Raw genomic sequence first — 111,353 nt, forward strand, 5'->3', positions numbered from 1 at the left:
CACCCGTTTCCGGGTGCGGCCTTCACAAGGTTCGTGAGTGTAAAACGCGGTCCGATTAACGGAAGAGCGTCAGGATGCTCTGCGAGTCGGAGTTGGCGATCGACAGGGCCTGGATGGCCAGCTGCTGCTGGGTCTGCAGGGCCTTGAGGCGAGTCGACTCCTCGTTCATGTCCGCATCGACCAGGCGGCCGACCCCCTTGGAGATCGCAGCCGTCAGGTTGGCGACGAACTCTTCCTGCATGTCGATACGCATGGAGATCGAGCCGAGCGAAGCGGCGGCGCTGGTCATGTCGCTCAGAGCCTTGTCGACGCCCGAGATCAGGTTGTCCAGCTGCGCGCCGTTCATGCCGTTGATGTCGATATCCTTGATGGAGCTCGGCGCTGCAACGGCAGTGTTCGGAGCGGCGGCGGTGTCGATACCGTAGTAGGTACCGCCTTCGTCGTGCACGACTTCCTGGCCCGTGCCGGTAACGTCTTCTGCCAGTACCCAGTTGCTTTCGTCGATCTTGACGTAGAACGAGCCGTTGGCCTCAGCCAGCTGCGTCGTCTTGCCATTAACGGTGTTGGTCGTGAAGACAGCGTCGTCGGCGATCAGTTCGTCGATGCCGTAGGCACCCACGGTGAACTCCTTCGCCACGCCGTCGACGTTGACCTTGACGGTGACGCTCTTCTGCGAGACGTCATAGGTCTTGTCGAGGATGCCGTTGTTGCCGGCAGCGCTGGTGTCGTAGAGTACCGTGCTGGAGTCGAGCTGGTAGTCGATCTTCTTCACGGAGACGTTGTTGTCGGAGTCGCGAACGAACGAGGCGACGACAGACTTGGTCACGCCAGCGCCGGTTGCGTCAGCCTTCAGCCAGTTTTCGCCGTTGAAGGAGGCTGCCGAAGCGATCGATTCCAGCTGACCCTTAAGCTGGTCGATTTCTTCCTGGATCTTTGCCTTGTCGACGCCGTCTTCGGTCGCGGCAACCAGCTTGGCCTTGATTTCCTTGACGACTTCAATCGCGGAATTCATACCGGCATAGGCGGTATCGACCTTGGCGGCGCCGAGGCCCAGGGCGTCCGAAACGGATTCAAGCGCCATGTTGTCGGAGCGCATCGTGGTCGCGATCGACCAGTAAGCGGCGTTATCGGACGCGCCACCGACGCGGAAGCCCGACGAAATGCGAGCCGAGGTCTCTTCGAGGTTGCTGGAGATCGAACGCAGCGTCGACAGAGCGGCCATTGCGTTGTTGTTGGTGAGTACACTCGTCATAATTCTTGTCCCTTTGACAAAATACTAATGGGGGACATACCGGCTAGGATTCCCGTCCGGTCACTACGGTCCGGCTTCATGCCACTCGGTGCCGCATCTTGGCTACCAAACCCGTCGTGTGAGGACGAAATTCGCAGCCAAATATTGCCAACTTCTTAAGTTCGGCGGGGCGCCAAAGTCGTTGGTAAACGGACGGTTAACGGGCCGCGAAAATCAGGCAAACGAGCGGACGAGACTGCCCACGAGCAGGTTCCAGCCGTCGATGAGCACGAAGAACAAAATCTTGAAGGGCAGCGAGATCGAGGTGGGGGGGAGCATCATCATGCCCATGGCCATTGTGATGGCCGCGACCACCATGTCGATGACCAGGAAGGGCAGGATGATCAGGAAGCCGATCTCGAAGCCCCTGCGGATTTCCGACAGCATGAAGGCCGGGATCAGGACGCGATAGTCGATCTGGTCGCCCGTCCGGACGTCCTGGCCGCGCTCCTGTGCGAGATCGACGAAGAGAGCGAGATCCTTGTCGCGCGTGTTGGCGCTCATGAAGGTACGGAAGGGCTCGGCGATCCGCTGCACGGCCTCCGCTTCCTGGATCTGGTTCTCCAGAAGAGGCTGCACCCCCTCGTTCCAGGCTCGATCGAAGGTCGGCGCCATGACGTAGAAGGTCATGAACAGCGCCAGCGAGATCAGCACGAGGTTGGAGGGTGCCGTGGCCAGCCCCATGCCGGAGCGGAGGATGGAGAAGGCGATGACGAAGCGCGGAAAGCTCGTCACCATGATGAGGATGCCCGGGGCGATCGACAGGACGGTCAGGAGCCCGAACGTGCGGATGATCCAGGCCGCGGCCGAGCCGTCGACCGGCAGGTTCAGGAGATCCGCGGGAGATTGCTGCGCAAAGGCGAGGCCGGGCACCGCCGTCATGGCCACGAGCAGGAAGATCAGCCGAATCATGCGATCACGAGGGTTCTGGACATCAACCTTCGATAGCCAGCCCATGCAATCGAGGTCAACCGCGCGCACGGCTCATCCCCTGTTATCGACGAGGCTGCGCCGCATCGGTCTACTCGATGACCAGCGTCCGAAGCATGAGCCTCGACACCTTGCCCTGCGAGCGTAGCGCGACGCGTTCCTGGAGGTCATCTCGCAGGTACTGGAACCCGCGCGGCCCCTCGATCTGCTGCAGCGAGACAGTTCGCACATAGGCGAGGATATCCTGGTGGATTTCCTCCGCGAGAGGCAGTTCCGGCGGACCGTTGAAGGCAAGCGCGACCTCGAGCCGGATCCAGTTTTCCGAAGGATATGCGAGGTTGGTGGTGATGGGGTCGAGAAGTACCACGCCGTTCGCTTCGGTGGCGATCTTCGGAATGCCCTCGTCCTTGCCGGCCGCCTCGCCTTGCGGCGCTGCGGCCTCTTCGACGCCCGGGACGGCCGGAGCGATCATCCCGCCCAGCATCCAGCCCCCGCCTGCCCCGAGAAGGGTGAGGCCGGCCACGCCGCCGATCAGTAGGTAGAGCGACTTCTTCCTGTTCGGCCCTTCTGCGGACTGTGATTCATCCATCGTCGCGTTCCATGCTCATATCCACGCTCAGAAGGGCGAGAAGAGATCGACCACCTGCTGGCCAACCGGCGGCTGCTGGACTTCCGTGAGGCGGCCGCGACCACCGTAGGAAATGCGGGCCTCGGCGATCCGCTCGTAGGAGATCGTGTTGTCGGCATTCACGTCCTGCGGGCGGACGATACCGGCGACGTTCAGGATGCGGATCTCGTGGTTGACGCGAACCTCCTGCGAGCCGCTGATCAGCAGGTTGCCGTTCTCCAGGATGCCGGTGACAACGGCCGCGACGAGCAGCTTCAGCCTCTCGGAACGTTCGGTCGAACCCTTACCGTTGGAGTTCGAACTGGAATCGGTCCCCAGTGCGCCGCTCGTGCCGGTGTCGGTGCTGAAGCCCAGGAAGTTCGAGATCTCGGCGCCCCATTCCAGGCTGGTGCCGTTGGTGCGGCTGCGCTCGGTCTCGTTGTCGAAGGACGCCCGATCGTTGATCTGGATGTCGACGGTGAGAATGTCGCCGACGTTCAGCGCGCGCGCATCCTTGAAGAGCGCCGACTGGGAATCGCTCCACAGCGAGTAGCCGTTGGAAAGCTGCCGCGGCTGCTTGGGATATGATGCCATCTGCGGGGCGGACGCGTATTGCAGGCCGCTGCCGATAGGGCTCATGGAAGGCGCGTTGCCGATTTCCTTGACGGTCTGGCTCTGGCATCCCGCAAGCAGGAGGACGGCCACGAGAGCTGAGAGGCGCTTCATCATGAGGGTTCTTTCGAGGTATTGGGATCGGATGCGCTGGCGATGATCGTGGCGATCAATCCCGCCTTCTGGGGGTCCATTTCACTGAGAACGAGACCGGACTGCCGCGCGGGAAGCTTCATGATGATGGCCGCGGCCACTTCGAGTTTCATCTCCTCCAACTGCGGGGCCGCAGCGTCGGCCTTCATCGTCTTGAAGATCTCGACAAGGCCTGCCTCGGCACGCACGAGGAAGTCGTTGCGGCGCTTCAGCCAGTCCTCGTATTCGGCCTTGCGGCTTTCGAGGACCGCGATGCGCGCATCGACGTCGGACTGCAGCTGTTCAAGCTCCTGCTTCTGCAACAGGTAGCGCTGGTCCCTGGCGGCGTCGGCGATGTTGGTGCAGAACTGACGGATCTCGTCCTGGCTCGCGCTGCTGAGGGTGGGCGCCGGCTCCTGCGCGTTGACCTGCGGGACGGCCAGAAGGACGGCGCCGGCCAGGAGCACCTTGCCAAGGGACGGGCGGATGCCGCAAGATTTCTTTGCCTCGGTCATTGCAGGACGAGCTCCGCTTGAAGTGCTCCGGCTGACTTGATGCCCTGCAGGATAGCGATGATACCGTCGGGCTTGACGCCGATGTTGTTGAGGCCGGCGACGAGCGTGCGAAGATCGGGGCCATCGAGGATGGCGACCTGGCCGCCCTCCTTCATGGTCATGATGTCCGTCTCCGGCTGGACCGCGGTCACCCCTCGCGAGAAGGGCTCCGGCTGGATGATCTGGGGGGTTTCCGTCACCTGGACCGTCAGCGTGCCGTAGCTTACTGCGACGCGCGAAATCCGCACATCGGAACCGATCACGATCGTGCCGGTCCGTTCGTTGATGACGACCTTGGCGGGCGTGTCCGTCTTGACGATCAGGTTCTCGATCTCGGCCATCAGGCGCGTCAGGTCGGCAGCCTTCGGCTTTGCGATGATCACTTCCTGGCTATCGCGGGCCTCGGCGATCGGGCCGCCATAGCGCTGTCCCGCGAAGACGTTGACCGCGTCCGCCATGCGGACGGCGGTCGAGAAGTCGGGATTGCGCAGTTGCAGCACGAGGTTGACCGCGTCCTTGAAGCGGGACGGCAGTTCGCGCTCGATGATCGCGCCATTCGGGACGCGGCCGGCGGTTGCTACGCCCTCCGTCAGCGTCGCGGCTTCGCCCTGGGCGGAGAAACCCGAAACGATGACCGCCCCCTGGGCGACGGCATAGATCTGCCCGTCGGCGCCGGAAAGCGACGTCATCACGAGCGTGCCGCCGCGCAACGACGTCGCATCTCCCAGCGAACTGACGTTGACGTCCAGACGGCTGCCGGGGCTTGCGAAGGGCGGCAGGTTCGCCGTCACCATGACGGCGGCGATGTTCTTGGCGTTCGACTGGCCGCCCTGGGTGGAGATGCCGAGGTTCTGCAGCATCGCCCGCATCGACTGGTCGGTGAAGGGTGAACTGCGAAGGCTGTCGCCGCTGCCCTGCAGGCCAACGACCAGCCCATAGCCGATCAGCTGGTTGTCGCGGCCCGACTGCAGCGAGGCGATGTCCTTGATGCGGGCGGCGTCCGCCATGGCCGAGGGGGCCGCCGCGGAGAATGCGGCAATCGCCGTCAGCACCAGAGCCAGTATCCAGCGAGCCTGTCTCATCGCGCCATCACCTGTATTGTCCCGTCGCCCATGATCGTTCCGCTGACGATGACGCCGGAATCCGTGTTTCGCACCCGGATCAGGTCTCCGACCGATCCGTCCTGGAGGGGCATGCCGGCCGCCGAGATCATCATGTTGCCGATGCTGAAGGAGAGCCTGACCGATGAGCCGCGACGCACCGCATAGGGCTCGCGCAGCCCGGAAAGGGCGATGGTGCGGCCGGGCAGCAGGGTCCTCGTGCTGACCATGCCGCTCACCTCCTCGACGCTGCGCGCATAGCCGCCGGAAAGGTTCGGATTGGTCACGTCGACCTCTTCCACCGCGGCGCGCGAAATCTCCTCGCCCGGGTAGATGATCTGCTTCGGCACGACGGCGGTGCCCATGTTCGCGGCGGCGGCAGCTGTCATTGCCAACAGCATTGCGGCAGCCCACGGGAAAACCTTCCCGTCGATGATCCTCATACTGCGGCGAAACATCATGTCTGCCCTTCCCGCTGATTACTTCAGGTTCTTGCTGACGATGGAGGCCATCTCATCCGCCGTGGTGATCACCTTGGAGTTCATCTCGTAGGCGCGCTGCGCCGAGATGAGGTCGGTGATCTCCTTCACAGCATCGACGTTGGACGCTTCCAGATAGCCCTGCTTCACGTAGCCGAAGCCCGGATCTTCCGGCACGGCCACGATCGGCTCGCCGGACGCCGGGGTCTGCGAGAAGAGGTTGTCGCCGAGCGGCTGCAGGCCGGCCTCGTTCACGAAGTTGGCGATGGTGATCTGGCCGATTTCCTGGAACTCGGTCGCGTTGCCGATGCGGACGTTCACCTGGCCGGTCCGGCTGATGACGGTTTCGCTGACATCCGGCGGGAAGATGATGTTCGGAACGACCGAATAGCCATCGATGGTGACGAGCTGTCCCTCGGCATTGGTGTTGAACGCGCCCGCACGGGTGTACATGGTCGTGCCGTCGGGGGATTCGATCTGGAACCAGCCGCGGCCGACCAGCGAGAGGTCGAGGCTGTTTTCGGTATGCGTCAGCTGGCCCTGCGTGTGGATGTTGCGCACGGCGGCGGTCTGGACGCCGAGACCGATATTGGCACCTTCCGGGACGATTGCCTGGTTGGCGCGGTTCGGCACGCCCTGCGCGCGCTCGGTCTGGTAGAGCAGGTCCGAAAACTCGGCGCGGGCGCGCTTGTAGCCGGTAGTGTTGATGTTCGCGATGTTGTTGGCGATGACCTCAAGATTGGTCTGCTGGGCATCCATGCCCGTCGCTGCTACGGCTAGCGCTCTCATGTCCTGGTCTCCGCTCCGTTAGATCGGCATCTTGGTGATTTCGAGATAGGCGTTCACGATCTTGTCGCGCAGCGCGATCGCCGCATTCAGCGACTGCTGAGCCTGCAGGACCGCATCCACCACTTCACGCGTGCTGGCCGTGCCCTGGATGCCCTCGAAGGATTTGGCCTCCGCAACCTTCAGGCTGTTCATGGTGTCCGTCGCCATGCCGCCGAGAACGCTGGCGAAGTTCATGCCGGTATTCTCGCCGGGAGACACCGAACCGTTGAGGGAGCTCGTCTCGACCAGTTCCTTGAGGTCGCGCGTCGGCGACAGCGAGCTTATCTGGGTAATTTTATCGATCATTGTCCGCTCTTCAGAAGGTCGAGGGTCGCGGCAACGAGTTCCCGCGTCTGCTTGATGGTCTGCAGATTTGCGTCATAGGTCCGGTTGGCCTCGCGCATGTCCGCCATCTCGATCAGCATGTTGACGTTCGGCATCTTCACCATGCCGCGAGCGTCCGCCGCCGGGTGGTTGGGGTCGTATTCCTCGACGAAATCGGACGCGTCGGTCCCGAGCTTCTTCACCCGCACCAGTTCGACGTCCGCGGCGCGATCGAGCTCCGCACCGAAGGTGATCGTCTTGCGCCGGTATGGGTCGGCGCCGGGGGTGTCGCCCGAGGAGCGGGCGTTGGCGATATTCTCTGAAACTATTCGCAGGCGGGTCGCCTGGGCCTCAAGGCCCGACCCCGCGATCTTGGAAGCGGCTGAAAGCGGATCCATTGCTTTACCTTCTTACCGTCATGAGCATCATGCTATGGAAAGACTTCACGAGGCTCGTGCTGAGCTCGTACTGTCGCTTGATCTCCCCGGTCTTAGAGAGTTCTTCGGAAAGGGCGACCGTGTTGCCGGACTCCTGCAGGCCGATCTCGTTGTTCAGGTCCTTTTCGCTGACCTCGATATCCTGGGAGTAACGGCTGGCGGCCAGGTGACCCGGATGGGTCCGGGCCATGCTGCCCTGGGTCTCGGCCAGGACGGCATTGAACGGCGTGATGTCCTTGGCTCGGAATTCGGGCGTATTGGCATTGGCGATGTTGGTCGCCACGACCTCCTGACGGACCGAAAGCCATTCAGCCTGCCGGGACGCGAGCGCGAATAGTTGAATCGGTTGCATAGGGCTTCTCCATCGTTCTGCCTGGAGAATATGCAGGTAATCTTGCGTGGGACTTACGGACGCGCCGTGCCCTGATCCTCGTAGATTTCGCCGGACGATGTGACGATCGCCCATCTGCCGTCGCGCTGTTCGATACGGGCGAGCTTGCTGTTGTCGGGCAGGATCGAACCTACCCGCACCATGTACATGCCGGCGCCGTCCTCGATCAGCGCGCGGCCATTGGTGACATGCAACAGCCGGAACGAACTCTTCCCGGGGAAGGGCTGGATCTCGAGCAGCCTTCCGCGTTCCTCCTCGTCCCCCAGGGCCGAGGTCGTTGCGGTGGTAAGGCTATCTACGGGTTCGGGCGCCGGCACCTCGTCGTCGTCCGAGTTGTCCACCATCGCGAGCGGCGAGACGCTCATCACGTTGCGCGGCTGGCCCGGAGGGAGATCGCGCGTGTGCTCGAAGGTCGGGGTGCGGATACCGAACTTCTCCCCGTTGAGGAAGACATACCAGGGAAAAAGCGCCGAAGCCGCGGCAAGCGCGATACCGGTTGCCGTCAGGACACGGTCCCCGAGGCGGCGCCCGTCCTTGCGGGGACGATGCAGGTCCATTTCCGAAGTGTCTATTCCCGCCATCGCTTACCCTCTCTGTCTCGTCGCCGGCTGCCCCTGCCCGGCCGCATTGCGCAGCGCGGTCGCAAGCTCGGCGTATGCGTCGGTCGACGACGGTTCACCCGGCGTCTGCTTCAGCACCTCGTAGATTACCGGCACCTGCTTGATCGCCATGTCGAGGTCCGGATCGCTGCCGGCGCGATATCCGCCGATGAGCCTAAGGTCGCGCGTCTCCTCGTAGCGGTGAATGAGCGTCTTCAGGCGGGAGACCAGCTTCTCCTGGTCCGGCGTCCACGCCTTGCGGGCAAGACGCGAGATCGAGGCGAGCGGATTGATCGGCGGATACCGCCCCTCCTCCGCGAGGCTCCTGTCTAGGACGAGGTGACCGTCGAGAATGCCGCGGGTGGAATCGGCGATCGGATCGTTATGGTTGTCCCCGTCGACGAGAATGGAGATGATGGCCGTCACCGTACCCGCGCCTTCGGCCCCGGGCCCTGCCCGTTCCAGCAGCCGCGGCAGTTCCGTGAAGACGGATGCCGGATAGCCCCGGGCGATCGGCGGCTCGCCGGACGCCACCGCGACCTCGCGGATCGCGTGGGCGAAGCGGGTCACGCTGTCGACAATGAAGAGAACGTTGTCGCCCTGATCGCGGAAATGCTCGGCGATGGTCACGGCGACGAGCGGCGCCATCTTGCGCAGCATCGGGCTTTCGTCGCTGGTCGCGACGACGGCAATCGCCTTCGCCATGTGCTCGCCCATCGTATCCTCGATGAACTCCCGCACTTCGCGACCGCGTTCCCCGACGAGCGCGATGACGACCTTGTCGAAGGCATCCGCCCGCGACAGCATCGACAGAAGCGTGGATTTACCGACGCCCGAACCCGCAAAGACACCCAGCCGCTGGCCGAGGCACAGCGGCGAGAAGATATCCACGGCGCGCACGCCGGTCATGAACCCCTGCTCGACGCGACTGCGGGTCATCGACGGCGGGGCAGTGCTGGAGATGGAACGCTTGACGCGCCCCTTGACCATCGGCCCGCGACCATCGATCGGATCGCCGAGGGCGTTGATCGTGCGCCCGCACCAGCTGTCGTCCGGCGCAACCCGGAAGGCGCCCTTGCGGATCACCGTATCTCCTATGCCGATCGGCTCGCCGGGTTCGATCGGACAGACATAGACCACATCAGGCTCGACCCGGACCACCTCCCCGAGATGGATGCCGGTCGCGCTGCGATGGGCAACGAATTCCCCCAGCCGCACGTGCCGGGAGAGGCCAGCGACGGTGTAGTGCCCCGCGGCGATCGTGCGCACATGTCCGCCATGGGCCACCGAATTGGCCGGATTGGCGTAGCGTTCAGAGATCTCGGCAAGCTGCGCCAGCTTTCCGCCCCTGACCGTCTGCAGGATGGCTGCCTGGTCAAACATCGGTTTTCGGCCCCTTACCGGCTACCGCCGAGCGTCCTTATGGCTTCGTCGAAGGAACTTTCCGTATCCCGCAGCATCGCGGAGATCCCCTCGAATGCACGGTTCACCTGGATCAGCTGCGTCATCTCGCGAATGCCGTTGACGTTCGATCCCTCGACATATCCCTGAACCACGGCGACGTTGAAGTCGTCGACGACGGCCTGCGGATCCTGGACGGGAATGATCCCGCTATTGTCCGCGCGCAGGAACCCCTGCGACAGGTCGGCGGTAAACAATCCGAGCGTCGCGATCGGCTGGTCGTCCTGGGTGATGCTGCCGTCGGCGCCGACGGTCGGCGGTCCGCCGTTGCGGTTGAGCTGGATCGGCGCGCCACCGGCATCGAGAACCGGATGCCCCATGATCGAGACGAGTTCACCGGTTTCGAGCATCGTGAAACGCCCGTCCTTGGTCAGCACCTGGCCCGCGGGCGTGTCGAGGGTGAAATAGGCGTCGCCCTTGATGGCGAAGTCGAGCGTGTTTCCGGTCTGCTGCATCTGCCCTTGGCGGGTCGACAGATAGTCGTTGCCCTGCGTGACGAACGCGACCTTGGCATTCAGTTCGTTGCGGGTGTGGCTCAGCACCTCGTCGAACTTCACCTCGGTCGAGCGGAAGCCGACCGTGTTCATGTTGGCCATGTTGTCGGCGATGGTGTTCAGCCGGCGCTCCAGCGCGACCTGCGAGGAAATTCCGACGTAAAGTCCGGATTGCATATCATTTGCCTCCGAGTTTCAGCGAATTGATCGAGATGAGAAGGTCCGCCGAGATTCCCTGAGTGGAGGGCGTGAAGAGCGAGACCACGGAACCCGGGTCACTGGAGTTCTCCACTTCCCACAGGGCCGCGAACCGTTCGAGAAGCTTCGAGACCTTGGCCGGGTCCTGGAAGTCTGCGATGTCCATCGAATCCTCGATGAACTCCGCCTGGCGGTCGATGTCCATGGCCGCAGCCTCGTCCGGTACTTGAAGGACGGTGCGGATCACCTCGGCGAGCGCATCGTCGGCCAGGATCTCCATGGCGGATTTGACGGAAGGGGCCATCCGCTCGAAGTAGAGCGCGAGGCGGACGCCGGGGTTGTCTGCGCCAGCCTCCTCTTCCAGCGTCTGGCGCTGGTAGCGATCGACGACGCCCTTGCGCGCCTTGTCGGACGCGGTGGCGTCGGCGCCATGTGCATTAAAGTCGAAGGTCTCCGCGAGGGCGGCATAGCGGCCGTCGGCCAGCTTGCGCGCGAATGCCTCGCTGTCGGCGACCCCTTCGGTCAGCACCTTGCGGATGAAGGCCTTTGCATAGGCCATGTCCTCCAGCCCGTGGGCCTTGAGGGCGTAGTTGTAGATGCGGCCATCGGCCATGAAGTCGTCGACCGATTTTATCTTGCCGATATTGGCGAGGTAATATTCGGTCTCGCGCGCCACATCCGGCTTCTCGGCGACACGCGCCAGCGAGCTCGGCAGGTCCCTGCTGATCATCGCATAGCTGGCATAGGTCGTGATCATGGCGGATCCCCCAGGACTGGTGAAACGGCGGTATGCCGGAGTGCACCCGTATTCTGAGGCAAGATCTATGACGGAAGACTTGTGCGAGGCTGTACCTCGGCACCGTCAATCTCCATGGGCTTGCGGGCTTCGAGCCAGCCTCACGCAAGCCAGAGACCGTATCCCCAATGGGACTGTCTCAACTTCTGTGTGGGTACCCGGATGAATATTCTAATCGGAATGGTGATTACGTTCGGCTGCATCATCGGTGGCTATATGGCCATGGGCGGGCATCTGGACGTACTCTTCCAGCCGTTCGAACTGGTGATCATCGGCGGGGCCGGCCTGGGAGGCTTCATCGTCGCGAACCCGATGAAGGTCGTGAAGGACTCCGGCAAGGCGCTCGGCGAGGTGTTCAAGAACGCCATGCCGAAGGAGCGCAACTACCTCGACGTCCTCGGCGTGCTCTACTCCCTGATGCGCGACCTGCGCACGAAGTCGCGCAACGAGATCGAGGCGCACATCGACAATCCGGAAGAATCGCCGATCTTCCAGACCGCGCCCAATCTCCTGAAGAACAAGGAACTGACGGCGTTCATCTGCGACTACGTCCGGCTGATCATCATCGGCAATGCCCGTTCCCACGAGATCGAGGCGCTCATGGACGAAGAGCTCGAAACGCTTCTCCATGACAAGATGAAGCCGTACAACGCGATCGCGCAGATGGGCGACAGCTTCCCCGCGATCGGTATCGTCGCGGCGGTTCTCGGCGTCATCAAGGCACTGGGCAAGATCAACGAAACGCCGGAGGTCCTGGGCGGTCTGATCGGCGCGGCGCTGGTCGGCACCATGCTCGGCATCATCCTCTCCTACTCGGTCTGCACCCCGATCGCTTCGCAGATCAAGATCGTTCGCACCAAGCAGCACCGCCTCTTCATCATCGTGAAGCAGACGCTTCTCGCCTACATGAACGGCTCTGTCCCGCAGGTGGCGCTGGAATACGGACGCAAGACCATCTCCAACTACGAGCGCCCCTCGATCGATGCGGTCGAGCAGGAAATGATGAATCCGGGCGGTGAGAACAAGGCGGCATGATGACCACGACCGAAGCCAGGCAGTTCCCCACCGCGCCCATGGATTTCGCGCTTCTCGCGAAGCTGACGGGCGGACTTGGAGACCGGAGCACGATCGAGAAGATCAGCGCCGACTTCGGTCGGCTCTATTCCGACTTCCTGCCGGATGTCTTCCACAGCGAGACCGGCATCCCCATCGACGTGTCCTATACGGGCTGCTCTTCCGGGCTGATGACCGATCTGGTCGCCGATCTCGGCGACACGTTCTCGCTGGTGGACGGCTCGCTGCGCAACTGGTCTCCCAACTATGTCCTGGCCTGCGGGAACAGCTTCGTCATCGCGTTGATGGAGCGCATGCTGGGCGCTTTGCCGGAAACCATCGACCAGCCGTTTGAACGGCCGCTCTCGGAGATCGAGCTCGATCTCGCGCAGATGGTGCTCGGCAAGATGGGCGAGGTCCTGCGCTCCGGCGTCAACGCCCAAGGCGGCTTCGAGACCACCCTGGAGCGGGTCCACAATTTCGAGGACCGCCCGCAGCCGGACGAGGCGCTGCCCCCCGAGTTCGGCGTTGCCATCCGTCTCGTGGTGGAACTTGGGAAGGTTACGTCCGAACTCGCCCTCGTCATTCCGCAGCGCGCCTTCCTGAAGACCAGGGTCGCGATGCCGAAGGCGAAGGGGCAATCCTCCAAGGCCAAGGACGAATGGCACGAGCGGCTGACCGAGCAGGTACGCCGCTCGCAGGTGACGCTCGAGGCACGGGTCCGCCTCCAGAGCCTCACCCTCGGCATCATATCGAGGCTGGCTGCAGGCGACGTCATCGCCTTCCAGGACAAGGGCGACGTGACCGTGCAGGTCCGTGCCAACGGGATGGAGATGTACGCGTGCGAACTCGGCCGCTCGGGCGAACGGTATACGGTCCGGGTGAAGGACAACATCAGCACCGATGACGAAATTCTTGATCATCTGATGGGATAGCGCCGGGCGGAGCCTCTCCATCCGCACGGCAGGTTGACGCAAGTTTCAACGGGAATAATGAGCAACATGGCTACGAAGAAGACACCAAAGACCGAAGAGGACGTCGCACTGCCTGACGTCGCAGGCGGCGAGCTCGATCAGGCGATCGATGACCTGCGCGGCGTGCTGAAGGCGGACGGCGAAGGCGTCCCGGGATTTGATGCCGACTTTGGTAATGTCGGGGGCGACCTCTCGACGGACGCCGGCGCTTTCGGAGCCGAGTTCGGCTCCGACCTTGCCGGCGAAGGGACCGCTACGTCCGGCCTCGACGATTTCGGCGGCGATTTCGGAAACAGCGATTTCGGCGGTTCGGATCTCGGAGGCACCGGTTTCGACGGCGCAAGCTTCGACGATACGTCGTTTTCGGGCGCCATCCAGGAGCCGGGCAGCGCCCTGGCGGCCAATCTCGACCTCATCATGGACATTCCGATCGATGTCGAGATCGTTCTCGGCTCGAGCCGGATGCAGGTGTCCGGCCTGATGAACCTCGAAGAAGGCGCGACCATCGCGCTGGACAAGAAGATCGGCGAGCCCGTCGAGATAATGGTCAACGGGCGGCGAATTGGCAAAGGTGAGATCACCGTGCTGGACAACGACGATACGCGCTTCGGCGTGAAGGTGACGGAAGTACTCGGTACGAAGAAAACCTGATCCCGGTGTAGGGACAGAGAGGTAAGACCATGATGGACTTTGACGATTTCGGGGGCGCTGTAGCCGAGAAACCGTTGTCCCAGGCCGAGAAGGCTGCGGCCGTGCTCCTTGCCATGGGCAAGGGCGTGGCCGGCAAGCTTTTGAAGTATTTCACTCAGTCCGAACTGCAGACCATCATCGCCTCTGCCCAGCGCCTGCGCGCGATTCCGCCGGACGAGCTGCTGCTGCTCGTCAACGAGTTCGAGGACCTGTTCACCGAAGGTACGGGCCTCATGGACAATGCGGCCGCCATCGAGGCTATCCTCGAGGAGGGGCTGACGCCGGAGGAGGTCGACGGGCTGCTCGGCCGCCGTACCGCGTTCCAGGCCTACGAGTCCTCGATCTGGGACCGCCTGCAGGACGCCGATCCGGCTTTCGTCGCGAAGTTCCTGTCTCGCGAACATCCTCAGACCATGGCCTACATCCTCTCGATGCTGCCCTCCTCATTCGGGGCGAAGGTCCTGCTGCAACTGCCCGAGAGCCGTCGCGCCGACATCATGAACCGGACGGTGAACATGAAGGATGTCAGCGCAAAGGCTGCGCAGATCATCGAGAAGCGGGTCGTAGAACTGATCGAGGCCATCGACGCAGAGCGCAATTCTCAGGGTTCGGCGAAGGTTGCCGAACTGATGAACGAGCTCGACAAGCCCCAGGTCGACACGCTGCTTACCTCTCTGGAGACGATCAGCAAGGAAGCCGTCAACAAGGTGCGTCCGAAGATCTTCCTGTTCGAAGACCTCCTCCACATGCCCCAGCGCAGCCGCGTCATGCTGCTCAACGACATTGCGGCGGACATCCTCACGATGGCGCTGCGGGGCGCGAGCAGCGAAATCAAGGAAGGCGTGCTTGCCGCGATCAGCCCGCGTCAGCGCCGCATGATCGAGTCGGATCTCGCCGTCCCAACGGCTGCCCTCAACCCGCGCGAGGTCGCGATTGCTCGGCGCGCGGTGGCGCAGGAGGCAATCCGGCTGGCGGCAGCCGGGCAGATCCTGCTCAAGGAACCGGAAGAAGGAGGCGACGTGCAGGCCGCGTAAGGCAGCATCCGCCTTCCGGGCACCACCTGCCCACAGTCTTTTTGCTGACTCGATTACCGGCTAGCGCGCGCATGGGCTAGCCTGCCGCAAACAGGCCTGATCGATTCGGCGGGGACAGACGTCTTGTCAGACGATAAAGACAGTAAAACAGAAGACCCTACCGCCAAGAAAATCGCGGATGCGGCCGCCAAGGGCAACGTGCCCTTCGCCCGGGAAGTGCCGATCTTCGCGTCGGCGCTCGCCTTCTATATCTTCCTCGTCTTTTTCATGCCCTCCGGCGTGGCGAACCTTGCCGAAACCCTGAAGGATATCTTCGCCCAGCCCGACCAGTGGCAACTGGAAAACAGGCCGGACGTGATCTCGCTCGGCGTCCATCTCGCCTGGGCCATGGCCGGCTTCCTGATCCCCGTCATGCTGCTCTTCATCCTCTTCGGGGTGGGATCGTCGCTTGCCCAGAACATGCCCTCCATGGTCCTGGAGCGGATACGTCCGCAGGCGTCGCGGATTTCCCCGAAGAAGGGTTTCGAGCGGATTTACAGTGCGGCCGGCATGGTGGAGTTCGGCAAATCCTTCTTCAAGATCCTGATCGTCTCCACCATCATGTACTTTGTCATGCGCGGAGAGTTCTTCGCGGCGATCGACGCCATGTTCTCGGACCCGCAGGTCATCCTGGTGAAGCTCGACGCGATCACGCGGAAGATGGTCGTGATCGTGATCCTCGCGACCGCCCTCCTCGCCGCGATCGACGTTGCCTGGTCGCGTCATCACTGGTTCTCGCAGCTGAAGATGACGAAGCAGGAGGTGAAGGAGGAATACAAGCAGTCGCAGGGCGACCCGCTGGTGAAGTCGAGACAGCGCTCGATCGCCCGCGACCGCGCCCGCCGACGCATGATCGACAGCGTGCCGCGTGCCACGCTGGTGATCGCCAACCCTACCCACTTTGCGGTCGCCCTTCGCTATGTCCGCGAGGAAAACGACGCACCCGTGGTGGTTGCCAAGGGGCAGGACCTCATCGCCCTCAAGATTCGCGAGATCGCCGAGACCAACGGGATTCCCGTCTTCGAAGACCCGCCTCTTGCCCGCTCCATGTTTGCGCAAGTCTCGGTTGATAGCGTCATTCCGCCAGCCTTCTACAAGGCGGTGGCGGAACTGGTGCATCGGGTTTACGCGGCCCGCTCGCCGAATCAACGGACACATTGAGCGTCATGAAAAAATGCGACCACGCTGCAGAAAGAGAAAAAATCCTCGCCAGTGCCATCAGTCCGGTGGCTACAGAACTCCGCCTGCTGGATGCCGGTGACCTGATTTCCCTGATCCGGCTGGAGTCCTACGGTAATCTCGCAGACCTGGTTTCCTCGGCCGCGGAACTCTACTTCCATCCCGGCACGGTGAATTTCGGTGCCGGCGGCGAGTATTCGCTGGAATGGAGCGGGCCGCCCCAGGTGGTGCTCGACCTCGAAATCAAACCAAAGGGTGTGTCCGTCTATGCGCGCCTGACGCTCGCCGACACCCAGGCCGGCATCGAGATCGACCACATCGCCTTCCAGGCGCCGCTGGAGAACCCGGAGGCGAATACCGCCTTTCTCGAGCGCAGTCTCAGGGAAGCCCGGTTCGTCAAGACGAGCCCGCCGATGGCGCTCGCCAGCTAGCCTCGTCTGTCAGTGGATATGGCCGAGGCGGATCGCCTTGGCTATGGCCTGTATGCGGTTGACCGCGTCGAGCTTCATGGTCGCCGAGCCGAGATAGGCGTTGACGGTATGGACGGAGAGGCCGAGATTTTCAGCGATCTCCTCGCTGATGCGTCCGTCGCCCGCCAGTTGAAGGCAGGCGATCTCGCGATCGCTCAGGGTTTCGGCGGGAACCGTCCGGCGCTCGTCCAGCGCGAGAAGGTCCATCATGATCTGACAGCCGAGGACGTGGTGCTCGACGATCGCGTCGCTGGACAGGTTGAGCGAGCCCGCCGAAAACACGATGTAGCCGTTGCCTGTCGCGCCGAGCCGCACGGGAAAGGCCAGTCCCGAAAAGGGCAGCATGTCGGACGGCAGCTGTCTTACGAGCGGCGTGAAATCCGAAGCCTGGATGAAGCCCTTCTGATTGGAACCCGTCCAGGCCAGGGGCAGGAGCGAGGACTCGATGTGGTCCAGCATCGTCTCGCCGCAAACGTCCAGCATCAGGGCAACGCTGCCGGCGTTATCCTCGCCCCAGTTTTCCATTTCGCAGACCAGCTTGCGCTTTCCCGGCAGGCCGCTTCCCGTGATCCGGAACAGCGCGAAGTGGCGCGCCCGCAGATTCTTCTGCATCGCGACCAGTCTCGGAAAGATATCGGCGCGGCTCGCCGGCCGCGGGGAACGCAGGGAATGGGGCGCCGTTGAAGCGTCGTCTGACATGCTATGCGTTCGTCCCATTCATGCCATCTTTCCTAGACCAGATTGTTGCGCACTGCATAGGCTATCGCTTCCGAGCGGGTCTTCGTCCCCGTCTTCCGCATGACGCTTGTAATGTAGTTGTTGATGGTGTTCCGCGAGATCCCGAGGATCATGGCGATTTCATCGCTGGTCTTGCCCTCGGCAATCCAGAACAGGCAATCGAGCTCCCGTTCGGTCAACTCGAAATCCCGCTCGGACCGCGGTTCCTTCTTGCCGGATGAGCTGACGGCATAGGCGGCAAGCAGCCCCACCTCCCGCAGCCTCTCCTGGGACAGGATGAGCCCCTGCGGAAAGAGCAGCAGCAGGGCATAGCGCGTCCGGCCCACGCACAGGCTCAGGGAGCAGTACTGACGGTCGATGTTTGCGGGAAGGAGTACGTCGTCCGGAAGAAACGAGAAGGTCGGGGTGAAAAGCGAAAGGCACTTTTCAAGCTCGGTGGACTTCCCGTAGCTGCTGGCGATCTCCGGCGCCATGCGGCGGACGAGGTCGAACGGCCAGTCCGAGGAGATGATGTACTCCAGGCCCTGTTCCTGGATGATGTCGCAGCGCGCGAGAAGGAAATGTGCGGCACCGACATATTCGGCCAAGAGACGCATGGACGAGGGAACATCGCGGTCACCGGCAGCTATCGAGAGCCTTTGCACCACCCGCTCGCGAAACAGCGGGTCCGGTGCATCGCCCTGCGGTCTCCGGGCGTCCGAATCTCCCCTCACTCTCGATGATTCCATCCGTCTCGCTAGTCCTTAACAAGCACGTCTGGGGAAGCGATCAAACGCATTCCAGATCCATCTGCGGCGATCCAACTCCATTTTTGGTAGCCGATTCGCGGTCATTCTAGAAACACCGTCGAAAATTTCCATCGATTCGGCGTCTTCCGGTTGGATACTGCTTGACGCAACCCCGTGAAAGAACCGGTCAGATTGTGCAAGCCGTAGAGAACGCAACGCAAAAGGCCGCCCCTGCGGGCGGCCCTTGGCGATAACAATTCTGTGAGCTGCGGTCAGGCGGCCTGATCGACAGCCCACTTGCGCAGGATCTTGGCGGCGCGCTCTTCGCTGATCTCGACCATCCGGGAGAGCCGCTTCTCCGGCCCTTCCTTGACGCGGCGGTTGAAGCCGCCCTCGTCGTCGCCAAGCCCCAGCAGGTCGTCCGTGCTGTCGAAGCCGAAGTCGGAGCCAAAGTCGGAGCCGAACCCTTCCATGAGGGAGCTGCCGCCGGCCGCCGGCGAAAAGTCGGGCAGTTCGAGGCCGGCACTGTCGGTGGACAGTTCCGTGGACGCCGTGTTCGCGCCGACGGTCCTGACGAGCGGCCTCAGGCCGAGCCAGACGACGAGGAAGGCGACGACGACGAAGGCGAGCGAGTTGATGATGCCACCGATATTGCGGCTGAGGACTTCGGTGACGGCCGGACCGGAAGCGGCCTCTTCGAGGAGCTGCGTTTCCAGGAAGTCCATGGCGGTCAGGGTCACGACATCGCCCCGTTCGGCATTGAGACCTGCTGCGGACGTGACGATCTTCTGCATTTCCGCCAGGTAGGCATCGATCTTCGCCTGGTCGACCGGCTCGCCGACCATCTGCGCTATGCGACCCCGGTTGACGACCACGGCGATCGAAAGCTTCTCGATCTGATAGCTGTTGCGAACCGTCGCGACCGTCTTGCTGTTGATCTCGTAGTTCGTCTGTTCTTCCTTCTTGTCCGACTGGTCGGAGGACTGCGGACCTGCGGCGCCGCCAGCCTCGGGTGCGGCCTGCGGAATGTTCTGCTCGACGGTCGCCGCCGTATCGTTCTGGTTCTGCTGGGAACGCTGCTCTTCCTTGGTGACGCGAACCGAGCGTTCCACGCGCGATTCAGGATCGTAGATCGTTTCCTGGATCTGCTGGCTGTCCGTGTTGAGGCTCGCGGTCACGCTGGAGCGGAAATTGTCCATTCCGAGGAATGGCGCCAGCGCCTTGTCGATATTGGTTTCCAGCTCCTGCTGCACCGACTGCACGACGTTGAGGGAGCGGGTGAGCTCGCTGTTTCCATACTCGTCGCCGGCCGCAAGAAGCTGCCCGGTGGAATCGAGAATGGTCACGTCGTCCACCTCAAGACCCGGAACGGCGGATGCAACGAGATGACGGATGGAGGCGGCAGCCTTGCGGCCGGTGCTGGTGCTGGCACGAATCATGACGGAAGCCGTCGGCTTCTGGTCACCGCGCCGGAAGTTGCCGACGTCGGGCATGACGATGTGAACGCGTGCGGCGGCAACGCCGCTGATCTGCTGGATCGAGCGACCGATCTCGCCTTCGAGCGCGCGAACGCGCGTGACTTCCTGCATGAAGGAGGTCAGGCCGAGGGAGCCGACATTGTCGAAGAGTTCATATCCGGCATTGGCGCTGTTGGGCAGGCCGCGTTCGGCAAGCAGCAGACGCGCCTTGCCGGTCATGCCGACCGGCACCTGGATGCTTGTCCCGTCTGCACTGACGGCGAAATCTATGCTGGCTTCGGCCAGCGCGATGCTGACCTGGTTGAGGTCGGTGGTCTCCAGACCGACGTAGAGGGTCTCGTAGGCAGGCTTATTGACGTAAAGCGCGGCACCAAGAATGAGGGCGAGCGAAACCACGCCAACCCCTGCGAGAGCGATAAGCTTGGTCTGGCCGAGCTTGGCCAGATTGTCGAAGACTTGGTTGAATTGAGTCAACAGATTCATTCTGTTCCCACATCGCAAATACGGATCAGGCCTATGCCTAGGATCACCCTAGGCACCGAAGCTTGTGCGAGCGTTTCGGGAACGTGATATGGGCGAGCCGCGATAAGGGGGGACGCGACGCCGTTCGCGGGGCGCGATCAGAAGAAGTCGAAGTCTCCGGCGGCCTTGCTCAGCGGCTGGCTATGGCCACGCCGGACGCCGGTCGCGAGGGCGCGGCGCATGTCGGCAAGCTTGACGAGGCTGAGCGCGGTCGAGACATCCACCATCCAGCTTTCCGGGATCGTCGCGGTGATCGTATCCACGAATTCGGCCAGCCCCCGGGTCTTCTGGACGGCCAGGTCGATCCCCTGCAGAACCTTGACGGTGTCGGGATGCTGCAACAGGTTCGCGTCGCCGAGTTCGAGAAGTTGCGGCTCCACACGCTCGATCAGGTAGGCCACGTCATGCAGTTCCGACACAAGTCGCATCAGAACCTCCGGAAGGGACTGCTCCGGGGAAGCGTCTTGCGGCGTCAGGATATCTTTCATGGCTTTCCTCGCCCCCCTGCGGGGCCTCCTAAAAGAATTCGATCGAGCTTTCGACGGGCTTCGGGGCCCGGACGGGACGCTGCTCGAGAGCGACGGTGTTCTGCGTTTCGGCTCCGGTCAACGGATACTGGCGAGCCCTCCCGCTCACGGGCCAGTATTCGAGCTTGCGCCCATGATCACCGCCGGTCGAGGAACTGACGATGGGAATGCCTTCGTCCTTCAGGAACTGGGTGGCGAAGGCAGTGTTCTGCTCGCCCACGTTGGAAAAGCTGGCGATCGTCTTTGCTCCGCCGAAGATCTTCGCCTCCAGCCGATCGCGTCGCGCACCCTTCTTCAGCAGGCCGTTGATCAGCAGTTCCATCAGGTGAACGCCGTAGCGGGTAGCATCACCGCCCGACGACGTCGTGCCACCCGATCCCGGAAGCAGGAAATGGTTCATGCCGCCGACCCCGGCAACGGGATCACGCAAGCAGGCGGCCACACAGGAACCGAGGATCGTCGACAGGACCACGTCCGGGTCGTCGACAACCTTGTACTCGCCCTGAATGATGTGGACCCGCTTGGTGGCGGCATGCACGTTCATTTAAGGGCTCCGAATACCGCTTCGATAGCGGCCTTCATCTTCTCGATCGTGAAGGGCTTGGCCAGCACGTTGTTGGCGCCGAGCTGGGCTGCCTTCTGGACGAGCGCCCTGTCACCCTGAGCCGTCAGGATGATGAAGGCGGCCTTCTTGGTGTTCGGATTGCTCCGGACCGCCTGCAACAGGCCAAGCCCGTCCATCTTCGGCATGTTGAAGTCCGAGATCACCAGGTGATGCGGCTGCTCGAACATGATCTTCATGCCCTGCTCGCCGTCACCGGCGGCAGTGATCTGCTTGAAGCCGAGCTGTGTCAGAGCATCACTCAAGAGCAGGCGGCTGGTTACCTGATCATCGACGATCAGAACTTTAATCTTTTCAGCGAGCGACATTTTATTCCACACCTTCTTTTCGGGCAGCAGTTAGTTTCAGGATTTCCTCGCCGATGGCGCCGAGCGGCAATTGCTGTTCAACGGCCCCAATTTCCTGGGCGACACGGGGCATTCCGTAGACAACACATGTCTTTTCGTTCTGGCCGATGGTCCGGGCGCCGGCCCGACGCATCGTCAGCAGTCCGGAAGCGCCGTCGCGTCCCATTCCGGTCAGGATGACGCCAATCGCGTTGCGGCCCGCCAGGGCTGCAACGGATTCGAAGAGGATATCCACAGACGGGCGGTGGCCATTCACCGGCTCACGCTCGACCAGGCGGCATGACGGAGCCGAGGGATTGACGATCTCGAGATGGCGTTCGCCACCCGGCGCCACATAGATCTTCCCGATCTCCAGGCGCGCACCATCGGTCGCTTCCTCGACGACCGGGGCGCAGAGGCGATTGAGCCGTTCCGCGAAGCTCTTGGTGAAGGTCGAGGGCATGTGCTGGGTGATCACCGTCGGCGGACAGTTCTTCGGAAAGTTCTGCAGGACGGTGATGAGCGCCTCGACGCCGCCCGTGGACGATCCGATGGCCACGACCTTGCGGCCGACACGGTAGTCCGTGGAGGGCCTGACCGCCGGTGGCGGCGGGGAGACCTTCCGGCGCAGGCCGGAGCGCGCTGCCGCCTTCACCTTCTCGGCAAGATCCATGAAGGGCCGGATGTCGCCGGGGGAAGGCTTGCCCACGCAGTCGAAGGCACCGATTTCGAGGGCCGCAAGCGTCGCGTTGGCGCCGTGATGGGTCAGGGTCGACACCATGATCACCGGCATCGGCCGAAGCCGCATGATCTTGTCCAGGAACTCCAGGCCGTTCATGTTCGGCATCTCGATATCGAGGGTGACGACATCGGGATTGAGTTCCTTGATCGCCGCCCGAGCTTCGAGGGCATCGCCCGCCTGGCCGACGACATCGACTTCGGGATCGGAATTCAGGACGGCCGTGATCAATCCCCGCATGGTGGGTGAATCGTCGACGACGAGGACGCGCGCGGGTGCGTTCATGACCGCCTCCCCGCCCCGGCACCGACGTACCGGTAGGTAGTGATGCCGATATTATCGAACTGGTTCTTGGCATCTCCCGACACGCGTTCGGAATGGCCGATATAGAGGTGTCCGCCTACGGGCAGGAGCGCGGCGAAGCGCGACCAGACCTTCATCTGCGTCGGCTCGTCGAAGTAGATGACCACGTTGCGGCAGAAGATCACGTCGAACTGCCCCTTGAACGGCCACTGCGCCATCAGGTTGAGTTCGTTAAAGGTGATCAGCTTCTTGAGGCGGTCGTCGACCTGGAACTTCCGGCGGCCGCCAACATCCACTTCCTTGAAGTACTGCTTGCGGATCTGGGGCGAGACCGTCTCCAGGGCGTTATCGTCGTAGATCCCCGCCCGGGCCTGGGTGAGAATCTTCGGGTCGATATCCGTCGCGAGGATCTTGAAGTCGTAGTCCGCCGCATTCGGCAGGGCCGACAGGACGGTCAGCGCGATCGAGTAGGGCTCCTGCCCGTCGGAACAGGCAGCCGACCAGATGCGGACGCGCCCCCCCGACTTCGCGCGCGCAACCAGTCCCGGGAGGACCTCGTCGCGCAGATGCTCGAAGTGATGGTTCTCACGGAAGAAGCGCGTGAAGTTGGTCGTCAGATGCGACAGCATCTCGCGTCGTGCGACCGCCCCTTCCGGCGACGACACGAGGGCGCAGTAGTCGCGAAAACCCTTCAGTCCCAGCGCACGAATGTGCTTGGACAGTCTAGAATAGACGAGCGACGCCTTGGAATCGTTGAGATAGATCCCGGCATCGGAGTAGATCATCGCCGCAATTTCGGACAGGTCACGGCGCGTCAGCGGGTATTCCCCGCTCGCCATGACTTCGTCCGGCGATTGCCGGCTATCGACTGCGCCCAGGGGCATCATGCAGCTTCGCTTTCCGTGTGCAGGAAGAGAGAGCCCAGCTCGATCATGCAGATCATCCGCTTGTCGATGGACAGGATCCCCCGCGCATACTGTTTCTCGAGGTCGGAGGAGACCTCCGGCACCGGCTGGATACTATCCTCGGTAATCGTAAGGATATCGGAAACGGCCTCGACCAGGAGCCCGACGATACGGGACTTCACCTGCGCCACGATGATGACGTGACGCGCGGTCGGCTCCGCCTCCTTCATTCCCAGCCGCGCCGACAGATCGATGATCGGAAGGACGGCGCCACGAAGGTTGATCACACCCATCACATACGGCGGCGCATGCGGCAGAGGGGTCGCAGGGGTCCACCCCCGGATCTCGCGCACGGACATGATGTTGACGCAGAATTCCTGCTCGCCGATGCGGAAGGCGATCAGTTCGCGACTGGAATGCGGGCTGTTCTTCGCGGTGGATGACATACACTTAACCCGTGGCTGCCAGGGATACTTCAGGCTTGAGGGACTGCCCGCGGGATGCCGCCACGACGGCATCGACGTCGAGGATGAGCGCTACCCGGCCATCGCCGAGGATGGTGGCGGCGGCAATTCCCGGAACGTGCGTGTAATTGGCCTCCAGCGACTTGATGACGACCTGGCGCTGGCCCTGGATGGCGTCGACCATGAGGGCGCGCTGTCCGCCGCCTTCCGATTCCACCAGAAGCGCAACGCCCTCGACGGGATTTGCCTGGGTTGCCCGGAAATTGAGGATCCGGCCGACATCCACCAGCGGGCAGAAGGAATCGCGGATCGAGATGAGCCGCTGGTTCGCCCCGAAGGAATGGATGGAGGCTGCCTCCGGCTGCAGCGTCTCGACGATCGCGGTCAGCGGTACGACCAGGGTCTGGCCTGCGACCGTCACCACCATGCCGTCGAGGACGGCGAGCGTCAGCGGCAGGCTCATCGTGAAGGTCGAGCCATGGCCCGGGCGGGAGGAGATCGAGATGCGTCCGCCGAGTGCCTGGATGGAGCGCTTCACCACGTCCATGCCGACGCCGCGACCGGAAATGTCGGAGATCTTGTCGGCGGTGGAGAAGCCCGGCATGAAGATCAGGTTGTCGATCTCTTCGTCCGAAAGGTTGGCATCCGCGGCGATCAGGTCGTTGTCGATCGCCTTCTGCTTGACCCGTTCGCGGTTGATGCCCGCGCCGTCGTCCTGAAGTTCGATGAGAATGCGACCGGAGCGATGCTTGGCGGTCAGCTTGATCGTGCCTTCCGGATCCTTGCCGGCCGCCTGGCGCTTCTCAGGCGTCTCGACGCCGTGGTCGACGGCATTGCGGATCATGTGGGTCAGGGGCTCGGCAAGCTTGTCGATAACGGTCTTGTCGACCTCGGTGTTCTCGCCTTCGGTGACGAGGCGGATGGACTTGCCGACCATGTCCGCGACTTCGCGGACGATACGCGACATGCGCTGGAAGACCGGCTTGACCGGCTGCGCACGGATCGCCATCACCGAGTCCTGGATCTCGCGCGTCAGCTGCTGGAGTTCTTCCAGCCCCATGTTGATGGACGAGCTGCCGGTCGTGTCGTTCTCGATGACGCTCTGGGAGAGCATGGCCTGGTTGATGACCAGCTCGCCGACAAGGTTGATCAGGCGATCGACGCGGTCGAGATCGACGCGGATCGTCTGTCCGGCCGCGGCTGCGGCGGCGGCATTCTGTGCGGCGGCAGTCGAGGCGGCGGACGCCTCCTTGCTTTCGACGCGGGCCGCAGCGGCGGCCATCTTCGACACCGAGGTCGCAGTTTCCGCAGCGGCGACGACTTCCGCCGCGACATTGACCGACGGCGACGCCGTTCCGGACGCGGTGTCACCCTCGTCCAGGGCCGAGAGGTCGAAGGGTACGGGGATCATCGGGCGCTCGTCGGCGGGTGCCGCGGCGGACACTTCCTTGATCTCCAGGTCGCAATCCCATTCGGCGAACTCGAAGACGGTACGGATATCGTCTTCCCCCTTCGCCGTGCCGAGCTCGATCGTCCAGGTGAAATAGGCTTCCTCGGGATCCATCTTGTCGAAAGCGGGCAGCGTGTCCGCGTCGCAGTTGATGGTCATTTCGCCAATGCGCGAGAGATCGCGCAACAGAAGTGCCGCCTCGTTGCCCTTGGTGTAGAGTTCGCGGCGCGGACGGAAGGAAATCTCGTAGGTCACGGCGTCGACCGCCGGCTCGTCGTCATCGAAGGAATCGAACGAGAAGGGGATCGGCTGGAAGCCGCTGTCGTCGCTGGGCGCGGGTGCTGCGACAGCCGGGGCCGGCTCGGAGGCCCTGACGGCCGGGGCCGGCGTCTCGCCGTTGGCCAGCGCTTCGAGTTCCTTGACGAGCGTCCGGCTTCTCGCTTCGTCCACGTAACCACCGTCACGGGCGGCATTGGTCAGATCGGCAAGCACGTCGGCCGACTTGAGCATGACCTTCAGGACATCCGGGGTGGGCTCCAGGCGGTTGGAGCGAACGCAATCGAGTGTCGTCTCGAACACGTGAGCGAAGGCGACGAGGTCATCAAGACCGAAGGCGCCTGCGCCGCCCTTGATGGAATGAACGGCACGAAAGACGGCGTTCACCGTCTCGGGATCGCGATCTCCATCGTTGAGCTTCAGAAGCCCCGATTCCAGTTCCGCGAGCTGTTCCTCGCACTCCTGGAAGAAGATCTCTTTAATTTCGTTCATATCCATCGGAGGAAATCCTGATCAGGCGTTAGTTTCAGGCTGTGACGCGCTCGATTGCATCGATGAGCTTGGCGGGATCGAACGGCTTGACGATCCAGCCCGTGGCGCCGGCCTGGCGGGCACGGTTCTTCTTTTCCGCATCGCTCTCGGTCGTCAGAACGAGGATCGGCACCGCGCGATACTTCTCGTTGCGGCGAACCCCTTCGATGAAGCCGAAGCCGTCGAGGCGCGGCATGTTGATGTCGGTGACGATGACGTCGGGATTGGCGTCTTCCAGGACTTCCAGTCCCTCCACGCCGTCTTCGGCCTGGACCGTCTCGAACCCGGCATTGTTGAGCGTCACCAGGAGCATGTTCCTGATGGTCCGGGAATCATCCACGGTCAGCACTTTTTTCTTCATGATTTCAGGTCTCCTTGGCCGTCAGCTGGTTAGGATCGATGCCGATGAGTTGCAGGGTTTTGTCGAATGCGTCGGATGCCTTCTCGACGATGAAGGCCTTCTTGTCGTCCTGCCAGGCGCGGGCCGCCGCGACGATGACCTGTACGCACTGGACCCCCAGCCGTTCGACCTGCGAGGCGTCGATCTTGAGATCCCGGCCACGAAGCTCCATCAGCTTGCCGTGCAGGACGGACGCTTCGTTCAGGTCCAGGACCGGTGACAATTTAAGATTCTCCTGGGCAGCCTTCTTGCTCGCCATCAGTTCATTCCTCGTCTTCTGGGAAATTCGATTTCTTCGGCGGCAGGCGGCAGAAGGTCGCCGGCCTCGATGAGCGCTACCGGCAGGCGCGCCGGCGACGGGGGTGCGGCATTGGCGCGGTCGGAGCGGTAGCGGACGGTCCGCTCGATACGAAATTCGCGGACGGTCCGGCCGAGCTCGAGGATGACGGTGTGAAGGTCGTCGGCCTCTTCTCCCACCATTTTCGCATCGCCCGCCGTGACGCCGATCCGGGCGCCAAGCGAGGAAAGATCCGCCGAGATCCCGCTCAGCTCGCCGACCTGTTCTTCCGAACGGGTGGCGATGCCGGCGATGGCATCGTTGATTTCGGAAACCTGGCGGACGATGCCGCCGATCGAATCCTGCGTCCGGTGAACCATCTTTACCCCGGAATCCACCTGGGTCTTGGTGGTGCTGACCAGCGCCTTAATCTCGCGTGCGGCATCGGCGGAACGCTGGGCAAGGGCCCGCACCTCCTGTGCGACCACCGCAAAGCCACGCCCGCTGTCTCCTGCGCGCGCCGCTTCGATCCCGGCGTTGAGCGCCAGAAGATTGGTCTGGAAGGCAATCTCGTCGATGACGCCGATGATCTGGCCGATCTTCTCGGCAGACGCCTCGATGTCGGCCATGGCGGTGATGGCCCGTCCGACCGTCTCCCCGCTCTCTTCGACCGTCTGTCTCGTCACGGCTGCGACTCGAGCCGCGTCACCCGTTTCCGCAGCGCCCTTGCGAAGACGGCCTACCAGGTCTTCCAGCTGTCGCGCCGCATCCAGGACACTGCCGGACTGCGCGCCGGAATCTTCCGCCAGCGAACGGGCGCGCGCCGCAAGAGCGGTCGATGCCGTCCCGGCCTCGTCGCTGCGTTGACGGGCGTCCTCGATCGAACTGCGCATCATCTCGATTGCCTGGCCCAGAACGGATGCGATCTCGCCATAGGCGTCCGGGACGTTTTCGGGTAGCGCGACCGTCAGGTCGCGTTCGGCGAGCGAGTGGACGACCTCGGACAGAAGGGCAAGCACTTCGCCCTGGTCTTCCTGCCGCTGTTCGGCCAGTGCGCGGTGATGCTTCTGCCGCAGTTCGTTGAACCGAAGCGAGACGGCGATGTCCGCATCGACCATGACGAGCCGGACAAGGGCGGCGACGAGGTCTGCGCGCTCGTCGGAGCCGCGGCGGCCGAAGGGAAGACGGGACTTGCGGTCCTCGCCCACGATGGCCTTCAGCAGATGTTCCAGGACGACGGCGTGCCCGGCGATATCCCAGCGGGGATCGAGCCCCATCCTGCTCTGGCTGTCGGAGAGGACCTTCACGCGCTCCGCGTAGAGCGCGTCGAAGCGGGCGTCGGTCAGGACGCTCCAATGCGAGGCCTGCAGATCATGCAGACGCTCGATCTGCTGTTCGCTGGTAAAGACGCGTGATGCTTCCGGGAACGACTGGTAGCGCAGCAAAAGATCCCGAAGCCCGGTCTTGACGGCCGGTTCGAGATGCGGCCGGTGACGGCGCAGCAGGTCGCAGAGGGCTTGGTCCAGGCCGGCGAATGCCAGCCTTTCACCCAGGCTTCCCGCCTGCCCCTTTCGCGCCTGGTCTGATCGCGTCTCGTTCCCCAACTGCATCCCTCGAAATCAATAGAAACCCACACGGGTCGAGTGCGAACTGTCGTCTCACAAGGTCTGCCGCCGGGGTCGAGGGTCATCCCGCCGGCGCAAGCACCAGCGGTACGAACATCACGCTCACCGCAGTCGTTCTGATTGTGATCATGGGTGATACCGGATCGGAACCGGTACGGCAGAGCGGCGTCATGCCTCGGGCAACTGCAGGTCGCCCAATTTGCCGTGGTCCCTAATATGTATGGTTAATTCCTTGCCCGAAGGTTAAGATTTGGTGTGAAGTGTCCCACTTCGCACGCATCCGATGCAGAAGGCGGATGCATCTGCCTTCTCTCTTCGCTCTTCAGGCAAAGGGTCCTGCCTGCATCGTCTCCGGCGGGAACCGGCGGCTGAGGTGCGGCGAACCCTGCAGCCCGAACCGCCAGGGAAGGTCGGCGGCCTTGGTGATCCCGATCCGCTTGCCGGTCACCACCGGGGGGCGAACGAGCGGCAGCGAAAGCCCAAACGGGGGCTTGAGAAGGCTGAGGCCGTCATGCTCCAGGTGGATGCCGAGCGCCTGGCAGACCCGTCCCGGTCCGGCACAGAGATGGCGCGCCGCGGCCTGCCCGCGACGCCTCTCCATTTCATCGATGCCCCATACCGGCTGAAGCGCACGGATGAGCACCGCGCTGCCGGGACGGCACACCACGTTGAGGCACCAGTGGATGCCGTAGGAACGGTAGACATAGGCGTGTCCGGCGGGGCCGAACATCGAGCGGTTCCTTGCCGTCGGTCCTCGGAAACTGTGGGAGGCCTGATCGTCGGGCTCGTAGGCTTCGGTCTCGACGATGATCCCGCCCACGCCGTGAAAGGTCAGTTCGGCGCCGATGAGGTCAAGGGCCACGTCCACTGCGGGGCGATCAAACACACTTTCCGGGGCGTCCATGGCTGCTCTTGACTGGAACCTGCAGTGACATCGCGACCTGCGGCCGGCTCGAACCCGGCACGCCGATCCACCACCCTCTTAGCCTTTCGGCAGCGCCTTTCCAAGCTTGCCTGGTGTCCGGTCGCGGGGCCCACCTGCGATGAAGAAGGCAATGCCCCTGTTGGCCACCACCTCCCGGGACAACCGGCAGAGAGGGGGCGATACCGGCAGCGTCGATCCGACCTAGAGCGTCCAATGCGTGCCGGCCGCCATGTCGCTCACCGGCATTTTCCCCTGGATCTGGGGCAGGCGAATGATCGCCTTCAGGCCGGGTTCGTTGTCCATCAGCTGGATATCCCCACCATGGTGCCTGACGATGGCGCGGGCGATCGACATGCCGAGGCCGACCCCGCCGGTCTCCCTGTTGCGGGACTTTTCCAGCCGGAAGAAGGGCGAGAAGACATCCTCCCGCAGGTTCTGCGGAATGCCCGGCCCACGGTCCTCGATGACGATGTCCACCGAGTTGGGCTCCTCGCTGACCGACACCTTGGCGCTGCCGCCGTATCGCACGGCATTCTCGATCAGGTTGCGGATCGCCCGTCGCAGCGCATCAGGCCGGCAGCGGTAAATCACCGGCTCGGTCTCGACATAGTCAACACTCTGGCCCATGTCGGAGAGATTGTCGCACAGGCTCTCCACCAGCGCCGTCAGGTCGACGTTGCGGGTTTCCTCCACCGAGGCCTCGCCGCGGGCGAAGGCGACCATGGCTTCCGTCATCGCCTGTATCTCGTCGATCGTCTCCGTCATCCGCCTTTGCGTATCGGGATCCTCGACGAATTCGGCTCGCAGCCGAAGCGAGGTCAACGGCGTCCGCAGGTCATGGCCGATCGCCGCCAGCATCCTGATGCGGTCGTCCACGAAGCGGTGCAGCCGGTCCTGCATTCGGTTGAAGGCCTCCGCCATCTGCCTGATGTCGTCGGGGCCCTCTTCGGGCAGGAGACCGACGTTCTCTCCCCGGCCGAAGGCTTCGGCGGACGCCGTGAGCTGCCTCAGGGGACGGGCGATGCGTGTCGCCGAAATGATGCCGATGCTGGACAGGATGACGGCGGTCGTCAGAAGCGTGATCAGCGATCTCTGCCAGTCGTCCGGTATGGACTTGTAGTAGGCGGAATTGAGCCACGTGCCGTCGTTCAGCTTGACGGCGAGCCCCAGCCCGTCCCCGTGCCCGAAGGACACGAAGAGCGCGTCCCGGGGGAGATCCCATATCGGCGCGGAAGGAACAGCCCATCCCTGGCTTGCCTGAGCGGGTCTGAATACGTCGCGGTCCGGGGGGATTTCCACCGCGGAGACCTTGAGGCCCCACTGGGGAGGCAGGTCGACGAGGTTTGCCAGCGGGCGCATCAGCTCCTCCGCCGCCTTCTCGCTCCACGCCAGCGCGGCGGGAGGTTCTTCCGGCGTTATCCAGAAGCGCGAATAGGTGGTTTCCGTCGCCAGCAGGGCTTCCTGCCGCAGGTCGTGCGGGATCGATTCCATCAGCCTCGTGACCGAGGCCGTCCTGCTGAAGAACTCGCTTTTCATGGCGGCTTTCAGAGCCTTGTCCTTTTCGTCCCAGGACAGCAGCATTCCGATCGCCTGCGAGACGATCAGGGCAAGCAAGAGGAGGCCTACGAATTGTGCCGCCAGGCTTCTGCGCCACCAGTACCTCATGAGACGATCACCTCTACCGTAATGCTGTAGCCGCCGCCCCAATGCGTCCTGATGCAACTCGGGTTCTTGGGGTCGCGTTCCACTTTCTTGCGGAGCCGGCTGACCTGGTTGTCGATGCTGCGATCGAAGATCTCGGCGTTGCGTCCGGCCGTCAGGTCCAGCAGCTGGTCGCGGCTCAGGACGATGCCCGGATGTTCGAGAAAGGCCTTCAGGAGGCGGAATTCGGCTGTGCTCAATGCTATGGCGACCCCGTCTTCGCCGCAGAGTTCCTGGCGCCCGACGTCCAGCGTCCACCGGTCGAACTTGATGATCTTGCCCTTCATCATCTGGCGCTGCTGCAGGGGGAGAGCCTGGACGCGCCGCAGGACGGCGCGGATGCGCGCGAGAAGCTCGCGCGGGTTGAACGGCTTGACGAGATAGTCGTCGGCGCCCAGTTCCAGCCCGACGATGCGGTCCGTGTCTTCAGACATGGCGGTGAGAAAGATGACGGGTACCTGGCTCGAGGTTCGCAGTTCGCGACAGAGCGAAATGCCGTCTTCGCCCGGCATCATGATGTCGAGCACGATCAGATCGGGAGAGCCCGTTTCGAGCAGCTTGCGGAGTGCGGGACCGCCATCGGCAAGGCTCACGCGGAAACCCTGCTGGGTCAGGTATTTGCCCACCAGGTCCCGTATGTCCCTGTGATCATCCACGACAGCGATGTGCGGAGCGACATCCATCTCGAGTTGTTCTCCCGCGCGCTGATGCTCGTTCAGGCTTTGTAGCACAGTATGATCTTCCTATGATCAGATTTCGGGTCCTTCGATCCCTCGCCTCTGCTCGGGGTGTTGCGAGGGGCGAGCCGGACGGTCCTTGACCCTCCGGCTCCCTGGTGGTGGCAGCAAACTTTGCGACCTTGCTGCGACCGGTGTCTTGAATGAACTGCGTATCAGTTGGGGCGCGAGGCACCCTGGTAATAGTCACCGCTGTCGACGGTCACGCGATCGCCGATCTGTCGATTGTCGCGGCTCGTCTTGCCGAACAGGCTGCGGCCTTCGCCGTTGGCGTAACCGTAGGTGGTGCTGTTGGTCTGGAAGGTGTCGCGGACAGAGCGGGATACGTCCTTGCTCGCGCCTTCGTAGTATTCGCCCTCTGCCAGCGTAGCGGTGGCAGGTGCCAGGATGATCAGCCCGGTAACGGCTGTGGAAACGAGAAACTTCAGCATGATATCTATCCTCTAGTTGTGGGTTCATGCCCTCTGTTGGGCATGGACAACATAGAAGGCGTTTGTCGCACAGCTTTGTCAGGAAGGGCTAAAGTTGTAACAGTGTGTGTCAGGTCGGGAGGCGGCTCGCGAAACACTTCGGACCGCTGCCGGTGATTGCCGCAGCCAGGCTTTCGACGGCACGCAGCAGACTGCCGCCCCTCGTGCGAGGGACGGCAGCAACAACAGGGATGCGGCTTGATAGCGCTTACTGCGGACAGGCGGCGCCGGTATCTGCCCAGGCCTGGATGATCTCGCCGAACACTTCCTGTGTCCCCGGTGCAGGCTCGCGACCGGCGCCGGGTTCCCAACCCCAGCCGACAAGCTCGTCGTGGGCCATGTGCTCGACCAGTTCGGCCATCGTCTTGTCGCCGTTGCGGGCCGGGTCCTTGATCTGCTCGCAGATCTCGCCGAGGGTCTTGCCCTCCCACGCCATTTCGATCGGCGCGAGATGCCAAGCCGGATTACCGGGGATGCTCTTGATCGTCTCCGCCTGCCCGACGACGGAAACATTCTCCGCGCTATGGCACGTGGTGCACTGCATGCCCGGCAGGCCCATGCCACCGTCGCCGCGGACGACGGGCGGCTGGTGCGGGCGCATGTCGACGCCCTGCAGCGGGCGCTCTGTGGCGGGGTGACAGTTGATACAGCGCGGATGCTGGATCACCTTGCCGGCCTCCTGAAAGAGGGCCAGCGACCGCTCCCTCTCGTCCTGGATCGACTGGAAGGACGACGCGGGCTTCAGCGACTGTGCATCCTGGGCTGCCGACCAGGGGGCGACGGACGTGCCGGCGAGCAGAGCAAGACAGCCGGCTACTCCGGGTAGGAAGATTTTCGGGTTCATCCGTCTGTCCTCAGCTCGAGACGATGTTGACGATCGGAAGCTGGCGAACGGGTGTTCCGGTCAGGCTCCTCCAGGCATTGGCGACGGCGGGGCCGATGGGCGGAACGCCAGGCTCGCCGACGCCGGTCGGTTTTTCGGTAGATTTGATGATCTCCACCGCCACGTCGGGCATCTCGTTGATGCGGATCGACCGGTAGTCGTGGAAGTTCGACTGCATGATCTTGCCGCCCTCGCCCAGGGTCACCGCGTCGAAGAGGACGGCGCCGAGGCCGTAGCCGATACCGCCTTCCATCTGGGCCTTGATGACGTTCGGGTTGATCGCCAGGCCGCAATCGACCGCGCACCAGACCTTGTGGACGCGCGGCTTGCCTTCTTCCTGATCGATGGAAACCTCGGCGACCTGCGCGACAAAGCTGTGGAAGCTCTCCACCACCGCCACGCCGCGCGCTCTTCCCTCCGGCACCGGCCCGTCCCAGTCGGCCATTTCCGCGACCTTGCGCAACACGCCGGCATGCCTCGGCTTGTCGCCGAGAAGTGCCAGCCGCCCTTCGACAGGGTCACGGCCGATCCTGGCGAAAAGTTCGTCCACGAAGGTTTCCACGGCAAAGCCCGTGTGGGTGTGACCGACCGACCGCCACCACAGGGGCGGCACGGCGAGTTGGATATTGTGCGACGTCACCTTCAGGTTCGGGATGGCATAGGGCAGGTTCGAGGCCCCTTCCACCGAGGTATCGTCGAGGTCGACCTTGCCCATGATGGACTGGCCGACGATGACCTGCTCCCAGGCGGTGATCCTTCCCTGCTGGTCGATCGCGCCGCGCATCCAGTGGGCGTACATCGGCCGGTAGAACCCGCCGCGGATATCGTCTTCCCGCGTCCACATATGCTTGAGCGGCCGCGAACCATCGCTTGCCGCATAAACGCTCGCGGCTTCGCGCATGTACGGCGAGCCGAACTGGGCCCTCCGACCGAAGCTGCCGCCGCTTATCTGGGTGTTGAGCCGCACCTTGGACTGGTCCAGTCCGAGGATTTCGGCTGCGACCTGCCGGTCCATTCCGGGAAACTGGGCACCCGTATAGATGTCCAGCGAGCCGTCGTCCGCCTTCAGGAAGACCGTGTCGAGCGGCTCCATCGGGGCATGGGCGAGGAAGGGAAAGACGATCTGCGCCTCGATGGTCTGGAGGCCGGGCGCACCGAATGCCTCCTCGACATTGCCGTTGTCGGTCGCCACCAGCCCGGCTTCGGCGAAACGGCTCCCATAGTGGGTGGCAAGCTCGTCGGAAGACCGGGTCTCCGCCTCGGATAGATCCCATTCGACGCTGAGGAGATCCCGGCCCTTCAGCGCCGCGAACGTGTTGTCGGCATAGACCGCGACGCCGGACGGCACCTGCTTGACGTCGAGCACACCTTGCACCTTGCGGGTCTCGGTGTCATCGAAACTCGCGACCTTCGCACCGAAGTGTTCCGGATGGGCGACGACCGCGACGATCACGTTGTCGGGCGTGACGTCGAGGGTAAAGATGGCCGTTCCGTCGATCTTCGCCTGCGTGTCGAGCTTCGGCAGCTCGGTTCCGATCAGGACATAGTCCTCGCTCGCCTTGAGCTTCGGTTCGGACGGTGGCTGCTGCTGCGCCGCCTTTTCCGCAAAGGCACCGAACCCGCTTTCCTTGCCGCTGCCCGGATGCTTGATGCGGCCCTTCTCGATGATGATCTCCGAAACGGGCACTTGCCATTCCTCGGCAGCCGCGGCGAGCAGCATGGCGCGGGCCGTCGCCCCGGCCACACGGATCTGGTCGAAGGAATTGGCGATGGATGTCGATCCCCCGGTTCCCTGGAGACCGAAGACGAGGTTGGCGTAGATCTGGTCGTCCGCGGGTGCATGGACCGCCCGCATCTGGCTCCAGTCGGCGTCCATCTCTTCAGCCACAAGCGTCGCAAGCCCGGTGAACGGCCCCTGCCCGAATTCGATATGCTTGCAGAGGATGGTCACCGTATCGTCCGCCCCGACCTTCACGAAGGCGTTCATGGGAACGAGTTCGGGCACGCCGCCTGCGGGCACACCCTTCGGGGCCGCGTTCATGACCCTCGGCGCCATGGCGATGGCGATGACCAGCCCTGATCCGGCGATGAAGCCGCGGCGGGTGACGTCGATCTTCTGGATGGACATGGCTCAGCCCTCCATCGAATTGGAGGCCGCGTGGATCGCCGCCCGTATGCGATGGTAGGTGGCGCATCGACAGATATTTCCCGTCATCGCGCCGTCGATGTCGGTGTCGCTCGGTTTGGGGACCATCTGCAGCAAGGCGATCGCCGACATGATCTGGCCGGACTGGCAGTAGCCGCACTGCGGCACGTCGATGGCCGCCCAGGCGGTCTTGACCGCTTCGGCTTCCGGCCCGTCGACGCCTTCGATGGTGACCACTTCGGATCCGTCGACCATGGAAATCGGCGTCACGCAGGATCGCCGGGGCATGCCGTCCAGATGCACGGTACAGGCCCCGCATTGGGCAATGCCACAGCCGTATTTCGTGCCGGTCAGCCTCTCGGCGTCCCGGACCACCCAGAGAAGCGGGGTTTCCGGATCCCCGTCAAACGTGCGTTCTTCGCCATTGAGCGTGAAAGTCACCATGCCATCCTCCCTCGTGAAAGCCGCAGGACGCGGGCCCGTGTCCGTGAAGACTGTCGCCAACAAATCCCGAACTCCCCGGAACCGGCCGGGAAGCCCGAGAAGAATATGCAGTCGCGGCAAGATCAACTCAAAATTACGTGTCCCCGGCAACATAGACGCCTATCATCGGCAAGCGGACAAATCTTGCATAATTCTATCGCCGGAACTTGCGCGATACTCTTTGCTTCTTGCCTATTTCTCCATCTCGTCTTTCGCCGGCGCGCATGACGGTATAGGGTTAGGACATGAGTGAAGAACTTCTTTCCGCCGTTCGCCGATATGCCGAGGCCCATGCGGATTCCATGGGCGCCGCGCGCACCCCCATTCCGGGCCTGACGATCATCAGGTCGATCTCTCCCAGCGAAGTCCAGTACGCTGTCTCCAAGCCGCTGGCCTGCCTTGTCGTCCAGGGCGAGAAGCGGGTGGCGATGGGAGCGAACAGCTACTCCTTCGGCGCGGGTGACTCGCTGCTCATCAGCGCCGACGTCCCGACCGTCAGCCAGGTCACGCGGGCGAGCCTCGTGGCGCCCTACCTCTCGGTCGTGCTCGATCTCGATCCGAGCCTCGTCACCGCCCTGTCGGTCGAGATGAAGGCTGTGCCGATCGGGGACACGGCCCCCGTCCGTGTGGAGCCGACCGACGAGGAAGTGGCCGATGCCGCCCTCAGGCTGGTCCGCTTGCTGGAACGGCCAAAGTCCATGCCGGTCCTCGGCGCCCAGCTGGTCCGGGAAATGCATTACTGGCTGCTGGCGGGGCGCCACGGACCCGCGATCCGGCGTCTCGGCCTCACGGACAGTTCCGCCCAACGCGTCGGCCGGGCGGTCGCCGTCCTGCGCGCCGAGTTTGCGCAACCGCTTCGGGTGGAGCGGCTCGCCTCCGAGGCGGGGATGAGCCCCTCCTCCTTCCACCAGCATTTCAAGGAGGTGACGTCGCTTTCGCCGCTGCAGTTCCAGAAGCAGCTTCGGCTGATCGAGGCCCGGCGACTGATGATGTCGGAGGGCTCCTCTTCCGGCAACGCCGCCTTCGCCGTCGGCTACGAGAGCGTCCCCCAGTTCACCCGCGAATACCGGAGAATGTTCGGTAAGCCGCCCGTGCGGGACATTAGGAGCGCCCGCCAGCAATCGGCGGCCACCGCGTAAGCGGACCACGCATCGGCGCCATCCGTCATCAAGTGACCGACGCCCTCGGCATTCGTGCTCATCCTTGGTCGGAGCACACGCCCGCCATCGATCGATCGGCGGCGCGTCACTTCGACCGGACTGCCCGCTTCCGCACGTCCTGGGCCCGGGGAGCCAGGGGAAGCCATGTAGCAGCCTCTCACAGGATCGACCTTCGGAGAAACAGGCAAGAATACCCGAGGATCGAACAACATGGATACGCTCCGCTGGACGATATTGCGCATCACCAGCCAGCAACGACAAAGGAGCTACCGATGACTACCATTTCAATCGTGACAGGCGGCAACCGTGGTCTTGGCCGCAACACCGCCATCAGCATCGCGCGCCATGGCGGCGACGTGATCCTGACCTATCGCAACGGCGCCGAGGGCGCGAAGGCCGTCGTGGCCGAGATCGAAGCCATGGGCCGCAGGGCGGTCGCGCTGCAGCTCGATGTCGGCGACATCTCCCAGGTCCCCGGCTTCGTCGAGCGTGTCCGCTCGGCCCTGAGCGCGACATGGAACCGCGACGCCTTCGATCATCTGGTCAACAATGCCGGACACGGCGAGATGGCCGCATTCGGCGAGACGACGGAGGCGCAGTTCGACCAGTTGTTCAACGTCCACGTCAAGGGCGTGTTCTTCCTGACCCAGGCCCTGCTGCCGCTCATGGCGGATGGCGGGCGCATCGTGAACTTCTCGTCGGGTCTGACGCGCATCAGCTATCCGGGCTTTTCGGCCTACTCCGCCGCCAAGGGGGCGATCGAGATCCTGACGCTCTACATGGCGAAGGAACTCGGCAGCCGGGGCATCACCGCCAACGCGATCGCGCCCGGCGCAATCGAAACCGATTTCCTCGGCGGGGCCGTTCGCGACACGCCCGAATATAACGAAGCCTTCGCCAACATGATCGCGCTCGGCCGTGTCGGCCTGCCGGATGACATCGGTCCGGCGGTCGCCAGCCTGCTCCGCCCCGACAACCGCTGGGTCACCGCGCAGCGGATCGAAGTCTCCGGCGGCCAGAACATCTGACCGTCACGAGCGATCCCGGGCGGACAAGGATACCCGCTTCGGGCATGACGTCGCCGGTCGTCGCGCGTGCCGCGACACCGACCGGCGAACCCGGTCTTGGCCGATCCATCAAGCAAACAGGAGAAGAGCAATGAAGAAAATTCTGATTGTCCTATCCGCCGCCGACAAATGGACGCGGGCCGACGGATCAATCTACGAGTCCGGGGTCTGGGCCCAGGAGTTCGTCGACATGGACGAGGTGTTCCTCAAGGCCGGCTACCAGGTCGACCTCGCCAGCCCCGGCGGCATCGTGCCGACGATGGACAGGCGCAGCCTCGACCCGAAGACGGTCGGCGACGAGGTTGCGGCGAAGATGCGGGACTACCTTTCGCAGAACGCCGCGCGCATCGAACACCCGCTGGTCCTCGCGGACGTCGACATGAACGGCTACGATGCCGTCGTGGTCCCGGGCGGACACGGTCCGGTCGAGGATCTCTACAAGGATCCCGACATGGGACGGGTGCTGGTCGATGCCGACCGGCAGCAAAAGGTCATCGCCGCCGTCTGCCACGGGCCCGCGGCGTTTCTGGCGGCCAAGGACGAACAGGGCAACTGGCCGTTTGCGGGACGCAGGATGACCTCGCTCAGCGACGAGGAGGAGATCGCTTTCGGGACCGCGGAGAACGCGCCCTGGCTGCTCGCCGCCACGCTGACCAGGAAGGGCGCGGCCTTCGAGCACGGTCCCAACTGGGGCGCCTACATCGTCCGCGACGGAAACCTGCTGACCGGCCAGAATCCGGCATCGTCGACGAAGCTCGCCGAAGCGGTGATCTCGGCTCTCAACTAAGAATGCCAAGGGCCACGCCGCAAACCCATGCCAGGCGCCAAGTCCTGTCCCGGGATATCGCGGCGTGGCCCTTATGCGCTAGTGCGTAGTGCCATTGCCTGCAGAGAACCTTCCCGCCGTCCCGTGCGGGCGGTCTAGAGGTGCTGCCGGCAGCGCCTTCCGTGTGGCTCAGGGAAATGCGTGGGAAAGCATCGAAATCGTCGAGGCGGGCACCACCGCCAGGACCGCCAGTATGATCAGGCATGTCTGTCCGATAAACGCGGTTCCCGCCAGGAGACCGGAAAGACCGATCGCGAAGGCAATCGTCCAGAAGGCAGGGATTTCGTAAGTACTCGCCGAGAGAAGCAGCGTGGCCAGAATGAAATAGATGAGGCCGCGAAATAATCGGGCGATCTTGCGCGACCAGCCCAGTACCTCGATCAAGGCTTCATCCAACTCGGCTTTCGGGATCATGCGCAGCCCTCAATCACCATCGCCTTATATTAGATGTGAGATATTTAGGATAATCAAGATATCAACGCACATACCGTTTGAGACGCGCGCGCCCTATTACGCCCGGGTCGAGGGAACCTGATGCAGGAGCGATCACGAGCGCCCGACAAGTCGACCGGGTGACGAAGGAAGGATGGTGGCACCTGAAGGGGGAGTGAATGGTGCCCGGAGGCGGATTTGAACCACCGACACGCGGATTTTCAATCCGCTGCTCTACCAACTGAGCTATCCGGGCATCGAGGCTTCTTCAAGCCTTCCGGTCCGTGACCGGCGGGGCCTGCGCCCCGGAAGCGAGCGGGGTTATAACATCTTGTTCGGCCATGTCCAGCGGCGGCGATGGCTTTTTTCGCCTCTTCCCACAGGCCGGTGAAATCGGCGCCGGAGGGGCCCGGAGCCTATTCCTCCGAGGGGTCTGCCTTGCTCTGGTCGTCGGCAACCGGAATGGCATAGGAGCCCTTCAGCCAGCGCGACAGATCGAGGGTGCGGCAGCGATCGGAGCAGAAGGGATAGTGTTCGCGGGCCGACGGCTTGCCGCATTCGGGGCACGGGCGTGCCTTGCGCAGCGGTTCCACCTTGCCACCGGGCTTGATCGGATCTGCCATGACGTTCAGCCCTCCGGCCAGGCTGCCTGGACGTCGAAGCCTTCTCCGGAGAGCAGCGACAGCGTTTCGTAGAGAGGCAGTCCGACGACGTTGGTATAGGAGCCGACGATCTTCTGCACGAAGCTCCCGGCTATCCCCTGGATGGCGTAGGCGCCGGCCTTGCCGCGCCATTGGCCCGAGGCGATGTAATTGTCGATCTCGCGCGGGGAGAGGCGCTTGAACCGCACCTTGGTGTGGACGACCTTGTGCCGGAACTGGCCGCCCGGCGTCACAAGGCAGATGCCCGTGTAGACGGTGTGGCCGCGGCCGGAGAGAAGGTGGAGCGCCGAGGATGCCTCGTCGGTATATTCCGTCTTCTCCAGGATGCGCCGTCCGACCGCCACCACCGTGTCCGCAGACAGGATGTAGGCGTGGCGCCATGCGAGATCGTTCTTCAGCGCAGTCCAGGCGGCCTCGGCCTTCTCGCCGGAAAGGCGGCGGGCGAGCGAGCGGGGATGCTCCGACTTCTTCGGCGTCTCGTCGATATCCATCGGCATCAGGCGCGCGGGCTGGAGGCCGGCCTGGTTGAGCAAGTCCAGACGACGCGGAGATCCTGAGGCCAGGATGAGTTTCTGTTCTGACGCCATGGGCCTGCCGTGCTGCCGCCTGGATTACTTGAAGCGGTAGGTGATACGGCCCTTGGTCAGGTCGTAGGGGGTCATCTCCACCAGCACCTTGTCGCCGGCGAGAACGCGGATGCGGTTCTTGCGCATGCGGCCGGCAGTATGGGCGATGATCTCGTGTTCGTTTTCGAGCTTCACGCGGAACGTCGCGTTCGGCAGCAATTCGGTCACGACGCCCGGGAACTCGAGGACTTCTTCTTTAGCCATCTACGGATTATCTTCCTGTCAGTTGATTTTTTGATGGGCACGGCCTCAAGCCGTCCCGCAAAATTTGGGCGGAAACTACACAATCGCGTTCGCTTTGTGAACTCGCATAATTTCCCTTTCTCTTTCGGGCCTCATCCCCCGTCCGGCAGAGGCCTGCGCAGCCCGGCGAAGCCTTCGGCGATCCGCTTCCAGAGGTGATCCCTCACCGCCCGGTAGGCGTCGAGCCGCTGCTCGCGCGAGCCGGTCGCCGCCGTCGGGTCCATGGTCGGCCAGTAGATGACGTCCACCGCATTGGAGCGCGTCAGCTCGAGCGCGGCGTGATGGGCCTCGGGCGTCAGCGTGATGATGACGTCGAAATAGTCGTCCTCGAGATCATCGAGGGTGCGCGGCTGGTGGCGCGAGATCGAAAGGCCGATCTCGTCCAGCACGACGTCCACGAAGGGATCGGCCTCGCCGGATCGCACGCCTGCCGACTGCACATAGATATCGGAAGGCAGGAGCCGCTTTGCAATGGCCTCGGCCATGGGCGAGCGGATGGCGTTCCAGCCGCACATGAAAAGGATCGCGCCCGGCCCCCCCGGCCCTTTCGCATTGCCGTTCGCGTCAGGCGCGCCGCCCATCGGCGTCATCCGCGCCAGTAGAGGACGCAGACGAGCGTGAACAGCCGCCTGGCGGTGTCGAAATCCACCCGCACCTTGCCGTCCAGGCGATCCAGCAGGGTCTGCGATCCCTCGTTGTGGATGCCGCGCCGACCCATGTCGATCGATTCGATGCGGCTTGGCGTGGCCGAGCGGATCGCCTCGTAATAGCTCTCGCAGATCATGAAGTAGTCCTTGATGATCCGCCGGAAGGGCGTCAGCGACAGGATGTGCGTCGCGACATCCGCCCCGCCTTCCGTGGTGATCGTGAGGACCAGCTTGGAGTCCACCAGCGAAAGCTTGAGGTGGTAGGGGCCGCCCGCATGCCCGACCGGCTCGAACGTGTTCTCCTCGACCAGGTCGAAGATGGCGACGGCCCGCTCATGCTCGACATCCGGCGTGGAGCGCCCGATGGATTCGTCCAGGACGACATCGGAAAGCCGGAAATCGCCCCTCCCCATGCTCATCCCCCACGATTGAGCCGGATCGACACCGACCGAGCGTGGGCATCCAGCCCTTCGGAATTCGCGAGCGTGATCGCCGCGGGCGCCAGGGCCGCAAGCTGGTCGGGACCGAGGCGAAGAATGGAGGTGCGCTTGACGTAGTCGAGCACGGAAAGGCCGGAGGAGAAGCGGGCAGACCGCGCCGTCGGCAGCACATGGTTCGAGCCGCCCACATAGTCACCGATCACTTCCGGCGTGTGGCGGCCGACGAAGATCGCCCCGGCATTGCGGATCCGGTTCAGCAGCGCATCCGGCTCGGCGACGGCGAGTTCCAGGTGTTCGGCGGCGATGCGGTCCGCCAGGGGCACGGAGGCGGAAAGGTCGCCCACGAGGATGATCGCCCCGAAGTCGGCCCAACTCTTCGCCGCGGTCGCGGTTCGCGACAGGCTTTTAAGCTGGCGCTCGACGGCCTGTTCCACGGCTTCGCCGAAATCGCGGTCGTCGGTGATCAGGATCGACTGGGCGCCTTCGTCGTGCTCGGCCTGGGCAAGCAGGTCGGCGGCGATCCAGTCCGGATCGTTCTCGCGGTCGGCGATGACCAGGACTTCCGAGGGACCGGCGATCATGTCGATCCCCACCTGCCCGAAGACCTGCCGCTTGGCGGCAGCGACATAGGCATTGCCCGGGCCGACGATCTTGGCGACGGGTGCGATGGTCTCGGTCCCGTAGGCAAGGGCGGCCACCGCCTGAGCGCCGCCGACGCGGTAGATTTCCGTGACGCCGGCGATGCGGGCCGCGGCAAGCACCGTCGGATTGATCGCCCCGCCGCTTGCCGGAACGACCATGACCACCCTCGGCACACCGGCCACCTTGGCGGGCAATGCGTTCATCAGCACGGAACTCGGATAGCTGGCGGTGCCGCCCGGCACATAGAGCCCGACCGCCTCGATCGCAGTCCAGCGGGAGCCGAGCCCGACGCCCAGTGCATCCTCGTAGATGTCGTCCTTCGGCATCTGCCGGGCGTGATGCTTTTCGATGCGTTCGGCCGCCAGCTTCAGGGCGTCCAGAACCTCGGGATCGGTGACCGCGATCGCCGCATCGATGTCGGCATCCGTGACCCGCAGCCCGACCGCATCCAGATCCACCGCGTCGAAACGAGCGGAATAGTCGATGAGTGCTGAGTCTCCGCGCCGGCGCACGTCGTCGATGATGTCGCGAACCACCGCGTTGACATCGTCAGACACTTCCCGCTTCGTCGAGAGAAAGGCGGAAAACCGCGCTTCGAAATCCTCGGATCGCTGATCCAGCCAGATTGCCACTTTCTTACGTCCCCTTGGTACCTGTGAATTTGGTTCTTCAATCGTCCGGATGCGCCGGGAGGCGATCGGTCGACCAGGCACCGCCCGTGTCCATCATCTGCACCTCGATGCATTCGACGTCGAGGCTGATCGCCGCGCCGCCCGCAAGCGTCAATTCGATCGTGCCATCCGGTCCCTGGCCCTTCGGTTCGAACCGGATCGCCAGCAGGCAGTAGACGGCCTCCTTGTCGGTCCGATTGACGCCGAGCGACCGTACCGCCTCGACGCGCTTGAACGAGATGACCGACCGGCGGCGCTCGTAGCCCTTCCGACCGCGATCGGCCTCTTCCCAGACGAAGCGGTTGACCACGGCGGTGAAATCCCGGTGTCGCGCGTCATAACTGAGCTCGACCGCGCGAAAGACGCTGTCCTGCATATGGGCGGAGATGATGCCGAGATCATCCTGATCGAGGGCAAGAAGCTTGAGATCGGCCATGTTTCCATTCCATCCACGGCGCGCGCGGCGCGTTGTCCTCCGGCGCTGGAGATAGGATGACGCGGCGCGTCCTGCAACGCCAGCGTGACCTTAGTCGCTGACCCTCTCGACCTCGGCGCCGCAACGGGTCAGCTTTTCCTCAAGCCTCTCGAAGCCGCGATCGAGGTGATAGACGCGATTGACCATGGTCTCGCCCTCGGCCGCCAGGCCGGCGATGACCAGCGATACCGACGCCCTGAGGTCCGTCGCCATCACCGGCGCGCCCCGCAGCCGGTCGACGCCCTCGATCCGCGCCATCTGGCCCGACAGCGAGATGCGTGCGCCGAGACGCGCCAGTTCCTGGACGTGCATGAAGCGGTTTTCGAAAATGGTTTCCGTGATGTGGGAAACGCCGGAGGAGCGCGTCATCAGCGCCATGAATTGCGCCTGCAGGTCGGTCGGGAAGCCCGGGAAGGGTTCGGTCACGATATCGACCGGCTGGATGCCGTTGCCGTTGCGGACCACCCTGAGACCGCTTTCGGTCTCGGTGATTTCCGCCCCGGCCATGCGCAGGGTCTCGAGCGCATTGTCCAGGAGGTCGGCGCGGGTTCCCTCGAGCGTCACGTCGCCGCCGGTCATCGCCACCGCCATGGCATAGGTGCCGGTCTCGATGCGGTCGGGAAGCACGCGGTGGCGCGCCCCGTGCAGCGAGGACACGCCCTCGATCGTGATCGTGCCGGTTCCGGCGCCGGAAATCTTCGCGCCCATGGCGGAGAGGCATTCCGCCAGGTCGACGACCTCGGGCTCGCGGGCCGCGTTCTCGATGACGGTCGTGCCGTTCGCAAGCGTCGCCGCCATCATCAGCACGTGGGTCGCGCCGACGGAGACCTTGGGGAAGGTGTAGTGACCGCCGATGAGCCCGCCCGACGGTGCCGTCGCGTGCACATAGCCGCCGTCGATCTCGATAATCGCCCCGAGCGCCTGGAGCCCCTCGAGGAAGAGATCGACGGGCCGCGTGCCGATGGCGCAGCCGCCCGGCAGCGAGACACGCGCCGTGCCGGCGCGCGCCAGAAGCGGCCCGATGACCCAGAAGCTGGCGCGCATCTTGGAGACGAGTTCATAGGGAGCAGTCGTGTCGACGATGGTCCTGCAGGTAAACTGGATCGTGCGCGAATAGCCTTCCGTCTGGCATTCGCGCCGTCCGTTGACCATGACGTCGACTCCATGATTGCCGAGGATGCGCAGAAGCTGCTCCACGTCGGCGAGATGCGGGACGTTTTCCAGCGTGAGCGTGTCGCTGGTCAAAAGCGACGCGATCATCAGCGGGAGCGCCGCATTCTTGGCGCCGGAGATCGGGATGACGCCATTGAGCTTGTTGCCGCCGCGAATTCTGATGCGATCCATGAGGTCCAACGGGAGCAAGCCCGCCCTTTGTTCTTGTGCAAGCGCGAAAGATGGCGTCCTTACCGGAAAAGCCGGAGGGCTTCAAATGGTTTGGAATGGCCGCCGCGGCGCATGTGTCAGGCCGATTCGTCCTTTTTTGCGGCAGGCAGGCCGTCGGCCTCGTCCGCTGCCCCCGAACGGCGCGCCCGGGTCTGCGCCTTGCGGCGCAGCAGGTTCTCCCGCAGCTTCGCCGCCGCACGGGCCTGGCGCTGTTCTTCCCTTATCTCGACCTCCCGCCTGCGCCCGTCTTTCGCCTGCGCCGCCGAGGGCGCGGTTTCCTCGTCTCCTGCCGCCATCACCTGTCTCCTTGCGTCCGGCTGAAAACCCGCCGCCACCCTTTTATCCCGTTCGCGCGGCGAACTGCAATTTGCGACTTGCGCTCGCTCCGAAGCTATGGCAATAGGCCCCTCGCCCGACGACGTCCACCGCGGACGCCCTCGATACCGGGCCTAAGCTGCTATAGCTCAGGGGTAGAGCACTCCCTTGGTAAGGGAGAGGCCGAGAGTTCAAATCTCTCTAGCAGCACCATTATTCCCCCATTGAATTCGTTGAATATCTTAAGCCCCGCCCGGCACCCGAGCCTCGTCCTCCGCACCCCTTCACGCAATTCCCGGCGGATGCGTCCTTTGTGGCTGGCTTGGCGGGGGAGACCTCGTTACAAGGGCCCAAGCCAGATTGCCTTGGACGAAGATGCAAACCGACATCAATCTCAATCTCCTGCGGTCGTTCTATATCATTTCCGAAGAGCGCAGCCTGACCCGAGCCGCCACGCGGCTCAACATGACGCAGCCGTCGGTGAGCCAGGCGCTGCAGAGGCTCGAGGAACAGCTCGGCTGCCAGCTCGTCTTCCGTGACAGCCGGCGATTCGAGCTGACGCTGCCGGGGCAGAGAATCTATGAGGAATGCGTCGAGATCTTCCGCTCCGTCGAGCGGATCGGGGTGCTGACCAGGGATGTCCCTGCAGAGGAAATCGGCGAGGTCCGCCTGCAGATCATCAGCAACCTGGAATCGCCGCTGATCAACGAGGCGCTGCGGCTCTATCACCAGCGCTACCCCTCCGTCCGATGGGTGATCGAGGTCCAGAACAGCCAGGAAACGGTCCGGAACATCCTCCTGGAGAAGGCGGGTCTCGGCCTCTGCCTCCTGCCGCGCCCGGTCTTCAATCTCGACTGCAAGCTGCTGTTCCGAGAGGAATTCGGCGTCTTCTGCGGCTCCGAGCACCCGTTCTACGGGCGGGCCGAGGTGGAGAAGCGCGAGCTTCGGCAGGAATCCTTCATCTCGTTCACCTGTGCCGCGGAAGGCCTGGGACTGGAGCCGATGGCGGTCTTAAGCGAAAGCATCGGTCTTGGCGAACGCGTCAGCGGGCGAAGCCCGAACCTGGAGGAGGTCCGGCGGATGATCATCGCCGGCCTCGGCATCGGCATCCTGCCCACCATGGCCGTCAGGAATGATGTCGACAACGGCCAGCTATGGCGCCTGGAAATTCCGGGATACACGCTCGGAGCCGACGTCTTTCTCGTCTCCTATCCGGGCTGCGCCTTCACGACGGCAGAGCAGCGCTTCATCGACCTTCTCGACGAGTTGCAATCGCTCTATCCAGACATGACCTGACACCCGTCTCAGGTGACGTCCATCTTCAGGCCATGTCCTGAAATGATCCCGCATCGCTCCGTCGATCCGACGACAGCGATGCGGGATAGCATGCGGCACAGGTGCCGCGGGGGCCCCGGTCGGCGTTGGCCGGTCTCGAGCCCCCCGCTTGATCGGGACGCGCGCCGTTAGCGGTCCGCGCGGGCCACGACGGCGTGCAGCAGCACGTTCAGTGCCGGCGCAATGTCGCCTGGCTCGCAGGATTCCTCGTTGTTGTGGGTGATACCGCCCTTGCACGGCGTGAAGATCATTGCGGTCGGGCAATGGCGGGCGAGGAAATAGGCGTCGTGCCCCGCCTGGGACTGGATGTCCCGCCAGTTGTAGTCCATCCGCACGGCCTGCGCCCGGATCCCGTCGACCATCTCCTTGTCGAAGATGTCGCCGCCCCAGAACCACTCGTCCTCGATCTCCGCCTCGCATCCGGCGCGGGCAGCGCTCTCGAACACAGCGCGACGCATCTTCTCGGCCATGACGCGGGCGGTCGCGTTGTCGGGATGACGCACGTCGCAGATTGCCTGGGCGGTGTCGGAGAGAATTCCCGGCTTGTTCGGCCAGGCGGCGAGCCGGGCCCCGGTTGCCTTCCCGTCACCCACGGCGAAATCCCAGCCGATGTCATCGACCGCGGTCAGCCAGCGGGCTCCGGCGATCAATGCGTTGCGGCGAAGGTCCATCGGGGTCGGGCCGGTATGGGCCGTCCTGCCGTCGAACCGCACCCGCATGCCGTAGCTCGGATATCCGCCGGTGACGACGCCGACGTCGCGCTTTTCGAGGTCGAGGATCGGGCCCTGCTCGATATGGAGCTCGTAATAGGCGTCGATCTCGCCGGCCCTGCACGGCTTGTTGCCGTTGTAGCCGATGCGTTCCAGCTCGGAGCCGAAGCGGGCGCCGTCGTCGGAGATCAGTTCCTTGACCCAGTCCACCTCGTAGGCGCCCACGAAGCAGCCGGAGGCAACCATCGGCGGCGAGAAGCGCGCGCCCTCCTCGTTGGTCCAGTCGACGATCACGATCGGCCGGCGGGTGACGTGGCCGGCATCGTTGAGGCTGCGGACCACTTCGAGGCCGGCGAGGACGCCGGCGATGCCGTCGAAGCGACCACCGTTGATCTGGGTGTCGAGATGGCTGCCGATCATCACCGGCGCCAGCGTCGGATCGCTGCCTTCGCGGCGTCCGAAGATATTGCCGAGCTCGTCGATCTCGACGGAAAGCCCGGCTTCCCGGCACCAGTTGACGAAGAGGTCGCGCATCCGCCGGTCGTCGTCGGTCAGGGTCAGCCGCGAAAGCCCTCCGGCACGCCCCTTTCCGATCTCGGCCGAGCTTTCGATCGTCGACCAGTAGCGATCGATATTGGCACGGTGGTTGGCAGGCAAGGTCATGGATACTCTCTCAATGGAAGGGGGCCGCGATCACGAGCCGAACGACATCAGCGTCATCAGGTCCGGGAAAAGCACCAAGGCGAAGAGGACAAAGGTCATCACGCCGAGGAAGGGCAGGAGATATCGGAAGGAGGCCGACATCGGGATGCCACCGGTGCGGCATGCGGCCATCAGGTCGATGCCGAGCGGCGGCGTGTTGGCGCCGATCGCCAGGTTGATGGTCAGCAGAACGCCGAAATAGACCGGGTCGATCTCGAACACCCGAAGGACCGGCAGGAAGACCGGGGCGAGGATCAGGATGATGGCGATCGATTCCATGAACGTGCCGAGGATCAGCACCGCGACCATCATCATCACCAGCGCCATGGTGGCGCTTTCCGTCGTGCCGGTAATGGCGTTGACGACCATCTGCGGAACCTGCTCCACGGTCAGGATCCATCCGAAGACGGAAGCGGCCGCAATCACCATCAGGATGCCGCCGGTCATTTCGGTCGTGTCGCGGAGCAGGCTGAAGACCTTGGAGAAGCTGAGCTGGCGATAGACGAAGATACCGACCACGAGCGCATAGGCGACGCCGATGCCGGCAGCCTCGGTCGGGGTGAAGACGCCGAAGCGGATGCCGCCGACGATGATCACCGGAGCGAGAAGCGCCAGTACGGATTCGCGCAGCGCCTTGCCGAGACGTTCCCAGGAGAATGCCTCGCCGCCCTTCCAGCCGTTCTTGCGGGAGATCCACCAGGCGACGACCATCAGGCCGAGGCCCAGAAGGATGCCGGGGCCGATCGAGTTGACGAAGAGCTGGCCGATCGAGGTACCGGTCGCGGTGCCGTAGACGATCAGCACGATCGAGGGGGGAATGACGGTTCCGAGCGAACCGGCGCAGCCGAGCGCGGCCGCGGAGAAGCCCGGATGATAACCGCGCTCCTTCATTGCCGGCAGCATCATCGAGCCGATCGCAACGACGTCTGCAACGCCGGAGCCCGACAGCGAGCCGAACATCATGCAGGCGGCGATCATGACGATGGCAAGCCCGCCGGTGCGCTGCCCCACGACTGCGGCGCAGAGATTGACGATCCGCGGCGCAAGTCCGCCGTGCACCATGAGGACGCCGGCCAGGAGGAAGAGCGGGATGGCAAGCAGCGTGAAGCTGTCTATCCCCGCCACCATGCGCTGGGCGACGACGATGACCGGGACGGCATCGGCGACAAGCAGATAGGCGACCGAGGAAAGCGCAAGGGCGATCATGATCGGCGCGTCGATCAGGACCAGAAGGACGAAGACGCCCAGGAGTACGACGAGGGCAATGCTCATTTGCGCCATTCCACCAGTAGGATTGCAAGAAGGGAGAAGGCGGCACTTACCGGCAGAGCCAGGTAGGTGAGGCCGACCGGCCAGCTCAGCGCCGTCGTCTCATGCCCCCAGGTCAGCACGGTCATCTTCCAGCCGGTCCAGAGCAGGACGGCCATGAAGACCGCCGAGCAGAGGCTGGCGAGCCTCCTCAGAGCCACGCGGAACCTGCCCGGCTTGAAGAGCAGATCGGTCAGCCCGGCCGAAAGGTGCGTGCCGCGGATGAAGGCGGAGATCCCGCCGATGAAGGTCGCCCAGACCAGGAGCAGGCGCGGAATTTCCTCCGACCAGCGCGGCGTGAAGGAAAACGCGTAGCGGCACACGACCACATAGACGATGAGCCCGGTAAAGCAGGCGACGGCGCAGGCGCCGACCGATGTCGCTGCGACATCGATCGCCCTGGCAAGGCGCGTGGAACGCGTTGATGCGTCTGGCATTGGAGACTCCGGAAGCGGAAAGGGCTGACGGTGCAGGGAGGAGAGAAAGTCCCGCCCGGCATGGCCGGGCGGGAAAGGTCGGTTTACTTGCGGTAGCTGTCCATGATGGCGAGGAGGTCGGCGCCGAAGGTTTCCTCCTGGCTTTCCCAGATCGGCTCGAGCGCCGTGACGAAGGCCGCCTTGTCGACTTCGTTGACCTGCATGCCCTTGGCCTTCAGCTTCTCGATCAGCTCGAGTTCGCCTTCCGCCACCATCTTGCGCTGTTCATTGCCCCAGCGGACCGCGGCTTCCTTGACGATCGCCTGGTCTTCCGGCGAAATCTGCGACCATGCGATGGTCGAGACGGTCAGGCAGGCGGCGCCCCAGATGTGGCCGGTCATCGAAAGGTGCTTCTGGACTTCGAAGAAGGACGAGGACTCGATGATCGACAGCGGGTTTTCCTGCGCATCGAACACGCCCTGCTGGAGAGCGGAGTAGAGTTCGCCGAAGGCGAGCGGGGCCGGCTGAGCGCCGAGAGCCTCGAAGGTCGCGAGGCGCACCTTGTCGGGGGTGACGCGGATCTTCAGGCCGGCAAGGTCTTCCGGCTTGGTGATCGGACGTACATTGTTGGTGATGTTGCGGAAGCCGTTCTCCCACCAGGCAAGCACTTCGATGCCCTTCGGGCGCAGGATGGTGGCAAGTTCCTCACCCAGCTTGCCGTCGAGGGCGGCGAAGGCCTGCTCGCGGCTCGTCCAGGCGTAGGGCATCTCGATGATACCGAACTTCGGCTCGACGAACTGGAAGGAACCGCTGCCGATGACGCCGGCATCCATCGCGCCGATCTGCATTCCCTCGATGACTTCCTTCTCGGAACCGAGCTGGCCCGAAGGATAGACCTCGACCTTCACGCGGCCTTCCGTCTTCTCCGCCACGTCCTTGGCGAAGGAGGTGGCCGCGACATGCCAGCTGTGGGAGTCGGCCAGCACGTGGCCGAGACGGATCGTGGTCTCAGCAAGGACCGTCGTTGCGGAGGAAAGGCCGATCGCACCGGCCAGCAGGCCGGCCGCGAGGCGGCGGGAAATCGTCATTGCGCTCATTTTAATGTCACCCTCTCTTGTTGCATGGTTTGTGGGCAGGATTAATCACCGGCGGCAGTTCGGTATCAAATAGCCGCCGCGAATGGCAGCCATAGGGACCGCCTATGGAACCGGGCGGGCTAGCCTGCGGCGGCTATGCACTCGATCTCGATGTCGAAGAGCGCCCATGGCTTGACCGCGACGCAGCTGCGGGCCGGAAAGTTCTGCGGGAAGAACTCCCGGTAGACCTGGTTCATGTCGGCCGCGAGCGCGTTGTCGGTCAGGAACACCAGCGACTTGAACACGTGATCCAGCGACGAGCCGGCATGGTTCAGCGTGAACGAAAGGGCTTCCAGGCAGGCGCGGGTCTGCGTGGCGATATCGCCGCGCACGATCTCGCCGGTCGAAAGGTCGATGGGCGGCATCCCGCAGGTGTAGAGAGTGCTGCCGATCCGCGTCAGGGCGGAGGTCGGGGCGCCGAGGCGGCGTATCGCTTCGGAGACCACGGGTACTTCTATGATGTCGTGCTTCATCAAATCATCCTTCGTTCTGGAGGCCCCGCACCTACACCGGTCGGCGCCTTCTTTCCAACAGTTCGATCGGGCGCGCGGAATGGCGGCAACGCGCAAGCCTTGACCGCAACAGGCACGGATTTTGCTTGATCCGGCGCGGGAGGTTTTGACGAATTTTTGGGGACAGTCATGTCAGAAACATCGATCAGCCACGGCGAGGGCAATACGTTTTTTCCGTTGGTTCTTTCGCTCGTAGGCGCAGCCGCAACCGGCGTCCTTTGGGCCTATGCCAATCCGATCCAGCTGGTTCCCGGCGTGATCCAGTGGCGGATTTTCGCCTTTCTCCCGCCGCTTATCGGCATCCTTCTCGGCTGGAGAAGCGGCTTCATCTGCGGCTATCTCGGCACGATCATCTGGTCACTCCTGGCGGGCACCTTTATCCCCATGCATTCCCTCGTCATCGACGGAATCATGGTCGGCCTGACCGGGATGGTCCCGGCACTGCTCTTTAATCCGGAAAAGACGACCTTCAATCGCGGCACTCTGCTTAAAATCGCGGCAGTCTGCCTCGTCGTTGGGCTCGTCATGGTCGCTGCCGTATCAACGAGCCTCGCCTATCTCGGAATTTTCCCCTTCTGGTGGGCCGTTCTCTATCTCGGCCTCTCCGACATCGTCCCGATGCTCATCGGAACGCCGTTGCTGGTCGTACCCGCGCTCAAGATTCTCAAGAGCGCGCATCCGGCCGGCTTCACGCGATTCTGATGGTGACCGAGATTGCTTGAACTTCGTAATGTTACGGTGGGCTTCGGCGAGGGGCGTTCAGCCCTCGCCGAGGCTTCGCTCGATGTCATGCCCGGTCAGCCGCTGCTCGTCTGCGGCGCGACCGGAAGCGGAAAGACGACACTCCTTCAGACGATGGCAGGCCTGATCCCCTTCCTGGTCAGGCCCCAGGCCTTTTCCGGCAGCGTGTGCCTTGATGGCCAGCCGCTATCGGGGATGACCAAGGACGCGGTGTTTTCCGCAATCAGCGTCGTTTCCCAGGCCGTCGAGGACCAGCTGTGGGACCTCAGCGTCGAGGACCTGATCGCCTTTCCGCTGGAGAACCGCGGACTGGCGAAACCGAAAATCCGCGAACGGCTGCAGGAGCTCCTCGACGAACTCGAACTCACAGGCCTTTGCGGCCGGCGCGTCCTGACGCTCTCGGGTGGGGAACGGCGGATGGTGGCGATCGCCGCCGCGCTGGCGATCGCACCGCGCCTTCTGGTTCTCGACGAACCCACGACGGGGCTCGATCCGGCTGCCCGCCAGAGGCTCGTCCGTATCCTGAGGGGACTGGGAAAAGAGGTGCCCTCCCTGGTGATTGCCGAGCAGGACCCGGCTTCGGTGGGCGAGATCGTCTCCGAAGTGGCACTGCTGAGGGAAGGTCGCCTCGGCGGGACCCGCCCTGCCCTGTCGCTCATGAAAGAGGACGCGCCCTGGCGCGAAGCGGGAATCCTTCCGCCCTTCCTTTACCCGAACAGATCTCCGGCCCGGGCGACGGGAGAGACCCTGCTGGCGGTGGACGGCCTCAAATCCCGCCTTGCGCGGGCCGATGGCAGGGCCGTCCTGCAGGGCATCGACCTGGAAATCAGGGCTGGCGAAGTCGTCGGCCTGATCGGCCGCAACGGCGCGGGCAAGACGACGCTCTTCCAGTCCATCCTCGGGCTGTCGCCCACCACAGCGGGCACCATCGCCATCGGCGGGGAATGCGCCGACGGCTGGAGTTCGGCGCGCCGGGCACGGTCGATCGCGCTTCTGCCGCAGAACATGCGCCGCATCCTCTTCCACATGACCGTCATGGAGGAAGTTACCTTCGCGATAACCGCCGGGAAAAAGTCGTCGGTCCGCCAGTCGGTCGAGGATCAGGCGATGACGGTGCTGCGGAAATACGGGCTGGGCGACGATGCCGGCACCAACCCGTTCGCGCTGTCTTCGCGGCAGCAGGCGCTGCTCGGCCTCGTATGCGCGGAAGCTGCCAACGCGGCGGTCGCCATCCTGGACGAGCCGCTCCTGGCGCGCGACCTCGAAGGCCGTCGCATGCTGCAGCTCTTCCTCGACACCGCCCTTGATCGGGGTCGTGCGGCGATGATGATCTCGCATGACCTGGAACTGGTTGAGGACGTCACCTCGCGTGTCCTCATTCTGGACGACGGAGAGATCGCCTTCACCGGCGAGACGGAGGCAGCCTGGGAAACCCCGGCCTTCGGCAAACTCGGATGGGCACCGCCCCGCCCCTGGCTCAAGCAGGAGAGACGTCATGCGGCTCCATGAAGTGAACTTCTTCGTCAAGCTTGCCGGCGCCTTTGCCGTCATGCTGACGGCATGGCTCGTCCCGGGGTGGCAATACGGCGTCGCGATCTCCGCCCTGATGCTCGCCTTTCTCTGGGCCCAGCGCGTGCCCGGGCTTGCAGGCTACATGAAAGGCGTGGGCCTTCTCACCGTGCTGGTCATGGGCAGCTGGGTCCTCAACCTGATGGTCCAGGGGATGTCCCTCCTGGATGCCCTGCCAATCGCGGCCGGGATGGCGGCGCGACTGGTCACCACGACGGCCGCCTTCTATTTCGTCATGGAGACCAGTACGCCGGGATCCATCCTGGCCGCGGCAAGTGCGGCGCGGCTGCCACCGGTCGCCACGCTGGTCCTGTCCCTCACCTTCGGCATCATCCCGATGCTGCGGGAGGACTTCCAGCGCATCGCCGACGCCCAGAGAGCCCGCGGCATGGAGATCGACGACGTCTCGCTGGCGCTTAAGCTACGATATGCACTGGCCCGCGGAGTGCCCCTCCTCGTACAGGCCATCCGGATGGCGCACGCCATCTCCGTTTCCCTCTCGATCTACGGCTTCGACATGCGTCACAAGCGGACGACATGGCGCAATGTCGGCCTGTTCGTCGAGCCGCAGCTTTATCCAAGGAAGGTTCATTCATGACGAAATCCGACGCCATCGCCGCCGATGATCGCGGCCAGACCTACGCGGTCGACGTCGCGGGCATCGAGGTCAGCCTCCCCATCGTGCCGATCACCCCCGATTTTGCCATCTCGCTGATGATGGTGATCGACCTCGGCGTCCGCTTCGGCGAGCATGCCGGCGCCGAGCTGGCAAAGAAGCTGGCGCCGCTGAAGCCTGATGTGATCGTCGGCGCCGCGACGCTCGGCATCCCGGTCGCCATCGAGGTGTCGCGCGCACTCGCGCTGGACGACTATGTCATCCTGCAGAAGTCGCCGAAGATCCACCTGGCGGATGCCCTGGTGCAGACGATCTCGTCGATCACCTCGAAGGGCGAGCAGCGCCTGCTTCTCGACCGCCGCTCGATCCCGCTTCTCGCGGGCAAGCGCGTCGTCGTCGTTGACGACGTCGTGGCCTCCGGTTCGAGCCTGAAGGGCTGCGTGGACCTCGTGCGCAAGGCGGGTGGCGAGGTCGTCGGCATCGGCGTCATCCTCACCGAGGCGAAGGACTGGGTAACGACGCTGGGGGACGACGCCAGGCTGGTCCACGGCCTCGCCCACATTCCCCAGTTCTCGCAACGGGACGGCCGGTGGGAGCCCATCGCCGAGACCCTGGAGTGACCTTTTGCCATTGATGCGCCCCGCAAGTTCCCTTGCCTGCCCGGGATGGAGTAGTGCGAGGGCGCGGGATCGCATCTCGACGCAATCGGCGGGCGCCGTCCTTCCACGCGACGGCGCCCGCCTGCAGTGCTTGCTCGCCGTCCGAATTAATTTCGTCGTAATTGATTGCTAGGATTGGAGCATGGAGGAAGCCATGAAAACCGATCTCACCATGACCGAAGCTCTGTCCGACCCGTTGATTGGGCTCATGCTCGAAGCAGACGGCATGGACAAGGCGGAATTCGCGGCCCTTCTCGACAAGGTCGCCCGGGAGCAACTGAACCGCACGATGTCTACCCTGCAGGAGCGGCAGGCCAACGTCTTCTATTCTCGCCTGGCCGCAGCCGAGGGTCAGATTTCGTGCGGCGGCCTGTGCTGAGCGCGGACAACCTCGCCGTTTCCTGAGGTCAGGCTGGAACCTTCTTCGCGGACATGCCGGCCTCGACGCGCGCGATGAGACCCGAGGCTGGCCCCGGCCGGCCGAAGTGATAGCCCTGCCCCAGCTGGCATCCGATGACCGAGACCAGCTCCGCCTCTGTCTCCCCTTCGATCCCCTCGCACAGGACTTTCTTGCCAAGCTGCGAGGCGATGCTGGTGACGGCATGCACGATCGCTCTTGAGGCGGCGTCTTCCGCAAGCTTGCGTATGAAAGACTGGTCGATCTTGATCAGGTCGAACGGGAAATCGGAAATGTAGGACAGGGAGGAGTAGCCCGTCCCGAAATCGTCGAGAGCGATTTCGACACCCAGCGTCTTCAGCCGGCGCATGTCATCCAGAAGCTTTTCGGTATCCAGCATGAATGTCGATTCGGTGATCTCGACATGCAGCCTGCCCGGCGGAAGCCCCGACAGTTCAAGCGCACGCAGCACGTCCTCATGAACGTTCGACCGTGCGAACTGTACTGGCGAGAAGTTGACGGCGACGGTCAGTTGCGACGGCCAGCCGGCGACCTCCCTGCACGCTTCCTCCAGCGCCCAGCGTCCGAGCTCGCAGATGAAGCCGTTCGCCTCGGCGATGCCGATGAATTCCATCGGCGAAATGAGGCCGAGTTCCGCATGCTGCCAGCGAATGAGCGCCTCGGCTCCGACGATGGCGCCGGTCTTCAGGTCCACCTGCGGCTGGTAGACGAGGAAGAATTCGCCTCTCCTCAGCGCGGGCCGCATGTCCTTTTCCAGTTGCCGGACACGGGCTTCGGCCGCGGCCTCGACCGGCGTGTGGACGGACCATCCAGGGCCGCCGATCTTCCGGGCATTGTCGAGGGCGGACTCGGCTGCATCGATCCATGCGGCGGGGCCTCCGGCGACATCGCTTGCCAGTGCCGCGCCGACGCGCACAGAGACGTCGACCCGGGACGACCCGCAATTGACGCTCTTCGCGAATACGCCGACGACCTTTTCGGCGTAAGAGGAGAGCGACGCATCCCCCGGCAAGGCGATCGCGGCGCAGAACACATCGCCGCCCAGCCTGCCGACGAAACCGATCTCCGCCGCGGCCGACATTTCCCTGACCGCGGCCATCAGCCGACGGGCGACGGCGCGCAGCACCTGGTCACCGGCATTGCGGCCGAGCGTCGCGTTAACGGTGGCGAACCGATGCAGGTCGATCGCAACCACCGCGAGCCTCGTTTCCTCCGTTGCACTTTCGCGGATGCGGTTGATCAGTTCGCGGCGATTGAAGGCGCCGGTCAGATCATCGAGTTGCGAGAGCCGCCGAAGTTTTGCCTCGTAGGTCTTTCGCGCCGTGACATCCCTGATCGTGATGCAGGCAGCGCATGACCGGTCGCCGGGCCCGTCGCCGCTTTCGCCGGCATGCTCCAGCGAGGAGATCGTCAGCACCGCTTCGAAATGACGTTTCCGGCCCTCGCAGACGAGATCGAACTCCTCCTGGACTGCGGGCGCATTGCGATTGCCTGCCTTGAGATCGGCCACACCGCGCTCGAGCGCCGCTACGAGGACCGGCGGAGCCCCGTCGGAAAAGCTGGCCCCTCGCCTGGGTTCCCACGAGGAAAGGGCGAACGCACCCGCGGTGCGGCTGAGGTCGAGGATCCTGCCCTCGTCGTTGACGATGAAGACGGCATCGACGCTGTCCTGGATGACGCGCTTCAGAATCCGCCGCGAATTCCGCTTCTCCGCGCTCGCGAGTTCGGCAAGCCATGTGGTCAGATCGAGCTTGGCCGCCAGAAGCGCCGTGAAGCCGATGGCGAGGATCAGGTGGATGGTCGTGGTCGGGAGGACGAGGGACCATTGCCGCTGCAGCAGAAAGGCCGCCAGTTCCGAGGCGACTGAGACCGCGATGGCGGCGCCGACCCAGACCGGCACCGGGATCCGTTGGCGCCGGATGATCGCCCCCGCGACGAGAAGCCCCGTCAGGCAATATATCGGCCAGCCGGCCAGCCGCCCGGGAACGCGGTCCTGCAGCAGGGTTTCCGCCGCAAGGATATGGAGCATCGGTCCGCTCAGGATGCCGTAGATCGGCACCGGGAACTGATCCTTCAGTTCCGTCGAATATGCCCCCACCACGATCGACCGGCCTGAAAGCATGCTCTCGGGAACCTCGTCCCTCAAGAGGTCCGCGACCGAAACCACGCTCACCGTCTCCGGCCTGATCGAGAAGTCGATCCCGAGGTTCTCCGGAAGGCCGTTCTCGGGCATGCCCGAGAGGACGACGGGGACGGACGGATAGGTTTCGTCCCCGATTGTCCTGAACGTCTCGAAGGAGCGGAAGTGACCCGCCTGGGTCAGCGATACATCGGCGGCTGCGAGCCACGCATTCTCCGCAAACTGGGGAATGGGAGCGGTGACCGTGGCCGAGGATGGATCATCGATGTCCTGGCGCTGTTCGAAGACCGGCAGGATGACGCCGCCGCCGGCGCGCTCCAGCGCTGCGGCAAGCGCGCGGTCCTGTTCCGGGCGCGACGGGGTGCTGAAGTCGATATCGAGGAGGATATCTCCGGCCCCGGCGGCAACCAGCCTGTCGATGACCTCCGCGTGCACCGAGCGCGGCCATGGCCATGTGCCGACGTGATCGAGGCTCTCCTTGTCTATCGCCAGATAGACGAACCGATCCGACGCGGCCCTCGGCGCATTGACGGCGCGGAAATCGGTCAGTTGCGCATCGAGCCGTTCCACCGTCGAGATGCCCGGCAACCAGAAACAGGACAGCAAAAGCAGGCAGGCCGAGATTGACCAGGTCAGCCCGCCATGTCGCATTGCCTGTTTCATCGAGGGAAGCCGGTGGAGCATCGTCAGGGATAATCCGCGTAATTCGCGCGCTGCCGCCAACTAGTTTCCGTTGCCATTTCCATGGCCGTGACCATGGCCGTTGCCTTTGCCGTTCCCATGGCCATGGCCATTCCCGTTTCCGGGGCCGTTTCCGTTTCCGTTGCCCTTGCCGTTACCGTTACCGTTACCGTTTCCGTTGCCGTTACCCTTGCCTTTTCCGCCTCCCGTGCCATCAGCGTTGCCGCTATCGGCCGTGTTTCCGGTCCCGCTTTCGCTGCCCTGGGCGGTGTCGAATACGCTTCCGCTGCCGCTGTCGTTGCCACTGTCGTTTCCGCTGCCGCTCTCTTGTCCGCCGCTCGTCCCGCCGCCACCGGCGCTTTGGGAACCACCCGGCTCGGCACCGATCGGCGCGGAAGCTCCGACGGCGGCTACGCTTGCTGCCGTCGGCGAAACGGATTCAACCGCGGGGGCGCCGGCAAGCCCAGAGACGCTCATCGTTTGCGACTGGTCGACCCGCGCGCTCTGGCCCGGACCGACATCCGTCGATTGTCCGCCGGTAAAGGACGAAACCTCGACAAGGCCCTCGTCTACGCTGACCGAGGCATCGGTGGGGGTAACCGTGACGCTGAAGCTCGTGCCCTTGACCACCGCCGCCAGGAAGGGCGTGTGCACGTAGGTGTGGGGACGACCGCGCTTCTCGATGTCGAGTGCGAGTTCCCCCTTCTGCTGGACGACTTCCGTCTTGCGGCTGAACAGGCCATTCGTGGTGATCACCGCGGCGAGGGTCTGCGGCTGTATCGATATGGTCTCGACGCCGCGCGTCAGCACCGCGCGGCCGCGCGGGCCGGTGGAAATCCATGCCTTGTTCGGAATCGTCATTCCCGTCGTGACGGGCTGCCAGGTCCGTTTGTCGACCGTGTACTGAACCTGTTGGTTGGCCTTGTCGACCAGCCACTCTCCGGCGACGGCCGGGGCAACGCCCAGAACAGAAACGGCTGCAAGGACAAGAAGGCTACGTATGAACATTGGCATGTGTGCAATCCCCCAATCGGATCACCACATCACTGCCCAATTAAGAAACCCTTCAGGGGGTAGCTAAGATTGCAGGAATGCAACCACTTTCCCGGCATTCCGGGCGGTATTCCGCGTCAAGACGGGTCAAAAGCCAAGGCTAGCCCGATTCCCGGAGGTCGCCGGAATTCCGTTCGGCGAAATGACGTTCCCAGTCCAGTGCCGTTCGGACGATGACGTCGAGATCGTCATATCGCGGCGTCCACTCCAGGAGGCATCGCGCCAGGGTGGCATCCGCAACGACGCTTGCCGCATCACCCGGCCGCCTCGGGCTGTATCTCACGTCGAACGTCTTCCCGCTCACCCGCATGACCGTCTGGAGGACTTCCAGCACGGAATAGCCCCGACCGTAGCCGCAGTTGGCGATCAGCGGTTCGCCGCCATGGCGAAGGTAGCTCAACGCCTTGAGATGCGCGTCCACGAGATCGCTGACATGGATGTAGTCGCGTATTCCCGTCCCGTCCGGCGTCGCGTAGTCGGTGCCGAAGACGTCGACTCCCGGCCTCCTGCCAAGTGCGGCCTCCACGGCGACCTTGATCAGGTGGGTGGCGCCCACCGTGGAAAGGCCGGTTCGGCCCTGCGGGTCGGCACCGGCGACGTTGAAATAGCGCAGCGCCACGAAGCGAAGGTCGTGGGCCGCCGCGGCGTCCCGCAGCATGATTTCCACCATCCGCTTCGACTGGCCATAGGGGTTCTTGGGCTGCGTGATCGCCGTTTCGAGAACGGGGGCGTCATCCGGCTGGTCGCCGTAGACCGCGGCCGTGGAGGAGAAGATGAAATGCCTGATGCCGGCCGACAGGGTCGCCTCCACGAGGAGCCGGCTCTTGCAGGTATTGTTGTCGTAATATTCCAGCGGATGGGCCACGGATTCCGGCACGATGATGGATGCCGCGAAATGCATGACCGCATCGATGCGGTTCTCCGCGAATACCTGCGCCAGGACATGCTTGTCGCCGACATCCCCGAGATAGAAGCGGGCGGCGGAAGGGACGGCCCAGCGGAAGCCGGTGGACAGGCGGTCGAGAACGACGACCTCTTCGCCGGCATCCAGCAATGCCCACACCATGTGACTGCCGATATAGCCGGCACCACCGGTCACGAGAACGGCCATGTTCAGGCTCCCTGCCTCTCTTTGATCGGGAAGCGACGCGCGGCATGTCTCCTCCCGCCGCGCCGCCGATCCTATCAGAGCTTGAGGATATAATCCGCCAACCGCTCCGCCGCCAGCCGCACTTGCGTCGGGTCCCTCAGGAAACACGCCCGGAGGAACTCTTCGCCGCCCGGCCCGAAGGCTGAGCCCGGCGCGAGGGCGACCTGGACCTGGTCGACGATGTCGAGCGCGGCTTTCCGGCTGTCCGTCACGCCGTCCACCTTGAGGAAGGCATAGAGCGCACCCTGCGGCTTCAGCGTCTCGACCCTGTTGGTGGCGATCAGCGCGTCGCAGAGGATATCGCGCGCCTCCCGCGCCCTGGCGAAATTCTCGCCGACGAAGTCGTCGCCGTGGTCGAGTGCGGCGACGCAGCCGCGCTGCAGGAACTGCGGGACGCCCGAATTGGAATACTGGACGAGATTTTCGATGACCTGTCCCAGTTCCGGCGGAGCCAGCAGCCAGCCGACTCGCCACCCGGTCATGGACCAGTTCTTGGAGAAGGAATTGGCGAAGATCACCCGCTCGCCCGGTTCCATCACATCCAGGAAGGATGGCGCGCGCCCGCCGTCTCCGTAATAGTAAAGCGCATAAATCTCGTCGGCGACGATCCAGACCCCGTGCTTTCGCGCCAGCGCGAGAATGGCGGCCAGTTCGTCCCTGCTGGCCGTCCATCCCGTCGGGTTGGAGGGCGTGTTCACGAAGATCGCGCGGGTTTTCGGCGTGATCAGCGCCTCCAGCTTCTGCAGGTCCAGAGACCAGCCGCCGTTCACGAAATCCAGGGGCAGCGGCACGGCCTTCGCGCCGCCGAGTTCCGTGGCGGCGACGATGTTGGGCCAGGCGGGGGACAGATAGATCAGCTCGTCGCCGGGCGACGTGACCGCCTGCGCGGCGAGCATGATCGCATGCATGCCCGACCCGGTGACGTAGAAATGGTCGCTGGAAAGCGAGACTGCGAAATGCCGCGCATAGTAGCGCGACAGCGCCTCCCGCAGTTCGGGAATCCCGCGTTGCCAGGTGTAGAAGGTTTCGCCGGCCAGGAGCGCGTCGCTCGCCGCCCTGTTTATGAAATCCGGAGAGGGCAGATCGCCCTCCCCTGCCCAGAGCGGGATCAGTCCTTCCTGGCCCCGCGCATAGGTTATGACTTCGACGATACCGCTCTCGGGCGCTGCAAGCGCGCGAGGGCTCAGACTGTCCAAGACCGACATTCGATCACTCTCCGTTGTCAGACCGTCATAGCGCAGCCAGCGGTTCCAATCCTATGACAATCGGTGAGGTTCAGATCGATTTGGGTGATGGTTCTCCGCGTGTCTTGAGCAGGTCGCGGATTTCGGTCAGCAGCAGGACGTCCGCCGGCGGCGGGGCTGCGGCCTCCTCGACCGGCTTCTTCTCTTCCGCGAGGCGGATCCTGTTCACCACCTTGACCATAAGGAAGATGATCCAGGCCAGGATCAGGAAGTTCAGGATCACCGTGATGAAGCTGCCATAGGCGAAGACGGCGCCTTGCTCGCGGGCAGCCGCCAGCGTGGTCGCGGTGACGCTCGAGGAAAGGGGAATGAAATAGTCGGAGAAATCGATACCGCCGATGATCGCCCCGACGACCGGCATGATGATGTCGTTGACCAGGGAATTGACGATGCCCGTGAACGCGCCGCCAATGATGATACCGACTGCGAGGTCGATCACGTTACCCTTGGCGATGAAAGAGCGGAACTCAGAAACAACGGACATGGCGATCCCTTTCCGTAACGATCATGTCGACCCAAGCGCCGGGCCCGGCGAGGCCTCTCCTTTACGCCCTGGCAGGAGGTGACATCTAGGACTTTAGGCCAAGACCTCAATGATTTCCAAGCAATCTATTTTCACCTATCCTGCGCGGTCTGAGCGCGCGTCCCGAGTGGAGTAGACATGCTTCCCGCCTGGCTGATCTTCCTGTCGGCATTCGGCTACATTCTCTTGCTTTTTGCGGTCGCGAGCTATGGTGATCGCCGGAGCCGGCGGATCGGCGTTCCCGCGCGCGGTCGCCCGGTCGTCTACGCTCTCAGCCTCGCCATCTACTGCACGTCCTGGACCTATTTCGGGGGCGTGGGTCTCGCCTCCCAGCGGGGGCTGGAGTTCACGGGCATCTATATCGGCCCCATCCTCGCCTTCACCGTCGGCATGCCGGTCATCCGACGCATCGTGGCACTCGCCAAGGCGGAAAAGCTCACCTCCGTCGCCGACTTCATCGCAGCCCGCTACGGCAAGAACCCGGCCGTCGCGATGATCGTCGCGGTCATCTCGCTGATCGGGGCGATCCCCTATATCGCCCTCCAGCTGAAGGCCGTCTCCAGTTCCGTCGCCGCCATGGTGGACGCCTCCGCTTACGGAATCGGCAGCGGCGACCTGCATTTCATCGACCTCGCGCTGATCGTTACGGTCCTGATGGCATGCTTCGCCGTCGTCTTCGGGACCCGCCACACGGACGCGACCGAGCACCAGGACGGACTGATCCTCGCGGTTGCGATGGAATCGGTCGTGAAGCTTCTCGCCTTCGCCACAATAGGCATCGCGGTGGTCTTCTTCCTCTTCGACGGGCCGGCAGACCTGTGGCAGCGCTCGGCCGACAGCCTCCTTGTCGCCTCGGCCATGTCCTACGAAACCCCGATCAGCCGATGGATATTGCTGATCGTCCTCTCGGCGATCGCCATCATCATACTGCCGCGGCAATTCCACGTGACCGTTGTGGAGAACCGCACCGAACAGGAACTGAAGACGGCAGGCTATTTCCTGCCGCTCTATCTCATCGCCATCAACATCTTCGTGCTGCCTATCGCGATTGCCGGCATCGTCCAGTTCGGGGGCACGGGCGATGCCGACCTCTACGTGCTGCTCCTGCCGCTCGCCAACGAAATGCCTATCGTGTCGCTTATCGCCTTCATCGGCGGTTTTTCGGCGGCGACGGCGATGGTCATCGTCGCCTCCGTGGCGCTGTCGATCATGGTCTCGAACGACATTGTCATGCCGGTGCTCCTGCGGCGCAAGCTTATGCGGCGTTCCGTGCATCGGGCGGATTTCACCAAGACCCTGCTGCGGGTCCGGCGGACCTCGATCATCGTCGTCCTCATGCTCGGCTACGCCTATTATCGCGGCGCCGACAGCGAGTCCGGCCTGGCGTCCATCGGCCTTCTCGCCTTCGCGGCCATCGCACAGATGGCTCCGAGCCTGTTCGGCGGCCTCATCTGGCGGCGGGCGAACGCCCGCGGCGCCATTCTCGGCATGACGTTCGGCTTCCTCGTCTGGGCCTACCTGCTGTTTGTCCCGAGCCTTGGCGGACCGAACAACTCCCATGTCGCGGCTGCGGTTCTCGATTTCCTGTTTCCCGGAACCGGGCTTTTCTCCGGGCCCGACATGGACGCGCTGGTGACGGTGACCCTGTTCAGCCTGATCATCAACACCGCGGCTTTCGTGTTCGGATCGCTGTCGCGCAACCCGACCCCCGTCGAACGGATACAGTCGGGCATCTTCGTGCGCAGGCACAGCCGGACGCAGTTTGCCACCCGGGGCTGGAAGACCCGCGTCAGCGTCGGTGACCTCAAGACGACGATCGCGCGCTATCTCGGCGAAGAGCGCATGGAGCGCTCCTTCTCCAACTATGCAAATGCCGGGGGGCGACGGCTGGAGGACGGGCAGCCGGCGGACATGGCGCTCATCCACTTCTCCGAACAGCTGCTGGGAAGCGCGATCGGCTCTTCTTCGGCGCGGCTCGTCCTTTCGCTCATCCTGCAGAAGGCCGAGGATACGAATTCGGACACGGCCTGGCTGCTCGACCAGGCAAGCGAGGCGCTGCAATACAACCAGGACATGCTGCAGACCGCGCTCTCGCAGATGGACGAGGGTATCGCCGTCTTCGACAGTTCCTACTGCCTGACGATCTGGAACCGCCGCTTCCGTAACCTCCTCGACCTGCCGGAGCAGTCCGGCCAGGTCGGCTATCCTCTGACCGACATCGTCGGCTACCTGTCGGACCGAGGCGACATCCAGCCTGAACACAGGGCGGAGGTGATCCGCCAGTTCCAGACGCTCGACGCTCCCTTCTCGCTCGTGGTGGGCGGCGGCGAGCGCATCATCGAGGTGCGGTCCAATGCCATGCCCGACAAGGGCATCGTCGCGACGTTCACCGACATCACCGAACGGGTCGCCGCAGATCGCGCCCTGAAGCTCGCCAACGAGACGCTGGAGCAACGGGTCGAGGAGCGCACTGCGGAACTGACCAGGGTGAACCGGGAACTGGCCGAGGCGCGGGCCGCCGCCGAAGAGGCCAATATCGGCAAGACGCGCTTCTTCGCAGCGGCAGGGCACGACATCCTGCAGCCGCTGAATGCCGCACGCCTCTATTCCTCCGCGCTGGTCGAGCGCCTCGGCCACTCGGAAAACAACGCGCTCGTGCGCAACATCGACTCGGCACTGGAGTCGGTGGAAACGATCCTCGGGGCCGTTCTCGACATCTCCCGCCTCGACACCGGGGCCATGAAGCCCCGCATCGCCTCAGTACCGCTCGACGAGCTCCTGAGGCGCATCGAGACCGACTTCGCGCCCATGGCACGGGAGAAGAACCTCCGTTTCGTCGTGGTTCCGAGTTCGATCCGCGTCCGCTCCGATGCCAACCTGTTGCGCAGGCTGGTCCAGAACCTCGTCTCCAACGCGATCAAGTACACGATCGACGGGAAAATCCTGGTCGGGGCGCGCCGGCGCGGGGAGGAGGTGGTGATCGAAGTGGTCGATTCGGGCATCGGCATTCCGTCTGCGAAGTTCCGGACCGTGTTCAAGGAGTTCGCCCGCCTTGACGAGGGGGCGCGGACGGCGGCCGGGCTCGGGCTCGGGCTTTCGATCGTCGATCGCATCTCGCGCGTCCTCAACCATCCGGTCGAGCTGTCCTCGATACCCGGCAAGGGCACCGTCTTCCGGGTCCGCATGCCCCGCGACATGTCAGCGGCATCGACAGTCCGCACCACCGAGCGGCCGGAGCGGCGTCGAACCACGCAGCCGCTGACGGGGCTCCGGGTCCTGTGCATCGACAACGACGAGAAAATTCTCGAGGGCATGGCCCTGCTGATCGCCGGCTGGGGATGCAATGTCGGGCAGGCGACGTCGATGGGAGAGGTCGAGGCACTGGTCGCGAGCCAGGAGCCGCCGCCCGAGCTTGTCGTCGCCGACTATCATCTCGGCGACGGCAACGGCGTCCAGGCCATCATGCGCCTGCGGGAGGCCTACAAGGCCGACATTCCGGCGCTACTCGTGACCGCCGACCGGTCGCTGGAAGTGCGGGCGGAGGCGGAGCGCCATGACATCGCCCTGCAACACAAACCGGTGCGGCCGGCTGCCCTGCGCGCCCACCTCACCCAGGTCGCCGGCATCAAGCGCATGGCGGCGGAATAGACCCGGCGTTCATCCGGCAGTCATCCACTCTTCCCTAATACTTTAGAAAGTCCGGCGCGGACGCGCGGAACTCACCGCGTGATTGCTGCGTTGGGGCGCTGAATATCCTGGCCCGAAGAGGCCATACCGACCGGGCGGCCCAGGCGCATCGGCACGGCAATACGGAGACCGCGACCGATGAAAAGGTTCGATATTATTGATGGTATGCGAGGCTATTTCCTCGTTTTCATGCTGATCAACCACCTGATCTTCGCCGGCGGTTACTGGCTGGTGAAAGTCAACCACAACCAGTTGGCATTCGTCGAGGACGCGCAGGGCTTCGTCTTCCTGTCCGGCCTCCTCATCGGCATGGTCTATGCCCGCAAGATGATGAAGAACGGCTATGCCGTCGGGCGCCAGGCGATCTATTCACGGGCTTTCGAACTCTACCGCTATGCGATGGGGATCGTGATTGCCGTGCTCGCCGCACAGATGATCCTGCCGGAAGCCTACAGCGTCTGGTACAACTGGCTGGGCTATACGACCTTCGACGATCCGCTTCGTCTCGCCGCCATCGCGACCTTCCTGTTCCAGCCGACGTTCATGGACATCCTGCCGCAATACATCGTCTACATGCTGTTTGCACCCATGCTCGTGAAGCTGGTGATCGAGGACAAGTGGCACTACGTGCTCGCCGCCTCGCTCACCCTGTGGATGGCCGGCCAGCTTGGCCTGCACCGGATCGTCACCGAGCCGCTCAACCAGGCCGTGATGGGTCCGGACGACCAGGGCATCCGCGCCAGCTTCAACCTTCTCGGCTGGCAGATCGTCTTCTATTCCGGGCTTGTCCTCGGCGCGATGACCTCGACGAACAAGATCGACTGGAACCGGATCCTGACGCCGGAAAACACCTTCATCCCGAAGATGGCGCTGATCCTCGTCCTGTTCTTCCTGCCGCTGCGCATCATGACGGCGAACGGGCTGATGCCGGACTTCATGATCGGCAAGTTCGCCTCGATGGAGATCCGCGCCGACTTCGGCCCGGTCTACCTCCTGAACTTCATCGCGGTTGCCGCACTCGTCACCTGGCTTCTCGTCGCAGGTCCGAGACACCCGTCATCCTTCGTCCAGAAGGCTGCAGGCGTCCTCACCTGGGTGTTCTCGCTGAAGTTCCTGCAGCTGCTCGGCCGCCACTCGCTCTATGTCTATGTCTGGCACGTGGCGATCGTCTATGGCGTCTACTATCTGGACGGCCGCTCGCCGCAGCTGAGCGAGGTGACGAAGACGGCCATCGCGTTCGCGGGGATTGCCCTGCTGGCGCTGCCCGCCGTGTGGCGGGAGCGGGAGAGGTTCATCGCCCCCGCCTCCGCCCAGCCCATGCGCGCTATGAAGCCGCAGAACAAGCCGGCCCGATAGGAAACCCGGTGCGGTGGCTCAGGTCACCGCACCGATCTGCCACGGCACGAATTCATTGTCGCCGTAGTCATAGACTTCACTCAGCGTCTTCCTGCCCGACGCGACCGCGAGTATCTCCTCGAAAATCCGCTGCCCGGACTGCTCGATCGTCTCCTCGCCGGTGACGATCCCGCCGCAGTTGAGATCCATGTCCTCCTTCATGTGCTCGTACATTTCGGAGTTGGTGGCGATCTTGATGCAGGGCGACGGCTTGAAGCCGGAAACCGAGCCGCGTCCGGTCGTGAAACAGATGACATTGCAGCCGCCTGCGACCTGCCCGGTCACCGCCACCGGATCGTATCCGGGCGTATCCATGAAGACGAAGCCGGGCTCGGTCACGGTCTCGGCGAATTCATAGACGGCCTTGAGTGGCATGGAGCCGCCCTTGGCGACGGCGCCGAGAGACTTTTCCAGGATCGTCGTCAGTCCGCCGAGCTTGTTGCCGTGGGACGGATTGTTGTTGAGCTCGTCGCCGTTGCGTGCGGTATAGTCACGCCACCATTCGATCCGCTGCATGAGCTTTTCGGCGACCTCCGGCCTGACGGCCCGCCGCGTCAGCAGGTGTTCCGCGCCGTAGATCTCCGGCGTTTCCGAGAGCACAGTGGTGCCGCCGTTGCGGACGATGAGGTCGGAGGCGTGGCCGAGTGCCGGGTTGGCGGAGATGCCGGAATAGCCGTCGGACCCGCCGCATTCGAGGGCGACCTTGAGTTTCGACAGCGGCTGGGGCGTGCGCACCGCGGCGTTCACGCCCGGCAGCATCTCCTTGATGATCTCGATCGCCGCGTCGATGGTCTTCTTCGTGCCGCCGTGCTGCTGGATCGTCATGGTCCGCAGGCGGCTGCCCTCCTCCATCTTGTAGTGCTCGAGGATCGGGCCGATCTGGTTCGTTTCGCAACCGAGACCGATCATCAGGATGCCGCCGAAGTTCGGATGCTTGGCATAGCCCTGGATGGTGCGGATCAGCACCCGGTAACCTTCCGACTTGTTGTTGAGCGCGCAGCCGCCGCCATGCGTCAGGGCCACCACGCCGTCGATATTGTCGAACCCGTCCAGCCCGCCCATGCGGTTGAAGTAGTCGGCGATGTAGCGCGACACGGTGGCGGAACAGTTCACCGAGGAGATGATGCCGATGTAGTTGCGCGTGCCGGCGCCGCCGATCCCGCGGTCATAGCCCATGAAGGTCCGCCGCTCGCTTTCCGGCAGCATGCCCTTCTCTTCGATATCGACGCTGAACTGGTGTTCGTGCTCGGAGGGCAGCATGGCGAGGTTGTGCAGGTGGACGTGGCTGCCGGGCTCGATATCCTGCGTCGCGACGCCGATCACTTGCCCGTATTTCTTCACCTCGGCCCCCGAGGGAATGTGCCGGAGCGCGACCTTGTGGCCGCGGCCGATCAGTTCGCGCGCGACGAGATCGCCGTGGCCGACGGGATTTCCCGCCTGCACGGAACGGCGAACGACACCGACATCATCGGCCGGATTGAGAATGATGACGGGTGTGATGATGGCATCCATGACTGCTTCCCCCTCCCGGGAGTATTCCTGATTTTCGATTGTGTGGCTCAGCGCGGCTCGTTTTCCATCCACCGGCGCTTCGACTGTTCCAGATGCGCATGCATCATCGCCTGGGCGAGGAGCGGATCGCGCGCCTGCAGGGCGGTGAAGATCGCCTCATGCTCGAGGAGCGCGAGATGCCAGGTTTCCGGCGTCTCGAAGCGTGTCCGCAACTGGGCGGATATCGGGCTGTGGCGCTCGTCGAACAGGTCGCCGACAATGTGCGCCAGCACGGAATTGCCGGCCTGGGCGGCGATCGTGAGGTGGAAGATCCGGTCCTGGTCCAGCGGCTTGCGGCCCGCCTCGATCTCGGCACGCATGGCGTCGAGCGTTTCGCGCAGCAGGGTCAGTCCCTCGGGGGAAACCCTGGCGGCGGCCGAAAGCGCGACCGTCCCCTCGACGGCGGCGCGCGCCTCCATCAACTCGATCGGGCTCTCTCCCATCGAGCCCGTCTGCAGCGGACGACGGTCGGATTCGGCCGTGATGTAGATCCCCGACCCCATGCGGATCTCGACGCTGCCTTCGATTTCCAGCGCGATCAGCGCCTCGCGGAGAGACGGGCGGGAGACGCCGAGTTGCTGCGCGAGATCCCGTTCCGCGGGCAGGCGGGCACCGGGCGGGAAGTGGCCTCCCTGGATCAGCGTCCGTATCTGGTCGGCGATCTGCTGGTAGAGCCGCCGCGGCTCTGCCGCCTTGATGGGTCCGTTCATGGGTTTCCGCGTTCCCTGCATCTGGCCTTACCATAGTAGCTCCTCACGGGGCGGGCAAGCCGAATGCGCGGCCGGAGGTCACTGGTATAACAAGGATTTTGACCGATGCGCATGACAGGCAAAAACCTCGTCCGCAAAATTGGCTTGACCAGTTTGGATGACGAGGAGTAACCATTGGAGGCTGGCGGGAGGAGCCCGGCCGAGCGGAAAAAATGTTGAGGGGAGGAGGCAGCATGGAAACGTCTGCGCGCGTCGAACGCGCCCTGTCCGGCCCCGCCGACGGCGAGCCGCTGCTTCGCCTCCACGGCATCACCAAGGAATTTCCGGGCGTCCTCGCTCTCGCCGACGTGCATTTCGACCTGCGCCGCGGCGAGGTCCATGCCGTCTGCGGCGAGAACGGCGCCGGCAAGTCGACGCTGATGAAGATCATCAGCGGCGTCTACCAGCCGAGCGGCGGCAGCATCGTCTACAAGGGCGAGGAGCGACGCTTCGCCTCCCCTCTGGAATCGGAAGCCGCCGGCATCGCGATCATCCACCAGGAACTCAACCTCGTCCCGCATCTGTCGGTGGCCGAGAACATCTATCTGGCCCGCGAACCGCGCCGCGGCTTCCTGGTCGACCGCCGGAAACTGCGCGCCGATGCGAAGCGCTGCCTCGACCGCCTCGGCGTCGACATCGGGCCGGACGTAGCCGTGCGGACGCTCTCGGTGGCGCAATGCCAGATGGTGGAGATCGCCAAGGCACTGTCGCTCGACGCCGAAGTGCTCATCATGGACGAGCCGACCTCGTCGCTCACCGAACAGGAGACCCGGCTGCTCTTCAAGGTCATCCGCGACCTGAAGGCCGAAGGGGTCGGCATCGTCTACATCTCGCACCGGCTGGACGAGATGGCGGAGATCGTCGACCGGGTCACCGTGTTGCGCGACGGTCGCTACATCGCCACCGACGACTTCGCCGACACGACCGTCGACGCGATCGTCGCGAAGATGGTCGGCCGCTCGCTCGAGGAGAAGTTTCCCGAGCGGACCTCGACGCCGTCGCAGGATGTCATCTTCAGCGTCGCGGGGCTGAGGCGCGAGGGCGTCTTCTCCGATATCGGCTTCACGCTTCGCCGCGGGGAAATCCTCGGCTTTGCGGGCCTGATGGGAGCCGGACGGACGGAAGTCGCGCGCGCCATCTTCGGTGCCGACGCGCTCGACGGCGGGACCATCACCCTGCACGGCGAGACGCTTTCGATCCGCTCGCCGCGCGATGCCATCGCCGCCGGCGTCGCCTATCTGTCGGAGGACCGAAAGGCGCAGGGCCTGGCGATCAAGATGCCGGTCGACGCCAACATGACGCTCGCCAACATGGAAGAGGTCTCGAACGGCCTCGGCTTCATCGATTTCGCGCGCCACGCGCAGGTGACGCAGGACTATGTGCGGCTCCTGAACATCCGCACGCCCTCGATCAGGCAGCCGGTGCGTCTCCTGTCGGGCGGCAACCAGCAGAAGATCATCATCGGCAAGTGGCTCTTCCGAAAGCCGAAGGTGATGTTCTTCGACGAGCCGACGCGCGGCATCGATGTCGGCGCGAAATTCGCCATCTACCAGATCATGGATGAGCTTGCCGCGCAGGGCATCGGCGTGGTGCTGATCAGTTCCGAACTGCCGGAAATCCTCGGCATGACCGACCGCGTCGCGGTCTTCCACGGCGGCCGCATCACCGGCGTGCTCCATACGCGCGCGACGGACCAGGAGGAGATCATGCGCTACGCCTCCGGCTATGGACCAAGGGGACACTGAGGATGACTATCGCAGACGCAAACGCGCCGAAGAGCCGCCGCCTGACCGACCGGCAGAAGGACATCATCCAGAAGTTCGCCGCCCTCGGCAGCCTGTTCGTCCTGATCGCGGTGTTCTCGCTGACGAGCAGCGCCTTCTTCACCGTCAACAACGCCATGACGATCGCGCTTCAGGTGACGTCGATCGCGCTGCTCGGGATCGGCGCGACCTGCGTGATCATCACCGGAGGGATCGACCTGTCGGTCGGCTCCGTGCTGGCGCTGGCGGGCGTGGTCGCGGCACTGGCGGTGCGGGACTTCGGCATCCCGGTGCCCTTCGCCATGCTGATCGGCATCCTGACCGGCTCCGTCTGCGGCTGGATCAACGGCCTGCTGGTCACGAAGATGAAGCTGCCGCCGTTCATCGCGACCCTCGGCATGATGCTGATCGCTCGCGGCGTGGCGCTGCAGATCACGGGGGCGCGGGCCGTTTCCGGGCTCGGCGAGACTTTCGGCGTCCTCGGCAACGGCTCGCTCTTCCGCATCGTCACGATTGGCGACGACGGTTTCCCGACCGTGGTCTTCCCCGGCATCCCCTATCCCGTCATCCTCATGGTGGTGATCGCGATCGCCGTCTCGCTGATGCTGAACCGTTCCGTTCTCGGCCGCCATATCTATGCGGTAGGCTCGAACGCCGATGCGGCCCGTCTTTCCGGCGTCAACGTCGGCCGCGTCGTCAGCTTCACCTACGTGCTTTCCGGGACGCTTGCCGGCCTTACCGGATGCGTCCTGATGTCCCGGCTCGTCACCGCGCAGCCGAACGAGGGCGTCATGTACGAGCTCGACGCCATCGCCAGCGCGGTCATCGGCGGCACTTCGCTGATCGGCGGCGTGGGCACGATCTCCGGCACGGCCATCGGCGCCTTCGTGATCGGCATCCTGCGCAACGGCCTCAACATGAACGGCGTCTCAGCCTTCACCCAGCAGATCATCATCGGCCTCGTCATTCTGGGCACCGTCTGGATCGACCAGTTGCGCAACCGCCGGTGAAGAAAGGGTGCGGACCTTATCCGCGACATGCACGGGGCGTGAGGAGCTCCCCGGGAACCGGCCGGTCAGGCCAATCGTTTTGGAGGAAGACAATGAAGAAGCTTGCAGCAGCATTCCTGACATCTGCCATCGCCATCGGCGCCTACTCTTCGGCCCAGGCCGGCGAGATCGCCGTCATCGTCAAGACAGTCAACTCGACCTTCTGGCAGAACGTCCAGAAGGGCGCGGATGCCGCCATGAAGGATATCCCGGGGCACACGATGACCTTCCAGGGTCCGGCCGCTGAATCCGCCATCGCCGACCAGGTCAACATGGTCGAGAACGCCGTCAACCGCGGCGTCGCCGGCATCGTGCTTGCGCCCTCGGATCCGGACGCCCTCGTGCCGGCGGTCAAGAAGGCCTGGGAAGCCCGCATCCCGGTCGTGATCGTCGATTCCATGCTCGCGGACGGTGCGGAGCAATATTACCAGTCCTTCCTCGCCACCGATAACAAGAAGGCCGGCGAACTCGCGGCCCAGGCGCTGATCGACAAGGTCGGCACCGAAGGCAAGATCGCCGTCATGTCCTACGTGGCGGGCGCCGGTTCCGAGATCGGCCGCGTGGGCGGCTTCACCGACTACATCAAGGCCAACTCCAAGCTCGAGATCGTCGGCCCCTACTATTCGCAGTCGCAGATGGCGACGGCGCTGAACCAGACGACCGACGTTCTGGCCGCCAACGCAGACCTCAAGGGCATGTTCGGCGCCAACGAACCGACGGCCATCGGCATGGGCCGCGCGCTGAAGCAGGCCGGCAAGGCAGGCCAGGTCGTGGCGGTCGGCTTCGACGGCAACCAGGACCTGCAGGAATTCGTCAAGGACGGCACGCTGTCGGCCATTGCCGTGCAGGGTTCCTTCCAGATGGGCGAACTCGGCGTCCAGACCGTCAACAAGATCATCAACAAGGAGAAGGTCGAGAAGTTCGTCGATACCGGCGTCGTCGTCGTCACCAAGGACAATATCGACAAGCCGGAGGCCCAGAACGTCCTCTACTGATCTTCCTCCATCGGCGCGCGTCGCACATGACGCGCGCCTCCTTTCACAAGGACCGCCCCGATGAACGCCGCCGAAACCCGAAAGCTTCCCCGCGCCGATGTGAACGTTACCCTGGTGGGCCTCGGCTGCGCCCAGATGGGCAATCTCTATCGCGTAACGAGCTACGCGGAATCCGCCGGTGCGTTCCAGGCGGCCTGGGATGCCGGCATCCGCTATTTCGACACCGCGCCCTTCTACGGCTATACCCGCTCGGAACGCCGCCTCGGCACCATGCTGACCGACCTGCCGCGCGACAGCTACGTGCTCAGCACCAAGGTCGGCCGCGTCATGACCCCGGACGAGACGGTCGGGGAAGAGGAGGACGGCTATGTCCGGCCGCTGCCCTTCCGGCCGGTCTACGACTACACCTATGACGGCATCATGCGCTCCTTCGAGGCAAGCCAGCAGCGCCTCGGGATCCTGAAGCCGGACATTCTCTACGTACACGACATCGGCCGCATGACGCACGGCGAGAAGCACCATCACTACTGGAGCCAGCTTACCGATGGCGGCGGCTTCCGGGCTCTCGGCAAGCTCCGGGACGAAGGCTCCACGAAGGCCGTCGGCCTCGGCGTCAACGAGTGGCAGGCGATCCGCGACGCGATGAAGGTCTTCGACATAGACGTCTCGATGCTTGCCGGCCGCTACACGCTCCTGGAGCAGGAAAGCCTGCCGCTGATGAACGAATGCGCAAGGCGCGGCGTGGCGATCGTCGCGGCCGGCCCTTTCAATTCGGGTATCCTCGCCGGAAACAGGAAGTTCAACTATGCCGATGCGCCGGCCGAAATCCTTTCCCGCGTCGAGGACCTGCGGATCGCCTGCGAGGAAGAGGGCGTGTCGCTCCAGGCGGCCGCGCTGCATTTCCCGCTGAGCCATCCGGCCGTCGTGACGATCGTCTCCGGTGCGCGGACGGCGGAACAGGTCCGGTCCAACGTCGCCTGGTTCTCGGAGACCATTCCGGCCTCCTTCTGGGTCTCGCTTCGCAGCCGGGGCCTGATTGCCGAGGGCACGCCCCTGCCCGGCGATGGAGCCTGAGGCGATGCGCGTCGACGCCCATCAGCACTTCTGGCGGATCGCCGACCGCGCCGGACAGTGGCCGCCGCCGGAACTGGCGGCGATCCACCGCGACTTCATGCCCGGGGACCTGGAGCCGCTTCTGCGCGAAGCCGGCATCGACGGAACGGTTCTCGTGCAGACGATGGAGACCGAGGCGGACACGGCGTTCATGCTGGACCTTGCCCGATCCAACCCCTTCATCCTCGGGGTGGTCGGCTGGACGGACCTGAAGTCGCCGGATGCAGCCGCCGCGATCGAACGGCTTGCGCGCGACCCGATGCTCAGGGGCTTCCGGCCCATGCTGCAGGACATCGCGGACGACCGCTGGATCGACGATCCCGCGCTGGAACCCGCCCTTTCGGCGATGATCGATACCGGTCTCGTCTTCGACGCGCTCATCCTGCCGCGCCACCTCGACGCGCTTCTCGCCTTTGCCCGTCGCGCCACCCGCCTGCCGATCGTGGTCGACCACTGCGCCAAGCCGCTGATTGCCGAGGGCCGGTTCGTGGACTGGTACGCCCGCATGAAGGCGCTTGCGGAACTGCCCAATGTACACTGCAAGCTGTCGGGACTGCTGACCGAAGCCGGAGACCAGAAGCCCGCGGCGGTGCGGCCCTATGCGGAAACGGTCCTCGACCTCTTCGGCCCGCGGCGCGTCATGTGGGGCAGCGACTGGCCGGTGCTGCGGCTTGCCGGCGACTACCGGGCCTGGCACGCCCAGTGCCTCGACATCGTCCCGCCGGATGATCGCGATGCCGTCTTCGGCGGCAATGCCATCCGTTTCTACTCCCTCGGCGGAACATCCCGCCCAGCCATCTGACAGGTTCCCTCCCATGCTTACCATCATGTGCGATTCCCCCGGCAAGCTTACCGCCACCGACCGAGACCGGCCCGCCCGCGGCGAGGGCGAGGTGCTGGTGAAGGTCCGGCGCGTCGGCGTCTGCGGCACGGACATGCACATCTTCACCGGCAACCAGCCCTATCTTTCCTATCCGCGCGTCATGGGCCACGAACTGGCCGGCACCGTCGAGGAGGCACCGGCCGGCGGCCGGCTCAAGGCGGGCGACGTCGTTTCCATCATTCCCTACATTTCCTGCGGCCACTGCAGCGCCTGCCGCAAGGGCAAGACCAACTGCTGCCGCAATATCGGCGTGCTCGGCGTCCACCGCGACGGCGGCATGACCGAGTATCTGAGCCTGCCCGAGCAGTTCGTGCTGAAGGCCGAGGGGCTGACCCTCGACCAGGCCGCACTCGTCGAGTTCCTCGCGATCGGCGCGCATGCCGTGGCACGGGCGAAGGTGGAGGAAGGCCAGCAGGTGCTGGTGGTGGGCGCTGGCCCGATCGGCATGGCGGTCGCGATCTTCGCCCGGCTGAACGGCGGCGAGGTGACCTTCCTCGACGGGCGGGCCGACCGCCTTTCCTTCGCGGCCCGGCATCTCGACGCCCGCACGGTCCAGCTCGGCGAGGGCGACCAGGATGCGCTGTCGGAGATCACCGGCGGCGACTTCTTCGACGTCGTCTTCGACGCGACCGGCAATCCGGGCGCGATGGAGCGGGGCTTCGGCTTCGTCGGCCACGGCGGCACCTATGTGCTGGTCTCGATCGTCGCGAGCGATATCCGCTTTTCCGATCCCGAGTTCCACAAGCGCGAGACCTCGCTGCTGGGCAGCCGCAACGCCACCGTCGAGGATTTCGAGCGCGTCATGGACGCCCTGCGCTCCGGCAAGGTGCCGGAGGCGCTGATCACCCACCGGATGACGCTTGCGGACGTCCCGGAACGATTTGCCGGACTGACCGACCCGGCCGCCGGCGTCGTCAAGGCGCTCATCGAAGTCTGAGGAGACAGTCAATGCAGCGCATGGGCATGGTCATCGGCGTCAAGCCTGGGATGATCGCGGAATACAAGCGGCTCCACGCGGCCGTCTGGCCGGAGATCCTTTCCCTCGTCTCCCGGTGCAACATCCGCAACTACACGATCTTCCTGCGCGAGCCGGAGAACCTGCTGTTCGGCGTCTGGGAGTATCACGGGACCGACTTTCAAGCCGATATGGCGAGGATGGCGGCGGACCCGAAGAACCAGGAGTGGTGGTCCTTCACCATCCCCTGCCAAAGGCCGCTGGAAAGCCGTAAGGAGGGAGAATGGTGGGCCATGATGGAAGAGGTCTTCCATCATGACTGACCGCGCATCGAGACAACCCGAGGAATGACATGACGAAGACCCTTCAAGGAAAGACCGTTCTCATCACCGCCGCCGGCCAGGGCATCGGCCGCGCTTCGGCGATTGCCTTCGCCGAGGCCGGCGCCACCGTTCACGCCACCGACATCAACGAGAAGGCGCTTTCCGAGCTTCCGGCCCTGCCGAACCTCACCGCATCCCGGCTCGACGTGCTGGACGAGGCGGCGGTCAACGCGGCGGTAGCGAAGATCGGCCAGGTGGACGTGCTCTTCAACTGCGCCGGCGTCGTGCATGGCGGCTCGATCCTTGAGATGAAGGACACCGATCTCGACTTCGCCTTCAACCTCAACGTCAGGGCGATGATCCGCACCATCCGCGCCGTCCTGCCGGGCATGCTGGAGCGCAATGACGGCTCGATCATCAACATGGCTTCCGTCGCTTCCAGCATCAAGGGCGTGCCGAACCGCTTCGCCTACGGGACCACGAAGGCGGCGGTCATCGGGCTCACCAAGCACGTCGCGGCGGATTTCGTGACGCAGGGCATCCGCTGCAACTGCATCTGCCCCGGCACGGTCGAGAGCCCCTCCCTGCAGGATCGCATGCGCGCCCAGGGCGACTACGACGCGGCGCGCGCCGCCTTCATCGCCCGCCAGCCGATGGGCCGGCTCGGTTCGCCGGAGGAGATCGCCGATCTCGCGGTCTACATCGCCGGCGCCACCTACACATCCGGCCAGGCCTTCTGCATCGACGGCGGCTGGACCATCTGACCCTTCATCCGACCAACAGAGTTTGCCAATGACCCGCATTACCGACCTTCGCGTCTTCGACCTGCGCTTTCCGACCTCGCAAAGCCTCGACGGCTCCGACGCGATGAATCCGGACCCCGATTATTCGGCGGCCTATGTCATCCTCGATACCGACAGCGACGGCCTGGCCGGCCACGGCCTGACCTTCACCATCGGTCGCGGGAACGACATCTGCTGCATGGCGATCGAGGCGATGCGGCACCTGGTGGTCGGGCAGGAGCTCGAAACCTTCCGCCAGAACCCCGGCCGGTTCTGGCGCCACCTGACGAGCGACAGCCAGCTGCGCTGGATCGGCCCCGACAAGGGCGCCATGCATCTCGCCACCGGCGCGGTCGTCAACGCCTTCTGGGATCTTCTCGCCAAGCAGCAGGGCAAGCCCGTCTGGCAGCTCGTGTCGGAGCTTTCCGCCGAGGAGATCGCCGACATCGTCGACTTCCGCTATCTCACCGACGTGCTGACCAGGGACGAGGCCGTCGCCATCCTGAAGCGTGCGGAGACCGGCAAGGCGGAGCGCATCGCCACGCTGCAGCGGGAGGGCTATGCCTGCTACACCACCTCCGCCGGCTGGCTGGGCTATCCGGAAGACAAGCTCCGCCGCCTCTGCCAGGAAGCGGTCGATGCGGGCTTCAACCACGTCAAGATGAAGGTCGGCCGCGATCTCGAGGACGATATCCGCCGCCTCACCATCGCCCGCGAGGTGATCGGCCCGGACCGCTACCTGATGATCGACGCGAACCAGGTCTGGGAGGTCGGCCAGGCCATCGACTGGGTCAAAAAGCTCGCCTTCGCCAACCCGTTCTTCATCGAGGAGCCGACCAGCCCCGACGACATCGCCGGCCATCGCAAGATCCGCGAGGCCATCGGCCCGGTCAAGGTCGCGACCGGCGAGATGTGCCAGAACCGCATCATGTTCAAGCAGTTCATCGCCGAGGGCGCGATCGACATCGTGCAGATCGATTCCTGCCGCATGGGCGGTCTGAACGAGGTTCTCGCGGTACTGCTGATCGCTGCCAAGTACGATCTTCCCGTCTGGCCGCATGCGGGCGGCGTCGGCCTCTGCGAATATGTCCAGCACCTGTCGATGATCGACTACGTCGCCGTATCCGGCACCAAGGACGGCCGCGTGATCGAGTATGTCGACCACCTGCACGAGCATTTCATCGACCCCTGCGTGATCAAGGACGCCGCCTACATGCCGCCGTCGCGGCCGGGCTTCTCGATCGAGATGAAGCCGGCCTCGATCGCGGAGTACACGTTCAGGGGGTGAGCGGCGTCTCCCGCCGGCGGCTGCCCCTCATCCGGCTACCGCCACCTTCTCCCCGTCGTGACGGGAGAAGGACGCGAAGCCGCACCGCTTCGTCCCATCGCACCGTCCGCGTGAACCTCGCCTCTCTCTCCTGCGCCAAGCAGGGCACATCCCCTCTCCTGCGCCGAGCAGGGCACGTCCCCTCTCCTGCGCCGAGCAGGGCACGTCCCCTCTCCCCGCATGCGGGGAGAGGGTCAGGGTGAGGGGCGGTTCCTCTGCCCTGAGTTAAGTCAGGGCAAGGGGCAACTTTCTGCGGACAGTTCAGATCCGTCCTGCCTCGATGTCCGCCAGCCTGGCGTTGACCAGGTCGCGCCATTCGCGGTTGTCGATCAGCGGCTGCGGGAAGAGGCCCGGCAGGGCGAAGAAGGGGGCGGAGGCGTCGTCGCCGGCGGGCTCGGATGCCGCTGCTCGCAACTCGTCGCGTCGCGGATCGTCGATATCCGGCGTACGCTTGGCGTAGGCGATCCAGAGCGCCGTCGCGAGTGCCGCGGTATCGGCCTCCTCGCCCTTCTCCAGCGCCTCCACCGTTCCGGCGAAGATGCGCTGCGGCAGTTTCTGGCTGCCGTCCATGGCGATCTGCTTCGTCCGATGGGCGATCGTCGGGTTCTCGAAGCGCTCGATCAGCTGGTCGATGTAGTTGTCGAGGTCGATCCCCGGAACCGGATCGAGCGTCCTGCGGGCCGACTGCATGTGGCGGCGGGCAAGGTCCCGGTATTCCGGCACGGCCATGACGTCGCGGACATATTCCAGCCCCTTCGCCTGGCCGAGATAGGCGATCATCGAGTGGGCGCCGTTGAGGAGCCGCAGCTTCATCTTCTCGTAGGGCTCGACGTCACCGACGAAGAGCGCCCCGGCCTTGTCCCAGGCGGGACGGCCGGACACGAAATGGTCCTCGATCACCCATTGCATGAAGGGCTCGGTTTCCAGCGACAGGGCGTCCTCGGCGCCCAGCAGCGCAGCCGCCCTCTCCCGGCCTTCGTCGGTCGCGGCCGGCACGATCCGGTCGACCATGCTGGAGGGAAAGGCGCCGTGGCCGGAAATCCAGGTGGCGAGTGCCTGATCGCGCGCTCCGGCCATCTCGATCACCAGGCGGCGGACGATCCGGCCGTTGGTCGGTAGGTTGTCGCAGCAGAGCACGGTGAAGGGCTCCGTGCCGAGGGCGTGGCGGCGGGCAAGGCCTTCCACGAGATAGCCGATGACGCCCACCGGTTCGCTCGGGTTGGCGAGGTCTGCGGCGACCGAAGGGTGGTTGCGGTCGAGGCCGCCGGTGCGAGGATCGAGGCCATAGGCCTTTTCGGTGACGGTGATCGTGACGATCCGGATCGAGGGGTCGACGAGCAGGGCCAGCAGTTCGTCGCGGTCTTCCACCGCCGAGATGCCGCCGACGATCGAGCCCACGACCTGGACACTCTCGCCGGCACCGCTGCGGGTGACGACGGAATAGAGGTTGTCCTGGGCACGCAGGTCGCGGACGATGTCGAGCGAGCGGAGGCTGACGCCGACGATGCCCCAGTCGCCCGGTTCCTTGGCCAGCGCGAGGTCGTTGTAGACCGCTTGGTGGGCGCGATGGAAGGCGCCCAGTCCGATATGCAGGATGCCGGGCTTCAGGGTCTTCGGGTCGAAGGCCGGCCGGGTGACGGCACCCGGGAGCGTGGTGGAGGCTGACAGTCTATCCATGTTCACGACAATCCGTAGCTGGGGTGGGACAGGGCGCGTTCGATGCCGCGCAGTTCGGCAAGACCCTTGAGGCGGCCGATGGCGGGATAGCCCGGCTGCGCGCCGCGGGTCAGGTCATCGAGGATTTCCTGGCCGTGGTCCGGGCGCATGGGGATCTCGTGATCCGCGCGGCCTTCCGCCCGGCGGCGCTGCTCTTCCTTCAGAAGCTCGGCGACGACCGCCACCATGTCGGTGTGGCCTTCCAGATGCTCGTCCTCGTAGAAGGAGCAGGGGATCGTTTCATCGTCGCGATGGACATTGCGCAGGTGGACGAAATGAATGCGCGAGGCAAAACGCTTCGCCATGGCCGGCAGGTCGTTGTCGCCGCGCGCGCCGAGCGAACCGGTGCAGAAGGTCACGCCATTGGCGCGGCTGTCGACCGCGGCGAGCATGTGGGCATAGTCGGCTTCCGTCGACAGGATGCGCGGCAGGCCGAGCAGCGCCCACGGCGGATCGTCGGGGTGGGCGCAGATGTTGATGCCGACGCGTTCGGCGACCGGCGTGACTTCCGTGAGGAAGTCCACGAGGTTCTGCTGCAGCTTCTCCCTGCTGATGCCGTCATAGGTGGCGAGATGGTCGCGCAGCTGCGGCAGCGTATAGCCGTCCGCCGAGCCCGGAAGCCCCGCGCCGACATTCTTCGACAGCGCCCCCCGGCGCTCGTCGGTCATCTCGGCAAAGCGCCTGGCCGCCTTCTCGCGAAGCGCCCCGTCGTAGTCTCCGGCCGCGCCCGGCCGCTCGAGCAGGTGGATGTCGAAGGCGACGAAGTCGACCAGGTCGAAGCGCATCGCCTTTGCCCCGTGGCGGGCCGTCCAGCGGAGCTCGGTGCGGGTCCAGTCGAGGACCGGCATGAAGTTGTAGCAGACCGTGCGGATGCCGCTTTCGGACAGGCGGCGCAAGGTCTCCTGCCAGTTGGCGATGTGCTGCTTCCACTCGCCCGTCTGGGTCTTGATGCTTTCGGAGACCGGCACGCTTTCGACCACGTCCCATACGAGCCCGCCCGCCCTGATCGCCTCATGGCGCCTGGCGATCTCTTCGACGGGCCAGACGTCGCCGGTCGGGATGTGATGGAGGGCGCTGACGATGCCCGTTGCGCCGGCCTGGGCTGCATCCTCCACGCTTACCTTGTCAACCGGGCCGAACCAACGCCACGTATGCCGCATGAGTGCTCCTCAGGAGAGAAATGTCAGTTGAACCTTGCAGGCGGCGGAACGATCGCCCGCCTGCTCGAATGCCGCCACTACGTCGGTGACGGGAAAACTGTGCGAGATGATCGGCCGCACGTCGATTTCGCGACGTCCGATCAGGTCCGCGGCCTGCGCGAATTCCGCATCGAAGCGCTGGGAGCCGATCCACGCGAGCTCCTTGCCGACCAGCGCGTTGAGCGGGACGGCGACATCGCCGGTGACGCCGACCTGGACGATCGTGCCGCGCGGCTTCACCGTCGCCACGGCCGTCCGGATCGCCGGCGCGGCGGCGGAACACTCGAAGGCCACGTCGAACCATCCCTTGTCCGCCTCGAAGGCCGAAAGCTCGTCCGCTGCGCTCGCCACATTGATCGTGCGCGTCGCGCCCATCGCCGAGGCCCGCTCCAGCGCCGCATCGGTGAGATCGGTCACGACGATCTCGCCGGCACCCGCATGGCGCGCGGCCGCGGTGACCAGGACCCCGATCGGCCCGGCGCCCGTGACGAGCACGCGCTTGCCGAAAAGATCGCCCGCGCGGCTCACCGCATGGAGGCAGACGGCGAGCGGTTCGGCGCAGGCGGCCTCCCCTGCCGTCACGCCTTCGCCTACCGCCACGCACTGCCTTGCCGGCACGACCAGCCAGTCGCGGAACATTCCCTGGGCATGCGGCAGGCGCATTGCGCTGCCCATGAACTGCATGTCCAGGCAGTGGATAGCCAGGCCATCGCGGCAGAAGCGGCAATGACCGCACGGCCGGCTGGGGTTGACCGCGACCAGCGCGCCTACGGCAAGGCCCGAGACGCCCGCGCCGAGCGTCTCCACATATCCGGAGGCTTCGTGGCCGGGAATGATCGGCTCGCGTACCCGGACGGGGCCGAAGCCGCCGTCCTGGTAATAGTGGAGGTCGGAGCCGCAAATGCCGCCGGCCGCCATCCTGAGCAGGACCTCGCCTTCGCCGGGAGCGGCGACCGCCGCTTCCTCGACCTTGAGGTCCCGCTCTCCGTACAGGCGGGCAAGCCGCGTCCGCATCACGCCGTCCTTCCTATCGCAGCAGGCCGAGCTGCGTCGGCAGCCAGAGCGTGATCGCCGGCACGAAGGTGATCAGCAGCAGCGCGACGAAGAGCGGGATCATCCAGGGCAGGATCGCCATGGTCGTCCGTTCGATCGAGAGCTTCGATATCCGCGAGAGGACGAAGAGCACCATGCCCACCGGCGGCGTCAGCAGGCCGATCATCAGGTTGAGGGTGAAGATCAGGCCCATGTGCACCGGATCGATGCCATAGCGCGCGGCGATCGGCATCAGGATCGGGACCAGGATGCTGATGGCGGCAATGGTATCGAGGAAGGCGCCGACGATCAGCAGGACGATGTTGACGATGATCAGGAACGTCCACCAGTTGTCCGTCAGCGAGAACATGAAGTCGGAGAACAGCTGGGCCGCCTGGCTGACCGTCAGCAGCCATGCGAAGATCGAGGCCGTGGTGACGATGAAGAGAACCGAGGCCGTGGTCTCGATCGTATCGAAACTCGCCTTGGCAAGGGTCTTCAGCGTCATGGTGCGGTAACGCACGAGCCCGAGGAAGAGCGACCAGATGACCGCGGCAACCGCGGCTTCAGTCGGCGTGAACCAGCCCATGGTCATGCCGCCGATCAGGAGAACCGGCGTCATCAGCGCCATCACGGCGGAGAAGTCGAAATACCAGTCGAGAGCGATCAGCGCGACCAGGGCGATGAGGACGGCGATGTTGATGGAAAGGCCGGCCAGGACCAGCAGGTAGACGGCGATCGGGAAGCAGAAGACGATGACGATTTCGAGCGACGCCGAGAGCAGCTTCTTCAGTTCGAACGGCGTGTCGGAACCCCAGCCCTTGCGATAGGCGAAGATGACGACGGTGATCATCATCAGCAGCGTCATGACGATGCCGGGCAGGATGCCGGCCATGAACAGCGCGCCGATCGAGACGTTCGCCATCATGCCGTAGATGACGAAGGGGAGCGAGGGCGGGAAGATCGGGCCGAGGGTTGCCGACGCGGCGGTGACGCCGACGGCGGCTTCCACCGGATATCCGTGGTCCTTCATCGCCTTGATCTCGATCGTGCCGATGCCGGCGGCATCCGCCAGCGCCGTTCCGGACATGCCGGAGAAGACGACGGAGCCGATGATGTTGACCTGCGCCAGTCCACCCTTCATCCAGCCGACGAGGGAGAGCGCGAAGTGATAGATGCGGCCGGTGACGCCCGCGATGTTCATCAGGTTGCCGACGAGGATGAAGAAGGGGACGGCGATGAGCGGGAAGCTCTCGACGCCGGCGATCATCCGCTGGGCGGCGATAATGTCCGGCGCGACGCCGTAGATGACGAGGTAGAGCAGCGAGGCGACGCCGAGCGACACGGCGATCGGCGCGCCGACGATCATGAGAAGCAGGAAGGATCCGATGAGAAGCAGCATTGGTCAGATCCCCTGTACGCCGGTTTCGTTCGCCTGTTCGCGAACGGTCTTTCCGTTGATCATGTCTTTGACGAAGTTCTGGACGGAGCGCGCCAGCATCAGCGCGAAGGCGGCGAAGACGGTGTAGAAGACGTAGCCGCGCGGCAGGTTTACGGTGACCATGCGCTCCTTGCCGACAATGCCGATATAGCGCCACATGAGCCAGGTCGTGTAGGCGAAGAAGCCGATGACGATGCAATCGACCGCGAGTTCGAAGGCCCGGCGAACCCTCGGCGACATGAACTGGTAGATGAAGTCCACGGAGATGTGGCGGGCCATCCGCACGCACATGACGGACCCCAGGAACACGATCACCACGAGGCAGTTGGCGGCGATTTCCTCGGTCCATGCCAGGCTGTTGTTCAGCGCGTAGCGGGTGAAGAACTGCAGGAAGACGCAGAGCGCCATGCCCCAGAAGATCGCCATGTTCACCCAGTCTTCCACCGCATAGGGCGACAGGTCGACGGGACCGCTATCCTCCTCGAAGGCATGCGCCATCTGATCCACGCTCACGGGGGCGTGCTGTTGTTCGCTCATCGGAAAACTCCGCGTATTCGTCATAAAAGATGCAAAAGCGGCGCCCGATGCCTTCCGCACCGGGCGCCGCAGAGGCGTTTACTGGACGGCGCGGATCGCTTCCCAGTCTTCCTTGGTGTAGCCGAACTCCTCGAGCGTGACCTTCTCCATGACGGTCTTCTCGAAGTCGGCCTTGTCGACCTCGGTGACGCTCAGGCCGTCGGCCTTGAACTTGGCGACCAGCGCGTTCTCGCGCTCTTCGACGATCTTGGTGGCGCGCTCGGCCGCTTCAGCCATGACATCGCTGAAGATCTGCTTGTCCTCGTCGGAAAGGTTCGACCACAGCGTCGGCGACACGACGGTGTTCAGGTGGTCGACGATATGGCCGGTGAGAACGATGTTCTTCTGCACTTCGAAGAACTTCTTGGCCTCGATGGTGGTCAGCGGGTTTTCCTGGGCTTCGACCGTGCCGTTCTGGAGCGCGAGATAGACTTCCGCGAACGCGATCGGCGTGGTGTTGGCGCCGCAGGCGCGCGGCATGGCGAGGTAGGCCGGAACGTCCGGAACGCGGATCTTCAGGCCGGCCATGTCGGCGCATTTCTCGATCGGCTTGTTGGCCGTCGTGTGGCGCGTGCCGTAGTAGGTGACGGCGGTGATCTTGTTGCCGCCGGAAGCTTCCTCGTAGCCCTGGGCGAGCTTCTTGAACACGTCGCTCTTGGTATAGGCGATCAGGTGGTCGGCATCGCGGAAGATGTAGGGGAAGTAGGTGACGCCGATCGGCGCGTATTCGCGCGAGGCGAAGCTGGAGCCGGAGATGATGATGTCGACGGTGCCGAGCTTGAGGCCCTGGTTGATATCGGCTTCCTTGCCGAGCTGCGAGGCCGGGAAGACGTCGATCTTGTAGCGGCCATCGGTGCGCTTGGCGATCTCTTCCGCCGCCCAGACCGATTCCGTGTGGAAGGGCTCGGACGTCTCGTAGACATGCGCCCACTTGAGGACCGTCTGCGCCTGGGCCGTCAGGGCCGAGGCCAGCACGGCGACCGTTGCGCCGAGGATGGTGGTGAGTTTCAGTTTCATGGGTTCTCCTCCGGGTTGAACTGAATGGTCTTTTTGGCCGTCAGCCGCCGGCGCTTCTCCAGGCGGCGGGTATCGCGCCGTCGGACGGCTCCTCTCCGAAACTTTCCGACAGGCGAATCTGGGACTGGTCGAGATGGCCGCGCATGGCGGCCCGCGCCGCTTCCGGATCGCGGGTGGCGATGGCATCGCGGACGGCGCGGTGCTCCTCGAGCGCCGTGCGCCAGGTCTGCGGGTTCTCGAAATAGCTCGCCAGCCGCTCGAAATAGCGGGTCAGGCGAAGGTCGTGGATCTGGCCGACGAAGCGGCTGAGAGTGGCGTTGCCGGTGATGGCGGCGACCGCCATGTGAAATTCGCGGTCGAGCCTGAGCGCCGCCGGCCGGTCCTCCAGCGCCTCGCCCATGCGGGCGAGATTGGCGTCGAGAACGGCAATCTGGTCAGGCCGGACGACGCGGGCCGCCTCCTCGACGATGGCGCATTCGACAATGGCGCGGGCCCGCAACAGTTCGAACGGGCCTTCCGCCTCGCCCTCCGGACGGGGCTCCCCGTCGTTCAGCGGTGCGGCGACATAGACGCCGGAACCCATGCGGATGTGGACGAAACCTTCGACCTCCAGCACGATCAGCGCTTCGCGGACGGTAGGGCGGGAGACGGCAAGCAGTTCCGCGAGCTCACGCTCCGGCGGCAGCTTCTCGCCCGGCACGAACGTGCCGCGGCCGATGAGGCTGCGCATCTGGTCCGCCACCTGACGATAAAGGCGGCGCGATTCCACGACAGAAAACATGAACCCTCCCGGCGCGCCCTCCACGACACGCCACTGGTAAGCTGGCCTTACCAGTTCCCGATTCATACATTCCTGTCTGACAACCTGTCAATGGTATACCGTGGACGACAGGTGGAGGAAATCCATCTCCCACTATCCTGCCTTCGGCTCGTCACCCGCCCCGTCTTCCGCCGGCCAGTCACTGGGGCGGCCGTTGTATTTCGGGCCGTCATCCACTTCCGGCGGGCAACCGAAGGCGGCGTGGAAGGCAGCGAGCACTTCCGGCTGGCGCAGGCCGTTCGGGCCGACGCAGGGCGGGAAGGAATCGTGCCAGCGCGGCTCTCCGGTGTATTGCTTTTCCGTCAGGAAGCCCCGGCAGGCGCGGGCCCGGCGGCAGGCGGGAATGTCGCAGGTCTTCCAGTAGCCGAGATAGCTCGTGACACGCTGGGTCAGCTTCTGAAATTCGCGCGACTTCTGGCGCGGGGTGAGCTCCTCGAAGGTGGCGACCGTATATCCCGGCAGATAGGGCCGGTTCCGGGACTCCCGCCAGAGGCGCATTTTTTCTTCCTTGCTTTCGGCCATGTCTTCTCCTCGCTTTCGGGCACGGGTTGGCGTTCACGCGGGCTGCATGTCTTCTTCATCCTGCTGGAGAGCCCACACGGATGCGGAACCTCACTTGTTGTTTAGTCTGTGGCTCCGCATCCGCGTGGCCTTCGGCGTTCTTTCGGGGCGTCCAGCCCCTACAGGTGATTGCCTCGTCTCTCTGCGTGGTTTTTGCTTCGCATGATCTTGTCCGAAAACCGCTTCACACTTTTCGGGATCATGCGTTACTCCACCACCTCCACGGCTTTCCCGAACCGGACATGGCTGCCCGGGGGAGACTTGATAGGAGCGATGCCTTGCCGGCCCGCTCCATGGCCCTCACCTCTTCCACCCTCCCCGCACGTTACGGCTCGGATGGAAGCACCGACCCCCGCCTGCCCGCGACCGTCTCGCGAAACACTCCGGCGACGGAGGCGGGGGTATTATGGGAGCGGGTCATGGGTGCGGGGATGACGGGGGATGAAAAAAATCTCCTCGCCTGCAAAATCCAGCACTTGGCCGGTGGCCAAGATGCTGATTTTGCTCGGTCTCCGGCAAGGGGCGAGGAGAGGGGGCGCGATTTTCGGCGGCGGGGCGTTCACGTTTTGGGGGGATCATAAGAGCCAGGCCGAGATATCTTCCCAGTCCGGATTAACGCTCTCGATCAGGTTGAGCTTCCACGCGCGCCGCCATTTCTTGATGGTCTTTTCTCGCCGGATCGCATCGACGACCAGATCGTGGATCTCGAACCAGACAAGCGTCTTCACGCCATATCGGCTCGTGAACCCGGGCGTCAGGTTGTTCTGGTGTTCGTAGAGACGGCGCGGCAGATCCGACGTTACGCCGGTGTAGAGCGTCCCGTTGCGCTGCGAGGCAAGGATGTAGACATAGCCCTGGCGCATCCGCAGATCATGCCAGCACGCACGCAACATGCAAGACCTCGCGCTAACGCTGCTTTTGACTGCGTGCCGGTGACCCTGCCCCGTCATCCCGGCCTTGAGCCGGGATCCAGCCGCCGCGCGTCTGCGCGGCGAGAGCACTCGTTGCTGGCGACGACGGAGTCTTTCGCGCCGCCGACGCGGCGCTGCTGGATTCCTGTGACAAGCACAGGAATGACGGAGGAGAGGGCGCCTCCCTTCGATATCCAACCACCGTGGCCGTTTGAAATACAGGTCCGCTACTCCAGCCCACACTAGCCGCCGCTGCTGGTATGCTGTCCGTTTGGAATAGGGCCGCTTGACCCTCCCCTAAGGTCTAGGCATGAATTACCTACGAAAAGCGTTTGAGGGGGAATTATGCGCTTCCGGAACATTTCAAACTGGGAGGATCCCACGAGGGATTCACTGCTCTTATATTTTGCGCAAAGACTTGATGAGCTAACATTTGAATACACGCTTGATAGCTACAGGTCTCCTACACTAAACGCCCCCTTCTTGATCGGCGAGTGTCTGAAGGCAATTTCAAGTCATGAAACTCGCGGACTTCCAGCCAGTTCGGTCTTACACATCCTTGATGAAACGGAAGAGAGGCTTCGGGACAACGTCGTCGTAAAAGCCCTATTAAGCATCCGCCTTGAGAACTACTTGTCTTTCAATCGAGACGATCTGAATAGCATAAAATCCCGCCTTAGAGTACTTCGGCAGGAGTTAGAACCCAGAACATACGCCTTAAAGTGCTTCCAACTTATCAAACATAGGATAGGCACATCCGAAAAGCGGCAGATTGACTTTCTGGCAAGCGAGATGGTCACCACTCTCCAGAATTTAAAGGTCAGCGCCTTTCATATAAACAGCACCGTCCGAGAATTTTTCTTCGGAACTCGAACTATCTCAGGGGCAGAGGATTTAGACGACTTTTTTAGGGAAGTCTTCCCACATCATCATACATTCAAAATATGCCTCACCATTGAGACGCCTCTTCATCACCTGAAGCCGCAGATCCTCAGTGTGTTTGACATCACTTTAAGTGATAAGCTGCCGGACGAATTCAAAAAACAGGCTGGTCGCGGAGCCTTGAGCAAGCGATCAGCGGCTGCGAATTATCTGCTCGTGGAAAAGGTGAGTGCTCCTGATCGCTATTCAGCTATCGAAGTCGCAAAGAAGCGAATCAGGCGAGTACATGATCTATTTGGCCTCTTCCATCACAAAGAAGCCTTCCGGATTTCAGAACACGCCTCCGCAATTCAAACATGTTGCAGTGGCGTAACGTCCACAGTGAAAACTTCTGTCAATCGCATGCATTTCGTCAGCGATAACAAGCCCGAGCAGGCGGCCGTGAAGGTCGACCATCTAATCAGGAATCTTAATCTTCCCAAGGGCTCAGACAAGAACAAATTCTTCCAGATACTGGACTTCCACGGATTAAGTATAAAAACAAGTGATATCGAGAATCAACTATTAAATCTGTGGACATGCCCAGAAACACTAGTGCCTGCTAAACCGTCCAACTCCATTATATCGAATGTAGCATCAGGCGCTCTTCCCTTTATTGGCCTACGCTATTTCCGAAGGCTATTCGAAACGGTGACCTTTGATATCGTTCGCTGGGATAGGCGAGCATTAGGGAAAATCCTGCATAAAGTCGACAATATCGATGAACTAGATCTGGTCGAGAAGGTTTTCTATCTAACATGCGTGACTAACAACGAAGCTCACCTCGCGGAACTATTCGCGAAGCTGCAGAACTTCGAGTTACTTCGTTACAGGCTGTACTCACTGCACCAGATTTTTACTTCCACAAGCAGGACAGTAGCCGCTCTAGAAAGGCATCAGAGGCGTGTTGAATGGCAGCTTCATCGAATTTACAGAACACGCAACTCTATAATCCATTCGGGAAATGTACCACCGTTCACCGCGAATTTGGTCGCAAATGCGCACGACTACTTCGACCAGATCTTCGCGCTGAGCTGCGAGTTCTGTAGCGGCACTAACGGGTTTAGTACCTATACAGATTGCTTCGAGTACACCGGTTGGCTGTTCGACCAGTACAGAGATGACTTGAAGAATGCATCCGGCCCTTCGGTAGATACCGTAAACAAGATCCTGTGGAAGAAGCTGCGGGCCCCCGACAAGGCTGACTTCTTCCGACAAGTTGAAGTGGATAGTTGACTGAAGGCGGCCTAAGCCGCCTTCTCCACTTCCCCATACGGGTCGAACCGGCCGTAGAAGGTCTCGCCCTTGGCGGCCATGTCCTTGAGCAGCGGGGTCGGCTTGAAGTGGTCGCCGTATTGGGCGGCGAGCTTCTCGGCCAGGTCCACGAAGGTCTTCACGCCCATGCCGTCGATGTAGGAGAGGGTGCCGCCCGTGTAGGGGGCGAAGCCGAAGCCGAGGATGGAGCCGACGTCGGCTTCGCGGGGGTCGGTGACGATGCCTTCTTCCACGGTGCGGGCGGCTTCGAGCGCGATGGTCACCAGGAAGCGCTGCTTCAGGACGTTGACGTCGACCTCGGAGGCGGGCTTCTGGGGGTAGAGGTCCTTCAGGCCCGGCCAGAGGAACTTCTTGGCGGGCTTGGCGGGGTATTCGTAGAAGCCCTTGCCGTTCTTGCGGCCGCGGCGGTCGAGTTCGTCGACCATCCTGTCGATGAGCTTCATGTGCTCCGGCTTGACGGAGGCCGGGCCGAGATCGGCGATCGAGGCGCGCATGATCTTCTGCGAGAGATCGACGGCCACCTCGTCGTTGAGCGAGAGCGGGCCGACCGGCATGCCGGCCATCTTGGCGGCATTCTCGATCATCGCCGCCGGCACGCCCTCGGCCAGCATGTCATAGGCCTCGTTGATGTAGCGGAAGACGCAGCGGTTGACGAAGAAGCCGCGCGTGTCGTTGACGACGATCGGCGTCTTCCTGATCTTGCCGACGAAATCGAGCGCCATGGCGAGCGCCTTGTCGCCGGTCTTCTCGCCGAGGATGACCTCGGTCAGCATCATCTTTTCCACCGGCGAGAAGAAGTGGACGCCGATGAACTGGTCCGGGCGCTTCGAATTCTCGGCAAGGCCGGTGATCGGCAGGGTCGAGGTGTTGGAGGCGAAGATGGTGGTGGGGGCGATGACGGCTTCCACCTGCTCGATGACGGCCTTCTTGACGGCGCGGTCCTCGAAGACCGCCTCGACCACGAGATCGACGTCGGAGAGTGTCGAATAGTCCGGCGTCGGGGTGACGAGGGAAAGCAGCTTCTCGCCTTCCTCCTTGGTCATGCGGCCCTTGCCGACGGAGTCGGAGACCAGCTTTTCGGAGACGGCCTTGCCCTTGTCGGCGGCTTCCTGGTCGCGGTCGATGAGGACGACGGGGATGCCGGCTGCGGCCGTGACATAGGCGATCGAGGCGCCCATGAAGCCCGCACCGACGACGCCGACCTTTTTGATCTCCGTCTTCGGCACGCCTGCCGGGCGGCGGGCGCCCTTGCCGAGTTCCTGCATGGAGACGAAGAGCGAGCGGATCATCGAGAAGGCCTCGGTGGTCTGCAGGATCTGCGTGAAATAGCGCTGCTCGACCTTGAGCGCGGTATCGAAGGGCAGCTGCAGGCCCTCGTAGACGCATTTGAGGATCGCAAGCGCGCCCGGGTAATTGCCGGCGGTCTCGCGACGCAGGATCGCCGGGGCTGCCGGGAAAAGCTGGGCTGCCGCAGGCGTCCAGACGCCGCCGCCCGGAACCTTGAAGCCCTTCTCGTCCCAGGGGGCGACGGGCTTCAGGCCGTCCTTGATCATCTGTCTGGCGGCCGGGATCAACTGATCCGGCTCGATGACCTGGTGGACGAGGTTCATGGCCTTGGCGCGGCTTGCCGTCAGGTTCTGGCCCGTCGTCATCATCTGCAGGGCGTCCTGCGCGTTTGCCAGGCGCGGCACGCGCTGGGTGCCGCCGGCGCCGGGGAAGATGCCGACCTTGACTTCGGGCAGCGCGATCTTGACCGCCTTCGAATTGGCGGCGACGCGACCGTGGCAGGCGAGCGAGAGTTCAAAGGCGCCGCCCATGCACACACCGTTGATCGCCGAAACCCACGGCTTGCCGCAGGTCTCGATGCGGCGGAAGAGCTGCGACATGCGGCCGGCGGCATCGAAGAGCTTCCGGACGGCGGCCTGCGAGTCCTTCGCCTTCTCCTCGGTGAGCATGGAGAACATGCCCTTGATCATGGTGAGGTCGGCGCCGCCGGAGAAGGAGGACTTGCCGGAGGTGAAGACGACACCCTTGACGGCCTCGTCGGAGGTGGTCGCCTCGAGGATCTGCTCGATCTCGTCCATCACCTCGACGGTGAAGACGTTCATCGACTTGTCCTTCATGTCCCAGGTGACGAGTGCGATGCCGTCCGCGTCGGTTTCGACGGTGAAGTTCTTGTAGGTCATGATTTTTCCTCCCCGGTCTCAGACGCGTTCGATGATGGTGGCGGTGCCCATGCCGGCGCCGATGCAGAGCGTGACGAGCGCGGTGTTCAGGTCGCGCCGCTCCAGTTCGTCGAGCACGGTGCCGAGGATCATGGCGCCGGTGGCCCCGAGCGGGTGGCCCATGGCGATCGCGCCGCCGTTGACGTTCATCCTGTCGTGCGGAATGTCGAAGGCCTGCATGTAGCGCAGGACGACGGCGGCGAAGGCTTCGTTCAGTTCGAAGAGGTCGATATCGGCGAGCGTCATGCCGGAGCGCTTCAGGAGCTTTTCGGTGACGTCGACCGGGCCCGTCAGCATCAGCGCCGGGTCGGAGCCGATATTGGTGAAGTGGCGGATGCGGGCGCGCGGCCGGATGCCCATCGCCTCGCCGCCGGCCCTGGAGCCGATCAGCACGGCGGCGGCGCCATCGACGATGCCGGAGGAATTGCCGGCATGGTGGACATAAGTGATCTTCTCGACTTCCGGATGGGCCTGGATGCCGACGGCCTCGAAGCCGCCCATCTCGCCGGGCATCTGGAAGGAGGGGTTCAAGGAGGCGAGCGACTGCATGTCGGTGCCGGGACGCATGTGCTCGTCACGGTCGAGGATGGTCAGGCCGTTCTGGTCCTTCACCGGGATGACGGACTTCTCGAAATAGCCCTTTTCCCAGGCATTGGCGGCCCGCTTCTGGCTTTCCACGGCATAGCCGTCGACATCGTCGCGGGAAAAGCCGTACTTGGTGGCGATGAGGTCGGCGGAGACGCCCTGCGGCATGAAATAGGCCGGGAAGTTGACCGAGGGATCCATGTACCAAGCACCGCCGGACATGCCCATGCCGACGCGCGACATCGATTCCACGCCGCCGGCGATGACGATGTCGTCGGAGCCGGCCGCGACCTTGCCGGCGCCGAAGTTCACGGCGTCGAGGCCGGAGGCACAGAAGCGGGAGATCTGCATGCCGGGCGCGGCGAAGGAATAGCCGGCCTCGAAGGCGGCAGCCTTGGGAATGACGGCGCCGGAATCCATGACCGGATCGACGCAGCCGAAGATGATGTCGTCGACGGTCGAGGTGTCGAGGCCATTCCTGTCGCGGATCGCCTCGAGGGTCTTCGCCGCAAGGCGGACGGACGGAACCTCATGCAAGGAACCGTCCTTCTTGCCGCGGCCGCGCGGCGTGCGGACGTGATCGTAAATGAAGACTTCGGTCATGGTGTCATCTCCCTGGTCGGCGCCAAGCGCCTTTCAATTCTGTCTAACGCCCGGCCGGTCGCCTCCGGTCCCGGGCGTTCGAAGCTCGAAACGATCACCGGATCGTTTCGCCGGCCAAGCCGACCGCCTGTTACCCCCGTCACCAACCCGGCATCTCTCCGTTGCGGGAGAGAAAGTAATCTCGACATCTTGGCGCAGCCAGGTGCCAGAAATTGCGAGTGAGGGGCTCACTGCGATCAGAATGCTTCCGCGGCCAGTTCCATCATGGTGTCGGCGCCGGTTTCGATGCGCGCCTTGCGCAGGGCCGTCTCCGGCATGATGCGCTCCATGTAGAATTTCGCGGTCACGAGCTTGGTCTTCAGGTAGTCCTCCCGCGCGTCGCCGGCGGCGATGCCGGCCTGGGCCGCCTTCGCCATCTTCGCCCACATGTAGCCGAGGGTGACGAGGCCGAAGAGGTGCATGTAATCGGTCGAGCCGGCACCGGCATTGTCCGGCTTGGCCATTGCGTTCTGCATAAACCACATGGTGGAGGCCTGCAGGTCGTTCAAGCCCTTCTTCAGGGCCTTGGTGAACGGCGCCATCTCCTCGTCGGCGCGGTTCTCCTCGCAGAAATCGCCGATTTCCTTGAACATGGCCATGACGGCGCGGCCGCCGTTCAGGGCCAGCTTGCGGCCGACGAGATCGAGAGCCTGGATGCCGTTGGCGCCTTCGTAGATCATCGCGATGCGGGCATCGCGGACATACTGGCTCATGCCCCATTCCTCGATATAGCCGTGGCCGCCATAGACCTGCTGGGCCATGACCGCATGGTCGAAGCCCTTGTCGGTCAGCACGCCCTTGAGGATCGGGGTCGCGAGTCCGAGAAGGTCGTCGGCGTTCTGGCGCTCGGCGGCGTCTTCCGACCGGTGGGCGATATCGGACTTCAGCGCCGTCCACAGCATGAAGGCGCGGCCGGCCTCATTGAAGGCCTTGATGGTCATCAGCGTGCGGCGGATGTCCGGATGGACGATGATCGGGTCGGCCTTCTTCTCAGGCGCCTTGACGCCGGAGAGCGAGCGGCCCTGGATGCGTTCGCGGGCGTAGGTGACGGCGTTCTGGTAGGCCACTTCGGCAATCGACAGGCCCTGCAGACCGACGCCCAGGCGGGCTTCGTTCATCATCACGAACATGGCCGCGAGGCCCCTGTTCTCGGTGCCGAGCAGGTAGCCGGTCGCCTCGTCATAGTTCATGACGCAGGTAGAATTGCCGTGGATGCCCATCTTGTGCTCGATGGCGCCGCAGGAAACCGAATTGCGTTCGCCGACCGAACCGTCCTCGTTGACGATGAACTTCGGCACGATGAAGAGCGAAATGCCCTTGGTTCCTTCCGGCGCGCCCTCGATGCGGGCGATCACCAGGTGGATGATGTTGTCGGTCATGCCGTGCTCGCCGGCGGAGATGAAGATCTTCTGGCCGGAGATCTTGTAGGAACCGTCACCGTTGGGGACGGCCTTGGTGCGCAGGAGCCCGAGGTCGGTGCCGCAATGCGGCTCGGTCAGGTTCATGGTGCCGGACCAGCTGCCCTCGACCATCTTCGGCAGGTAGGTCTGCTTCTGCTCGTCGGAACCGTGGACCAGGATCGCGGCGATCGCGCCTTGTGTGAGGCCGGGATACATCATCAGCGACATGTTGGCGGACGACATGTATTCGCCGACCGCGGCATGCAGCGTGTAGGGCAGGCCCTGGCCGCCGAATTCCTCCGGAACGGCAAGCCCGATCCAGCCGCCCTGGCAATACTGGTCATAGGCTTCCTTGAAGCCGTTCGGAACGGTGACCGTGCCGTCGTCGTGGCGCGTGCAGCCTTCCTGGTCACCCGAAAGGTTGAGCGGGAAAAGCGCTTCCTCGGCCACCTTTGCGGCTTCGCCGAGAATGGCCTCGATCATGTCCGGGGAGGCATCGGCGAAGCCCGGCAGGTTTCCGTAGCGCTCCAGGCCAAGCACGTCATTGAGTACGAAAAGGGTATCGTTAACCGGCGCCTTGTAGACGGGCATGGTCGAGCTTCCTCCATAGACCTCGCGCGGACGGTTGGGTCCGCCATCATGAAGCCATGAATAATTGACGTTTGCGTAAACGTCAAACAGCCGGTGCCGATTTTTTCGATTTGCCCGCCTCGTGCCGGGCCCGCCGATCGCCGCCGCGAGGGCAAACCTCACGCAAAGGTTAAAAACTCCGCGGGGCTTAACCGCTTGTTTACCACGTTTGGCCAAATTGCACTTGGAAAAGGCCCGTTTGCAGCACCCGCGGCCCGTTCCACGAAGGGCTTCCCCGGCGGCTTGCGGCCGATGGCGGCAGCCACGACTGGCACACCCGTCGCCAAGCCTGACAACCTGGAACGAGCAGCGAAATGAACGGTTCACGATCGACACATCCCCTTCACGGAGACAGATCGTCGCTAGACGCGCTGAACAGGACGATCGAAGGGCTGGAAGCGCGGCTGGAGGGGCTCATGCAGTCCCGGGAGACGCAACGTCCGGCACCGAGCGAAAACCTCCGTTCGCCGCTGGCGCCCCAGGCATCCATCAACCGCAATCCGCTGCAGGAAATCCGCGACCGGCAGCGCAGCCTCGCCGGCACGCGGGACACCGACGGCGACCGCCGCCCGGCTTTCGAACGCGCCCTCCCGGGAGCCCGCCCGCCTCTCGAACCGCGCCGGCCGGCACCGCGACCACGAATGGCCGAACAGGCTCCCGGCCCGATGGCCGGCTCCCCGTACAAGCCCGCCAATCCGCCGCTCCACGACGTGGTGGAAGCCGTGACGGCACTCCGCAAGGAGATCCGGCAGGACATTGCCGAAGAGATCGCCCGCGAGATGAGGGGATTGCGATCGGAGATCGGCGGTCTGCGGACAGCACCCGGCAGGCAGGAGATCGACGACGACGTCAGGGCCGACCTTGCGCGCCTCGCGAACGGCATCGACGCGCTCGGCCACCAGGGCGGACCCGCGGCAAACGCGCTTCGCGCCGAATACGAACACCTGCTGGCAGCGGTCGACGGCCTTGCCCGCGAGGAGACGGTACGGCGTCTGGACAGCCGGTGGGACGGCCTGGAGGAGCGTATCCTCGACCTCGACACCCATGCCCTGCGCGAAGAACTGGTCGGCCTCGCCTACCGCATCGACGACATCAAGGGGCAGCTCGGAGCGATGAGCGACAGCCCCGCCATCCGGGCGCTGGAGCAGAAGCTCGTCGCCGTCGCCACCGCCATGGAGCAGCTCGGCTCGCGCATGCGGCCGAACGACGAGGCGTTGAACGAACAATTCGCGGTCCTGGACGACCGGCTCGACGAGATCAGCCGGGCGATAGCCGCAAGCGGACGGGCCGCATCCGCGCCCACGATCGACCAGGCCGTTCTCGAACGCCTCGAAAACCGGCTGGGCTCGCTCGCGCAGCAGATCGATGCCATGGCCGTCGGATCGAGGCCCGACGCGACCCGGCTCCTGTCGGAGCGGATTGAGGGACTGTCCGAGCGGGTCGAGCAACTGGCCGACGACCAGGTGCTGCGCCTGGAGGAACGCCTCCAGCAGCTTTCGCAGATGCTCGTCAGCGCGCCGCGGGTGCAGGATCCCGACCTCGTCGATTTCCTCGGCGAGATTGCCGAAAAGGTGGACCGGCTCGGCCAGGGGATCGCGGGTCACGACCTTGCCGAGCGGCTGGACCGCCTGACCCAGCAGATCGAAGATATCGACCACTACCGGGCGCAGGGGCAGTCCGCGTCCGAGCCTGCCGCCTTCGAGCGCATCGAGGACAGGCTGAGCGGGATCGCGGCCAGACTGGACGAAGCGGCGCGCGCGCCGGCCGGCGACAGCGCGGCCCTCCAGAACCTCGAGGCGCAGATCGCACACCTCTCCACGCTGATCAGCCAGCCGGGACGCCAGGCATCCGCCAACTCCGACGAGATGGACAGCCGGGTTAGCCAGATCGAGAGCTACCTGGCGACGAATGATGAATACATCCTCGAGGCGGCCCGCCAGGCGGCCGAGGCGGTGCTGGAGAACTTTTCGCGGCAGGGCCATGGTCCGGCTACGGCCGTCGACCTCAGCGCCGTGGCGGCCCTTGCCGACGATCTTCGCCATCTGGAGGCACTGACCCGCAGCAGCGAGGAACGCTCCCAGCACACGCTCAACGCGCTTCACAGCACCCTCGTGCAGATCGCCGAACGGCTCGACACGATGGAGGACCGCGTGGCGCAGCCTCTCCATCGCCAACCGGAGATGGGCCACTGGGACCGGCAGCCGGAAGCCATGGACAGCACGCCGTTTGCGGCACCCGAAATGCCCCGTGAGGTGGAGAGGCTCCACGCCGACCTCCTGAACGCGCTTTCCAGCAGCACGTCCGATGCGGCCTCCGCCGCGGCCCGCCCGCCGGTCTTCGACGAAGAGGCCGCGGCAACCGATGCCATGCTGGACGAGGATGTCATTTCGCCCGAAGCGCCTGAGCGCACGGCGGACCCGGCTGCACGGGAAAAAGGCGGGCTCCTGAACCAGATCGCCAGGCGGTTGCGCCCAGGGCCGAAGCCCGCCGCCGCCACCTCGGGACGGACCGTCGTCGACCCGACGCCTTCGCTCGCACCCGTCGACGTCCTGCCGGCCGAAGAATACAACGAACCGCTGGAGCCGGGCTCCGGCGCGCCGGACGTGCGCAAGATCCTCGAGCGGGTCCGCGCCAGCCAGGCGGCAGCCTCCGGACGCGGTCCGGTGACGGAGACCGATCGCGCCGACTTCATCGCGGCGGCGCGTCGTGCCGCCAAGGCCGCGGCCATGGAAACCGACCCGGCGACGGGCGGCCTCGACGACATCCCCTCCTCCGGAAAGGCAAACACCGGAAAATCCGCGGGCAGCGCGCTCGCCCGGCACCGCCGGCCGATCATGATGGCCGTGGGCGCCGTCCTGCTGGTGCTGATGACGGTTCCTCTCGTCAAGACGCTGACCGGCAGCAGCGAGGTCCTGCCTCCGCCGGTGCCGATGGAAGCGCCTGCAGCCGACGCAGCACCGGCCGAGGCGAATGTCATGGCCGAAACCACGGCCGTTGCGGAAGCGGGAACGGAGCTTGACGTGGCCGCTGCCGCTCCCGCAGGAGACCCGCCGGCCGTCAGCCCGCAAGACGATACTTTGGAACGAGTGCCGTCCATTGCGCCCGCGCAACAAGAGGCGACCGCGCCCGAAGCGGCCGCGCCCGTGGCCGTCGAAGACGCAGCGCCCCGCATCGTCGTGCCCGCCTCGATCGGCCCGAAAGCGCTGACCGATGCGGCGGAAGCCGGCGACCCGCTCGCCCTCTTCGAGATCGGCGTGCGCTACACCGACGGCCGTGGCGTCGCGGCCGATCCTTCCGAGGCGGCCAACTGGTACAAGCTTGCCGCGGACAGGGGATTTGCCCCGGCGCAATACAGGCTGGCGAACCTCTTCGAGAAGGGGACGGGCGTCACCCGGGACATGGACAAGGCGATCAGCTACTACCGGCAGGCCGCCGACGCGGGCAATGCCAGCGCCATGCACAACCTCGCCGTCCTCCACGCCTCGGGCGCTGCCGGCGAACCCGACTACGCGACCGCCGTGGAATGGTTCCGGAAGGCCGCCGACTTGGGCGTGTCGGACAGCCAGTTCAACCTCGCCATCCTCTATGCCCGGGGCAACGGCACGGCCCAGGACCTCGTGCAGTCCTACAAGTGGTTTGCGATCTCCGCGAAGGGCGGGGACCGGGATGCCGCCGAAAAGCGCGACGAGGTCGCCAAGGCGATGCGGCAGGACCAGGTCCAGGCCGGACGCGTCGCGGCCGACAGCTGGAAGCCCCAGCCGCTCAAGCCGGAAGCCAACGAGGTCAACTTTCCCGACGGCTGGACCGGCGAGGCACCGCTGACCACCGGCTCCGTCGACCTGGAGAAGGCGATCCTCAACATCCAGGCGATTCTCAACAAGAACGGTTTCGATGCCGGCGCGCCGGACGGCCGGATGGGACCGAAGACGATCGAGGCCCTCAAGGCATTCCAGGCTTCCATCGGCCACGAGCCGACGGGCAAGGTGAACGATGCGCTGGTGCGGGAACTGCTGAAGCGCAACGCGTAGCCGGTCCGCTCTTTCCTCGCCGCAGGCGTTAATCACGATGCCACAAAAAGGGAGGAATGGCCGGCTAACCGGGCGGCCTGCGTTGACTAGGCGCGGCATCGGGCGCAAGACAGGAGTTCCGGAACCTGCCTTTCGGCAGGGGCCAAACTCCCGGCACTGGCGCGGAAATTGCATCCGTCTGGCGGAACCGCTCCCTTGCCGCGGCGCCATCGTGTTTGAGGTTCGGACGTGACCGTCTACCTGCCGATCGCAGAGCTTTCCGTGAACATCTTCATCATACTGGGGATGGGCGCGGCCGTCGGCTTCCTTTCCGGCATGTTCGGCGTCGGCGGCGGCTTCCTGATCACGCCGCTGCTGATCTTCTACAACATTCCGCCCGTGGTGGCCGTCGCGACCGGCGCCAACCAGGTGGTGGCCTCGTCGATCTCGGGTGCGATCACCCATTTCCGGCGCGGCACGCTCGACATCAAGCTCGGCACCGTCCTGCTGGCCGGCGGTCTCGTGGGGGCCACCGTCGGGATATGGATCTTCTCCTGGCTGCGCCGCCTCGGCCAGTTGGACCTGTTCGTCTCGCTTCTCTACGTCATCCTGCTCGGCACGGTCGGCAGCCTGATGCTCAACGAGAGCGTGCGCGCCATGCGCCGGACGGCGCGCAACGAGCCGCCGGTGGCCAAACGACCCGGCCAGCACATCTGGGTGCACCGCCTGCCGTTCAAGATGCGCTTCAAGAAGTCGAAGATCTACCTGAGCGCCATTCCGGTGCTGACGCTCGGCTTCGGGATCGGCGTCCTGACCTCGATCATGGGTGTCGGCGGCGGCTTCATCATGGTGCCGGCGATGATCTATCTCCTGCGCATCCCGACCAGCGTCGTCGTCGGGACCTCGCTGTTCCAGATCATCTTCGTGACTGCCTATACGACCATGGTGCAGGCGGCGACCAACTATTCCGTCGACATCGTGCTCGCGTCCATCCTCATGGTGGCGGGCGTGATCGGGGCGCAATACGGGGTGCGGGTCGGACAGAAGCTGCGCGGCGAACAACTGCGCGCACTGCTCGCCCTCCTCGTACTTGCCGTCGGCATCCGTCTCGCGATCGCGCTGGTGGTGACGCCGGACGATATCTATTCCGTGGTGATGGGAGGCTTCGCGTACTGATGCCCCGCCTCCTCCACGTCCTCCTTGCCGCCTTTTCCCTCATCGCCGCCTCGCCCGCCGTCGCCCAGGTGCCTTTCGGGGAAGCCTCGACGGTGAAGGAAGTGCTGGAAATCGGCACTTCGACGGACGAGATCGCCATCACCTCCGACTTCAAGGGAGCGGACCTGACGGTCTTCGGGGCGCTTACCAACGCAGACGAACTGTTCCTGGCGATCGGCCAGTACGACGTGATCGTGACGCTCGAGGGTCCGCGGGACTATGCGACGGTGCGGCGCAAGGAAAGGGTGCTCGGGATCTGGATGAACACGGATTCGATGACCTTCGAGCAGGTGCCGGAATCCTATTCGCTTGCCAGTACGCGCGCGATCGACGCCATCGACGAGGCGCCGTCGCTGAACAGCATCGGCGTCGGCATCAACCATCTCGCGCTGACGCCGACCGGCTATGTCGGCAATGCGGTGGACCTGTCGGAGTTCCGGGAGGCCTACCTGCGGCTGATGCTGTCGAGCGGGCTCTACCAGCGCGACACGAGCGGCGTCCGGTTCGTGAGCCCCAGCCTGTTCCGGGCCTCGCTGCGGCTGCCGGCCAATATTCCCGACGGGGTCCACACGGTGCGCGCCTACCTCTTCAAGAGCGGCGAGCTCATCTTCGAACGGGAACTGCCCCTGAGGGTGGTCAAGACCGGCATCGAGCAGGCCATCACCGATGCGGCGCGCGACCGTCCAATCACCTACGGCTTCCTCTGTGTCCTGATCGCCGTGATCACCGGCTGGGGCGCCAGCCTGATCTTCCGCAAGGACTGATCCGCGCTCAGCCGAGGAGGTTGGTGTAGCGGACCGAATAGATGCGGTCGCGTCCGAGAAGGTGGGCAACGAGCGCCGCGCGATCGAAAAGACCGTGCATGGCCCGGTGATTGAGGTCGAGGGCGCCCGCCAGGACGCCGAAGGCCGGCATCAGCAGGCGGGTACCGTCGGTCGCGAAGCAGGCACGACGGACATACTTGTCGCGGCGCCGGACTGTGGCGGCAGGATGAAAGTGGCCCGCCACCTCGCCCCTGCCCGCCGTCAGGCTCGGCTCGTGGCGGAAGGTGAGACCGCCGTAGAGCAGCTCGTCGAGCGAGGTTCCGGGAAGATCCGTCGTCCCGTCGGGGTCGTGGTTGCCGTTGATCCAGATCCAGTCGCGGCCGCGTGCCATGGCGCCGATCAGCGCCCGCAGGTCGGCGGGAAGATGGGCCGAGCCCTTGCGGTCGTGAAAATTGTCCCCGAGCGAGACGACCGTCTTCGGATCGTAACGGCCGATGACGGCCGCCAGGATGTTGAGCGTGGCAATCGTGTCGTATGGCGGCAGCATCATCCCCCGCCGGGCGAAGGCCGCCCCCTTTTCCAGGTGCAGGTCAGAGATCACGAGCGTGGCGGTTTCGGGAAGGTAGAGCGCGCCCAGCGGATCGCAGACCGCCGCCACGCCATGGACGAGCGTTTCCTCCGCCCCGGCGAGGGGGCCCGTCATTCCTGCTGTACGGGCCGCAAGCCCGAGGCGATGCATCAAGCGTCTGTCTTTCCACGGCGCGAAGGGCATCACGAGAGCGCCTCCGCGATCAGTTCCTCGGCCGCTTCCTCCAGCACCGCGTCCTGCGCCTCCCCGGGAACCGTTTCCCTGCCGATCTCCAGCATAACGGGGACGGCGAGCGGCGAGACGTGGTCGAGGTCGCGATGGGTGATGTGGCCCTTGATTCGCGCCAGCATATCGCCAAGCCGGCCGATGTCCAAAAGACCCGTTGCCGCATCCCGTCGCGTCGCCTCGAGCAGGATGTGGTCCGGTTCGTGGCTGCGCAGCACGTCATAGATGAGGTCGGTGGAGACCGTGACCTGTCGGCCGGTTTTCTCCTTGCCCGGGTGGCGGCGCTCGATCAGGCCGGAAATCACCGCGCAATTGCGGAAGGTGCGTTTCAGCATGTAGCTCTCGTCGAGCCAGGCCTCCAGATCGTCGCCGAGCATGTCCTCGTCGAAGAGATCGGAGAGGCTGAGACTGCCCTCGTCGATCATGCCGCCGAGATCGTTCAAGGCCCAGACCGCCAGCGAGTAATCGGTCGCGACGAAGCCGAGGGGGCGGGCGCCGAGACGTTCCAGCCTGCGGGTCAGCAGCATGCCGAGCGTCTGGTGGGCAAGCCTGCCCTCGAAACAGTAGGCGATCATGAAGAAACGCTTTCCGCGCGGGAAGGTCTCGATCAGCAACTCGTCCCTGGCCGGCAGCATGGACCGGTCCTGCTGGATCTCCAGCCACTCGCGCACCTGCTCCGGCAGGACGTTCCAGCGGGCGGGATCGGCCAGCATGGCGCGGACCTGGTCGGCGAGGTAGGTCGACAGCGGGAACTTGCCGCCGGCATAGGCGGGGATTTTCGGATCCATGGAGAACGCGTTGGAGACGAGGCATTCGTTCTCGCGGATGCCTTCGAAGCGGAGAACCTTTCCGGCGAAGAGGAAGGTATCCCCCTGCACGAGCTGTTCGAGGAAATATTCCTCGACCTTGCCGAGCGAGAGGCCGCCGCGTCCGATCGTGCCCCCGGCATTGCGCTTCACGAGACGGACGGTCAGTTCGGTCGCCTCGACGATCGTGCCGAGATTGAGCCGGTACTGCTGCGCGACCTGGGGATTGGAGACGCGCCAGCGCCCCTCCTTCGTCTTGCGGATCTTGGCGTAGCGCTCGTAGGAGCGCAGCGCATATCCGCCTGTCGCGACGAAATCGACCGCGCGCTCGAACATTTCCCAGGAGAGATTCGCATAGGGCGAGGCGCTGGTGATTTCCTCGTAGATCTCGAGCGGATCGAATGGTTCGGCACAGGCCATGCCGAGAATGTGCTGGGCGAGGACATCGAGCGCCCCTTCGCCGACCGGCGGCGTGTCCTGCGCGCCGAGATAGTTCGCATCGAGCGCCGCCTGGCATTCCATCACCTCGAAGCGATTGGAGGGGACGAGGATCGCCTTGGACGGCTCGTCCATGCGGTGGTTGGAACGGCCTATGCGCTGGGCTAGCCGGGATGCGCCCTTCGGCGCGCCGACATGGACGACGAGATCGACGTCGCCCCAGTCGATGCCCATGTCGAGCGTCGAGGTCGCGACCACCGCCCGCAACCGGTTGGCGGCCATGGCGGCTTCCACCTTGCGGCGCTGGCTGGCATCCAGCGAGCCGTGATGCAGCGCGATCGGCAGATTGTCTTCGTTGATGGTCCAAAGCTCCCGGAAGAGAAGCTCCGCCTGAAAGCGGGTATTGACGAAGACGAGAGTGGTCTTGTGCCGCCTGATCTCCTCGTAGACCTCGGGAATGGCATAGGTCGAGACGTGGCCGGACCAGGGGATGCGCTTGTCGGTTCCCAGGATGGCAATGTCGGGTGACGCGCCTCCCTGCACGTGCACGAGGCTTGCGGGCGGAGCGGCTTGCCCGCCCTGCGAGACCAGCCAGCGCTGCAGGTCCATGGGATCGGCGACGGTTGCGGACAGGCCTATCGTGCGCAGACCAGGCGCATGACGGCGCAGCCTCGCCAGCCCGAGCGATAGGAGATGCCCGCGCTTGGAGGTGACGAGCGAATGAAGCTCGTCCAGCACGACGTATCGAAGGTCCTTGAAGAAGCGTTCGGCCTCACGGTTTGCCAGCAGAAGGGCGACCTGCTCGGGCGTGGTCAGCAGGATGTCGGGCGGCGACAGCTTCTGGCGCTGGCGCTTTGCCTGGGGGGTGTCGCCCGTACGGGTCTCGACGGTGACCCCGAGCCCCATCTCGGTGACGGGTTTCATGAGGTTACGCTCGATATCGACCGTGAGCGCCTTCAGCGGCGAGACGTAGAGCGTGTGGACGCCGGTGAAGGCGGCGGAGCCCGGGGCGATCCTGCCGCGGCGGGTCAGGTCCGTCAGCGAGGGGAGAAAGCCGGCAAGGGTCTTGCCGGCACCGGTCGGCGCGATGAGAAGCGTGTTCTCCCCCGCCTCGGCCCTCGCCAGGAGTTCCAGCTGGTGGGCGCGCGGCGCCCAACCCTTTTCGGCGAACCACTTAAGGAACGGCCGGGGCAGCAAGGCGGCCTCACGGCCGGCGGATGGGGCTTCGATCAGGTCCACGGCGAGAAGATAAGCAGGCCGCGGTCAAAAAGAAGAGGCGCGGTCGGCCCTTCAGTTGCGAGTGACGGTCGTGCCGGAAGGGACGACGGCGGTCGACTGGCTCTTCTTCTGCCTTTCGGCTTCGTTGTGCCACTTGACGGCTTCGCGCGCCTCGATGCGGGCCTGCCGACGGTACTTGCCCTGCGTCCACCAGGTTCCGAACGAGCCGATGAACATGCCGATGATGAGGGCCAGCATGAGGAAGAGGAAGAAGGGAGCGGTCACCGACAGCATGCTGTCGTCCGGCCGGAAGGGATTGAGGGCCAGCGTGACGCTTTGGCGATTGGCGACGGAAAGGACGATGAGCAGGATGCCGAGCGGCACCAGAATCACCAGCGTGACAATCTTCTTCAGCCTCGTCATGTCTTCCAGCCTTGTCCTTTTATGATGCTATCGTCCCCCTCCGGAGGCAGAATAGGCGCCTCGCGGCGCCTTTCAAGTGCATTGCCGGGAAGAGCAGGAGAGCGCGTCAATCCGCCTCGTCGCCCATGCCGGGATTGAGGCGCTCGCGCAGTTCCTTGCCCGTCTTGAAGAAGGGCACCCACTTCTCCTCGACGAAGACGGATTCGCCGGTGCGCGGATTGCGCCCGGAGCGCGAGGGGCGGTTCTTGACGGAAAAGGCGCCGAAGCCGCGCAGTTCCACGCGGTTGCCGGCGGCCAGCGCATCGGTGATCTCGTCGAGCACCGCATTGACGATGTTCTCGACGTCGCGATGGTAGAGGTGCGGGTTACGTGCCGCAACAATCTGGACCAGTTCCGACTTGATCACGTTTGCCCCCTGAAAAATCTAGATTTTCACTGGCGGCCAACCTGCCAAACGGAGACAAGACCGTCAAGGAACAACTTCTCGCCCATCCAGGGGCGCATCGTGTCCACGCCGAGCATGTTTCCGAGGCCGGACAGGCGGACGAACTCGCTCATCGCCCGGGCGAACCAGAGCGACGAACTCGTCCCCTGGTCCTTCCACTCGACCATCGGCAGATCCTCGCTGACGCCCTTGCCGACGAGGTAGGCCCGGATTTCCTCTTCGCCGCCGAGCTTGTCGACGAGACCGACCTGCAATGCCTGCCGGCCGGTGAAGATGGAGCCGTCGGAAAGGCGCAGCGCCTCGTCGCGCGGAAGGTTGCGGCGCTCCGCCACAAGGTCCACGAACCAGTCGTAGCTGTCCATGATCATCGACTGGATCATCTGCCGCGCCTCCTCGCTCGGAGGATGGAAGGGCGACGGTTCCGCCTTCAGCGGCGAGGACTTGATCTCCTCGAGCGAGACGCCGAGATTGTCCATCAGCTCCGAGATCTGCGGATACTGGAAGATCACGCCGATCGACCCGGTGATCGAGCTTTCCCCCGCGACGATCGTGTCGCCGGCGGTCGCAATCATGTATCCGGCGGAGGCGGCCAGCGTGCGGATGTCGGAAACGACGGGCTTCTTTTCGGAGACCGCGCGGATGGCCTTGAAGATGCGTTCGCCGCCATAGGTGGTCCCGCCCGGCGAGGAGATCGATACGACCAGCGCCTTGACGCTGTCGCTTTCGGCGATCCTGTCCAGCCGCTCCAGGAGTTCCGTGTCATCCTGGATCATGCCCGTTATCTTGACCTGGGCGACGTGCGGGGTGGCGCGACCGCCCTCGCCTTCGCCAAGGCGGTATACGGTGAAGCCGAGCCCCACGATGACAAGAAGGGTGAGGAGCCTCCAGAAGGTGAGCTTTCTCCTCAGCCGTCGCCGATCTGCAATTGCCGATTGATCCATTGGACTGTCCTGCTGCCGATGCGCATGTCGATAATGCGACGCTGCGCCTCGACTATCACGATTTAATGTTGGCTGTTATTGTTTGTTGATCCATAAAAACCATATTGGCCAGAAATACGAAAGCCTTCCCGTCCAATCCCGCGATCGGGAAGCACGCGGAATATGAGGACCACATCCAGCCGATGCTGCAGAGAATGCTCAAAGCACCAAGGCCGGCCACCGCGGGCGGCGCGGGGGTCGACGCGTACCAGGCGGCGCTCGTCCATTCCGCGCGCGTTCGCAAGCTCCGTGTCTGGCTGCCGATCGGCGCGCTTGTCGTGTCGGCGCTGTTCATCTCCGTCTCCGTGATCCGCGCCTACCTGCCGGAAAACCTTTCCGTCGAGAGCGCCCGCATCGAGGACGGCAAGATCGTCATGGAGCGCCCGGCGATCGCCGGTCGCAACGACGACGGCATCAGCTATTCGATGACGGCGCTGCGGGCTCTGCAGGATATCGAGAACCCCAACATGATAACGCTGGAGGACGTCAAGGCCGCGGTTCCGCTGAATGCGGACACGATCGCGCGCGTCGTCGCCACGGAAGGCATCTTCGACCGCGGGACCGACAACATGGAACTGACGGCGCCCTTCGACGTCAACCTCAGCAACGGCATCACCGCAAAGTTCCAGTCTGCCCAGCTCGATGTTGTGGCCGGCACGCTGCAGACGAACGATCCGGTCTCGATCGACACCGAAGAGGCGTCCATTGTTGCACAGTCCCTCAATATAACGGATAAGGGGCGAACGATCACATTCGCGGGACAGGTTCGCGTCAATATCGAAGCCTCCGCCATCCGAAACCAGGGCAGCTAGAGCCGGCACAATGACCGTTCGTCGACCTTCGCAGATTTTCGTTTCCATGATCGCGGGTGGCTTGCTTTCGCTTGCCGCCGCCTCTCCCGCCTTCTCCCAGGCGACCACGAGCCAGATGGACGGGATGAAGCTCTCCAACGACGAGCCCATCCAGATCGAGAGCGACCAGCTTGAGATCAAGGAGCAGGAAAAGAAGGCCTATTTCACCGGCAATGTGAAGGTGGTCCAAGGCACGACCACCATGCGGGCCGGCAAGATGACGGTGCTCTATACCGGCGAAGGCGCCTCGATGACCGGCGGCAACGCGGACATCGACAAGATCTACCTCGACGACACGGTTCTCCTCAACTCGGGGACGCAACAGGCAACCGCCGATCAGGGCGAGTTCGACATGGCGTCCCAGACCTTCATCCTGACGGGCGACCAGGTCGTGCTCTCCGAGGGACCCAACGTCTTCAAGGGCTGCAAGCTGACCGTCTACATGGAAACCGGCGAAGCGCGGCTCGATGCCTGCGGGGGACGTGTCGAGATCCTTCTCGACCCGAAGTCCCGGCAGCAGCCGCAGCAGTAACGACGGAAGCAGTGTGAAACTTCCTCTCCTCTCCAGACTGGCGGCGCGCAGGCCGCCCCCCCGGGCGCCGTTCGCGGTGAAGGACAAGGCGCGCTACGAAGGCACCCTGGTCGCCCACGGGCTTTCCAAGACCTACGACACGCGCCGGGTCGTGAACGGCGTATCGCTCGTGGTTCGGCGCGGCGAGGCCGTCGGCCTGCTCGGGCCCAACGGCGCCGGCAAGACGACCTGCTTCTACATGATCACCGGGCTCGTGCCGGTCGACGAGGGCATGATCGCCATCGACGGCAACGAGGTCACCAAGATGCCGATGTATCGCCGCGCGCGGCTCGGCGTCGGCTATCTTCCGCAGGAAGCATCGATCTTCCGGGGGCTGACCGTCGAACAGAACATCCGTGCGGTTCTGGAGGTTCACGAGCCGAGCAAGGAGAAGCGGGCCCGGAAGCTCGACGAACTGCTGGAGGAATTCCATATCGGCCACTTGCGGAAGTCGGCGGCGGTGGCGCTTTCCGGCGGTGAAAGGCGGCGCCTCGAAATCGCCCGGGCGCTGGCGACCGATCCGGCCTTCATGCTGCTGGACGAACCCTTCGCCGGCGTCGATCCGATCTCCGTCTCCGACATCCAGAACCTCGTCCGCCACCTGACGGCCCGGGGCATCGGCGTCCTCATCACCGACCACAATGTCCGTGAAACGCTCGGCCTCATCGACCGCGCCTATATCATCCATGCGGGCGAGGTGCTGACCCACGGACGTGCCGAGGACATCGTCAACAATCCCGACGTCAGACGCCTCTATCTGGGCGACAAGTTCACGCTCTGAGGCGCAATCTGTCGCGGCCCAGAAGGGCCGCTTGACCAAACCAATCAAAAAAGCAATTTTTGGGCCAAGTTGATGTCCGGGCGGCGCAAGTTCGCCCGGCGGGGAGTTTGCATCCGCATGGCCTTGTCCGCCAGCCTACTTTTGCGCCAGAGCCAGTCGCTGGTCATGACACCGCAGCTGCTGCAGTCGATCCAGCTGCTGCAGATGACGCATCTCGAACTCAACCAGTTCATCGCCGGCGAAATCGAGAAGAACCCGCTGCTCGACCTTGCTTCGACTGACACCGACGATACCGTCGATGGTCGGCCGGAACAGCATTCCCCGCGCAGCGATCGGGACGAGCCGTATGACGGTGGAGGATCGGGTTCGGAAGCCTCGGACGACTGGTACGAAGCAGAGCCGGAGCTCGCCGCGGCGCGCCTGGAGGACATCGACCAGGGTTTCGAGAACGTCTTCCCGGACGACGGGCCGCTGGCCAAGGCGGACGCGCCCGAACTGCTTGGCCAATGGAAATCGATGGCCGGCGCGGAAACGGGCGACGACTATGACCTGGAGGACTTCGCCGCGTCTCCGGTGACGCTCGGCGAGCACCTCTGGCAGCAGGTCCCGTTTCTCCTGAGGAGCGCAGCCGACCGCCTGATCGCGCGCCACCTGATCGATGCCGTCGACGAGGCCGGCTACTTCTCAGGCTCGGTCGAGGACATTGCCCAGCGCCTCGGCGTGCAGCAGCAGCAGGCCGAAACGGTGCTTGCGGAACTTCAGACGCTCGATCCGCCCGGCGTAATGGCGCGTTCGCTGCGGGAATGCCTGGCCATCCAGTTGAGCCAGCGCGACCGTCTCGACCCCGCGATGAAGCTTCTCGTGGACCATCTCGACCTGCTTGCGCGGCGCGATTTTGCGACGCTGCGCCGCCTCTGCGGGGTGGGCGAGGAAGACCTTCTCGACATGCTGGCCGAAATACGAACGCTGAACCCGAAGCCCGGCGACAGCTTCGAGCGGCAGTCCGCCGAACCCATTGCCCCCGATATCGTCGTGCGCGCCGGTTCCGCCGGGGGCTGGACGCTGGAACTGAACCCCGACACCCTGCCCCGCGTGCTGGTCAACCGGCAGTATTTCCAGTCGGTGTCGAAATCCTGCGCCAAGAACCTGCCGGAACAGGACTTCCTGGCCGAGTGCATGCAGAACGCCAACTGGCTGACCCGGAGCCTCGACCAGCGGGCGAAGACCATCCTGAAGGTGGCGACCGAGATCGTGCGCCAGCAGGATGCCTTCTTCCTGCACGGCGTCGATCACCTGCGTCCGCTGACCCTCAAGATGGTCGCCGACGCGATCAAGATGCACGAATCGACCGTCAGCCGGGTGACCTCGAACAAGTACATGCTGACGCCGAGGGGCATGTTCGAGCTCAAGTACTTCTTCTCGGTGTCGATCGGCTCCAGCGAGGACGGCGGCGACGCCCATTCGGCGGAGGCCGTGCGCCACCGCATACGGGCGCTGATCGCCCAGGAGAGCCCGGAGGCCATTCTCTCCGACGACGACATCGTGATTTCGCTGAGGAAAAGCGGCGTCGACCTGGCGCGGCGCACGGTTGCCAAGTACCGGGAGGCGATGAACATTCCCTCCTCCGTCCAGCGGCGGCGTGAGAAACGGGCGATGGCGAGGCTCGTCGCCGTCTAGACTGTCCTACCAACGATGTGGTCCTTTGACCTCCGGAACGGAGCGCACGTCTCGGGAGGGCTCGAAGCGGCAGTACTGCGAAGCTCTGTCCGGAAGCACGACGGGCTCACGGGGAGAAAATTCTTTCCTCAAAGCGCCGTCAAGTCTCGGGGCCTTCGGTGGCTGGAAAGTCAGGACGCGGATAGTGCATAGCCGACCACGTGCATCCTGGACTGAAAACCGAGCTTTTCATAAACCGGAATGCCAAGCTGACTCGCGTGCAGAAACGCGCGTTCAAGAGCGGAGTTGGCATGCGCATCAGCAAGCGCAAAACGATTGGTGGCATAGCTATAGCCCCGTCCGCGGAACTGCTCCCGTGTACAAACCAGGCCAACATAAAGGGCATCGCCGTTTTGTATCACAGTTGAAAC

At 64.1% G+C, this 111,353-nt stretch carries 109 protein-coding genes and 2 tRNA genes (1 of these 111 running past the window's edge); 35 read left to right on the forward strand and 76 right to left on the reverse strand.

Going from position 1 to position 111,353, the window contains the following annotated elements; genetic code table 11:
- Positions 1-55: 55 nt before the first annotated feature.
- The 15 genes from ACWGPT_RS19015 to ACWGPT_RS19085 form a co-directional block, all read right to left on the reverse strand.
- Positions 56-1,252, reverse strand: a complete 1,197-nt coding sequence (locus tag ACWGPT_RS19015; protein WP_452607208.1) for a flagellin N-terminal helical domain-containing protein — start codon at positions 1,250-1,252, stop codon at positions 56-58.
- 213 nt (positions 1,253-1,465) lie between these two features.
- Positions 1,466-2,203 (reverse strand): flagellar type III secretion system pore protein FliP, encoded by a 738-nt coding sequence (gene fliP, locus ACWGPT_RS19020; RefSeq protein WP_452607209.1) that lies wholly within the window; start codon positions 2,201-2,203, stop codon positions 1,466-1,468.
- Between the two features lie 109 nt (positions 2,204-2,312).
- Positions 2,313-2,810 (reverse strand): flagellar basal body-associated FliL family protein, encoded by a 498-nt coding sequence (locus ACWGPT_RS19025; RefSeq protein ID WP_452607210.1) that lies wholly within the window; start codon positions 2,808-2,810, stop codon positions 2,313-2,315.
- A gap of 27 nt (positions 2,811-2,837) precedes the next feature.
- Positions 2,838-3,557, reverse strand: a complete 720-nt coding sequence (flgH, locus tag ACWGPT_RS19030) for a flagellar basal body L-ring protein FlgH (protein ID WP_452607211.1) — start codon at positions 3,555-3,557, stop codon at positions 2,838-2,840.
- A complete protein-coding gene (locus tag ACWGPT_RS19035) occupies positions 3,554-4,087 on the reverse strand; it encodes a MotE family protein (RefSeq protein WP_452607212.1) in 534 nt (177 codons plus the stop codon). Before ACWGPT_RS19035 ends, flgH begins: the two co-directional genes overlap by 4 nt.
- Positions 4,084-5,208, reverse strand: a complete 1,125-nt coding sequence (locus ACWGPT_RS19040; protein ID WP_452607213.1) for a flagellar basal body P-ring protein FlgI — start codon at positions 5,206-5,208, stop codon at positions 4,084-4,086. Before ACWGPT_RS19040 ends, ACWGPT_RS19035 begins: the two co-directional genes overlap by 4 nt.
- Positions 5,205-5,687: a flagellar basal body P-ring formation chaperone FlgA gene (gene flgA, locus ACWGPT_RS19045; protein ID WP_452607214.1), complete on the reverse strand. Its 483-nt coding sequence runs from the start codon at positions 5,685-5,687 to the stop codon at positions 5,205-5,207. The genes ACWGPT_RS19040 and flgA overlap by 4 nt, the downstream gene beginning before the upstream one ends.
- 18 nt (positions 5,688-5,705) lie before the next feature.
- Positions 5,706-6,494 (reverse strand): flagellar basal-body rod protein FlgG, encoded by a 789-nt coding sequence (gene flgG / locus ACWGPT_RS19050; protein ID WP_452607215.1) that lies wholly within the window; start codon positions 6,492-6,494, stop codon positions 5,706-5,708.
- An 18-nt stretch (positions 6,495-6,512) separates the two neighbouring features.
- A complete protein-coding gene (locus tag ACWGPT_RS19055; RefSeq protein ID WP_452607216.1) occupies positions 6,513-6,839 on the reverse strand; it encodes a flagellar hook-basal body complex protein FliE in 327 nt (108 codons plus the stop codon).
- Entirely contained in the window at positions 6,836-7,255 is a 420-nt protein-coding gene (gene flgC, locus ACWGPT_RS19060) for a flagellar basal body rod protein FlgC (protein ID WP_452607217.1), read from the reverse strand. Before flgC ends, ACWGPT_RS19055 begins: the two co-directional genes overlap by 4 nt.
- 4 nt (positions 7,256-7,259) lie before the next feature.
- On the reverse strand, positions 7,260-7,646 hold the full coding sequence (gene flgB, locus ACWGPT_RS19065) for a flagellar basal body rod protein FlgB (RefSeq protein WP_452607218.1): 387 nt from the start codon (positions 7,644-7,646) through the stop codon (positions 7,260-7,262).
- Positions 7,647-7,699: 53 nt separating this feature from the next.
- Entirely contained in the window at positions 7,700-8,266 is a 567-nt protein-coding gene (locus ACWGPT_RS19070; RefSeq protein WP_452607219.1) for a flagellar protein, read from the reverse strand.
- Between the two features lie 3 nt (positions 8,267-8,269).
- The gene (gene fliI, locus ACWGPT_RS19075) at positions 8,270-9,667 is read right to left on the reverse strand and encodes a flagellar protein export ATPase FliI (RefSeq protein ID WP_452607220.1); all 1,398 of its coding nucleotides are present in this window, start codon (positions 9,665-9,667) and stop codon (positions 8,270-8,272) included.
- Positions 9,668-9,681: 14 nt separating this feature from the next.
- On the reverse strand, positions 9,682-10,416 hold the full coding sequence (gene flgF / locus ACWGPT_RS19080) for a flagellar basal-body rod protein FlgF (RefSeq protein WP_452607221.1): 735 nt from the start codon (positions 10,414-10,416) through the stop codon (positions 9,682-9,684).
- A 1-nt stretch (position 10,417) separates the two neighbouring features.
- Positions 10,418-11,194, reverse strand: a complete 777-nt coding sequence (locus ACWGPT_RS19085; RefSeq protein ID WP_452607222.1) for a DUF1217 domain-containing protein — start codon at positions 11,192-11,194, stop codon at positions 10,418-10,420.
- 201 nt (positions 11,195-11,395) lie between these two features.
- On the opposite strand from ACWGPT_RS19085, the gene motA reads away from it, so the two are divergent.
- The 6 genes from motA (at position 11,396) to ACWGPT_RS19115 (ending at position 16,633) form a co-directional block, all read left to right on the forward strand.
- Positions 11,396-12,268 carry a flagellar motor stator protein MotA gene (motA, locus tag ACWGPT_RS19090; RefSeq protein WP_452607223.1) on the forward strand — a complete coding sequence of 291 codons (873 nt, stop codon included), beginning with the start codon at positions 11,396-11,398 and terminating at the stop codon, positions 12,266-12,268.
- Positions 12,268-13,221: a FliM/FliN family flagellar motor switch protein gene (locus ACWGPT_RS19095; protein ID WP_452607322.1), complete on the forward strand. Its 954-nt coding sequence runs from the start codon at positions 12,268-12,270 to the stop codon at positions 13,219-13,221. The genes motA and ACWGPT_RS19095 overlap by 1 nt, the downstream gene beginning before the upstream one ends.
- 66 nt (positions 13,222-13,287) lie before the next feature.
- Positions 13,288-13,911 carry a flagellar motor switch protein FliN gene (fliN, locus tag ACWGPT_RS19100; RefSeq protein ID WP_452607224.1) on the forward strand — a complete coding sequence of 208 codons (624 nt, stop codon included), beginning with the start codon at positions 13,288-13,290 and terminating at the stop codon, positions 13,909-13,911.
- Positions 13,912-13,940: 29 nt separating this feature from the next.
- On the forward strand, positions 13,941-14,984 hold the full coding sequence (fliG, locus tag ACWGPT_RS19105) for a flagellar motor switch protein FliG (protein ID WP_452607225.1): 1,044 nt from the start codon (positions 13,941-13,943) through the stop codon (positions 14,982-14,984).
- A 123-nt stretch (positions 14,985-15,107) separates the two neighbouring features.
- Positions 15,108-16,184, forward strand: coding sequence for a flagellar biosynthesis protein FlhB (gene flhB / locus ACWGPT_RS19110; protein ID WP_452607226.1), 1,077 nt, complete (start codon positions 15,108-15,110; stop codon positions 16,182-16,184).
- A gap of 5 nt (positions 16,185-16,189) precedes the next feature.
- Complete coding sequence (locus ACWGPT_RS19115) at positions 16,190-16,633, forward strand: hypothetical protein (RefSeq protein ID WP_452607227.1); 444 nt, start codon at positions 16,190-16,192, stop codon at positions 16,631-16,633.
- A 9-nt stretch (positions 16,634-16,642) separates the two neighbouring features.
- Here the strand turns inward: ACWGPT_RS19115 and visR are convergent, their stop codons facing one another.
- The 20 genes from visR to ACWGPT_RS19215 all read right to left on the reverse strand — a co-directional run bounded on the left by visR (position 16,643) and on the right by ACWGPT_RS19215 (position 35,889).
- The gene (gene visR, locus ACWGPT_RS19120) at positions 16,643-17,389 is read right to left on the reverse strand and encodes a transcriptional regulator VisR (protein ID WP_452607228.1); all 747 of its coding nucleotides are present in this window, start codon (positions 17,387-17,389) and stop codon (positions 16,643-16,645) included.
- Between the two features lie 14 nt (positions 17,390-17,403).
- Entirely contained in the window at positions 17,404-18,138 is a 735-nt protein-coding gene (gene visN, locus ACWGPT_RS19125) for a transcriptional regulator VisN (protein WP_452607229.1), read from the reverse strand.
- A 272-nt stretch (positions 18,139-18,410) separates the two neighbouring features.
- Entirely contained in the window at positions 18,411-20,099 is a 1,689-nt protein-coding gene (gene fliF, locus ACWGPT_RS19130) for a flagellar basal-body MS-ring/collar protein FliF (protein ID WP_452607230.1), read from the reverse strand.
- A gap of 137 nt (positions 20,100-20,236) precedes the next feature.
- Positions 20,237-20,626, reverse strand: coding sequence for a chemotaxis protein CheT (cheT, locus tag ACWGPT_RS19135; RefSeq protein ID WP_452607231.1), 390 nt, complete (start codon positions 20,624-20,626; stop codon positions 20,237-20,239).
- A 28-nt stretch (positions 20,627-20,654) separates the two neighbouring features.
- Positions 20,655-21,209, reverse strand: a complete 555-nt coding sequence (cheD, locus tag ACWGPT_RS19140; protein ID WP_452607232.1) for a chemoreceptor glutamine deamidase CheD — start codon at positions 21,207-21,209, stop codon at positions 20,655-20,657.
- Positions 21,206-21,595, reverse strand: coding sequence for a response regulator (locus ACWGPT_RS19145; RefSeq protein ID WP_452607233.1), 390 nt, complete (start codon positions 21,593-21,595; stop codon positions 21,206-21,208). The genes cheD and ACWGPT_RS19145 overlap by 4 nt, the downstream gene beginning before the upstream one ends.
- Position 21,596: 1 nt before the next feature.
- Positions 21,597-22,637 carry a protein-glutamate O-methylesterase CheB gene (gene cheB / locus ACWGPT_RS19150; RefSeq protein ID WP_452607234.1) on the reverse strand — a complete coding sequence of 347 codons (1,041 nt, stop codon included), beginning with the start codon at positions 22,635-22,637 and terminating at the stop codon, positions 21,597-21,599.
- A complete protein-coding gene (cheR, locus tag ACWGPT_RS19155) occupies positions 22,634-23,542 on the reverse strand; it encodes a protein-glutamate O-methyltransferase CheR (protein ID WP_452607235.1) in 909 nt (302 codons plus the stop codon). The genes cheB and cheR overlap by 4 nt, the downstream gene beginning before the upstream one ends.
- On the reverse strand, positions 23,539-24,006 hold the full coding sequence (locus tag ACWGPT_RS19160; RefSeq protein ID WP_452607236.1) for a chemotaxis protein CheW: 468 nt from the start codon (positions 24,004-24,006) through the stop codon (positions 23,539-23,541). Before ACWGPT_RS19160 ends, cheR begins: the two co-directional genes overlap by 4 nt.
- 4 nt (positions 24,007-24,010) lie before the next feature.
- Positions 24,011-26,248: a chemotaxis protein CheA gene (locus ACWGPT_RS19165; protein WP_452607237.1), complete on the reverse strand. Its 2,238-nt coding sequence runs from the start codon at positions 26,246-26,248 to the stop codon at positions 24,011-24,013.
- A gap of 28 nt (positions 26,249-26,276) precedes the next feature.
- Positions 26,277-26,642: a chemotaxis response regulator CheY1 gene (cheY1, locus tag ACWGPT_RS19170; protein WP_052636909.1), complete on the reverse strand. Its 366-nt coding sequence runs from the start codon at positions 26,640-26,642 to the stop codon at positions 26,277-26,279.
- A gap of 4 nt (positions 26,643-26,646) precedes the next feature.
- Positions 26,647-26,940, reverse strand: a complete 294-nt coding sequence (locus tag ACWGPT_RS19175) for an STAS domain-containing protein (protein WP_452607238.1) — start codon at positions 26,938-26,940, stop codon at positions 26,647-26,649.
- A complete protein-coding gene (locus ACWGPT_RS19180; protein ID WP_452607239.1) occupies positions 26,940-28,568 on the reverse strand; it encodes a globin-coupled sensor protein in 1,629 nt (542 codons plus the stop codon). Before ACWGPT_RS19180 ends, ACWGPT_RS19175 begins: the two co-directional genes overlap by 1 nt.
- A 337-nt stretch (positions 28,569-28,905) precedes the next feature.
- Positions 28,906-29,487 carry a DNA-3-methyladenine glycosylase gene (locus ACWGPT_RS19185; protein ID WP_452607240.1) on the reverse strand — a complete coding sequence of 194 codons (582 nt, stop codon included), beginning with the start codon at positions 29,485-29,487 and terminating at the stop codon, positions 28,906-28,908.
- A gap of 222 nt (positions 29,488-29,709) precedes the next feature.
- On the reverse strand, positions 29,710-31,173 hold the full coding sequence (locus ACWGPT_RS19190; protein ID WP_452607241.1) for a sensor histidine kinase: 1,464 nt from the start codon (positions 31,171-31,173) through the stop codon (positions 29,710-29,712).
- Entirely contained in the window at positions 31,170-31,892 is a 723-nt protein-coding gene (locus ACWGPT_RS19195) for a response regulator (protein ID WP_452607323.1), read from the reverse strand. Before ACWGPT_RS19195 ends, ACWGPT_RS19190 begins: the two co-directional genes overlap by 4 nt.
- A gap of 209 nt (positions 31,893-32,101) precedes the next feature.
- Complete coding sequence (locus tag ACWGPT_RS19200) at positions 32,102-32,377, reverse strand: hypothetical protein (protein WP_452607242.1); 276 nt, start codon at positions 32,375-32,377, stop codon at positions 32,102-32,104.
- A gap of 247 nt (positions 32,378-32,624) precedes the next feature.
- Positions 32,625-33,260, reverse strand: a complete 636-nt coding sequence (locus tag ACWGPT_RS19205) for an Isoquinoline 1-oxidoreductase subunit (protein WP_452607243.1) — start codon at positions 33,258-33,260, stop codon at positions 32,625-32,627.
- Positions 33,261-33,270: 10 nt separating this feature from the next.
- Positions 33,271-35,427 carry a molybdopterin cofactor-binding domain-containing protein gene (locus ACWGPT_RS19210; protein WP_452607244.1) on the reverse strand — a complete coding sequence of 719 codons (2,157 nt, stop codon included), beginning with the start codon at positions 35,425-35,427 and terminating at the stop codon, positions 33,271-33,273.
- 3 nt (positions 35,428-35,430) lie between these two features.
- On the reverse strand, positions 35,431-35,889 hold the full coding sequence (locus tag ACWGPT_RS19215; RefSeq protein WP_452607245.1) for a (2Fe-2S)-binding protein: 459 nt from the start codon (positions 35,887-35,889) through the stop codon (positions 35,431-35,433).
- Between the two features lie 284 nt (positions 35,890-36,173).
- Between ACWGPT_RS19215 and ACWGPT_RS19220 the strand changes: the two genes are divergently transcribed.
- From ACWGPT_RS19220 to ACWGPT_RS19230, 3 genes are all read left to right on the forward strand, one after another.
- Positions 36,174-37,067, forward strand: coding sequence for an AraC family transcriptional regulator N-terminal domain-containing protein (locus ACWGPT_RS19220; RefSeq protein WP_452607246.1), 894 nt, complete (start codon positions 36,174-36,176; stop codon positions 37,065-37,067).
- Between the two features lie 293 nt (positions 37,068-37,360).
- Complete coding sequence (locus ACWGPT_RS19225) at positions 37,361-38,116, forward strand: SDR family NAD(P)-dependent oxidoreductase (RefSeq protein WP_452607247.1); 756 nt, start codon at positions 37,361-37,363, stop codon at positions 38,114-38,116.
- A gap of 130 nt (positions 38,117-38,246) precedes the next feature.
- Positions 38,247-38,942, forward strand: coding sequence for a type 1 glutamine amidotransferase domain-containing protein (locus ACWGPT_RS19230; protein WP_452607248.1), 696 nt, complete (start codon positions 38,247-38,249; stop codon positions 38,940-38,942).
- A 168-nt stretch (positions 38,943-39,110) separates the two neighbouring features.
- Here the strand turns inward: ACWGPT_RS19230 and ACWGPT_RS19235 are convergent, their stop codons facing one another.
- From ACWGPT_RS19235 to ACWGPT_RS19285, 11 genes are all read right to left on the reverse strand, one after another.
- On the reverse strand, positions 39,111-39,395 hold the full coding sequence (locus ACWGPT_RS19235; protein ID WP_452607249.1) for a hypothetical protein: 285 nt from the start codon (positions 39,393-39,395) through the stop codon (positions 39,111-39,113).
- Positions 39,396-39,593: 198 nt separating this feature from the next.
- Positions 39,594-39,669 (reverse strand) — tRNA-Phe (locus tag ACWGPT_RS19240).
- Between the two features lie 160 nt (positions 39,670-39,829).
- A complete protein-coding gene (yacG, locus tag ACWGPT_RS19245; protein WP_452607250.1) occupies positions 39,830-40,036 on the reverse strand; it encodes a DNA gyrase inhibitor YacG in 207 nt (68 codons plus the stop codon).
- 5 nt (positions 40,037-40,041) lie between these two features.
- Positions 40,042-40,662, reverse strand: coding sequence for a Maf-like protein (locus tag ACWGPT_RS19250; RefSeq protein ID WP_452607251.1), 621 nt, complete (start codon positions 40,660-40,662; stop codon positions 40,042-40,044).
- A 24-nt stretch (positions 40,663-40,686) separates the two neighbouring features.
- The gene (gene infA, locus ACWGPT_RS19255; RefSeq protein ID WP_004435948.1) at positions 40,687-40,905 is read right to left on the reverse strand and encodes a translation initiation factor IF-1; all 219 of its coding nucleotides are present in this window, start codon (positions 40,903-40,905) and stop codon (positions 40,687-40,689) included.
- Positions 40,906-41,036: 131 nt separating this feature from the next.
- Positions 41,037-41,534 carry an arsenate-mycothiol transferase ArsC gene (locus ACWGPT_RS19260; RefSeq protein WP_452607252.1) on the reverse strand — a complete coding sequence of 166 codons (498 nt, stop codon included), beginning with the start codon at positions 41,532-41,534 and terminating at the stop codon, positions 41,037-41,039.
- Positions 41,531-42,004, reverse strand: a complete 474-nt coding sequence (locus ACWGPT_RS19265; RefSeq protein WP_452607253.1) for a UPF0262 family protein — start codon at positions 42,002-42,004, stop codon at positions 41,531-41,533. Before ACWGPT_RS19265 ends, ACWGPT_RS19260 begins: the two co-directional genes overlap by 4 nt.
- 2 nt (positions 42,005-42,006) lie before the next feature.
- Positions 42,007-43,305 carry a histidinol dehydrogenase gene (gene hisD, locus ACWGPT_RS19270; RefSeq protein WP_452607254.1) on the reverse strand — a complete coding sequence of 433 codons (1,299 nt, stop codon included), beginning with the start codon at positions 43,303-43,305 and terminating at the stop codon, positions 42,007-42,009.
- A 37-nt stretch (positions 43,306-43,342) separates the two neighbouring features.
- Positions 43,343-43,780, reverse strand: a complete 438-nt coding sequence (locus ACWGPT_RS19275; protein ID WP_452607255.1) for a DUF2948 family protein — start codon at positions 43,778-43,780, stop codon at positions 43,343-43,345.
- A 90-nt stretch (positions 43,781-43,870) separates the two neighbouring features.
- Positions 43,871-45,163 carry a UDP-N-acetylglucosamine 1-carboxyvinyltransferase gene (gene murA, locus ACWGPT_RS19280; RefSeq protein WP_452607256.1) on the reverse strand — a complete coding sequence of 431 codons (1,293 nt, stop codon included), beginning with the start codon at positions 45,161-45,163 and terminating at the stop codon, positions 43,871-43,873.
- 116 nt (positions 45,164-45,279) lie between these two features.
- Positions 45,280-45,498 carry a hypothetical protein gene (locus ACWGPT_RS19285; protein WP_452607257.1) on the reverse strand — a complete coding sequence of 73 codons (219 nt, stop codon included), beginning with the start codon at positions 45,496-45,498 and terminating at the stop codon, positions 45,280-45,282.
- A gap of 157 nt (positions 45,499-45,655) precedes the next feature.
- On the opposite strand from ACWGPT_RS19285, the gene ACWGPT_RS19290 reads away from it, so the two are divergent.
- Together ACWGPT_RS19290 and ACWGPT_RS19295 are read left to right on the forward strand one after the other, a co-directional pair.
- Positions 45,656-45,730, forward strand: a tRNA-Thr gene (locus ACWGPT_RS19290).
- Positions 45,731-45,892: 162 nt separating this feature from the next.
- A complete protein-coding gene (locus ACWGPT_RS19295; RefSeq protein ID WP_452607258.1) occupies positions 45,893-46,813 on the forward strand; it encodes a LysR family transcriptional regulator in 921 nt (306 codons plus the stop codon).
- A gap of 167 nt (positions 46,814-46,980) precedes the next feature.
- On the opposite strand, the gene ACWGPT_RS19300 is transcribed toward ACWGPT_RS19295, so the two are convergent.
- The 5 genes from ACWGPT_RS19300 to ACWGPT_RS19320 form a co-directional block, all read right to left on the reverse strand.
- Positions 46,981-48,225 carry a Zn-dependent hydrolase gene (locus ACWGPT_RS19300; protein WP_452607259.1) on the reverse strand — a complete coding sequence of 415 codons (1,245 nt, stop codon included), beginning with the start codon at positions 48,223-48,225 and terminating at the stop codon, positions 46,981-46,983.
- A 30-nt stretch (positions 48,226-48,255) separates the two neighbouring features.
- Positions 48,256-49,536 carry a TRAP transporter large permease gene (locus tag ACWGPT_RS19305; RefSeq protein ID WP_452607260.1) on the reverse strand — a complete coding sequence of 427 codons (1,281 nt, stop codon included), beginning with the start codon at positions 49,534-49,536 and terminating at the stop codon, positions 48,256-48,258.
- Positions 49,533-50,009 carry a TRAP transporter small permease gene (locus tag ACWGPT_RS19310; protein WP_452607261.1) on the reverse strand — a complete coding sequence of 159 codons (477 nt, stop codon included), beginning with the start codon at positions 50,007-50,009 and terminating at the stop codon, positions 49,533-49,535. Before ACWGPT_RS19310 ends, ACWGPT_RS19305 begins: the two co-directional genes overlap by 4 nt.
- A gap of 83 nt (positions 50,010-50,092) precedes the next feature.
- Complete coding sequence (locus tag ACWGPT_RS19315; RefSeq protein WP_452607262.1) at positions 50,093-51,085, reverse strand: TRAP transporter substrate-binding protein; 993 nt, start codon at positions 51,083-51,085, stop codon at positions 50,093-50,095.
- A gap of 119 nt (positions 51,086-51,204) precedes the next feature.
- Positions 51,205-51,597, reverse strand: coding sequence for a RidA family protein (locus ACWGPT_RS19320; protein ID WP_452607263.1), 393 nt, complete (start codon positions 51,595-51,597; stop codon positions 51,205-51,207).
- 168 nt (positions 51,598-51,765) lie between these two features.
- Here ACWGPT_RS19320 and ACWGPT_RS19325 point away from each other — a divergent pair, with 168 nt between their 5' ends.
- From ACWGPT_RS19325 to ACWGPT_RS19345, 5 genes are all read left to right on the forward strand, one after another.
- On the forward strand, positions 51,766-52,338 hold the full coding sequence (locus tag ACWGPT_RS19325; protein WP_452607264.1) for an aminotriazole resistance protein: 573 nt from the start codon (positions 51,766-51,768) through the stop codon (positions 52,336-52,338).
- Positions 52,339-52,350: 12 nt separating this feature from the next.
- Positions 52,351-53,886 carry an ABC transporter ATP-binding protein gene (locus ACWGPT_RS19330; RefSeq protein WP_452607265.1) on the forward strand — a complete coding sequence of 512 codons (1,536 nt, stop codon included), beginning with the start codon at positions 52,351-52,353 and terminating at the stop codon, positions 53,884-53,886.
- A complete protein-coding gene (locus tag ACWGPT_RS19335; protein WP_452607266.1) occupies positions 53,873-54,544 on the forward strand; it encodes an energy-coupling factor transporter transmembrane component T family protein in 672 nt (223 codons plus the stop codon). Before ACWGPT_RS19330 ends, ACWGPT_RS19335 begins: the two co-directional genes overlap by 14 nt.
- Positions 54,541-55,182: a phosphoribosyltransferase family protein gene (locus ACWGPT_RS19340; RefSeq protein ID WP_452607267.1), complete on the forward strand. Its 642-nt coding sequence runs from the start codon at positions 54,541-54,543 to the stop codon at positions 55,180-55,182. Before ACWGPT_RS19335 ends, ACWGPT_RS19340 begins: the two co-directional genes overlap by 4 nt.
- A gap of 181 nt (positions 55,183-55,363) precedes the next feature.
- Complete coding sequence (locus ACWGPT_RS19345; protein WP_452607268.1) at positions 55,364-55,600, forward strand: hypothetical protein; 237 nt, start codon at positions 55,364-55,366, stop codon at positions 55,598-55,600.
- Between the two features lie 28 nt (positions 55,601-55,628).
- Here ACWGPT_RS19345 and ACWGPT_RS19350 read toward each other — a convergent pair whose 3' ends face one another.
- The 5 genes from ACWGPT_RS19350 to mscL form a co-directional block, all read right to left on the reverse strand.
- Entirely contained in the window at positions 55,629-58,442 is a 2,814-nt protein-coding gene (locus ACWGPT_RS19350; protein WP_452607269.1) for an EAL domain-containing protein, read from the reverse strand.
- A 60-nt stretch (positions 58,443-58,502) separates the two neighbouring features.
- Entirely contained in the window at positions 58,503-59,474 is a 972-nt protein-coding gene (locus ACWGPT_RS19355; protein WP_452607270.1) for a FecR domain-containing protein, read from the reverse strand.
- A gap of 139 nt (positions 59,475-59,613) precedes the next feature.
- Positions 59,614-60,624 carry a UDP-glucose 4-epimerase GalE gene (gene galE / locus ACWGPT_RS19360; protein WP_452607271.1) on the reverse strand — a complete coding sequence of 337 codons (1,011 nt, stop codon included), beginning with the start codon at positions 60,622-60,624 and terminating at the stop codon, positions 59,614-59,616.
- Between the two features lie 74 nt (positions 60,625-60,698).
- Positions 60,699-61,868: a pyridoxal phosphate-dependent aminotransferase gene (locus ACWGPT_RS19365; protein ID WP_452607272.1), complete on the reverse strand. Its 1,170-nt coding sequence runs from the start codon at positions 61,866-61,868 to the stop codon at positions 60,699-60,701.
- Positions 61,869-61,938: 70 nt separating this feature from the next.
- Positions 61,939-62,391: a large conductance mechanosensitive channel protein MscL gene (mscL, locus tag ACWGPT_RS19370; RefSeq protein WP_452607273.1), complete on the reverse strand. Its 453-nt coding sequence runs from the start codon at positions 62,389-62,391 to the stop codon at positions 61,939-61,941.
- 177 nt (positions 62,392-62,568) lie between these two features.
- Here mscL and ACWGPT_RS19375 point away from each other — a divergent pair, with 177 nt between their 5' ends.
- A complete protein-coding gene (locus tag ACWGPT_RS19375) occupies positions 62,569-66,078 on the forward strand; it encodes a PAS domain-containing hybrid sensor histidine kinase/response regulator (protein WP_452607274.1) in 3,510 nt (1,169 codons plus the stop codon).
- 177 nt (positions 66,079-66,255) lie between these two features.
- The gene (locus tag ACWGPT_RS19380; protein WP_452607275.1) at positions 66,256-67,473 is read left to right on the forward strand and encodes an OpgC family protein; all 1,218 of its coding nucleotides are present in this window, start codon (positions 66,256-66,258) and stop codon (positions 67,471-67,473) included.
- A gap of 18 nt (positions 67,474-67,491) precedes the next feature.
- Here the strand turns inward: ACWGPT_RS19380 and ACWGPT_RS19385 are convergent, their stop codons facing one another.
- Both ACWGPT_RS19385 and ACWGPT_RS19390 read right to left on the reverse strand, forming a co-directional pair.
- Positions 67,492-69,024 (reverse strand): UxaA family hydrolase, encoded by a 1,533-nt coding sequence (locus tag ACWGPT_RS19385; protein ID WP_452607276.1) that lies wholly within the window; start codon positions 69,022-69,024, stop codon positions 67,492-67,494.
- A gap of 47 nt (positions 69,025-69,071) precedes the next feature.
- On the reverse strand, positions 69,072-69,773 hold the full coding sequence (locus ACWGPT_RS19390) for a FadR/GntR family transcriptional regulator (protein WP_452607277.1): 702 nt from the start codon (positions 69,771-69,773) through the stop codon (positions 69,072-69,074).
- A 233-nt stretch (positions 69,774-70,006) separates the two neighbouring features.
- Between ACWGPT_RS19390 and ACWGPT_RS19395 the strand changes: the two genes are divergently transcribed.
- The 9 genes from ACWGPT_RS19395 (at position 70,007) to ACWGPT_RS19435 (ending at position 78,963) form a co-directional block, all read left to right on the forward strand.
- On the forward strand, positions 70,007-71,557 hold the full coding sequence (locus ACWGPT_RS19395; RefSeq protein WP_452607278.1) for a sugar ABC transporter ATP-binding protein: 1,551 nt from the start codon (positions 70,007-70,009) through the stop codon (positions 71,555-71,557).
- A 2-nt stretch (positions 71,558-71,559) separates the two neighbouring features.
- On the forward strand, positions 71,560-72,585 hold the full coding sequence (locus tag ACWGPT_RS19400) for an ABC transporter permease (RefSeq protein ID WP_452607279.1): 1,026 nt from the start codon (positions 71,560-71,562) through the stop codon (positions 72,583-72,585).
- Between the two features lie 92 nt (positions 72,586-72,677).
- On the forward strand, positions 72,678-73,619 hold the full coding sequence (locus tag ACWGPT_RS19405; protein ID WP_452607280.1) for a substrate-binding domain-containing protein: 942 nt from the start codon (positions 72,678-72,680) through the stop codon (positions 73,617-73,619).
- A gap of 60 nt (positions 73,620-73,679) precedes the next feature.
- On the forward strand, positions 73,680-74,693 hold the full coding sequence (locus ACWGPT_RS19410; RefSeq protein WP_452607281.1) for an aldo/keto reductase: 1,014 nt from the start codon (positions 73,680-73,682) through the stop codon (positions 74,691-74,693).
- Between the two features lie 4 nt (positions 74,694-74,697).
- Positions 74,698-75,534: an amidohydrolase family protein gene (locus tag ACWGPT_RS19415; RefSeq protein ID WP_452607282.1), complete on the forward strand. Its 837-nt coding sequence runs from the start codon at positions 74,698-74,700 to the stop codon at positions 75,532-75,534.
- Positions 75,535-75,547: 13 nt separating this feature from the next.
- The gene (locus tag ACWGPT_RS19420; protein WP_452607283.1) at positions 75,548-76,552 is read left to right on the forward strand and encodes a zinc-binding alcohol dehydrogenase family protein; all 1,005 of its coding nucleotides are present in this window, start codon (positions 75,548-75,550) and stop codon (positions 76,550-76,552) included.
- A gap of 11 nt (positions 76,553-76,563) precedes the next feature.
- The gene (locus tag ACWGPT_RS19425; protein ID WP_452607284.1) at positions 76,564-76,893 is read left to right on the forward strand and encodes an L-rhamnose mutarotase; all 330 of its coding nucleotides are present in this window, start codon (positions 76,564-76,566) and stop codon (positions 76,891-76,893) included.
- Between the two features lie 29 nt (positions 76,894-76,922).
- Positions 76,923-77,657, forward strand: coding sequence for an SDR family oxidoreductase (locus ACWGPT_RS19430; protein WP_452607285.1), 735 nt, complete (start codon positions 76,923-76,925; stop codon positions 77,655-77,657).
- Between the two features lie 28 nt (positions 77,658-77,685).
- Positions 77,686-78,963, forward strand: a complete 1,278-nt coding sequence (locus tag ACWGPT_RS19435) for an L-fuconate dehydratase (RefSeq protein WP_452607286.1) — start codon at positions 77,686-77,688, stop codon at positions 78,961-78,963.
- Between the two features lie 300 nt (positions 78,964-79,263).
- Here the strand turns inward: ACWGPT_RS19435 and ACWGPT_RS19440 are convergent, their stop codons facing one another.
- The 9 genes from ACWGPT_RS19440 to ACWGPT_RS19480 all read right to left on the reverse strand — a co-directional run bounded on the left by ACWGPT_RS19440 (position 79,264) and on the right by ACWGPT_RS19480 (position 88,227).
- The gene (locus tag ACWGPT_RS19440) at positions 79,264-80,679 is read right to left on the reverse strand and encodes a mannitol dehydrogenase family protein (protein ID WP_452607287.1); all 1,416 of its coding nucleotides are present in this window, start codon (positions 80,677-80,679) and stop codon (positions 79,264-79,266) included.
- A 2-nt stretch (positions 80,680-80,681) separates the two neighbouring features.
- Positions 80,682-81,878, reverse strand: a complete 1,197-nt coding sequence (gene uxuA / locus ACWGPT_RS19445; RefSeq protein ID WP_452607288.1) for a mannonate dehydratase — start codon at positions 81,876-81,878, stop codon at positions 80,682-80,684.
- Between the two features lie 9 nt (positions 81,879-81,887).
- Complete coding sequence (locus ACWGPT_RS19450) at positions 81,888-82,931, reverse strand: L-idonate 5-dehydrogenase (protein ID WP_452607289.1); 1,044 nt, start codon at positions 82,929-82,931, stop codon at positions 81,888-81,890.
- A gap of 13 nt (positions 82,932-82,944) precedes the next feature.
- Positions 82,945-84,351: a TRAP transporter large permease gene (locus ACWGPT_RS19455; RefSeq protein WP_452607290.1), complete on the reverse strand. Its 1,407-nt coding sequence runs from the start codon at positions 84,349-84,351 to the stop codon at positions 82,945-82,947.
- A gap of 3 nt (positions 84,352-84,354) precedes the next feature.
- Positions 84,355-84,927, reverse strand: coding sequence for a TRAP transporter small permease (locus ACWGPT_RS19460; RefSeq protein ID WP_452607291.1), 573 nt, complete (start codon positions 84,925-84,927; stop codon positions 84,355-84,357).
- A gap of 78 nt (positions 84,928-85,005) precedes the next feature.
- Complete coding sequence (locus ACWGPT_RS19465; protein ID WP_452607292.1) at positions 85,006-85,983, reverse strand: sialic acid TRAP transporter substrate-binding protein SiaP; 978 nt, start codon at positions 85,981-85,983, stop codon at positions 85,006-85,008.
- Between the two features lie 40 nt (positions 85,984-86,023).
- Positions 86,024-86,764, reverse strand: coding sequence for a FadR/GntR family transcriptional regulator (locus ACWGPT_RS19470; RefSeq protein ID WP_452607293.1), 741 nt, complete (start codon positions 86,762-86,764; stop codon positions 86,024-86,026).
- 132 nt (positions 86,765-86,896) lie between these two features.
- On the reverse strand, positions 86,897-87,325 hold the full coding sequence (locus ACWGPT_RS19475; protein ID WP_452607294.1) for a hypothetical protein: 429 nt from the start codon (positions 87,323-87,325) through the stop codon (positions 86,897-86,899).
- 614 nt (positions 87,326-87,939) lie between these two features.
- Positions 87,940-88,227, reverse strand: coding sequence for a GIY-YIG nuclease family protein (locus ACWGPT_RS19480; protein ID WP_452607295.1), 288 nt, complete (start codon positions 88,225-88,227; stop codon positions 87,940-87,942).
- A gap of 840 nt (positions 88,228-89,067) precedes the next feature.
- Here ACWGPT_RS19480 and ACWGPT_RS19485 point away from each other — a divergent pair.
- A complete protein-coding gene (locus ACWGPT_RS19485; protein ID WP_452607296.1) occupies positions 89,068-90,432 on the forward strand; it encodes a hypothetical protein in 1,365 nt (454 codons plus the stop codon).
- An 11-nt stretch (positions 90,433-90,443) separates the two neighbouring features.
- Here the strand turns inward: ACWGPT_RS19485 and ACWGPT_RS19490 are convergent, their stop codons facing one another.
- The 3 genes from ACWGPT_RS19490 to ACWGPT_RS19500 form a co-directional block, all read right to left on the reverse strand.
- The gene (locus ACWGPT_RS19490) at positions 90,444-92,657 is read right to left on the reverse strand and encodes a 3-hydroxyacyl-CoA dehydrogenase NAD-binding domain-containing protein (protein WP_452607297.1); all 2,214 of its coding nucleotides are present in this window, start codon (positions 92,655-92,657) and stop codon (positions 90,444-90,446) included.
- An 18-nt stretch (positions 92,658-92,675) separates the two neighbouring features.
- Positions 92,676-93,884 carry an acetyl-CoA C-acetyltransferase gene (locus tag ACWGPT_RS19495; RefSeq protein WP_452607298.1) on the reverse strand — a complete coding sequence of 403 codons (1,209 nt, stop codon included), beginning with the start codon at positions 93,882-93,884 and terminating at the stop codon, positions 92,676-92,678.
- A gap of 236 nt (positions 93,885-94,120) precedes the next feature.
- Entirely contained in the window at positions 94,121-95,914 is a 1,794-nt protein-coding gene (locus ACWGPT_RS19500) for an acyl-CoA dehydrogenase C-terminal domain-containing protein (protein ID WP_452607299.1), read from the reverse strand.
- Positions 95,915-96,267: 353 nt separating this feature from the next.
- Here ACWGPT_RS19500 and ACWGPT_RS19505 point away from each other — a divergent pair, with 353 nt between their 5' ends.
- The 3 genes from ACWGPT_RS19505 (at position 96,268) to ACWGPT_RS19515 (ending at position 101,939) form a co-directional block, all read left to right on the forward strand.
- On the forward strand, positions 96,268-99,981 hold the full coding sequence (locus ACWGPT_RS19505) for a peptidoglycan-binding protein (RefSeq protein WP_452607300.1): 3,714 nt from the start codon (positions 96,268-96,270) through the stop codon (positions 99,979-99,981).
- A gap of 228 nt (positions 99,982-100,209) precedes the next feature.
- Positions 100,210-101,136 carry a sulfite exporter TauE/SafE family protein gene (locus tag ACWGPT_RS19510; RefSeq protein WP_452607301.1) on the forward strand — a complete coding sequence of 309 codons (927 nt, stop codon included), beginning with the start codon at positions 100,210-100,212 and terminating at the stop codon, positions 101,134-101,136.
- The gene (locus tag ACWGPT_RS19515) at positions 101,136-101,939 is read left to right on the forward strand and encodes a TIGR02186 family protein (protein ID WP_452607302.1); all 804 of its coding nucleotides are present in this window, start codon (positions 101,136-101,138) and stop codon (positions 101,937-101,939) included. The genes ACWGPT_RS19510 and ACWGPT_RS19515 overlap by 1 nt, the downstream gene beginning before the upstream one ends.
- Before the next feature lie 7 nt (positions 101,940-101,946).
- On the opposite strand, the gene pdeM is transcribed toward ACWGPT_RS19515, so the two are convergent.
- The 5 genes from pdeM to sppA all read right to left on the reverse strand — a co-directional run bounded on the left by pdeM (position 101,947) and on the right by sppA (position 107,024).
- Positions 101,947-102,678: a ligase-associated DNA damage response endonuclease PdeM gene (gene pdeM / locus ACWGPT_RS19520; RefSeq protein WP_452607324.1), complete on the reverse strand. Its 732-nt coding sequence runs from the start codon at positions 102,676-102,678 to the stop codon at positions 101,947-101,949.
- Positions 102,679-102,710: 32 nt separating this feature from the next.
- A complete protein-coding gene (locus ACWGPT_RS19525) occupies positions 102,711-105,227 on the reverse strand; it encodes a ligase-associated DNA damage response DEXH box helicase (protein ID WP_452607325.1) in 2,517 nt (838 codons plus the stop codon).
- A 60-nt stretch (positions 105,228-105,287) separates the two neighbouring features.
- On the reverse strand, positions 105,288-105,638 hold the full coding sequence (locus ACWGPT_RS19530; RefSeq protein ID WP_452607303.1) for a DUF1049 domain-containing protein: 351 nt from the start codon (positions 105,636-105,638) through the stop codon (positions 105,288-105,290).
- Between the two features lie 106 nt (positions 105,639-105,744).
- On the reverse strand, positions 105,745-106,044 hold the full coding sequence (locus ACWGPT_RS19535; protein ID WP_052636772.1) for an integration host factor subunit beta: 300 nt from the start codon (positions 106,042-106,044) through the stop codon (positions 105,745-105,747).
- Between the two features lie 26 nt (positions 106,045-106,070).
- On the reverse strand, positions 106,071-107,024 hold the full coding sequence (sppA, locus tag ACWGPT_RS19540; RefSeq protein ID WP_452607304.1) for a signal peptide peptidase SppA: 954 nt from the start codon (positions 107,022-107,024) through the stop codon (positions 106,071-106,073).
- 182 nt (positions 107,025-107,206) lie between these two features.
- Here sppA and lptC point away from each other — a divergent pair, with 182 nt between their 5' ends.
- From lptC to rpoN, 4 genes are all read left to right on the forward strand, one after another.
- A complete protein-coding gene (gene lptC / locus ACWGPT_RS19545) occupies positions 107,207-107,875 on the forward strand; it encodes an LPS export ABC transporter periplasmic protein LptC (RefSeq protein ID WP_452607305.1) in 669 nt (222 codons plus the stop codon).
- A gap of 10 nt (positions 107,876-107,885) precedes the next feature.
- Positions 107,886-108,446, forward strand: a complete 561-nt coding sequence (locus ACWGPT_RS19550; RefSeq protein WP_452607307.1) for an LptA/OstA family protein — start codon at positions 107,886-107,888, stop codon at positions 108,444-108,446.
- A complete protein-coding gene (lptB, locus tag ACWGPT_RS19555) occupies positions 108,382-109,266 on the forward strand; it encodes an LPS export ABC transporter ATP-binding protein (protein WP_452607308.1) in 885 nt (294 codons plus the stop codon). The genes ACWGPT_RS19550 and lptB overlap by 65 nt, the downstream gene beginning before the upstream one ends.
- A 117-nt stretch (positions 109,267-109,383) precedes the next feature.
- Positions 109,384-110,943, forward strand: a complete 1,560-nt coding sequence (gene rpoN, locus ACWGPT_RS19560; protein WP_452607309.1) for an RNA polymerase factor sigma-54 — start codon at positions 109,384-109,386, stop codon at positions 110,941-110,943.
- A 170-nt stretch (positions 110,944-111,113) separates the two neighbouring features.
- On the opposite strand, the gene ACWGPT_RS19565 is transcribed toward rpoN, so the two are convergent.
- Positions 111,114-111,353 carry the 3' end of a GNAT family N-acetyltransferase gene (locus ACWGPT_RS19565; protein ID WP_452607310.1) on the reverse strand. Its footprint extends 561 nt past the window's final position, so 240 of the gene's 801 nt are visible here — the last part of the coding sequence; its start codon lies beyond the right edge, outside the window — the gene reads right to left on this strand; its stop codon occupies positions 111,114-111,116.

It is taken from the genome of Pseudorhizobium sp. NPDC055634 (genome assembly GCF_053618655.1).

What these genes read in the sequence shown, in the direction of transcription:
- ACWGPT_RS19015 (WP_452607208.1), bottom strand. Translation starts at nt 1,252, where the DNA reads ATGACGAGTGTACTCACCAACAACAACGCAATGGCCGCTCTGTCGACG.
- fliP (WP_452607209.1), bottom strand. Translation starts at nt 2,203, where the DNA reads ATGATTCGGCTGATCTTCCTGCTCGTGGCCATGACGGCGGTGCCCGGC.
- ACWGPT_RS19025 (WP_452607210.1), bottom strand. Translation starts at nt 2,810, where the DNA reads ATGGATGAATCACAGTCCGCAGAAGGGCCGAACAGGAAGAAGTCGCTC.
- flgH (WP_452607211.1), bottom strand. Translation starts at nt 3,557, where the DNA reads ATGATGAAGCGCCTCTCAGCTCTCGTGGCCGTCCTCCTGCTTGCGGGA.
- ACWGPT_RS19035 (WP_452607212.1), bottom strand. Translation starts at nt 4,087, where the DNA reads ATGACCGAGGCAAAGAAATCTTGCGGCATCCGCCCGTCCCTTGGCAAG.
- ACWGPT_RS19040 (WP_452607213.1), bottom strand. Translation starts at nt 5,208, where the DNA reads ATGAGACAGGCTCGCTGGATACTGGCTCTGGTGCTGACGGCGATTGCC.
- flgA (WP_452607214.1), bottom strand. Translation starts at nt 5,687, where the DNA reads ATGATGTTTCGCCGCAGTATGAGGATCATCGACGGGAAGGTTTTCCCG.
- flgG (WP_452607215.1), bottom strand. Translation starts at nt 6,494, where the DNA reads ATGAGAGCGCTAGCCGTAGCAGCGACGGGCATGGATGCCCAGCAGACC.
- ACWGPT_RS19055 (WP_452607216.1), bottom strand. Translation starts at nt 6,839, where the DNA reads ATGATCGATAAAATTACCCAGATAAGCTCGCTGTCGCCGACGCGCGAC.
- flgC (WP_452607217.1), bottom strand. Translation starts at nt 7,255, where the DNA reads ATGGATCCGCTTTCAGCCGCTTCCAAGATCGCGGGGTCGGGCCTTGAG.
- flgB (WP_452607218.1), bottom strand. Translation starts at nt 7,646, where the DNA reads ATGCAACCGATTCAACTATTCGCGCTCGCGTCCCGGCAGGCTGAATGG.
- ACWGPT_RS19070 (WP_452607219.1), bottom strand. Translation starts at nt 8,266, where the DNA reads ATGGCGGGAATAGACACTTCGGAAATGGACCTGCATCGTCCCCGCAAG.
- fliI (WP_452607220.1), bottom strand. Translation starts at nt 9,667, where the DNA reads ATGTTTGACCAGGCAGCCATCCTGCAGACGGTCAGGGGCGGAAAGCTG.
- flgF (WP_452607221.1), bottom strand. Translation starts at nt 10,416, where the DNA reads ATGCAATCCGGACTTTACGTCGGAATTTCCTCGCAGGTCGCGCTGGAG.
- ACWGPT_RS19085 (WP_452607222.1), bottom strand. Translation starts at nt 11,194, where the DNA reads ATGATCACGACCTATGCCAGCTATGCGATGATCAGCAGGGACCTGCCG.
- motA (WP_452607223.1), top strand. Translation starts at nt 11,396, where the DNA reads ATGAATATTCTAATCGGAATGGTGATTACGTTCGGCTGCATCATCGGT.
- ACWGPT_RS19095 (WP_452607322.1), top strand. Translation starts at nt 12,268, where the DNA reads ATGACCACGACCGAAGCCAGGCAGTTCCCCACCGCGCCCATGGATTTC.
- fliN (WP_452607224.1), top strand. Translation starts at nt 13,288, where the DNA reads ATGGCTACGAAGAAGACACCAAAGACCGAAGAGGACGTCGCACTGCCT.
- fliG (WP_452607225.1), top strand. Translation starts at nt 13,941, where the DNA reads ATGATGGACTTTGACGATTTCGGGGGCGCTGTAGCCGAGAAACCGTTG.
- ACWGPT_RS19115 (WP_452607227.1), top strand. Translation starts at nt 16,190, where the DNA reads ATGAAAAAATGCGACCACGCTGCAGAAAGAGAAAAAATCCTCGCCAGT.
- visR (WP_452607228.1), bottom strand. Translation starts at nt 17,389, where the DNA reads ATGGGACGAACGCATAGCATGTCAGACGACGCTTCAACGGCGCCCCAT.
- visN (WP_452607229.1), bottom strand. Translation starts at nt 18,138, where the DNA reads ATGGAATCATCGAGAGTGAGGGGAGATTCGGACGCCCGGAGACCGCAG.
- fliF (WP_452607230.1), bottom strand. Translation starts at nt 20,099, where the DNA reads ATGAATCTGTTGACTCAATTCAACCAAGTCTTCGACAATCTGGCCAAG.
- cheT (WP_452607231.1), bottom strand. Translation starts at nt 20,626, where the DNA reads ATGAAAGATATCCTGACGCCGCAAGACGCTTCCCCGGAGCAGTCCCTT.
- cheD (WP_452607232.1), bottom strand. Translation starts at nt 21,209, where the DNA reads ATGAACGTGCATGCCGCCACCAAGCGGGTCCACATCATTCAGGGCGAG.
- ACWGPT_RS19145 (WP_452607233.1), bottom strand. Translation starts at nt 21,595, where the DNA reads ATGTCGCTCGCTGAAAAGATTAAAGTTCTGATCGTCGATGATCAGGTA.
- cheB (WP_452607234.1), bottom strand. Translation starts at nt 22,637, where the DNA reads ATGAACGCACCCGCGCGCGTCCTCGTCGTCGACGATTCACCCACCATG.
- cheR (WP_452607235.1), bottom strand. Translation starts at nt 23,542, where the DNA reads ATGATGCCCCTGGGCGCAGTCGATAGCCGGCAATCGCCGGACGAAGTC.
- ACWGPT_RS19160 (WP_452607236.1), bottom strand. Translation starts at nt 24,006, where the DNA reads ATGTCATCCACCGCGAAGAACAGCCCGCATTCCAGTCGCGAACTGATC.
- ACWGPT_RS19165 (WP_452607237.1), bottom strand. Translation starts at nt 26,248, where the DNA reads ATGGATATGAACGAAATTAAAGAGATCTTCTTCCAGGAGTGCGAGGAA.
- cheY1 (WP_052636909.1), bottom strand. Translation starts at nt 26,642, where the DNA reads ATGAAGAAAAAAGTGCTGACCGTGGATGATTCCCGGACCATCAGGAAC.
- ACWGPT_RS19175 (WP_452607238.1), bottom strand. Translation starts at nt 26,940, where the DNA reads ATGGCGAGCAAGAAGGCTGCCCAGGAGAATCTTAAATTGTCACCGGTC.
- ACWGPT_RS19180 (WP_452607239.1), bottom strand. Translation starts at nt 28,568, where the DNA reads ATGCAGTTGGGGAACGAGACGCGATCAGACCAGGCGCGAAAGGGGCAG.
- ACWGPT_RS19185 (WP_452607240.1), bottom strand. Translation starts at nt 29,487, where the DNA reads ATGGACGCCCCGGAAAGTGTGTTTGATCGCCCCGCAGTGGACGTGGCC.
- ACWGPT_RS19190 (WP_452607241.1), bottom strand. Translation starts at nt 31,173, where the DNA reads ATGAGGTACTGGTGGCGCAGAAGCCTGGCGGCACAATTCGTAGGCCTC.
- ACWGPT_RS19195 (WP_452607323.1), bottom strand. Translation starts at nt 31,892, where the DNA reads ATGGATGTCGCTCCGCACATCGCTGTCGTGGATGATCACAGGGACATA.
- ACWGPT_RS19200 (WP_452607242.1), bottom strand. Translation starts at nt 32,377, where the DNA reads ATGCTGAAGTTTCTCGTTTCCACAGCCGTTACCGGGCTGATCATCCTG.
- ACWGPT_RS19205 (WP_452607243.1), bottom strand. Translation starts at nt 33,260, where the DNA reads ATGAACCCGAAAATCTTCCTACCCGGAGTAGCCGGCTGTCTTGCTCTG.
- ACWGPT_RS19210 (WP_452607244.1), bottom strand. Translation starts at nt 35,427, where the DNA reads ATGTCCATCCAGAAGATCGACGTCACCCGCCGCGGCTTCATCGCCGGA.
- ACWGPT_RS19215 (WP_452607245.1), bottom strand. Translation starts at nt 35,889, where the DNA reads ATGGTGACTTTCACGCTCAATGGCGAAGAACGCACGTTTGACGGGGAT.
- ACWGPT_RS19220 (WP_452607246.1), top strand. Translation starts at nt 36,174, where the DNA reads ATGAGTGAAGAACTTCTTTCCGCCGTTCGCCGATATGCCGAGGCCCAT.
- ACWGPT_RS19225 (WP_452607247.1), top strand. Translation starts at nt 37,361, where the DNA reads ATGACTACCATTTCAATCGTGACAGGCGGCAACCGTGGTCTTGGCCGC.
- ACWGPT_RS19230 (WP_452607248.1), top strand. Translation starts at nt 38,247, where the DNA reads ATGAAGAAAATTCTGATTGTCCTATCCGCCGCCGACAAATGGACGCGG.
- ACWGPT_RS19235 (WP_452607249.1), bottom strand. Translation starts at nt 39,395, where the DNA reads ATGATCCCGAAAGCCGAGTTGGATGAAGCCTTGATCGAGGTACTGGGC.
- yacG (WP_452607250.1), bottom strand. Translation starts at nt 40,036, where the DNA reads ATGGCAGATCCGATCAAGCCCGGTGGCAAGGTGGAACCGCTGCGCAAG.
- ACWGPT_RS19250 (WP_452607251.1), bottom strand. Translation starts at nt 40,662, where the DNA reads ATGGCGTCAGAACAGAAACTCATCCTGGCCTCAGGATCTCCGCGTCGT.
- infA (WP_004435948.1), bottom strand. Translation starts at nt 40,905, where the DNA reads ATGGCTAAAGAAGAAGTCCTCGAGTTCCCGGGCGTCGTGACCGAATTG.
- ACWGPT_RS19260 (WP_452607252.1), bottom strand. Translation starts at nt 41,534, where the DNA reads ATGACGCCGATGGGCGGCGCGCCTGACGCGAACGGCAATGCGAAAGGG.
- ACWGPT_RS19265 (WP_452607253.1), bottom strand. Translation starts at nt 42,004, where the DNA reads ATGGGGAGGGGCGATTTCCGGCTTTCCGATGTCGTCCTGGACGAATCC.
- ACWGPT_RS19275 (WP_452607255.1), bottom strand. Translation starts at nt 43,780, where the DNA reads ATGGCCGATCTCAAGCTTCTTGCCCTCGATCAGGATGATCTCGGCATC.
- murA (WP_452607256.1), bottom strand. Translation starts at nt 45,163, where the DNA reads ATGGATCGCATCAGAATTCGCGGCGGCAACAAGCTCAATGGCGTCATC.
- ACWGPT_RS19285 (WP_452607257.1), bottom strand. Translation starts at nt 45,498, where the DNA reads ATGGCGGCAGGAGACGAGGAAACCGCGCCCTCGGCGGCGCAGGCGAAA.
- ACWGPT_RS19295 (WP_452607258.1), top strand. Translation starts at nt 45,893, where the DNA reads ATGCAAACCGACATCAATCTCAATCTCCTGCGGTCGTTCTATATCATT.
- ACWGPT_RS19300 (WP_452607259.1), bottom strand. Translation starts at nt 48,225, where the DNA reads ATGACCTTGCCTGCCAACCACCGTGCCAATATCGATCGCTACTGGTCG.
- ACWGPT_RS19305 (WP_452607260.1), bottom strand. Translation starts at nt 49,536, where the DNA reads ATGAGCATTGCCCTCGTCGTACTCCTGGGCGTCTTCGTCCTTCTGGTC.
- ACWGPT_RS19310 (WP_452607261.1), bottom strand. Translation starts at nt 50,009, where the DNA reads ATGCCAGACGCATCAACGCGTTCCACGCGCCTTGCCAGGGCGATCGAT.
- ACWGPT_RS19315 (WP_452607262.1), bottom strand. Translation starts at nt 51,085, where the DNA reads ATGAGCGCAATGACGATTTCCCGCCGCCTCGCGGCCGGCCTGCTGGCC.
- ACWGPT_RS19320 (WP_452607263.1), bottom strand. Translation starts at nt 51,597, where the DNA reads ATGAAGCACGACATCATAGAAGTACCCGTGGTCTCCGAAGCGATACGC.
- ACWGPT_RS19325 (WP_452607264.1), top strand. Translation starts at nt 51,766, where the DNA reads ATGTCAGAAACATCGATCAGCCACGGCGAGGGCAATACGTTTTTTCCG.
- ACWGPT_RS19335 (WP_452607266.1), top strand. Translation starts at nt 53,873, where the DNA reads ATGCGGCTCCATGAAGTGAACTTCTTCGTCAAGCTTGCCGGCGCCTTT.
- ACWGPT_RS19340 (WP_452607267.1), top strand. Translation starts at nt 54,541, where the DNA reads ATGACGAAATCCGACGCCATCGCCGCCGATGATCGCGGCCAGACCTAC.
- ACWGPT_RS19345 (WP_452607268.1), top strand. Translation starts at nt 55,364, where the DNA reads ATGGAGGAAGCCATGAAAACCGATCTCACCATGACCGAAGCTCTGTCC.
- ACWGPT_RS19350 (WP_452607269.1), bottom strand. Translation starts at nt 58,442, where the DNA reads ATGAAACAGGCAATGCGACATGGCGGGCTGACCTGGTCAATCTCGGCC.
- ACWGPT_RS19355 (WP_452607270.1), bottom strand. Translation starts at nt 59,474, where the DNA reads ATGCCAATGTTCATACGTAGCCTTCTTGTCCTTGCAGCCGTTTCTGTT.
- galE (WP_452607271.1), bottom strand. Translation starts at nt 60,624, where the DNA reads ATGGCCGTTCTCGTGACCGGTGGTGCCGGCTATATCGGCAGTCACATG.
- ACWGPT_RS19365 (WP_452607272.1), bottom strand. Translation starts at nt 61,868, where the DNA reads ATGTCGGTCTTGGACAGTCTGAGCCCTCGCGCGCTTGCAGCGCCCGAG.
- mscL (WP_452607273.1), bottom strand. Translation starts at nt 62,391, where the DNA reads ATGTCCGTTGTTTCTGAGTTCCGCTCTTTCATCGCCAAGGGTAACGTG.
- ACWGPT_RS19375 (WP_452607274.1), top strand. Translation starts at nt 62,569, where the DNA reads ATGCTTCCCGCCTGGCTGATCTTCCTGTCGGCATTCGGCTACATTCTC.
- ACWGPT_RS19380 (WP_452607275.1), top strand. Translation starts at nt 66,256, where the DNA reads ATGAAAAGGTTCGATATTATTGATGGTATGCGAGGCTATTTCCTCGTT.
- ACWGPT_RS19385 (WP_452607276.1), bottom strand. Translation starts at nt 69,024, where the DNA reads ATGGATGCCATCATCACACCCGTCATCATTCTCAATCCGGCCGATGAT.
- ACWGPT_RS19390 (WP_452607277.1), bottom strand. Translation starts at nt 69,773, where the DNA reads ATGAACGGACCCATCAAGGCGGCAGAGCCGCGGCGGCTCTACCAGCAG.
- ACWGPT_RS19395 (WP_452607278.1), top strand. Translation starts at nt 70,007, where the DNA reads ATGGAAACGTCTGCGCGCGTCGAACGCGCCCTGTCCGGCCCCGCCGAC.
- ACWGPT_RS19400 (WP_452607279.1), top strand. Translation starts at nt 71,560, where the DNA reads ATGACTATCGCAGACGCAAACGCGCCGAAGAGCCGCCGCCTGACCGAC.
- ACWGPT_RS19405 (WP_452607280.1), top strand. Translation starts at nt 72,678, where the DNA reads ATGAAGAAGCTTGCAGCAGCATTCCTGACATCTGCCATCGCCATCGGC.
- ACWGPT_RS19410 (WP_452607281.1), top strand. Translation starts at nt 73,680, where the DNA reads ATGAACGCCGCCGAAACCCGAAAGCTTCCCCGCGCCGATGTGAACGTT.
- ACWGPT_RS19415 (WP_452607282.1), top strand. Translation starts at nt 74,698, where the DNA reads ATGCGCGTCGACGCCCATCAGCACTTCTGGCGGATCGCCGACCGCGCC.
- ACWGPT_RS19420 (WP_452607283.1), top strand. Translation starts at nt 75,548, where the DNA reads ATGCTTACCATCATGTGCGATTCCCCCGGCAAGCTTACCGCCACCGAC.
- ACWGPT_RS19425 (WP_452607284.1), top strand. Translation starts at nt 76,564, where the DNA reads ATGCAGCGCATGGGCATGGTCATCGGCGTCAAGCCTGGGATGATCGCG.
- ACWGPT_RS19430 (WP_452607285.1), top strand. Translation starts at nt 76,923, where the DNA reads ATGACGAAGACCCTTCAAGGAAAGACCGTTCTCATCACCGCCGCCGGC.
- ACWGPT_RS19435 (WP_452607286.1), top strand. Translation starts at nt 77,686, where the DNA reads ATGACCCGCATTACCGACCTTCGCGTCTTCGACCTGCGCTTTCCGACC.
- ACWGPT_RS19440 (WP_452607287.1), bottom strand. Translation starts at nt 80,679, where the DNA reads ATGGATAGACTGTCAGCCTCCACCACGCTCCCGGGTGCCGTCACCCGG.
- uxuA (WP_452607288.1), bottom strand. Translation starts at nt 81,878, where the DNA reads ATGCGGCATACGTGGCGTTGGTTCGGCCCGGTTGACAAGGTAAGCGTG.
- ACWGPT_RS19450 (WP_452607289.1), bottom strand. Translation starts at nt 82,931, where the DNA reads ATGCGGACGCGGCTTGCCCGCCTGTACGGAGAGCGGGACCTCAAGGTC.
- ACWGPT_RS19455 (WP_452607290.1), bottom strand. Translation starts at nt 84,351, where the DNA reads ATGCTGCTTCTCATCGGATCCTTCCTGCTTCTCATGATCGTCGGCGCG.
- ACWGPT_RS19460 (WP_452607291.1), bottom strand. Translation starts at nt 84,927, where the DNA reads ATGAGCGAACAACAGCACGCCCCCGTGAGCGTGGATCAGATGGCGCAT.
- ACWGPT_RS19465 (WP_452607292.1), bottom strand. Translation starts at nt 85,983, where the DNA reads ATGAAACTGAAACTCACCACCATCCTCGGCGCAACGGTCGCCGTGCTG.
- ACWGPT_RS19470 (WP_452607293.1), bottom strand. Translation starts at nt 86,764, where the DNA reads ATGTTTTCTGTCGTGGAATCGCGCCGCCTTTATCGTCAGGTGGCGGAC.
- ACWGPT_RS19475 (WP_452607294.1), bottom strand. Translation starts at nt 87,325, where the DNA reads ATGGCCGAAAGCAAGGAAGAAAAAATGCGCCTCTGGCGGGAGTCCCGG.
- ACWGPT_RS19480 (WP_452607295.1), bottom strand. Translation starts at nt 88,227, where the DNA reads ATGCGCCAGGGCTATGTCTACATCCTTGCCTCGCAGCGCAACGGGACG.
- ACWGPT_RS19485 (WP_452607296.1), top strand. Translation starts at nt 89,068, where the DNA reads ATGGTCACCACTCTCCAGAATTTAAAGGTCAGCGCCTTTCATATAAAC.
- ACWGPT_RS19490 (WP_452607297.1), bottom strand. Translation starts at nt 92,657, where the DNA reads ATGACCTACAAGAACTTCACCGTCGAAACCGACGCGGACGGCATCGCA.
- ACWGPT_RS19495 (WP_452607298.1), bottom strand. Translation starts at nt 93,884, where the DNA reads ATGACCGAAGTCTTCATTTACGATCACGTCCGCACGCCGCGCGGCCGC.
- ACWGPT_RS19500 (WP_452607299.1), bottom strand. Translation starts at nt 95,914, where the DNA reads ATGCCCGTCTACAAGGCGCCGGTTAACGATACCCTTTTCGTACTCAAT.
- ACWGPT_RS19505 (WP_452607300.1), top strand. Translation starts at nt 96,268, where the DNA reads ATGAACGGTTCACGATCGACACATCCCCTTCACGGAGACAGATCGTCG.
- ACWGPT_RS19515 (WP_452607302.1), top strand. Translation starts at nt 101,136, where the DNA reads ATGCCCCGCCTCCTCCACGTCCTCCTTGCCGCCTTTTCCCTCATCGCC.
- pdeM (WP_452607324.1), bottom strand. Translation starts at nt 102,678, where the DNA reads ATGCATCGCCTCGGGCTTGCGGCCCGTACAGCAGGAATGACGGGCCCC.
- ACWGPT_RS19530 (WP_452607303.1), bottom strand. Translation starts at nt 105,638, where the DNA reads ATGACGAGGCTGAAGAAGATTGTCACGCTGGTGATTCTGGTGCCGCTC.
- sppA (WP_452607304.1), bottom strand. Translation starts at nt 107,024, where the DNA reads ATGGATCAATCGGCAATTGCAGATCGGCGACGGCTGAGGAGAAAGCTC.
- lptC (WP_452607305.1), top strand. Translation starts at nt 107,207, where the DNA reads ATGCTGCAGAGAATGCTCAAAGCACCAAGGCCGGCCACCGCGGGCGGC.
- ACWGPT_RS19550 (WP_452607307.1), top strand. Translation starts at nt 107,886, where the DNA reads ATGACCGTTCGTCGACCTTCGCAGATTTTCGTTTCCATGATCGCGGGT.
- lptB (WP_452607308.1), top strand. Translation starts at nt 108,382, where the DNA reads ATGCCTGCGGGGGACGTGTCGAGATCCTTCTCGACCCGAAGTCCCGGC.
- rpoN (WP_452607309.1), top strand. Translation starts at nt 109,384, where the DNA reads ATGGCCTTGTCCGCCAGCCTACTTTTGCGCCAGAGCCAGTCGCTGGTC.